Source organism: Erwinia sp. L03-1, from assembly GCF_058686115.1.
The window spans coordinates 4,421,545-4,536,887 of sequence record NZ_CM178762.1 but is presented as its reverse complement, the minus strand read 5'-3'; the positions used below and the strand labels follow the sequence as shown (position 1 = coordinate 4,536,887).

General features: G+C 50.6%; 106 protein-coding genes, 5 tRNA genes, 3 rRNA genes, 4 pseudogenes and 1 riboswitch (2 of these 119 only partly in view). Of the genes and pseudogenes, 62 read left to right on the top strand and 56 right to left on the bottom strand.

Annotated elements, in window-relative coordinates:
- The 18 genes from AC4PCC_RS20740 to AC4PCC_RS20655 all read right to left on the bottom strand — a co-directional run.
- On the bottom strand, nucleotides 1-2,285 hold the 5' portion of the coding sequence (locus tag AC4PCC_RS20740) for a TcfC E-set like domain-containing protein (RefSeq protein WP_492125795.1). The gene continues 280 nt to the left of window position 1, outside the view; only the first 2,285 of its 2,565 coding nucleotides appear in the window; its start codon is at nucleotides 2,283-2,285; its stop codon lies beyond the left edge, outside the window.
- Nucleotides 2,286-2,301: 16 nt separating this feature from the next.
- Nucleotides 2,302-2,814, bottom strand: coding sequence for a hypothetical protein (locus AC4PCC_RS20735; protein WP_492125794.1), 513 nt, complete (start codon nucleotides 2,812-2,814; stop codon nucleotides 2,302-2,304).
- 49 nt (nucleotides 2,815-2,863) lie between these two features.
- Entirely contained in the window at nucleotides 2,864-3,400 is a 537-nt protein-coding gene (locus tag AC4PCC_RS20730; RefSeq protein ID WP_492125793.1) for a hypothetical protein, read from the bottom strand.
- 257 nt (nucleotides 3,401-3,657) lie between these two features.
- Nucleotides 3,658-4,899: a TadE/TadG family type IV pilus assembly protein gene (locus AC4PCC_RS20725; protein WP_492125792.1), complete on the bottom strand. Its 1,242-nt coding sequence runs from the start codon at nucleotides 4,897-4,899 to the stop codon at nucleotides 3,658-3,660.
- Nucleotides 4,875-5,237, bottom strand: coding sequence for a hypothetical protein (locus AC4PCC_RS20720; protein ID WP_492125791.1), 363 nt, complete (start codon nucleotides 5,235-5,237; stop codon nucleotides 4,875-4,877). Before AC4PCC_RS20720 ends, AC4PCC_RS20725 begins: the two co-directional genes overlap by 25 nt.
- On the bottom strand, nucleotides 5,237-5,815 hold the full coding sequence (gene tadF, locus AC4PCC_RS20715) for a tight adherence pilus pseudopilin TadF (protein ID WP_492125790.1): 579 nt from the start codon (nucleotides 5,813-5,815) through the stop codon (nucleotides 5,237-5,239). Before tadF ends, AC4PCC_RS20720 begins: the two co-directional genes overlap by 1 nt.
- Complete coding sequence (locus AC4PCC_RS20710; RefSeq protein WP_492125789.1) at nucleotides 5,793-6,281, bottom strand: TadE/TadG family type IV pilus assembly protein; 489 nt, start codon at nucleotides 6,279-6,281, stop codon at nucleotides 5,793-5,795. The genes tadF and AC4PCC_RS20710 overlap by 23 nt, the downstream gene beginning before the upstream one ends.
- Entirely contained in the window at nucleotides 6,281-7,015 is a 735-nt protein-coding gene (locus tag AC4PCC_RS20705; RefSeq protein ID WP_492125788.1) for a tetratricopeptide repeat protein, read from the bottom strand. Before AC4PCC_RS20705 ends, AC4PCC_RS20710 begins: the two co-directional genes overlap by 1 nt.
- Nucleotides 7,002-7,844, bottom strand: coding sequence for a type II secretion system F family protein (locus AC4PCC_RS20700; protein ID WP_492125787.1), 843 nt, complete (start codon nucleotides 7,842-7,844; stop codon nucleotides 7,002-7,004). The genes AC4PCC_RS20705 and AC4PCC_RS20700 overlap by 14 nt, the downstream gene beginning before the upstream one ends.
- The gene (locus AC4PCC_RS20695) at nucleotides 7,841-8,713 is read right to left on the bottom strand and encodes a type II secretion system F family protein (RefSeq protein ID WP_492125786.1); all 873 of its coding nucleotides are present in this window, start codon (nucleotides 8,711-8,713) and stop codon (nucleotides 7,841-7,843) included. The genes AC4PCC_RS20700 and AC4PCC_RS20695 overlap by 4 nt, the downstream gene beginning before the upstream one ends.
- A 3-nt stretch (nucleotides 8,714-8,716) precedes the next feature.
- On the bottom strand, nucleotides 8,717-9,997 hold the full coding sequence (locus AC4PCC_RS20690; protein WP_492125785.1) for a TadA family conjugal transfer-associated ATPase: 1,281 nt from the start codon (nucleotides 9,995-9,997) through the stop codon (nucleotides 8,717-8,719).
- Nucleotides 9,994-10,950, bottom strand: coding sequence for a CpaE/TadZ family protein (locus AC4PCC_RS20685; protein WP_492127584.1), 957 nt, complete (start codon nucleotides 10,948-10,950; stop codon nucleotides 9,994-9,996). The genes AC4PCC_RS20690 and AC4PCC_RS20685 overlap by 4 nt, the downstream gene beginning before the upstream one ends.
- Before the next feature lie 156 nt (nucleotides 10,951-11,106).
- On the bottom strand, nucleotides 11,107-11,583 hold the full coding sequence (locus tag AC4PCC_RS20680; RefSeq protein ID WP_492125784.1) for a hypothetical protein: 477 nt from the start codon (nucleotides 11,581-11,583) through the stop codon (nucleotides 11,107-11,109).
- Entirely contained in the window at nucleotides 11,580-12,950 is a 1,371-nt protein-coding gene (locus AC4PCC_RS20675) for a type II and III secretion system protein family protein (protein WP_492125783.1), read from the bottom strand. The genes AC4PCC_RS20680 and AC4PCC_RS20675 overlap by 4 nt, the downstream gene beginning before the upstream one ends.
- A complete protein-coding gene (locus tag AC4PCC_RS20670; RefSeq protein ID WP_492125782.1) occupies nucleotides 12,947-13,804 on the bottom strand; it encodes a hypothetical protein in 858 nt (285 codons plus the stop codon). The genes AC4PCC_RS20675 and AC4PCC_RS20670 overlap by 4 nt, the downstream gene beginning before the upstream one ends.
- Nucleotides 13,805-13,828: 24 nt before the next feature.
- Nucleotides 13,829-14,266: an A24 family peptidase gene (locus AC4PCC_RS20665; RefSeq protein ID WP_492125781.1), complete on the bottom strand. Its 438-nt coding sequence runs from the start codon at nucleotides 14,264-14,266 to the stop codon at nucleotides 13,829-13,831.
- A gap of 83 nt (nucleotides 14,267-14,349) precedes the next feature.
- On the bottom strand, nucleotides 14,350-14,589 hold the full coding sequence (locus AC4PCC_RS20660) for a Flp family type IVb pilin (protein ID WP_492125780.1): 240 nt from the start codon (nucleotides 14,587-14,589) through the stop codon (nucleotides 14,350-14,352).
- Between the two features lie 142 nt (nucleotides 14,590-14,731).
- A complete protein-coding gene (locus tag AC4PCC_RS20655; protein WP_492125779.1) occupies nucleotides 14,732-15,274 on the bottom strand; it encodes a winged helix-turn-helix domain-containing protein in 543 nt (180 codons plus the stop codon).
- Between the two features lie 614 nt (nucleotides 15,275-15,888).
- On the opposite strand from AC4PCC_RS20655, the gene murB reads away from it, so the two are divergent.
- Together murB and birA are read left to right on the top strand one after the other, a co-directional pair.
- Nucleotides 15,889-16,917 carry a UDP-N-acetylmuramate dehydrogenase gene (gene murB / locus AC4PCC_RS20650; RefSeq protein ID WP_492127583.1) on the top strand — a complete coding sequence of 343 codons (1,029 nt, stop codon included), beginning with the start codon at nucleotides 15,889-15,891 and terminating at the stop codon, nucleotides 16,915-16,917.
- Nucleotides 16,914-17,876, top strand: coding sequence for a bifunctional biotin--[acetyl-CoA-carboxylase] ligase/biotin operon repressor BirA (gene birA, locus AC4PCC_RS20645; RefSeq protein ID WP_492125778.1), 963 nt, complete (start codon nucleotides 16,914-16,916; stop codon nucleotides 17,874-17,876). The genes murB and birA overlap by 4 nt, the downstream gene beginning before the upstream one ends.
- 26 nt (nucleotides 17,877-17,902) lie before the next feature.
- On the opposite strand, the gene coaA is transcribed toward birA, so the two are convergent.
- A complete protein-coding gene (gene coaA, locus AC4PCC_RS20640) occupies nucleotides 17,903-18,853 on the bottom strand; it encodes a type I pantothenate kinase (protein WP_345829853.1) in 951 nt (316 codons plus the stop codon).
- Nucleotides 18,854-19,170: 317 nt separating this feature from the next.
- On the opposite strand from coaA, the gene AC4PCC_RS20635 reads away from it, so the two are divergent.
- The 18 genes from AC4PCC_RS20635 (at nucleotide 19,171) to AC4PCC_RS20550 (ending at nucleotide 36,189) form a co-directional block, all read left to right on the top strand.
- Entirely contained in the window at nucleotides 19,171-19,437 is a 267-nt protein-coding gene (locus AC4PCC_RS20635; protein ID WP_492125777.1) for a hypothetical protein, read from the top strand.
- 151 nt (nucleotides 19,438-19,588) lie between these two features.
- Nucleotides 19,589-19,664: transfer RNA gene (locus tag AC4PCC_RS20630), tRNA-Thr, on the top strand.
- 12 nt (nucleotides 19,665-19,676) lie between these two features.
- Nucleotides 19,677-19,761, top strand: a tRNA-Tyr gene (locus tag AC4PCC_RS20625).
- 120 nt (nucleotides 19,762-19,881) lie between these two features.
- Nucleotides 19,882-19,956, top strand: a tRNA-Gly gene (locus tag AC4PCC_RS20620).
- Between the two features lie 6 nt (nucleotides 19,957-19,962).
- Nucleotides 19,963-20,038, top strand: a tRNA-Thr gene (locus AC4PCC_RS20615).
- 113 nt (nucleotides 20,039-20,151) lie between these two features.
- Nucleotides 20,152-21,336, top strand: a complete 1,185-nt coding sequence (gene tuf / locus AC4PCC_RS20610) for an elongation factor Tu (protein ID WP_345829854.1) — start codon at nucleotides 20,152-20,154, stop codon at nucleotides 21,334-21,336.
- Nucleotides 21,337-21,605: 269 nt separating this feature from the next.
- Nucleotides 21,606-21,989, top strand: a complete 384-nt coding sequence (gene secE / locus AC4PCC_RS20605; protein ID WP_067710300.1) for a preprotein translocase subunit SecE — start codon at nucleotides 21,606-21,608, stop codon at nucleotides 21,987-21,989.
- Nucleotide 21,990: 1 nt separating this feature from the next.
- A complete protein-coding gene (nusG, locus tag AC4PCC_RS20600; protein ID WP_067710302.1) occupies nucleotides 21,991-22,536 on the top strand; it encodes a transcription termination/antitermination protein NusG in 546 nt (181 codons plus the stop codon).
- A gap of 192 nt (nucleotides 22,537-22,728) precedes the next feature.
- On the top strand, nucleotides 22,729-23,157 hold the full coding sequence (rplK, locus tag AC4PCC_RS20595) for a 50S ribosomal protein L11 (protein WP_067710304.1): 429 nt from the start codon (nucleotides 22,729-22,731) through the stop codon (nucleotides 23,155-23,157).
- Between the two features lie 3 nt (nucleotides 23,158-23,160).
- Complete coding sequence (gene rplA / locus AC4PCC_RS20590) at nucleotides 23,161-23,865, top strand: 50S ribosomal protein L1 (protein WP_067710306.1); 705 nt, start codon at nucleotides 23,161-23,163, stop codon at nucleotides 23,863-23,865.
- A 375-nt stretch (nucleotides 23,866-24,240) separates the two neighbouring features.
- On the top strand, nucleotides 24,241-24,744 hold the full coding sequence (rplJ, locus tag AC4PCC_RS20585) for a 50S ribosomal protein L10 (RefSeq protein ID WP_067710307.1): 504 nt from the start codon (nucleotides 24,241-24,243) through the stop codon (nucleotides 24,742-24,744).
- 66 nt (nucleotides 24,745-24,810) lie between these two features.
- Nucleotides 24,811-25,176, top strand: a complete 366-nt coding sequence (gene rplL, locus AC4PCC_RS20580; RefSeq protein WP_067710309.1) for a 50S ribosomal protein L7/L12 — start codon at nucleotides 24,811-24,813, stop codon at nucleotides 25,174-25,176.
- 322 nt (nucleotides 25,177-25,498) lie between these two features.
- The gene (rpoB, locus tag AC4PCC_RS20575) at nucleotides 25,499-29,527 is read left to right on the top strand and encodes a DNA-directed RNA polymerase subunit beta (RefSeq protein WP_067710311.1); all 4,029 of its coding nucleotides are present in this window, start codon (nucleotides 25,499-25,501) and stop codon (nucleotides 29,525-29,527) included.
- 137 nt (nucleotides 29,528-29,664) lie between these two features.
- Nucleotides 29,665-33,885 carry a DNA-directed RNA polymerase subunit beta' gene (gene rpoC / locus AC4PCC_RS20570; protein WP_067710313.1) on the top strand — a complete coding sequence of 1,407 codons (4,221 nt, stop codon included), beginning with the start codon at nucleotides 29,665-29,667 and terminating at the stop codon, nucleotides 33,883-33,885.
- A gap of 158 nt (nucleotides 33,886-34,043) precedes the next feature.
- Nucleotides 34,044-34,466 carry a hydroxyisourate hydrolase gene (gene uraH / locus AC4PCC_RS20565; RefSeq protein ID WP_492125776.1) on the top strand — a complete coding sequence of 141 codons (423 nt, stop codon included), beginning with the start codon at nucleotides 34,044-34,046 and terminating at the stop codon, nucleotides 34,464-34,466.
- Nucleotides 34,467-34,815: 349 nt separating this feature from the next.
- Nucleotides 34,816-35,286 carry a type VI secretion system tube protein TssD gene (gene tssD, locus AC4PCC_RS20560; protein WP_492125775.1) on the top strand — a complete coding sequence of 157 codons (471 nt, stop codon included), beginning with the start codon at nucleotides 34,816-34,818 and terminating at the stop codon, nucleotides 35,284-35,286.
- Between the two features lie 37 nt (nucleotides 35,287-35,323).
- On the top strand, nucleotides 35,324-35,683 hold the full coding sequence (locus AC4PCC_RS20555) for a tlde1 domain-containing protein (protein WP_492125774.1): 360 nt from the start codon (nucleotides 35,324-35,326) through the stop codon (nucleotides 35,681-35,683).
- Nucleotides 35,684-35,736: 53 nt separating this feature from the next.
- The gene (locus AC4PCC_RS20550) at nucleotides 35,737-36,189 is read left to right on the top strand and encodes a hypothetical protein (RefSeq protein ID WP_492125773.1); all 453 of its coding nucleotides are present in this window, start codon (nucleotides 35,737-35,739) and stop codon (nucleotides 36,187-36,189) included.
- A 115-nt stretch (nucleotides 36,190-36,304) separates the two neighbouring features.
- On the opposite strand, the gene thiH is transcribed toward AC4PCC_RS20550, so the two are convergent.
- The 7 genes and pseudogenes from thiH to rsd all read right to left on the bottom strand — a co-directional run bounded on the left by thiH (nucleotide 36,305) and on the right by rsd (nucleotide 42,505).
- The gene (gene thiH, locus AC4PCC_RS20545) at nucleotides 36,305-37,432 is read right to left on the bottom strand and encodes a 2-iminoacetate synthase ThiH (protein WP_345829863.1); all 1,128 of its coding nucleotides are present in this window, start codon (nucleotides 37,430-37,432) and stop codon (nucleotides 36,305-36,307) included.
- Nucleotides 37,429-38,205 carry a thiazole synthase gene (locus AC4PCC_RS20540; protein WP_492125772.1) on the bottom strand — a complete coding sequence of 259 codons (777 nt, stop codon included), beginning with the start codon at nucleotides 38,203-38,205 and terminating at the stop codon, nucleotides 37,429-37,431. The genes thiH and AC4PCC_RS20540 overlap by 4 nt, the downstream gene beginning before the upstream one ends.
- A gap of 1 nt (nucleotide 38,206) precedes the next feature.
- Nucleotides 38,207-38,407, bottom strand: coding sequence for a sulfur carrier protein ThiS (gene thiS / locus AC4PCC_RS20535; protein WP_492125771.1), 201 nt, complete (start codon nucleotides 38,405-38,407; stop codon nucleotides 38,207-38,209).
- A complete protein-coding gene (locus tag AC4PCC_RS20530) occupies nucleotides 38,391-39,152 on the bottom strand; it encodes a HesA/MoeB/ThiF family protein (protein ID WP_492125770.1) in 762 nt (253 codons plus the stop codon). The genes thiS and AC4PCC_RS20530 overlap by 17 nt, the downstream gene beginning before the upstream one ends.
- A 59-nt stretch (nucleotides 39,153-39,211) precedes the next feature.
- On the bottom strand, nucleotides 39,212-39,856 hold the full coding sequence (thiE, locus tag AC4PCC_RS20525; protein ID WP_492125769.1) for a thiamine phosphate synthase: 645 nt from the start codon (nucleotides 39,854-39,856) through the stop codon (nucleotides 39,212-39,214).
- An 8-nt stretch (nucleotides 39,857-39,864) separates the two neighbouring features.
- Nucleotides 39,865-41,685: pseudogene (gene thiC, locus AC4PCC_RS20520) on the bottom strand (phosphomethylpyrimidine synthase ThiC); the annotation flags it as partial.
- An 89-nt stretch (nucleotides 41,686-41,774) separates the two neighbouring features.
- Nucleotides 41,775-41,875, bottom strand: a riboswitch (TPP riboswitch).
- 123 nt (nucleotides 41,876-41,998) lie between these two features.
- The gene (gene rsd / locus AC4PCC_RS20515) at nucleotides 41,999-42,505 is read right to left on the bottom strand and encodes a sigma D regulator (protein WP_345829866.1); all 507 of its coding nucleotides are present in this window, start codon (nucleotides 42,503-42,505) and stop codon (nucleotides 41,999-42,001) included.
- A gap of 83 nt (nucleotides 42,506-42,588) precedes the next feature.
- On the opposite strand from rsd, the gene nudC reads away from it, so the two are divergent.
- From nudC to AC4PCC_RS20485, 6 genes are all read left to right on the top strand, one after another.
- Nucleotides 42,589-43,362 carry an NAD(+) diphosphatase gene (gene nudC, locus AC4PCC_RS20510; protein WP_067710331.1) on the top strand — a complete coding sequence of 258 codons (774 nt, stop codon included), beginning with the start codon at nucleotides 42,589-42,591 and terminating at the stop codon, nucleotides 43,360-43,362.
- Between the two features lie 39 nt (nucleotides 43,363-43,401).
- Complete coding sequence (gene hemE / locus AC4PCC_RS20505) at nucleotides 43,402-44,469, top strand: uroporphyrinogen decarboxylase (RefSeq protein WP_492125768.1); 1,068 nt, start codon at nucleotides 43,402-43,404, stop codon at nucleotides 44,467-44,469.
- Between the two features lie 2 nt (nucleotides 44,470-44,471).
- On the top strand, nucleotides 44,472-45,140 hold the full coding sequence (gene nfi, locus AC4PCC_RS20500; RefSeq protein WP_492125767.1) for a deoxyribonuclease V: 669 nt from the start codon (nucleotides 44,472-44,474) through the stop codon (nucleotides 45,138-45,140).
- Nucleotides 45,141-45,205: 65 nt separating this feature from the next.
- Nucleotides 45,206-45,796 carry a YjaG family protein gene (locus AC4PCC_RS20495; protein WP_067710335.1) on the top strand — a complete coding sequence of 197 codons (591 nt, stop codon included), beginning with the start codon at nucleotides 45,206-45,208 and terminating at the stop codon, nucleotides 45,794-45,796.
- A gap of 188 nt (nucleotides 45,797-45,984) precedes the next feature.
- Nucleotides 45,985-46,257 carry a nucleoid-associated protein HU-alpha gene (gene hupA, locus AC4PCC_RS20490; RefSeq protein WP_017803060.1) on the top strand — a complete coding sequence of 91 codons (273 nt, stop codon included), beginning with the start codon at nucleotides 45,985-45,987 and terminating at the stop codon, nucleotides 46,255-46,257.
- A gap of 117 nt (nucleotides 46,258-46,374) precedes the next feature.
- Nucleotides 46,375-47,037 (top strand): DUF1481 domain-containing protein, encoded by a 663-nt coding sequence (locus AC4PCC_RS20485; RefSeq protein WP_492125766.1) that lies wholly within the window; start codon nucleotides 46,375-46,377, stop codon nucleotides 47,035-47,037.
- Between the two features lie 38 nt (nucleotides 47,038-47,075).
- Here AC4PCC_RS20485 and purD read toward each other — a convergent pair whose 3' ends face one another.
- A complete protein-coding gene (gene purD, locus AC4PCC_RS20480) occupies nucleotides 47,076-48,356 on the bottom strand; it encodes a phosphoribosylamine--glycine ligase (protein WP_492125765.1) in 1,281 nt (426 codons plus the stop codon).
- Nucleotides 48,357-48,371: 15 nt separating this feature from the next.
- Nucleotides 48,372-49,961: a bifunctional phosphoribosylaminoimidazolecarboxamide formyltransferase/IMP cyclohydrolase gene (gene purH, locus AC4PCC_RS20475; protein ID WP_492125764.1), complete on the bottom strand. Its 1,590-nt coding sequence runs from the start codon at nucleotides 49,959-49,961 to the stop codon at nucleotides 48,372-48,374.
- Between the two features lie 629 nt (nucleotides 49,962-50,590).
- Between purH and AC4PCC_RS20470 the strand changes: the two genes are divergently transcribed.
- The 4 genes from AC4PCC_RS20470 to rrf all read left to right on the top strand — a co-directional run bounded on the left by AC4PCC_RS20470 (nucleotide 50,591) and on the right by rrf (nucleotide 55,955).
- Nucleotides 50,591-52,132, top strand: a 16S ribosomal RNA gene (locus tag AC4PCC_RS20470).
- A gap of 69 nt (nucleotides 52,133-52,201) precedes the next feature.
- Nucleotides 52,202-52,277, top strand: a tRNA-Glu gene (locus AC4PCC_RS20465).
- A 358-nt stretch (nucleotides 52,278-52,635) separates the two neighbouring features.
- A 23S ribosomal RNA gene (locus tag AC4PCC_RS20460) occupies nucleotides 52,636-55,540 on the top strand.
- A 299-nt stretch (nucleotides 55,541-55,839) separates the two neighbouring features.
- Nucleotides 55,840-55,955 (top strand): 5S ribosomal RNA (rrf, locus tag AC4PCC_RS20455).
- The 16S, 23S and 5S rRNA genes sit together here with 1 tRNA gene alongside, the layout of an rRNA operon.
- A 46-nt stretch (nucleotides 55,956-56,001) precedes the next feature.
- Here rrf and AC4PCC_RS20450 read toward each other — a convergent pair.
- Genes AC4PCC_RS20450 through AC4PCC_RS20440 form a run of 3 tightly spaced genes read right to left on the bottom strand, consistent with a single transcriptional unit; the run spans nucleotide 56,002 to nucleotide 59,724 of the window.
- Nucleotides 56,002-57,729, bottom strand: a complete 1,728-nt coding sequence (locus tag AC4PCC_RS20450) for a M28 family peptidase (protein ID WP_492125763.1) — start codon at nucleotides 57,727-57,729, stop codon at nucleotides 56,002-56,004.
- Nucleotides 57,716-58,519 (bottom strand): transporter substrate-binding domain-containing protein, encoded by an 804-nt coding sequence (locus tag AC4PCC_RS20445; protein WP_492125762.1) that lies wholly within the window; start codon nucleotides 58,517-58,519, stop codon nucleotides 57,716-57,718. The genes AC4PCC_RS20450 and AC4PCC_RS20445 overlap by 14 nt, the downstream gene beginning before the upstream one ends.
- Entirely contained in the window at nucleotides 58,516-59,724 is a 1,209-nt protein-coding gene (locus tag AC4PCC_RS20440; RefSeq protein ID WP_492125761.1) for a M20 family metallopeptidase, read from the bottom strand. The genes AC4PCC_RS20445 and AC4PCC_RS20440 overlap by 4 nt, the downstream gene beginning before the upstream one ends.
- A 159-nt stretch (nucleotides 59,725-59,883) precedes the next feature.
- On the opposite strand from AC4PCC_RS20440, the gene AC4PCC_RS20435 reads away from it, so the two are divergent.
- The 3 genes from AC4PCC_RS20435 to asnB all read left to right on the top strand — a co-directional run bounded on the left by AC4PCC_RS20435 (nucleotide 59,884) and on the right by asnB (nucleotide 64,122).
- Nucleotides 59,884-60,726 carry a LysR family transcriptional regulator gene (locus tag AC4PCC_RS20435; RefSeq protein ID WP_492125760.1) on the top strand — a complete coding sequence of 281 codons (843 nt, stop codon included), beginning with the start codon at nucleotides 59,884-59,886 and terminating at the stop codon, nucleotides 60,724-60,726.
- 114 nt (nucleotides 60,727-60,840) lie between these two features.
- Entirely contained in the window at nucleotides 60,841-61,770 is a 930-nt protein-coding gene (gene metA / locus AC4PCC_RS20430) for a homoserine O-succinyltransferase MetA (RefSeq protein ID WP_492125759.1), read from the top strand.
- A gap of 726 nt (nucleotides 61,771-62,496) precedes the next feature.
- Nucleotides 62,497-64,122, top strand: coding sequence for an asparagine synthase (glutamine-hydrolyzing) (gene asnB, locus AC4PCC_RS20425; protein WP_492125758.1), 1,626 nt, complete (start codon nucleotides 62,497-62,499; stop codon nucleotides 64,120-64,122).
- Here asnB and AC4PCC_RS20420 read toward each other — a convergent pair.
- Both AC4PCC_RS20420 and AC4PCC_RS20415 read right to left on the bottom strand, forming a co-directional pair.
- A complete protein-coding gene (locus AC4PCC_RS20420) occupies nucleotides 64,073-64,342 on the bottom strand; it encodes a hypothetical protein (protein WP_492125757.1) in 270 nt (89 codons plus the stop codon). The genes asnB and AC4PCC_RS20420 overlap by 50 nt on opposite strands.
- Nucleotides 64,335-64,526 (bottom strand): hypothetical protein, encoded by a 192-nt coding sequence (locus AC4PCC_RS20415; RefSeq protein ID WP_067710142.1) that lies wholly within the window; start codon nucleotides 64,524-64,526, stop codon nucleotides 64,335-64,337. Before AC4PCC_RS20415 ends, AC4PCC_RS20420 begins: the two co-directional genes overlap by 8 nt.
- A gap of 243 nt (nucleotides 64,527-64,769) precedes the next feature.
- Here AC4PCC_RS20415 and AC4PCC_RS20410 point away from each other — a divergent pair.
- Nucleotides 64,770-65,055, top strand: a pseudogene (locus AC4PCC_RS20410) (recombinase family protein); the annotation flags it as partial.
- A 47-nt stretch (nucleotides 65,056-65,102) separates the two neighbouring features.
- Nucleotides 65,103-66,971, top strand: coding sequence for a DUF7380 domain-containing protein (locus tag AC4PCC_RS20405; RefSeq protein WP_492125756.1), 1,869 nt, complete (start codon nucleotides 65,103-65,105; stop codon nucleotides 66,969-66,971).
- Nucleotides 66,972-67,171: 200 nt separating this feature from the next.
- Here the strand turns inward: AC4PCC_RS20405 and AC4PCC_RS20400 are convergent, their stop codons facing one another.
- The 4 genes from AC4PCC_RS20400 to AC4PCC_RS20385 form a co-directional block, all read right to left on the bottom strand.
- A complete protein-coding gene (locus AC4PCC_RS20400) occupies nucleotides 67,172-68,212 on the bottom strand; it encodes an IS481 family transposase (RefSeq protein WP_492125755.1) in 1,041 nt (346 codons plus the stop codon).
- Nucleotides 68,213-68,354: 142 nt separating this feature from the next.
- Nucleotides 68,355-68,666, bottom strand: a complete 312-nt coding sequence (locus AC4PCC_RS20395; protein ID WP_492125754.1) for a hypothetical protein — start codon at nucleotides 68,664-68,666, stop codon at nucleotides 68,355-68,357.
- Nucleotides 68,663-69,058 carry an RES family NAD+ phosphorylase gene (locus AC4PCC_RS20390; RefSeq protein ID WP_492125753.1) on the bottom strand — a complete coding sequence of 132 codons (396 nt, stop codon included), beginning with the start codon at nucleotides 69,056-69,058 and terminating at the stop codon, nucleotides 68,663-68,665. The genes AC4PCC_RS20395 and AC4PCC_RS20390 overlap by 4 nt, the downstream gene beginning before the upstream one ends.
- Nucleotides 69,059-69,344: 286 nt before the next feature.
- Nucleotides 69,345-70,103, bottom strand: coding sequence for a tyrosine-type recombinase/integrase (locus AC4PCC_RS20385; protein ID WP_492125752.1), 759 nt, complete (start codon nucleotides 70,101-70,103; stop codon nucleotides 69,345-69,347).
- A gap of 465 nt (nucleotides 70,104-70,568) precedes the next feature.
- On the opposite strand from AC4PCC_RS20385, the gene AC4PCC_RS20380 reads away from it, so the two are divergent.
- A complete protein-coding gene (locus tag AC4PCC_RS20380) occupies nucleotides 70,569-72,758 on the top strand; it encodes an AAA family ATPase (RefSeq protein ID WP_492125751.1) in 2,190 nt (729 codons plus the stop codon).
- A gap of 440 nt (nucleotides 72,759-73,198) precedes the next feature.
- Here AC4PCC_RS20380 and AC4PCC_RS20375 read toward each other — a convergent pair whose 3' ends face one another.
- Nucleotides 73,199-77,017: a YobI family P-loop NTPase gene (locus AC4PCC_RS20375; protein ID WP_492125750.1), complete on the bottom strand. Its 3,819-nt coding sequence runs from the start codon at nucleotides 77,015-77,017 to the stop codon at nucleotides 73,199-73,201.
- 694 nt (nucleotides 77,018-77,711) lie between these two features.
- On the opposite strand from AC4PCC_RS20375, the gene AC4PCC_RS20370 reads away from it, so the two are divergent.
- On the top strand, nucleotides 77,712-77,876 hold the full coding sequence (locus tag AC4PCC_RS20370; protein ID WP_492125749.1) for a hypothetical protein: 165 nt from the start codon (nucleotides 77,712-77,714) through the stop codon (nucleotides 77,874-77,876).
- Nucleotides 77,877-77,900: 24 nt separating this feature from the next.
- Nucleotides 77,901-78,797: an Rpn family recombination-promoting nuclease/putative transposase gene (locus AC4PCC_RS20365; RefSeq protein WP_492125748.1), complete on the top strand. Its 897-nt coding sequence runs from the start codon at nucleotides 77,901-77,903 to the stop codon at nucleotides 78,795-78,797.
- Between the two features lie 768 nt (nucleotides 78,798-79,565).
- Here AC4PCC_RS20365 and AC4PCC_RS20360 read toward each other — a convergent pair.
- Both AC4PCC_RS20360 and AC4PCC_RS20355 read right to left on the bottom strand, forming a co-directional pair.
- The gene (locus AC4PCC_RS20360; protein ID WP_492125747.1) at nucleotides 79,566-79,835 is read right to left on the bottom strand and encodes a hypothetical protein; all 270 of its coding nucleotides are present in this window, start codon (nucleotides 79,833-79,835) and stop codon (nucleotides 79,566-79,568) included.
- A 107-nt stretch (nucleotides 79,836-79,942) separates the two neighbouring features.
- Nucleotides 79,943-80,539, bottom strand: a complete 597-nt coding sequence (locus tag AC4PCC_RS20355) for a DUF2913 family protein (protein ID WP_492125746.1) — start codon at nucleotides 80,537-80,539, stop codon at nucleotides 79,943-79,945.
- Nucleotides 80,540-80,765: 226 nt separating this feature from the next.
- Between AC4PCC_RS20355 and AC4PCC_RS20350 the strand changes: the two are divergent.
- Nucleotides 80,766-81,989, top strand: a pseudogene (locus AC4PCC_RS20350) (IS91 family transposase).
- Nucleotides 81,990-82,132: 143 nt separating this feature from the next.
- Here AC4PCC_RS20350 and AC4PCC_RS20345 read toward each other — a convergent pair.
- From AC4PCC_RS20345 to AC4PCC_RS20270, 16 genes and pseudogenes are all read right to left on the bottom strand, one after another.
- Nucleotides 82,133-82,285 (bottom strand): annotated as a pseudogene (locus tag AC4PCC_RS20345) (IS6 family transposase); the annotation flags it as partial.
- 218 nt (nucleotides 82,286-82,503) lie between these two features.
- Nucleotides 82,504-83,421 carry a hypothetical protein gene (locus tag AC4PCC_RS20340; protein ID WP_492125745.1) on the bottom strand — a complete coding sequence of 306 codons (918 nt, stop codon included), beginning with the start codon at nucleotides 83,419-83,421 and terminating at the stop codon, nucleotides 82,504-82,506.
- 146 nt (nucleotides 83,422-83,567) lie between these two features.
- Nucleotides 83,568-84,524, bottom strand: a complete 957-nt coding sequence (locus AC4PCC_RS20335) for an EamA family transporter (RefSeq protein ID WP_492125744.1) — start codon at nucleotides 84,522-84,524, stop codon at nucleotides 83,568-83,570.
- Between the two features lie 42 nt (nucleotides 84,525-84,566).
- Complete coding sequence (locus tag AC4PCC_RS20330; protein ID WP_492125743.1) at nucleotides 84,567-85,802, bottom strand: NAD(P)/FAD-dependent oxidoreductase; 1,236 nt, start codon at nucleotides 85,800-85,802, stop codon at nucleotides 84,567-84,569.
- Entirely contained in the window at nucleotides 85,799-87,130 is a 1,332-nt protein-coding gene (gene ectB / locus AC4PCC_RS20325; RefSeq protein ID WP_492125742.1) for a diaminobutyrate--2-oxoglutarate transaminase, read from the bottom strand. The genes AC4PCC_RS20330 and ectB overlap by 4 nt, the downstream gene beginning before the upstream one ends.
- Before the next feature lie 20 nt (nucleotides 87,131-87,150).
- Nucleotides 87,151-88,488 carry a SidA/IucD/PvdA family monooxygenase gene (locus tag AC4PCC_RS20320; protein ID WP_492125741.1) on the bottom strand — a complete coding sequence of 446 codons (1,338 nt, stop codon included), beginning with the start codon at nucleotides 88,486-88,488 and terminating at the stop codon, nucleotides 87,151-87,153.
- A gap of 11 nt (nucleotides 88,489-88,499) precedes the next feature.
- Complete coding sequence (locus AC4PCC_RS20315) at nucleotides 88,500-88,880, bottom strand: nuclear transport factor 2 family protein (RefSeq protein ID WP_492125740.1); 381 nt, start codon at nucleotides 88,878-88,880, stop codon at nucleotides 88,500-88,502.
- A gap of 96 nt (nucleotides 88,881-88,976) precedes the next feature.
- Nucleotides 88,977-89,375: a rhodanese-like domain-containing protein gene (locus AC4PCC_RS20310; RefSeq protein ID WP_492125739.1), complete on the bottom strand. Its 399-nt coding sequence runs from the start codon at nucleotides 89,373-89,375 to the stop codon at nucleotides 88,977-88,979.
- 7 nt (nucleotides 89,376-89,382) lie between these two features.
- Nucleotides 89,383-90,273, bottom strand: coding sequence for an alpha/beta hydrolase fold domain-containing protein (locus AC4PCC_RS20305; RefSeq protein WP_492125738.1), 891 nt, complete (start codon nucleotides 90,271-90,273; stop codon nucleotides 89,383-89,385).
- Nucleotides 90,270-91,169 (bottom strand): ABC transporter substrate-binding protein, encoded by a 900-nt coding sequence (locus tag AC4PCC_RS20300; RefSeq protein WP_492127582.1) that lies wholly within the window; start codon nucleotides 91,167-91,169, stop codon nucleotides 90,270-90,272. The genes AC4PCC_RS20305 and AC4PCC_RS20300 overlap by 4 nt, the downstream gene beginning before the upstream one ends.
- Before the next feature lie 23 nt (nucleotides 91,170-91,192).
- Complete coding sequence (locus tag AC4PCC_RS20295) at nucleotides 91,193-92,239, bottom strand: NAD(P)/FAD-dependent oxidoreductase (protein ID WP_492125737.1); 1,047 nt, start codon at nucleotides 92,237-92,239, stop codon at nucleotides 91,193-91,195.
- Nucleotides 92,239-92,895, bottom strand: a complete 657-nt coding sequence (locus AC4PCC_RS20290; RefSeq protein ID WP_492125736.1) for a cupin domain-containing protein — start codon at nucleotides 92,893-92,895, stop codon at nucleotides 92,239-92,241. The genes AC4PCC_RS20295 and AC4PCC_RS20290 overlap by 1 nt, the downstream gene beginning before the upstream one ends.
- The gene (locus AC4PCC_RS20285; RefSeq protein WP_492125735.1) at nucleotides 92,892-94,520 is read right to left on the bottom strand and encodes an amino acid adenylation domain-containing protein; all 1,629 of its coding nucleotides are present in this window, start codon (nucleotides 94,518-94,520) and stop codon (nucleotides 92,892-92,894) included. The genes AC4PCC_RS20290 and AC4PCC_RS20285 overlap by 4 nt, the downstream gene beginning before the upstream one ends.
- A gap of 52 nt (nucleotides 94,521-94,572) precedes the next feature.
- Nucleotides 94,573-95,037 (bottom strand): GNAT family N-acetyltransferase, encoded by a 465-nt coding sequence (locus tag AC4PCC_RS20280; protein ID WP_492125734.1) that lies wholly within the window; start codon nucleotides 95,035-95,037, stop codon nucleotides 94,573-94,575.
- Entirely contained in the window at nucleotides 95,028-95,492 is a 465-nt protein-coding gene (locus AC4PCC_RS20275) for a hypothetical protein (RefSeq protein ID WP_492125733.1), read from the bottom strand. Before AC4PCC_RS20275 ends, AC4PCC_RS20280 begins: the two co-directional genes overlap by 10 nt.
- A complete protein-coding gene (locus AC4PCC_RS20270; RefSeq protein ID WP_492125732.1) occupies nucleotides 95,479-96,939 on the bottom strand; it encodes a methionine--tRNA ligase in 1,461 nt (486 codons plus the stop codon). Before AC4PCC_RS20270 ends, AC4PCC_RS20275 begins: the two co-directional genes overlap by 14 nt.
- Nucleotides 96,940-97,233: 294 nt before the next feature.
- Between AC4PCC_RS20270 and AC4PCC_RS20265 the strand changes: the two genes are divergently transcribed.
- The 23 genes from AC4PCC_RS20265 to AC4PCC_RS20155 all read left to right on the top strand — a co-directional run.
- The gene (locus AC4PCC_RS20265; protein WP_492125731.1) at nucleotides 97,234-97,968 is read left to right on the top strand and encodes an IS30 family transposase; all 735 of its coding nucleotides are present in this window, start codon (nucleotides 97,234-97,236) and stop codon (nucleotides 97,966-97,968) included.
- 992 nt (nucleotides 97,969-98,960) lie between these two features.
- Nucleotides 98,961-99,098, top strand: a complete 138-nt coding sequence (locus AC4PCC_RS20260; protein ID WP_492125730.1) for a hypothetical protein — start codon at nucleotides 98,961-98,963, stop codon at nucleotides 99,096-99,098.
- The gene (trfA, locus tag AC4PCC_RS20255; protein ID WP_492125729.1) at nucleotides 99,095-100,030 is read left to right on the top strand and encodes a plasmid replication initiator TrfA; all 936 of its coding nucleotides are present in this window, start codon (nucleotides 99,095-99,097) and stop codon (nucleotides 100,028-100,030) included. The genes AC4PCC_RS20260 and trfA overlap by 4 nt, the downstream gene beginning before the upstream one ends.
- Nucleotides 100,031-100,108: 78 nt before the next feature.
- Nucleotides 100,109-100,795 (top strand): helix-turn-helix transcriptional regulator, encoded by a 687-nt coding sequence (locus AC4PCC_RS20250; protein ID WP_492125728.1) that lies wholly within the window; start codon nucleotides 100,109-100,111, stop codon nucleotides 100,793-100,795.
- A 300-nt stretch (nucleotides 100,796-101,095) separates the two neighbouring features.
- Nucleotides 101,096-101,314, top strand: a complete 219-nt coding sequence (locus AC4PCC_RS20245; protein ID WP_492125727.1) for a hypothetical protein — start codon at nucleotides 101,096-101,098, stop codon at nucleotides 101,312-101,314.
- A gap of 117 nt (nucleotides 101,315-101,431) precedes the next feature.
- Nucleotides 101,432-102,142 (top strand): lytic transglycosylase domain-containing protein, encoded by a 711-nt coding sequence (locus tag AC4PCC_RS20240; protein ID WP_492125726.1) that lies wholly within the window; start codon nucleotides 101,432-101,434, stop codon nucleotides 102,140-102,142.
- Nucleotides 102,139-102,444: a TrbC/VirB2 family protein gene (locus tag AC4PCC_RS20235; protein ID WP_492125725.1), complete on the top strand. Its 306-nt coding sequence runs from the start codon at nucleotides 102,139-102,141 to the stop codon at nucleotides 102,442-102,444. The genes AC4PCC_RS20240 and AC4PCC_RS20235 overlap by 4 nt, the downstream gene beginning before the upstream one ends.
- A gap of 12 nt (nucleotides 102,445-102,456) precedes the next feature.
- Nucleotides 102,457-105,195, top strand: coding sequence for a VirB4 family type IV secretion/conjugal transfer ATPase (locus tag AC4PCC_RS20230; RefSeq protein WP_492125724.1), 2,739 nt, complete (start codon nucleotides 102,457-102,459; stop codon nucleotides 105,193-105,195).
- 59 nt (nucleotides 105,196-105,254) lie between these two features.
- Nucleotides 105,255-105,944 (top strand): TrbJ/VirB5 family protein, encoded by a 690-nt coding sequence (locus AC4PCC_RS20225; protein WP_492127581.1) that lies wholly within the window; start codon nucleotides 105,255-105,257, stop codon nucleotides 105,942-105,944.
- A 9-nt stretch (nucleotides 105,945-105,953) separates the two neighbouring features.
- Nucleotides 105,954-106,196, top strand: coding sequence for an EexN family lipoprotein (locus AC4PCC_RS20220; RefSeq protein ID WP_492125723.1), 243 nt, complete (start codon nucleotides 105,954-105,956; stop codon nucleotides 106,194-106,196).
- A gap of 5 nt (nucleotides 106,197-106,201) precedes the next feature.
- Entirely contained in the window at nucleotides 106,202-107,278 is a 1,077-nt protein-coding gene (locus AC4PCC_RS20215; protein WP_492125722.1) for a TrbL/VirB6 family protein, read from the top strand.
- A 132-nt stretch (nucleotides 107,279-107,410) separates the two neighbouring features.
- Nucleotides 107,411-107,548, top strand: a complete 138-nt coding sequence (locus tag AC4PCC_RS20210) for a hypothetical protein (RefSeq protein WP_010617325.1) — start codon at nucleotides 107,411-107,413, stop codon at nucleotides 107,546-107,548.
- On the top strand, nucleotides 107,541-108,230 hold the full coding sequence (locus AC4PCC_RS20205; protein WP_492125721.1) for a VirB8 family type IV secretion system protein: 690 nt from the start codon (nucleotides 107,541-107,543) through the stop codon (nucleotides 108,228-108,230). Before AC4PCC_RS20210 ends, AC4PCC_RS20205 begins: the two co-directional genes overlap by 8 nt.
- Nucleotides 108,227-109,117 carry a P-type conjugative transfer protein VirB9 gene (virB9, locus tag AC4PCC_RS20200; RefSeq protein ID WP_492125720.1) on the top strand — a complete coding sequence of 297 codons (891 nt, stop codon included), beginning with the start codon at nucleotides 108,227-108,229 and terminating at the stop codon, nucleotides 109,115-109,117. The genes AC4PCC_RS20205 and virB9 overlap by 4 nt, the downstream gene beginning before the upstream one ends.
- A 59-nt stretch (nucleotides 109,118-109,176) precedes the next feature.
- A complete protein-coding gene (gene virB10 / locus AC4PCC_RS20195; RefSeq protein WP_492125719.1) occupies nucleotides 109,177-110,448 on the top strand; it encodes a VirB10/TraB/TrbI family type IV secretion system protein in 1,272 nt (423 codons plus the stop codon).
- Nucleotides 110,445-110,636, top strand: a complete 192-nt coding sequence (locus tag AC4PCC_RS20190) for a hypothetical protein (RefSeq protein WP_492125718.1) — start codon at nucleotides 110,445-110,447, stop codon at nucleotides 110,634-110,636. The genes virB10 and AC4PCC_RS20190 overlap by 4 nt, the downstream gene beginning before the upstream one ends.
- A complete protein-coding gene (virB11, locus tag AC4PCC_RS20185; protein WP_492125717.1) occupies nucleotides 110,626-111,648 on the top strand; it encodes a P-type DNA transfer ATPase VirB11 in 1,023 nt (340 codons plus the stop codon). The genes AC4PCC_RS20190 and virB11 overlap by 11 nt, the downstream gene beginning before the upstream one ends.
- Entirely contained in the window at nucleotides 111,645-112,046 is a 402-nt protein-coding gene (locus AC4PCC_RS20180) for a cag pathogenicity island Cag12 family protein (protein WP_492125716.1), read from the top strand. The genes virB11 and AC4PCC_RS20180 overlap by 4 nt, the downstream gene beginning before the upstream one ends.
- 9 nt (nucleotides 112,047-112,055) lie before the next feature.
- Nucleotides 112,056-112,412 (top strand): hypothetical protein, encoded by a 357-nt coding sequence (locus tag AC4PCC_RS20175; protein ID WP_492125715.1) that lies wholly within the window; start codon nucleotides 112,056-112,058, stop codon nucleotides 112,410-112,412.
- Nucleotides 112,413-112,445: 33 nt separating this feature from the next.
- Nucleotides 112,446-112,751 carry a conjugal transfer protein gene (locus tag AC4PCC_RS20170; protein ID WP_492125714.1) on the top strand — a complete coding sequence of 102 codons (306 nt, stop codon included), beginning with the start codon at nucleotides 112,446-112,448 and terminating at the stop codon, nucleotides 112,749-112,751.
- A gap of 180 nt (nucleotides 112,752-112,931) precedes the next feature.
- Nucleotides 112,932-113,489 carry a hypothetical protein gene (locus AC4PCC_RS20165; protein WP_492125713.1) on the top strand — a complete coding sequence of 186 codons (558 nt, stop codon included), beginning with the start codon at nucleotides 112,932-112,934 and terminating at the stop codon, nucleotides 113,487-113,489.
- A gap of 2 nt (nucleotides 113,490-113,491) precedes the next feature.
- Complete coding sequence (locus tag AC4PCC_RS20160) at nucleotides 113,492-113,794, top strand: dpoa decarboxylase (protein ID WP_492125712.1); 303 nt, start codon at nucleotides 113,492-113,494, stop codon at nucleotides 113,792-113,794.
- Nucleotides 113,795-114,564: 770 nt separating this feature from the next.
- Nucleotides 114,565-115,343, top strand: partial view of a type IV secretory system conjugative DNA transfer family protein gene (locus AC4PCC_RS20155; RefSeq protein WP_492125711.1) — the 5' end (the start) only. It continues 967 nt past the right edge of the window; 779 of the gene's 1,746 nt are visible here — the first part of the coding sequence; its start codon is at nucleotides 114,565-114,567; its stop codon lies off the right edge, out of view.

The following is a 115,343-nucleotide window of genomic DNA, read 5'->3' as shown; positions in this document are numbered from 1 at the left end:
ACCTGGCCCGGCATGGCCCAGGTTGATGTGCTTTTAGTAGTGAGCTCGTAAAAAGCATTATTTTCTGAGGTAAACAACTGCTCGGCTTTCGGCGCGATCTTCTTATATGGCATAATACTCAGCGTAGTTTTCTCACCGCCCTTAACGACGACAGGCTCATTATTGTTGTTTCGGACTTCAAAAAATTGGTCTTCTGCCAGATCCGTCGCATCAATAATAAGCGCTGAATTGCTCTCAACTTTCCCCCAGGCAATTTCACTGTTACCGATTGCGAAACCACTACGCTGAGAGAGATATTGCTGATGATAGGTTGATTCACTGATTGACTGTGAAGCGCCAAAAGAGGTAAATCCAAAGCGATTATTTACTACTGTACCAACGCTGGCATTTGTACTCCCCCGCGGGCCATGATCCAGGCTGGCATTAAGGCTATAATTACTTCCGCGATTAAATTCAGGATTATCAATATTCAGTGCATAGCTTGCGCTGTAAGTGTTGTCATCACTCTCCTCTGTGAGTCTTGTTCGCAGATTAAGAGATTGATAGTGATTATAGCTGCGCTCACGCATGCTCAACGAAAATTGGGTATAGAAGCGATCTTCAATTACGCTGTGGTAAGAATAGCGGCTGGTGAATTCATTAGCACCGTGGTGATAGCCAAGATCTACCCGCAGACTGAGCCGGTCTGCCAGAGGAAAATCACGATTCAGGTTAATATCCCAGTTCTTAAAGGTCGTCTTACTCAGTTGACCATACTCTTGTTTCAGCGTGTTCAGACCATAGCTGATGCTCAGCCCCAGGCTCCCGGGAAGAAAAGTATTAGCGCCAAACTGCATAGAAGTGAAGTCGTAAGCAGGAACAATTGCAAAGCGGCGAAAATCTTCCTTATCGCCATTAAACATGAACTTTCGGTAGCTAAAATTCATACCCATTAGATTAAGATTCTTCATCCATCCAAACTGATAGCCCTGGCTGCCGTCGTCGCCATAGAGACCATCGAAGTAGATGCGTTCCGCCAGCCAATTGTTCACCGGGACATCCAGGCTGACATTACCGTATAAACGGGCATCGTCGACAAGAATCCCCGCGCCGGCTGATAATGCAGAAAGGGTGGTATAAGCCAGTGAGAAATTGGCGAAGTAATGACTATTTAAGGGTAGAGGAGCGTTTTGAAGGCTACAGTTTTTACACTGGTGAGAGAGGCTTGAAGAGATTTCGCTTTTATAGGGGTCATAGCGGCCAAACTCAACAATAAACTCTGTTTCACCCGAGTGGAAAGGACCATTACGTTTGTAAAAAGGCTGCGTTTTTTCTTCATATACTCCATTCATCATCTTAGAGACCAACCGCACCTCGTAGCCTCCGCTCGGCCAGCTACGCGTGTCCAGATGTTGCAGGCCTTCGGGAAACTGTTGTAAATCGATGAGTCTTCCCTGACGATAAACTTCAACGGTTCCGGCCTGCTGTAGGTAGACCGTTACGGGTGAGGCGGCACCGTATCCCGGATTGATGTAATTATCACCTATGCGACCCAGAGCAATGCCGTCAAAGCTAACTGGGTTAAAGAAGCTGTAGGTCATCGAAGGCGTACTGCTGAGCAGGTTGTCGCTAAGTCGCTGACGACCTGACTTAAAGCGTATATTTTCGTGCTCCAGATAAAGTGCAAGCTCTTCTACATTGAAATTGATTTGGCTGGCGTAGCTCCAGGCACCCTTAACATAGCTGTTTCCTGTCAGGTTCAGCACTTCGCTGCTGCTCAGACTGACATTGTCCCCATAAGAGTCAGCAAGATAATTCAAGTTATGGGCATGAACAAAACCGGCGTTGCTTGTATGAGGGATATACCCCTGCTTTAGGATTGGTGAGACTGCGCTAAAAAGATTGCCTGGAAAGATGAGTCGAAGTGAGGAATCTGATTCATTTAGGAGGACGCCAGGCTTGTCGTGAGCAACTTTACCAGGCCCTAATCTCTCCAGCGGCACTGAAAGCAAAGTCAGCAGTGCATCATATGAAATTTTCATGGGCGCATTATCTGGAGCCATAATCTGATCCACCAGTACGCGAGGTGACATAAGCAAAGCCTGTTGAAGATCGTACTCAACGCTGATGGTACCGAGTGAGATATCGCCATAATGGATGTCAAAGATGCCCGTCTGTCTGGCATTGAAAATATCCTCAAATCCCTTCGGTACTGCGGCCGTGGGCGAGGCATTGGCGGCAGTAAAAGGAGATAAAGGTGTCATTGCGTACAATATAATCAGGCAAAGGTGATATTTATTACTCATTATTCCCTGTCCCGAATTAACTTACTGGTGTTATCAGCAAAGTAAATGTGTTTGCGTAGCGTCCTTGGGAGTATTTTTCGGCCAGGAGTTGTGAAGAGAAATTAATCCTGAATCCATTTGCTGATGTAGCCCGACTGATTTGCTCTAATACAGGAATTCGAAGTTTCTGCGTCACGCTATAGGGTTTTTTATCGAAAATGAAATTCCCTGTAAGGTTAATTACACCGCCTCCATCGTCTGTTTTGTTAAGAATAAAATCGCGCTCAGCGAAAATGATCTCGGCTTGTTCAATATTACCGACAAGGTGAAAGAGGTCTGACGTTTTTTCAAACTTCCCCGTAGAGGCGTTAATGGGCAGAGAGAAATCAAACTCGTTACCCTTGAGCGGGGTGTTCTGATAATAAAGGGCGATTTTGGCCAGGGATTCAGCGGAGATATCCATCGAAACCTGCGAACCAGGCAGGCTTAGGGTGGACTGGGACCAAAACACTATTGCCATTGTGAACAGAGCAGCAGGCTTATTTTTCATGGTATTCAGGCAGAGTCAGCCTGAGCCGACCCTGTTCCTCTAAGGAAAATTAAGGTTTAGCGACGACGTTCGCGTATACGGTGCCCTTATACATTCCCTGACCAAGCTGGTCATAGTCCTTATCCGAGACCAGGCGGAAAGTAATGGGCAGCTCGCCATGAGTGTTGTTTGCAACAAGACTATAATCTTTAGTGGTACCAGAGGTCGCAAACACCTGGTTGCCAGCAGAGGTGAGGGTGACGATTTTATACGTCATGCTGGTTAGCGCCTCGCCCTGAGAGCTGAAAAGAGTAAAGGCATCACCGTTGGCAGAATTGCCATCATCCAGGGTAAGTCCTACTTCCAGCTTTTTGACGTCATTATTCCAGAGTTTTAAGGGAGGCGTCTCCACCTCCATTTTACCGGAAGCCGCTGGCTTCATGACGACATCCATATCGGTTATTGGACGCCCACTGGGGTCGGTAATATTAGCGCTGTCGGGGACATTCGCGCTTATATTGAATTTCGTATCATACTTTTCCGGCGTTGCAGCAAATACCGATGTGGAAAATACCAGTGTAGCTAATACATATACTGTTTTTTTCATTAAACTATCCCTTTTAGATAACGACTGTTCCATCATTAATGCAGTGTAATAATGAACATGTAGAAGATTTTAGTGCTGATTAAAAGGTCAAATCCTGTATGGAAGGAAGTATGGAAACTTTCTCTGTATAAGGATTTATTAAGTATGCACCACGTATTCTTATAATTCTTTAGTATTTTTCTCTATTTTTCTTAAATATCATCAGGCATTGGGTTATTTTCTATCTTCAGCAGATTATTTCAGTCCTGTATTAAGTGCTAGTTTTTAATCGTGTTGTGACCCACCTCCTCGAATATCGCACGCCGCAGGCTATCCTCCAGTTGTTCTACGGAATAAGAGTGATAAAAATTCTTGTCTCCCACGCAGCTTTTCCAGTCCACGGTCGGATTATAGCCAATACCCACAAAGGCAATTTTCCCCACTGACTCTTCAGTTGTCAGCGCCTGACGAATACGTTCGCACATTCCGGCAGACATCAACTTTTGCGTTATCTTTATTTGGCCAGGATGGTCATTACCATCGGAGATGATGATGAGTAGTTTGCGCTTACCCGTCCCGGCAGCCAGGGCAGTGGTTCCCAGAAGTACCCCACTACTGATCAGGGTATTACCCGTTGCCGTCATTTCCCGGATCCTCCTGATTTGAGCTATGTCAGACGTCAACGGCACTCTCCAGCTATGGCTTTTAAAAAGGCAAACGTCCGAAGCAACATGACTTAGCGGTATCCGGATATAATTAACGGGATGAGGAATTGCGGCAACGGTCGCAGAATAGTTAATAGCATATTCAAGTTCTTGCGTGGCACCTCGATAAAGTAACCATGGCGATAAAGGATAGTAGGTTACGAAGGGCAAGTCGCATCGGTTACCTACTCGTGAGCCCCAGTCAAAGGGCAGGAAGCCCGCTTTATTCCCCACGTCATAACTATAAAGTTCTGTCACCAGCTTGATTACAATACGCTTTAGTTCGGTTAGTTTACTATTGCCATAGGTGAAGGGGGCATTCATTGAGTTAGAGAAATCCGTAACGAACATCACATCTACACTGGAGAAGAATTTTCTTGCTGCACCGTTATCCCCAATGACCACTTCTTTATCAAAGCTGGGGAAAAGCGATGAGTATAGCCACGAGTTTTGCAAGGTTTTAGCGCTGACGCGATACTCAACGTAGGAAAGGCCATTACTTTTTCCTGATGAAATCTGTATTTCAGGTCGAAATACCGCTTTATCATGGCGCATATAAGCCCGTAGATAATCGCTGGTAAGCGTATAATTTCGTTCCGCTCCCTTACCATTATTTTCAGCTGTCAGCGCGAGTGCGGCCTGCTCCATCGCATCAGAAAGTCGGGCGCGCTCTGTTATATAGCGTGAACCCTCAAGGCCAAATGCTGCCAGGCTAAACAAAAAGCCACCAAGCAGGACAAAGCTAATGGCAAAAGCTCCTTCGCGTTCCTGGCAGAGTCTTCTGACAGGTTTCAGCAGCTTTTCAGACACAGGCATAGTTGTTCCTTATTGATTAAAGGGAGGCGCAGGCTTTCTACTTCACCCTTAAAGCAAATTAAATAGGGTAATTGTGTTGGCCTGAAATGGGAGAGCATCTGACCATCAACATCGTGATGATAATGAACGCCCCCGCGAAAGGCTGGCGCTCGTGGGTTAATATCGTAGATATCCACCTGCAGTTGACTCTGTAAGGTTGGGCTGTAAAACAGCATATGATTGAGGTTTTCAATTAACAGGGAATGGTCCTCCATTGCCGTATCAACAAAAATAACCGCATGCGGTTGTGCGAAAACGAGTGTTGGGAACATCAGCAACAGCCATATTCGTTTTTTCACTATCGCAGCATCACAATGGCAAAAGACGATAATAAAGGCTTCTCTTCGCTGGAGGTCAGACGCGTATACCAACTGGCGGCAGGCAGACAAACGGTGACCTGATAAAGCGGCACCCAGCGACCATAGCTTCCGCGCGGTGCCAGCTGTAACTGCTTATCAAGTCTTTCGGCCGGGTGACACTGCCCGCGACCGGAACCTGCACTCCAACTGTTATAAAGTTTGACCTGCTTACGCGTATCATTAAGTCCGATAGGGTCCACAAAATGGACTTCTTCTACCCTTAGCTGAAGCTCTCTTAAGTCAGCACCGCTATGCATATCACTTAACATACGGCCAGCCAGCTTCGCCGCCGCATTAACGTCCTGTTGCTGAAGTTTTTCACGCCCATCGAATAACTGGATGCGTTCGCGCAGTACGCCTGCTACGGAGTAGGACGTGCGATCAAGCTTGCCGATGGTCGCCTGGCGGATCACCAGATCGGTCAGAAACATCAGAAAGATGAGGAGCACCATTGAGATCAGTACGAATTCGACAGCGACAGATCCACGATGGTCATTACGTAAATTCAGAGCGTTCATATTCCTGAACAAAGATCACCTCCCGATTTAATACATGACTTACCCAATAGCTGGGAAAAGGAAAAAACATTGGTTTATAGCGATATTTGAGCTGATAACGCGCAATGGGGCGTTTTTGATAACTGTCACCGCCGCCGGTATTGACCATATCGGTAATGCTGGCTGCATAACCTATGCTGATTTCAACGGCATTTTCACGCGTCAGAAATCCCCACAGCACGCCCCCCTGTGTCAGAAGGCGTTTTTCAAAGCGAGAGCGGTAGTTCCCCACCAGCTTATTAACAGGGGCGTTTTTGGCCTCTTTAGCCGCTTCAGACACGGCCAAATCAAGTACTGATGAGATATAAGAAAGTCGTGCAGTTTCAGCAATAAAGAACACCAGGAAAAAAAAGGCGCACACGGTCAGCGCGAATTCGATGGTTGCAGAGCCTGACCGGTTGTTTAACAGGCTTAAAAATTTGCGCATTACCCCATACTCCGACCGGTAGTGGTAATCTGCTTCAGAGCCGAAATTAGTTCATCGGGGTGTTGTGACAGATTCTCATTGCGGATAACATCGCGCGCGTAGCGGAAGTCACCCACTTTCACTAGTGACAGCACCAGATTACGCAGGATTCGTTCGTCCTTACGACCCCGCAGATATTGCGGCAGGAGCAGACCGACAGCATCCTGATAGCGGCGGTCCAGAATTGCCACCATCGCCAGATTGTTTAATGCTACGTCATCAGCAATAAAGAGCGCACGTGCCTGCTCGACTGCCTGTTTACCTTCGCTAAGTTTCCCACTTAGCGCCTGCGCCACGCCACGCAAATTCCACGCTTCGGCGTTGTTCTTGTCACGCAGTATCATCTTGTCGGTAACGCGGATAGCCTGAGCGAAATCCCCCAGGGCAATCATGTTCTGAGCCTGCAACTGATACAGGGGCTGACTGGGCTTATTGATCAGCGGTTGTAGGGTATAGAGCGAGGTCTTATAGTCACCGGCTAGATAGTAGTAGCGAGCCAGTTTAATACGTGTTTCAGGATCGTCCTTTTTCTTCAGCCAGCTCCGGTAAAGGTTAATTAACCCACTATAATTTTTTACCCGCAACAAAATATCTTCCTGATAGTTCGCTTCGGTTGTACTGACAGGTTTAGGAGATACACAGCCAATAAGCAGGGTGACAGAGATGAATAATGTAATTTTCTTAAAAAACAGCATCTTTGAAAATCCTTAAAATACCCGGAGCGGCAATTAGAACAATGATTGGGAACATGATGAACAATATGAGGGGAACACTCATGCGTGCGGAGAGTTTGCCGATCTGCTCTTCAGATCTGAGTAGCTGCATCTCACGCATATCGCGAGAAAGCTCAATCAGGTTGTCGTAAAGTGAAGTTCCGTAATGTACGCTCTGCTGTAAGGAGGAACAGAACATCCGCATTTCGGTGAGATCCACCGAACGGTAAAGATCCATCAGCGCTTCCTCCAGTCCACTGACCTCCGCATGTTTGGTGAGCTGCTCCATCAGGCTGGTAAGATTGGGGTCAATATTGTCACTGTGACGGGCAATAAATTTAATGGCGTGCTCTACCGTCATTCCGGCCTGGACGCAAACTGCCAGCAGATCGATTAAATAGGGCAGGGCATCGGTCATTAATTTTCGGCGTGTTGAAAGAGCTGGCTTTTGCAGCAGCGCAGGCGTAACGATAATCACAACCAGTAAGAGCACCATCTGCATTGCGATATCTTTCATTGTAAAGCTGGTGATCCCCAGCATATTTATCAGCAAAACTACTGCGCCAATGCTCGCCAGGATCTTTAGCTTACTGGCCGGGCTTTTATCCAGCCTTTGTAGCATGCTGAGCCAGGGGCTGTTCGCGATAAGAATGCTTTGCAGGTCAAGGGACCCGCTATGAGACTTTTTTATAACAAGGGGTTTATTATCAATCGCCCGTGTGGTTTTTTTTAGCCGGGCTATTCGTCGGCTCGATATCACCAGGGTGGTCATACCCAGTATCAATATCAGCAGATAAACAGGGGTGTTCACAATGCTTTCCTTAGCAATAGCCAGATAATCGTCATGCCGATGGCTTCGCTGGCAAGTACGTAATAGAGGATGATTCGGCCAGTCGGATCGTTAATGATAAAGTCGAAGTTTTCTGGGCTGAAATACTTCATGCCACAGAAGAAAAGTATAGGTATGGCGGCAACAATTTTGGCAGAGGCACGGGCTTCTGACGTCATTGCCATTTTACGTCGTGACATGGTTCTGCTGCTGGTGACGATTCGGTTCAGCCGGCCGATCAACATGCGTAACTGTGCGCCGTGCTGCATGCTAATAATGATGACGGCGGCAAAAAAGTAGAATTCGCGATAGTGGTACTCCCGGCAGGCATCGGCCAGCACTCTTTCGGGCTCTTCGCCCAGATTAAGGCGTCGATCGATGTGCTGAAAGGTTTTACCCAGTGGGCCTCCGATACTGCTTCCACAGCGATGCAGCGCCTGGTGAATACTGTTCCCGGCGGAGACAGAGGCATTAATCGCCGACAGGACTTCTGGGAAGTTAGTCTCAAAGTAGCGTCGCTGTAATGTCCTGCCAATGCTAATTTGTGCAATAACCATTACGGGCAGGCTCACTATCAGTAACCCGGGCAGGCTAAATCCAAACCAGTTACCATTAACGACAATTAACCCCGCAAGCAGACCGAGAGCGACCAGTAAGCCCTTTGCCCCTTTCAGGGTGCGATCTCCCAGGGCAAAATGCTGCCACTCCCCCCAACGCGCCAGCAGATAATGCAGCAACGGCAAATGGATAGCGGCCTGGCGTTTTTTTAGCGCGGTATTACGCAACCTGTTCCAGTTGAGGTGGTTTATAAACAGAATTGCGATACCGATAATGATAATCAGATAAGCCATCACTTATTCCAGCCCGAAAATCTGTTTAAGTTCGGCGCTGAGATCAAACATCGTCGCGTTGCGCATCACCGCCGATCGCATCAACAGGCCATGATTGACAAACTCGCCGCTGATTTTGCCATCTGCTCGCCGCTCGTGATGGGGCTTATAGCTGAAGATGTCCTGTAAAATCACGCGGTCGCCTTCAATACCCATCACTTCACTGATGTTCATGATTTTTCGTGAGCCGTCGTTAAGGCGCGAAACCTGTATCACCAGGTTAATGGCTGACACAATATTGCGTCGGATCGACTCCATAGGAATGTTCATGCCTGCCATCATTACCATGTTTTCAAGACGCGAAATTGCGTCTCGTGGGGTGTTGGCGTGCAGCGTAGACATCGAACCATCGTGACCTGTGTTCATCGCCTGCAACATTTCAAACGTTTCCTCACCGCGACACTCACCCACGATGATGCGATCGGGACGCATCCTTAATGAGTTCACCAGTAAGGCACGCATATTGACCTGCCCGGTATTTTCCAGACCCGCAAGGCGCGTCTCCATACGCAGGACGTGTGGCTGCATTAACCTCAATTCAGCGGCATCTTCCATAGTAATAATGCGTTCGCTGGGATCGATATACTTTGATAATGCATTCAGTAGCGTGGTCTTTCCTGAACCTGTCCCCCCGGAGATAATGATATTTGCCCGACACCGGGTGGCAATAATCATAAAATTAGCCATCTGGCTGCTCATTGCATCAAAGCGAATCAAATCCGCCAGTTCAATATTGCCCTTGCTAAATTTACGAATTGAGATAGAAGTCCCGTCCAGAGCAATAGGTTGAATGGCGACATTAAGACGGCTTCCATCCATCAGTCTTGCATCCACTAAAGGCCGCCCCTCGTCAAGCCGCCTTCCCACTTTCTGTACCAGTCGTTTGGCGATATCAGTTAACTGCTGATTATTGATAAAGCGAGTCGGAGCCAGCTCAAGTTTGCCTTTACGTTCGATGTAGATCTGATTTGGGCCGTTGACTAAAATATCGCTGATATCGTCATCTTCTAAAAGCGCCCGCAGAGGACCCAAGCCCACGATCTCATCTGCCATCAGTTCTGCCATATACAGCTGAGCCTGATGGTCGAGATAGATATTCTTACTGCTAATGACCAGCTCCAGGATGCGGTTCATTTCACCGAGTAGCAACGTGCGGTCCTGCACCAGACTCTCAACCTTATTAACATCAATATTCTCCAGCACCCCCTCCCGGAGGGTTTCCTGTAGTTCCTGGCTGATATTCATTTACCGTATTGTCCTTTCTGATGTAGGCGACTGAAAAATGAACGCCCCTTTTGCGGTTCTTCTCCCAGAATCTTTAGTGCGAGGCGGTCGACCGGCTGAGAATGACGCCCGGAGAATAGGGAAAAAAGCTGTTTTTTGTAGGGGATAACGATGTCGATACTTCTGCCCAGCAGTGACGCAATATCTTCCTTATTGAGCATGTCTTCCGTCACGGGGCGGCTGTCGTTAAGGCACAGAATAAGTCGGCGTGAAAGCTTCCTTGCACGGTTCATCGCCTCAATAATTTCAGTTAGCTGATTAACAACGCGAATTGAGATCATAGATCGATCGAGAATCAACACTATGCAGGCGGACTGTTCAATAATCTGACGCAGCGTCTCTTTACTCGCCGTGTTGATAGCCTGCTCAAAGAGTACGAAGTTATATTTGCGGAAGATTTCCTGAGTCAGGTCGGGCATGGCCGATTCTGCAGCGGCCATGATGTCGAGATTCCTGCTGTGCGTGACCACGTCCTTTAACAGCTTTTTATCCGCGATTAAATCCAGATCCTGAGATGCAGCAGTACCCTGAATCAGCAGTGTGGGCATCTGGCGAAATTGAACCACGCGGTTGGCCAGCTGCCATGCCAGGGTCGTATTACCAACCCCCCCTTTGCAGCCCAGGATACTTATAGTGCTGGCGTTGCGAACAATATGGGGTGTTGACTTACTTATGATCGCCTGAGTCAGCGCTTCACGTTGTAAAGTGAAGTGAAAATAGTGAATGCCCTGGTCAGCAAAGGACTGCGCCAGCGAAATCGAGTCACTATCGCCCACGACACAGCACCATACACTACGAGGGATAATGGCCAGAAGTAAGCGGATCAGCCTCTCATAATCGCTTTCGGCAGCAATATCAACGATTACGCCACAGGCATTTTCTGGTATCGAGACATGGCGAATATCACCGAGCATCTTGTCCACACTTTCTACCTGCTGAAAGCCCGTCAGGCGTAGCAGCTGGGCCAGCTGAGTACTCCTTTCAGACTGAGGGGACAGGACATAAAAAGGTTTTTCCTCGCCCGCGGACTTACCTTCCTTTTGCGGAAATAGCAGCATATGTCGTGCTCCTCAGAAGAAGTACTTTTCAGGATTAATCAGCGATGAGCTGAGGGTATTATTCAGGGCGCAGCCGGCGTCTATAGCTGAGGAGAAATGCCAGTCCTGGCTGGCATAATTGCATTCCGGCAAACGCAGACGAATGCTCTCTATCTGAATTTCAATACCCTTGGCGGTTCGTGGGCGAAAACCGCCACGGTCCATCTTCAGTACGACCCTTTCCAGAGGGATCCCTTTGGACATGAGCAGGTTACGTAATATTTGTGCCGTTGGCGTAAAGGCGGCATCTGACCAGGTCAATCTAATAAGGCCATTAAAGTCAGTGCCGACGAAATCCATCACCTGACCGACAGCTATTTCACTGGCTATCTGGCTGTGACTGCTCAGGCTGAGATAGTGTTCAGTTATTTGCGGCAAGTTATTGCCCGCAGCCATGGACGAAGCCGTTAATCCGAATTGCAGCAATAGCAGCAGGTAAACGCGTTTCATTTAATAAACCCTCCCTTTTCTAAAAATTCCTCAGCCATTTTTCGATTGCGGTGATCCTGGATGCCATCAAAATTAAGAAAGCGAGACAGTGTTGAAGTGCGCTGGAAGTCGGGTAAGGTGACCTCACGGGTGGTGACGGGTTTCACCAGATTTACCGTAGCAACCACTACCAATTCGCCCTGTGTGCGCTCTGTTTTGGCATTGCGAAAAAGTGCGCCCAAAAGTGGGACATCACCGATAAACGGCAGGCGGGCAAGTTCTTCTCGTTCGTTACTGCTGATTAGCCCGCCCAGAAGGAAGCTTTCACCATCGGCAAGTTCAACGGTGGTTCTGGCCCGACGGGTCTGGAAAGTAGGAAAAGACATACCCGCACTGGAGGTGTAGGTGGAATCCACGCTGCTCACTTCCTCACCCAGGGTGATGCGTATACGTTTGCTACTGCTAACCCTGGCACCCACGTTCAGTTTTATACCGAACTCTTTATAGCTTACGGAGGTACCGTTGCTGGAACTGGTCACAATGGGGACTTCGCCGCCGACCAGGAAATCCGCCGTTTCGCCGGACATGACAGAAAGGTTGGGCTCTGCCAGAATTCGGGCAACGGAGTCATTACGGATAGCATGGACCAGGCTGCTGAGCGTATCGGCACTGAACTTTATAAATCGAAAGGTGCCTGGCGTGATATCAGGGTTGCTCACGCTGATGCTGCCCCAATCTATACCTACGTTATCAGTAAAGGTCTTGGTGACCTCCACAACCGACAATTTAACGTTGACCTGATTTGTCACAGGTAAACGCAGATTATTGATAATAGTTGGGTAGACCACTTCTTTGAGCCAGTCAGGAGGCTCGTTACCACCGTCAGACTGCTTTTTATTAACTTCACGCTCAGCACTTAAGCCTTCACCAACAATTTGGTAAACCCGGTCTTTATCTTCTTCTGTGGTTACCGTGCCGCTAAGCACATAAATTTGCCCTAACTTTTGCAGAGTGACCCTGCTGTCCGGGAAGACGTCGAGAATACGTTTTTGTACCGCCCCCAACATGGGATCGACGATAAGCGTGATCTTAAGTAAGGGATCACCTGACTTACCCAGCACATTCAGATCGGACCGCCCATTTTCCTTTGCATAGACGATCAGGCTGGTGTCGCTAACGATTTCATAATCAGCGACTTTCGGGGAAGACAAAAAAAGGGTGCCTATGCTTTCACCGACACTGACTAGTTGAGAATCACCCGGCTCCATGTAGATTTCACCCGCATTAACGCTATGTGAGATAATGACAGCGGTTGCGAACGCGAGTATCTTAAAAAGAGCACGCGAGAAAAATTGGGCTACCGGAAAGAGAATATGATGAAATCTCAATTTTTCCCCCTTAGTTCCCGCACGGTTCTAAAACTTGGCAGTATGTCGGATAATTGTGTCCTTTTATCGGACATGTGTGCTGAACCTTTGGTTAGAGAAATTAAGATCTCCCCAGATTTCTCTACGGTTCTGAGCGTTGCCATTTGTTCAGCATCGACGCGAACGATGACTTCGCCAGCAATATCACTGTTGCGAAAGTTTTCATCAGAAGAATTATCATATTTTTTTATATCAATGACGTCGATAGAGGACATTAACGGCTGGGTGAAATATTTCGGTACATCAGAACTTATTGCCGTGCTCATCCCATCAGCAGCAGCAGCCTGGCTTGCTACTGCTCTGCTATTATTACTATCTTTAGCACGGAGAATAAGGGTGATTTTTTGCCCCACTTTTAATGTCGCCAGTATAAATCCATCATCAACATTGACCTTGATCGCATACGGCGTTTCGTCATCCCTTAGACTTCGTTGAATGAACTCAGGGCTGCGGGGAGATATTGCCATTTCAGGTGAGATAATGCTTCCTTCGGCAATGTTTTCCTGGATGAGATACCCACTGAGATTGGCTATAACTTCTGAAGGAAATCCGCGATCATTTTTCGCATCTTCATGAACCTCAATTTCTTTTATTTTGTAATCTGAAAGTGACAATAAGTCATGAGGTTTAAGATCTCGTGTTGCCTGAGCGAGAAACGTTATCCTTTTTTCAGGTGCGGGCACAGGTGCGGGCACAGGTACGGGCACAGGTACGGATACAGAATTTTCCATGGCTGGCTTTGCAGGGGGTTTATATTGAAGAAGTATACCTGCCACCCCAACGATGATAACAATTAAGGAAATAAAAAAAAGCATTCTATGGTTCATTGATAAGCTCTTTTAATAAATGGCGTGCGTAGTCGGGTAAATGAGAGCAAATGCCAGTGAAATGGCGACTGCATAAGGAACACCATTGCTGATAACATTTTTACGGAACCCTATCAGGCCAGTTATTGCTACCAGCCCCCCCAAAAAGAGGGTGGTGAGTATAAATGTTACTACGGTAGCATTGGAAAAGGATAAAGAAAGCACGGTTAACAGCTTCACATCTCCTCCACCTATAACGTTAGAAATAAAGAGGATAAACAAAATGATAAAGACGCTAAATGCAGCGAAAATATTGGGTATTTCCCCCTGCATAAGCGTCATAAAAACAATCAAAAAAACCAAAAAAATAAGACTGGTATGGCTGATGATACGAGTTGTGATATCCTTCAAGGAGATATAAAGCAAAAGCAATGCGACCAAAATGTAAATTACTTTAATCAAATATTCCACGAAGGTGCTCTTATTAATGTTGTTTTTAATACTGCTGCAGAACTCTGTTCCGCAGCAGTTGAATAAGATCCGTCCCGCGTAGATTAACCGCCGGATGGTTTGGTGACAGTAACGCTATTAATAGCATCAGCGATCTTAGCGAAGGTATTTTTCAGGGCGCCAAGGAACCCTGAGTCTTGATTACCGAGAACGAGGGCCAGAAGTGTCGCCATGGCCACCCCAATAAGTGCGTATTCAATTGCGGTAACGCCACGTTTATCTTTTGCCAGCTGCTCTAAGCGCAGGGAAGAAAAAACGTAGGCCTGGATAAAAAAATTTTTCATGAAACTTTCCTTAATTAAATGCCTAACCCTGGCAACAGGGTGTAATGTGTATTATCCGAAACTCACTCGTTGAGAGCCGATGCATTACACAAGAGTTAGTTAATCGTGTCCTTATCGAAATCATATTTAAATTCATTTTGATTCAATTTCCCTTAGTAATAAGATATCGAAAGACAACGACGGTTAACGTTGCCAGCCAGCACACTGCGATCACCGCTAAGGCAGAGAAAAGTCTGTCAAGATTTCTACGGGACTGAATGCCTTTTTTATCTTTGTCTACAAAAGATAAAGCTTGAGATGATGAGGTTAAGAACTTCGCAGTGTGAACTTCAGTATCATTCATATTTATTACGTTATCTTCTGCATCGCAATTTGAAGTGCTTACTTTCCCAATGTATTTTACGCCTCTGCGCGGGATGGTTTTAATCAGAGAGCCAGGCAGTCCGACGAGCTCAAAAGATTTTCTAAGTGAGTGGATTTGCCCATAATAACTGCTATCACTCACCACGCCTCGCTGTTCATGCCAGATCTGGTTAATGATTGTCTGCTTATTACTCTCACCCTCAAGCAAAAGTTTTAAGAAACGATAGCTATTTTCAGACAAATTGACGGTTTTTCCACTATCGCTGACCAAAAGCCCCTTCTCTGGGATAAACTGAATATTTTCATCCAACAGATAAATCATATCCTTTCCCTGGTTAAGATTTTTTATTTCTCTTACACACTCACTGTGTGGAGATGTAACGCTGATGAAATCATGTCACACTAAAGGTGACTATTATATAGTGCAGGGTAAATAGACGCATCTTATTAATGCTTGAAAAGCATTAATGGGCTTAACGCTTTGTTCAGTAAGCAGTAACAGCCTGCCTTAAAAGGACTACTAAGATATTGCAAGGATTTCTTAAGTGCTTTAATTTATGGGGTGTTATATAAGGCATTTTCTTATTGGTTTAAAAGATAAGTAATCATTTCTATGCTGGTGGTGATTAACGAAAGATAGATTACGTCCTTTCTATGGGTTGGGGTCTGCTGGAGTTCTGGGGGGTATTTTTATTCCCGTCTTATCAGACCGAGTAACCTAAAGTAATTTATATAAACATATTTACATACATCTTTATTTTTGGCATTCGTTAGCAAACTTGCACAAGATAGCATGTGGCTAATGACAGAGGGGATAACGAGGTTTGTGTTGCACTCTCGTCTGTATTAACCTGGACAACGGAAATTCCTGCCAGACTTGACAGGAATCGGTTACACTCCTGGCAGATAAATACCTGGGAAAGCAGAATGTCAACGCTGGATAGCACCTTAAAACCCTGGAACACATTTCAACTTGAAGCGCGGGCCGCTGAGGTTAATGTGATAAGCAGTCCGCATGAGTTGCTGCATTACTGGCAAGAAAGCAGGCGTCTGAATCAACCTCTGCTCCTGCTTGGAGAAGGCAGTAATGTACTTTTCCTTGAAGATTTTGCTGGTAGGGTGCTCATTAATCGTATCAAAGGTATCCATATTGCTGAGGATGCGCTGGCCTGGCATCTGCATATTGGTGCAGGTGAAAACTGGCATCAGCTCGTCGTACACCTGCTGAGTTCAGGCATTCCCGGCCTGGAAAATTTGGCAATGATCCCTGGGTGTGTCGGCTCGTCCCCGATTCAAAATATCGGTGCTTACGGCGTCGAGCTGAGCCAGGTTTGTGAATACGTGGATGTACTGAATTTTTCATCCGGTAAAACTGAGCGTATTTCCGCAGCAGACTGCCTGTTTGGCTATCGGGACAGCATCTTTAAGCATCATTACCAGACGGGTTACGCGATAGTTGCCGTTGGTCTGCTGTTACCTAAAAACTGGGTTCCCGTGCTGAGCTATGGCGATCTTGCTAACCTGGAGAGTACAACGGTCCAGCCCCAGCAGATTTTTGACGGGGTATGCAGAATGCGCAGCAGTAAACTGCCAGACCCTAAAAAAACCGGGAATGCTGGAAGCTTCTTTAAGAATCCAGTCGTCACGGCTGAGATTGCCCTGGCGATTAAAAGCCACTATCCCCAGGCCCCGGCTTATTCCCTGGAAGACGGTAATTTTAAACTGGCCGCAGGCTGGCTGATTGATCGTTGTGATCTTAAAGGATATCGGGTCGGTGGCGCTGCTGTGCACAGTCAGCAGGCTTTGGTATTAATTAATGAGAATAATGCCTCAGCGAATGACGTTGTCGCGTTAGCGCGCGAGGTTCGTCAGCGCGTGGGTCAGAAATTTAATGTATGGCTTGAGCCAGAGGTCCGCTTTATCGCTGCTGACGGTGAAAAAGATGCTATCGGAGTGATTTCATGAAGGATAATACCGTACCCCTCACACTGGTAAGCATCCTGGCCGACGGAGAATTCCACTCAGGCGAGCAACTCGGTGAGCGCCTTGGGATGAGCCGTGCAGCTATCAATAAGCATATACAGACGCTGAGAGACTGGGGGATAGACGTTTTTACCGTCACCGGTAAAGGCTATAGCCTGGCGGCTCCTGTTCAGCTTCTGGATGAAAAGGTCATCATGTCTCAGCTCGATCAGGGCAGGCTGGCCGTTATCCCCGTTATTGATTCCACCAACCAGTATCTACTGGACAGGATGCCCACTCTGCAACCGGGAGATGCCTGCGTTGCCGAATATCAGCAGGCCGGAAGAGGGCGCCGTGGAAGGCAGTGGTTTTCTCCCTTCGGGTCTAACCTCTATCTCTCTATGTACTGGTGTCTGGAGCAGGGGCCCGTAGCGGCAATGGGCCTGAGCCTGGTCATCGGCATTGTCACCGCCGAAGTCTTACGCGCGCTGGGTGCAAGTGACGTAAGGGTGAAGTGGCCGAATGACCTCTACCTTAACGATCGTAAACTTGCGGGTATTCTGGTCGAACTGACAGGTAAAACCGGAGATTCCGCCCATATCGTGATAGGTACCGGCATCAATCTTGCCATGCGAATGCCCGATACTGACGTTGTGAATCAGGGCTGGATTAACCTGGAAGAAGCTGGCGTCGCCATCGATCGGAATAAACTGGCAGCCACCCTGGTCAATAAAACCAGAGAGTCACTTCAGCTCTTTGAACGAGAGGGACTGGCACCTTTTATCGATCGCTGGAGTACGCTGGATAACTTTATCGATCGGCCGATTAAATTATTGATTGGCGATCGGGAAATTCTGGGTATCGCCCGTGGCATTGATCAGCAGGGCGGACTGATTCTCGAGCAGGATGGCGTCAGAAAATCCTGGGTAGGCGGGGAGATCTCCTTACGGCCACAGAATTAGTAAGGTGTGGGGCGTCGCCCCACTCTTCATTTCCTTAAACTGACCAGATCGACCGCATGATTCATGCTTTTGGTCATAATCAGGCTGGCCCGCTCACGGGTAGGCAGGATATTTTCCTTGAGATTCATCAGGTTGATCTCCTCCCACAGCTGAGTGGCGATGCCCACGGCTTCTTCTTCTGAAAGTTTGGCATAGTTATGGAAATAGGAGTCGGGATCGGTAAAAGCGCCCTGACGAAACTTAAGGAAACGGTTGATATACCAGTTTCGTAGCAGATCTTCCGGTGCATCGACATAAATGGAAAAATCCACAAAGTCCGAAACAAAGACGTGATGGGGATCGTGCGGATAATCCATCCCGCTTTGTAGTACATTCAGACCTTCGAGAATAAGAATATCCGGCTGCTGTACAACTTTATCCCCTTCCGGGATCACGTCATAAATCAAATGGGAATAAACAGGTGCAGTCACCTGAAAGGCGCCTGACTTCAAATCAGAAACAAAATTAACCAGCCGATGCATATCGTAAGACTGCGGAAACCCCTTTTTCTTCATCAGTCCCCGTTCTTTCAACACCTCATTAGGATGTAAAAAGCCATCGGTGGTGATCAGCTCAACGCGTCGGTGTTCAGGCCAGCGGCTCAGCAGGGCCTGTAGCACGCGAGCGGTGGTGCTTTTACCCACGGCAACGCTGCCGGCAATACTGATTATGTAAGGGATCTTCTGTCCGTTTGTCCCTAAAAACTGCTCAAGAACGGCCTGGCGACGCAGGTTAGAGCTGATATAGAAATTCAGAAGGCGGGAAAGGGGAAGATAGATTTCCGCTACTTCCTCAAGAGACAGGTCTTCGTTTATCCCTTTTAGCCGGGCAATCTCCGCTTCGCTCAGGGTCATCGGCACTGAATCACGCAGTGCCGCCCACTGGGCGCGGTTAAATTGCAGGTAAGGTGTGGTTAGCAACGATTCTTTTTTACTCATATGCATGCTTCTGCCAGCAAGAATTTACCTGTCGTGACGATAAAATACCCGATGAATTACGCTTGCCGCGTCTTCATGCTCACAAACCAGGGAAAATTTCAGAAAACAATGGGCAGGAGGTTAACACCCCAGGGGCACTAACCAGAAGGTAAAAATAAGCCCGCCCGCCGCAAACGTAACGGCACCCGCAATTTTCAAAGAAACCGCTGGCGTTTGGTGAGCGAACCTGACTTACCGTAGAGCATACATAGAGAGAGACGGTAAGCGATAGCCTGCTGACTACCTATGCTCATCCACGCGCTGACAGGCCGCACACTTTGTTTTCCTCCTACCTCTACTGTTCTCCGCTGACAGGCGTCTCCTTTATCTGTTCACTACATCTGTTCACCACCATGTTCATTCACGACCGCCGTATGACGATAAACCGCATCATTAGCCTCGCCAGCCTCGCCAGCCTCGCCAGCCTCGCCTGTGACGTGACCAGTCCCATTCACCTCTTCTCAAGCGAAAAGAACGAAAGTTTTCTGTCCGCAGCGAAAGAACTTACCCTGCGACAGGATAAGGGGTGTAATCCCGGCGCCTAAAAAAACAGCCTGGCGGTGATTCTTTGCACGAAAAACTCTGCCACGGCACCTGATTTGCGAAGAATTGCACAAATAACAGGCATTAGAACAAATATCGCAATTTTTTTGTTGCATAGATCGGCCGGTCTTCCTAGAATGCGCGTCACTTGATGCCGGCTTAGCTCAGTTGGTAGAGCAACTGACTTGTAATCAGTAGGTCACCAGTTCGATTCCGGTAGCCGGCACCATCAAGTACCCCAGGTGGGATTCCCGAGCGGCCAAAGGGAGCAGACTGTAAATCTGCCGTCATCGACTTCGAAGGTTCGAATCCTTCTCCCACCACCATTTCAGACTGAGCACAAGCACAGTCGGAGTCATCAAGCGTAAGCGGGTTGACTAGGGTAATAAGAAGCTTTTCTTATTATTCACAAGCTACAGACAGAACAGGTAGCCGAGTTCCAGGATGCGGGCATCGTATAATGGCTATTACCTCAGCCTTCCAAGCTGATGATGCGGGTTCGATTCCCGCTGCCCGCTCCAAGCCGTGCTGATATGGCTCAGTTGGTAGAGCGCACCCTTGGTAAGGGTGAGGTCCCCAGTTCGACTCTGGGTATCAGCACCACTTCTACATCTCCCTCCCTGATTCTTCTCTGTGCGTTAAAATTCAACAGTTCAGGCAATGCCTGGTTGATGTGGTGATATCACCGATTTATCCGTGTCTTAGAGGGACAAGCGATGTCTAAAGAAAAATTTGAACGTTCCAAACCGCACGTCAACGTTGGTACTATCGGCCACGTTGACCACGGTAAAACTACCCTGACTGCAGCTATCACTACCGTTCTGGCTAAAACCTACGGCGGTTCTGCACGCGCGTTCGATCAGATCGATAACGCGCCAGAAGAAAAAGCACGTGGTATCACCATCAACACCTCTCACGTTGAATATGACACCCCGACTCGCCACTACGCGCACGTTGACTGCCCGGGCCACGCCGACTATGTGAAAAACATGATCACCGGTGCTGCCCAGATGGACGGCGCGATTCTGGTTGTTGCTGCGACTGACGGCCCAATGCCTCAGACCCGTGAGCACATCCTGCTGGGTCGTCAGGTTGGCGTTCCTTTCATCATCGTGTTCATGAACAAGTGTGACATGGTTGATGACGAAGAGCTGCTGGAACTGGTTGAAATGGAAGTTCGTGAACTTCTGTCTGCCTACGACTTCCCTGGTGATGACCTGCCAATCGTTCGCGGTTCTGCACTGAAAGCACTGCAGGGCGAAGCTGAGTGGGAAGCTAAGATCATTGAGCTGGCTGAGCATCTGGATAACTACATCCCAGAGCCAGAGCGCGCAATTGACAAGCCGTTCCTGCTGCCAATCGAAGACGTATTCTCCATCTCCGGCCGTGGTACCGTTGTTACCGGTCGTGTAGAGCGCGGTATCGTTAAAGTCGGTGAAGAAGTTGAAATCGTAGGTATCAAAGATACCGTGAAATCAACCTGTACCGGCGTTGAAATGTTCCGTAAGCTGCTTGACGAAGGTCGTGCGGGCGAGAACTGTGGTATCCTGCTGCGCGGTATCAAGCGCGAAGATATCCAGCGTGGTCAGGTTCTGGCTAAGCCAGGCTCAATCAAGCCACACACCAAATTTGAGTCAGAAGTTTATATTCTGTCCAAAGATGAAGGCGGCCGTCATACTCCGTTCTTCAAAGGCTACCGTCCACAGTTCTACTTCCGTACAACTGACGTGACCGGTACCATTGAACTGCCAGAAGGCGTTGAGATGGTTATGCCTGGTGACAACATTCAGATGATTGTTACCCTGATCCACCCAATCGCAATGGATGACGGCCTGCGTTTCGCCATCCGTGAAGGTGGTCGTACCGTTGGTGCGGGTGTTGTTGCTAAAGTTATTGCCTAATCGCTGATAATATTTGACGCAACACACATGAAAAGGGCATCATTTGATGCCCTTTTTGTACGCTGTAACATAGAACCTGACTCATCAGTGATTTTCAGCCATAATCATTGCTGAGACAGGCTCTGTAGCACGGCGTTAAACCCATCAGTTTCACGTCGCGGCTTGAAAAATGAAGGGATATGCCGGGTTTCGCCTAACAGCATCATTCGGTTCGGTTGCCTCGTTTTACGGGGCAAAATAGTTTCTGATATATTGTGGCAGGTTGGTTTATGAGTGCTAATACCGAAGCTCAAGGGAGCGGACGCGGCCTGGAAGCGGTAAAATGGTTAGTGGTGGCGCTACTGCTTATCGTGGCTATCGTCGGCAACTACTATTATCGTGAGGTCATGCTGCCGCTGCGAGCGCTGGCCGTTGTTGTATTGATTGCTGTTGCTGGCGGCATCGCTTTGCTAACGGCGAAAGGCAAGTCTACGCTGGCATTTGCCCGTGAAGCGCGCACCGAAGTTCGCAAGGTCATTTGGCCGACTCGCCAGGAAACGTTGCACACCACGTTAATCGTTGCCGCGGTTACCGCCGTGATGTCACTGATTTTGTGGGGACTGGATGGTATTCTGGTCCGTCTGGTATCGTTTATCACTGGCCTGAGGTTCTGAGATGTCTGAAGCTCCAAAAAAGCGCTGGTACGTCGTTCAGGCGTTTTCCGGTTTTGAAGGCCGCGTAGCTCAATCGCTGCGCGAGCATATCAAGTTGCATAACATGGAAGAACTGTTTGGCGACGTCATGGTTCCAACCGAAGAAGTGGTTGAGATCCGCGGCGGCCAGCGTCGTAAGAGCGAACGCAAGTTCTTTCCAGGCTATGTTCTGGTACAAATGGTCATGAATGATGCAAGCTGGCACCTGGTGCGCAGCGTGCCCCGCGTGATGGGATTCATTGGTGGTACTTCCGATCGCCCGGCACCTATCAGCGATAAAGAAGTTGATGCAATCATGAACCGCCTGCAGCAGGCTGGTGATAAACCACGTCCGAAAACGCTGTTTGAGCCAGGTGAAATGGTTCGCGTCAGCGATGGTCCGTTTGCTGACTTCAACGGTGTTGTTGAAGAAGTGGATTATGAGAAAAGCCGCCTGAAAGTTTCTGTATCCATCTTTGGCCGCGCAACGCCGGTTGAGCTGGACTTTGGGCAGGTCGAAAAAGGCTGATATTCATTGTGAACACCGCTTAAACGCAGGCTCAGGCCTGAAAATTAAGTGCGTGACCAGAATATGAGTTGCGAGAGGCGCGAAATTGCCATACAATTTCGCGCCTTTTGTTTTTATGCGCTGCTTAAGCGCGTGAAATATTAATCACGGGGAGCTCCATCTGGAGCGCTTGAACCCAATAGAGGAAATATCATGGCTAAGAAAGTACAAGCCTACGTCAAGCTGCAGGTTTCAGCCGGTATGGCAAACCCAAGTCCACCGGTTGGTCCAGCACTGGGTCAGCAGGGTGTTAACATCATGGAATTCTGTAAAGCGTTTAACGCCAAAACAGATTCCCTGGAAAAGGGTCTGCCAATTCCGGTAGTTATTACCGTTTATTCTGACCGCTCTTTCACCTTCGTTACCAAAACGCCTCCAGCAGCAGTTCTGCTGAAGAAAGCGGCAGGTATTAAGTCTGGTTCCGGCAAGCCGAACAAAGACAAAGTAGGTAAAGTATCGCGTGCTCAGGTACGTGAAATCGCAGAAACCAAAGCTGCGGACATGACTGGTGCTGACCTGGAAGCGATGACTCGCTCCATCGAAGGTACTGCTCGTTCCATGGGCCTGGTAGTAGAGGATTAAGAAATGGCTAAGCTGACCAAGCGCATGCGCGTGATCCGTGACAAAGTTGATTCAACTAAACAGTATGACATCAACGAAGCTGTTGCTCTGCTGAAGGAACTGGCGACGGCTAAGTTCGTAGAAAGCGTTGACGTAGCGGTAAACTTAGGGATTGATGCCCGTAAATCCGATCAGAACGTTCGCGGTGCAACTGTACTGCCACACGGTACTGGCCGTTCCGTTCGCGTTGCCGTATTTGCTCAGGGTGCTAACGCTGAAGCTGCTAAAGCTGCGGGCGCTGAACTGGTAGGTATGGAAGATCTGGCAGACCAGATCAAAAAAGGCGAAATGAACTTTGACGTTGTTATCGCATCTCCAGATGCAATGCGCGTTGTTGGCCAGCTGGGCCAGGTTCTGGGCCCACGCGGTCTGATGCCTAACCCGAAAGTGGGTACCGTAACGCCAAACGTTGCTGAAGCTGTGAAAAACGCTAAAGCCGGTCAGGTTCGTTACCGCAACGACAAAAACGGCATCATCCATACCACCATCGGTAAGGTTGATTTCGATACTGACAAACTGAGAGAAAACCTGGAATCCCTGCTGGTTGCGCTGAAAAAAGCGAAACCTTCACAGGCGAAAGGCGTTTTCATCAAGAAGGTTAGCCTGTCCACCACTATGGGCGCAGGCGTTGCAGTTGATCAGGCTGGCCTGAACGCTGTAGCGAACTAATCTGCTTTACGTGGGCGAAAATTTCGACTAGAATCTTTCGCCCATTGTTCTGTTAATATACAGGACCTCTAATCGAGTCATTCAGGTTGCAGCAGCCAACGCAGCAGCGGCTTGAAGAACGAAGTATTAGAAAGAATTTTCGGTTGGAGCCTGGCCTTATCCAGGCCTCCGTCCAAGACCGCAGGTGTTTTAACCTCGTTTAGAGGCATAAAACTTAATTTCCTGCGTAGACGGTGACAGAACCTGAAGAATATATTTATAGTCTTTGCTGGATTCTGCTCACCGTGTTTCAGCGTCTGTCTGTGGTAACACAGTTCAGGCGAAGTGAGTTCCGGGGAAATCCATCCCCGGCCAAAAATCCAGGAGCACAAGCTAATGGCCTTAAATCTTCAAGACAAACAAGCGATTGTTGCTGAAGTCAGCGAAGTAGCCAAAGGCGCGCTGTCTGCGGTAGTTGCGGATTCTCGTGGCGTTACCGTAGATAAAATGACCGAACTGCGTAAAGCAAGTCGTGAAGCTGGCGTATACATGCGTGTTGTTCGTAACACCCTGCTGCGCCGCGTCGTTGAAGGTACTCAGTTTGAGTGCCTGAAAGACACGTTAACCGGTCCAACCTTGATTGCATACTCTATGGAACATCCGGGCGCTGCTGCTCGTCTGTTCAAAGAGTTCGCGAAAGCGAATGCAAAATTCGAGGTTAAAGCTGCCGCCTTTGAAGGCGAGTTAATCAGTGCGGATCAGATCGACCGCCTGGCAACTCTGCCTACTTACGATGAAGCAATCGCACGCCTGATGGCAACCATGAAAGAAGCCGCTGCCGGCAAACTGGTTCGCACTCTGGCTGCTGTACGCGATCAGAAAGAAGAAGCTGCTGCTTAATCGCCAGCCTTTCTTTTCCGTTCATTTGCTAACGTATAAATTACTTTCTGAATTTAGGAACACGAAATGTCAATCACTAAAGACCAAATCATTGAAGGCGTTGCCGCTCTGTCTGTAATGGAAATCGTTGAACTGATCTCCGCTATGGAAGAGAAATTCGGCGTTTCAGCTGCTGCTGCTGTTGCAGGTCCTGCTGCTGCTGCTGAAGCTGTTGAAGAAAAAACCGAATTTGACGTTGTACTGAAAGCTATCGGCGCAAACAAAGTTGCCGTGATCAAAGCAGTACGTGGCGCAACCGGTCTGGGCCTGAAAGAAGCTAAAGATCTGGTTGAGTCTGCACCTGCTGCCCTGAAAGAAGGCATCAGCAAAGACGACGCAGAAGCACTGAAGAAAACTCTGGAAGAAGCTGGCGCAGAAGTTGAAGTTAAATAAGCCTGCTCTACAGACTGCAGCCTGATTTTCCGGGCTGATGGCTGGTGACTTTTTGGTCACCAGCCTTTTTGCGCTTTACAGCGTCAATGGTGTTTCACACTGTTTAACCATTGATTTGCTTAATATCTTTTTCTATCGACGCCTTAATATACTGCTTTCCCGCACGGCGCTCTGCCGGGCAATGGCAGCGAAATGATTTAAGAGTGATAGAAAGATGTATTACGGAAGGCGTCTGCCTTTCCGGCCAACAAAATAGTGTCGCATGAACTGTCCCCCCCGGACGGACAGAGAGGTTCTACTTTTCAGCGAGCTGAGGAACCCTATGGTTTACTCCTATACCGAGAAAAAACGCATTCGTAAGGATTTTGGAAAACGTCCACAAGTTCTGGACATTCCTTATCTCCTTTCCATCCAGCTTGACTCGTTCCAGAAGTTCATCGAGCAAGATCCGGAAGGTCAATATGGTCTGGAAGCCGCATTCCGTTCCGTATTCCCTATCCAAAGCTATAGCGGTAACTCTGAGCTGCAGTACGTCAGCTACCGTTTAGGCGAACCTGTATTTGATGTGAAAGAGTGTCAGATTCGTGGCGTCACGTATTCTGCACCCCTGCGCGTAAAACTGCGCCTGGTGATCTACGAGCGCGAAGCGCCGGAAGGCACCGTTAAGGACATCAAAGAACAAGAAGTTTACATGGGCGAAATTCCGCTCATGACCGATAACGGTACCTTTGTGATCAACGGTACGGAAAGGGTTATCGTTTCTCAGCTGCATCGTAGTCCTGGCGTCTTCTTTGACAGCGATAAGGGTAAAACCCACTCATCGGGTAAAGTGCTGTATAACGCACGTATCATCCCTTACCGCGGCTCATGGCTGGATTTTGAATTCGATCCAAAAGACAACCTGTTCGTCCGTATTGACCGTCGTCGTAAGCTGCCCGCAACCATCATTCTGCGCGCGCTGAACTACACAACGGAACAGATCCTCGACCTGTTCTTTGACAAAGTTGTGTTTGATATTCGCGACAACAAGCTGCAGATGGAGCTGGTTCCTGAGCGTCTGCGCGGTGAAACCGCTTCCTTCGATATCGAAGCTAACGGCACCGTGTACGTTGAGAAAGCCCGCCGCATTACTGCACGTCATATTCGTCAGCTGGAAAAAGATGGCGTTGAGCACATCGAAGTGCCGGTTGAATATATCGCGGGCAAAGTTGTTGCCAGGGATTATATCGACGAAAGCACCGGCGAACTGATCGTCGCGGCGAACATGGAGCTGTCGCTGGACCTGCTGGCCAAGCTGAGCCAGGCCGGTCACAAGCGTATTGAAACGCTGTTCACCAACGATCTGGATCACGGCGCTTACATGTCCGAAACCGTACGCGTCGACCCAACCAGCGATCGCCTGAGCGCGCTGGTTGAGATCTACCGTATGATGCGTCCTGGTGAGCCACCAACGCGTGAAGCGGCTGAAAATCTGTTCGAGAACCTGTTCTTCTCCGAAGACCGCTACGATCTGTCCGCGGTGGGTCGTATGAAGTTCAACCGTTCTCTGCTGCGCGACGAGATCGAAGGTTCCGGTATCCTGAGCAAAGACGACATCATTGAAGTGATGAAGAAGCTCATCGGTATCCGTAACGGTATTGGCGAAGTGGATGATATTGACCACCTCGGCAACCGTCGTATCCGTTCCGTTGGTGAAATGGCTGAAAACCAGTTCCGTGTTGGCCTGGTGCGCGTAGAGCGCGCGGTGAAAGAGCGTCTGTCTCTGGGCGACCTCGACACCCTGATGCCACAGGATATGATCAACGCCAAGCCGATTTCGGCTGCCGTTAAAGAGTTCTTCGGCTCCAGCCAGCTGTCACAGTTTATGGACCAGAACAACCCGCTGTCGGAGATTACGCACAAACGTCGTATCTCTGCACTGGGTCCAGGCGGTCTGACGCGTGAGCGTGCAGGCTTTGAAGTTCGAGACGTTCACCCGACTCACTACGGTCGCGTGTGCCCAATCGAAACGCCTGAAGGTCCAAACATCGGTCTGATCAACTCCCTGTCTGTTTATGCACAGACTAACGAGTACGGTTTCCTGGAAACCCCATACCGTCGCGTTATCGACGGCGTGGTGACCGACGAAATTCATTACCTCTCCGCTATTGAAGAGGGTAACTACGTTATCGCTCAGGCGAACACCAACCTCGACGACGAAGGTCACTTCGTAGACGACCTGGTGACCTGCCGTAGTAAAGGCGAATCGAGCCTGTTCAGCCGCGATCAGGTTGACTACATGGACGTTTCCACCCAGCAGGTGGTTTCCGTCGGTGCGTCACTGATCCCGTTCCTGGAGCACGATGACGCCAACCGCGCATTGATGGGTGCAAACATGCAACGTCAGGCGGTTCCTACTCTGCGTGCTGATAAGCCGCTGGTTGGTACCGGTATGGAACGCGCGGTAGCGGTAGACTCCGGTGTAACAGCCGTAGCGAAACGTGGTGGTACCGTTCAGTACGTGGATGCGTCTCGTATCGTTATCAAAGTTAACGAAGATGAAATGTACCCGGGCGAAGCGGGCATTGATATCTATAACCTGACCAAGTACACCCGTTCTAACCAGAACACCTGTATCAACCAGATGCCGTGTGTCAACCTGGGTGAACCGATTGAACGTGGTGACGTGCTGGCCGACGGTCCTTCAACGGATCTGGGTGAACTGGCACTGGGTCAGAACATGCGCGTCGCGTTCATGCCGTGGAACGGCTACAACTTCGAAGACTCCATCTTAGTCTCCGAGCGCGTGGTACAGGAAGATCGCTTCACCACCATCCACATTCAGGAACTGGCGTGTGTGTCTCGCGACACCAAGCTGGGGCCAGAAGAGATCACCGCTGATATCCCTAACGTGGGTGAAGCTGCGCTCTCCAAGCTGGATGAGTCCGGTATCGTTTATATCGGTGCTGAAGTGACCGGTGGCGACATTCTGGTTGGTAAGGTCACGCCAAAAGGTGAAACCCAGCTGACGCCAGAAGAGAAGCTGCTGCGTGCTATCTTCGGTGAGAAGGCATCTGACGTTAAAGATTCTTCTCTGCGTGTACCGAACGGCGTATCCGGCACCATTATCGACGTGCAGGTCTTTACCCGCGATGGCGTGGAAAAAGACAAGCGCGCGCTGGAAATCGAAGAGATGCAGCTGAAGCAGGCCAAAAAAGACCTGTCTGAAGAACTGCAGATCCTTGAAGCCGGCCTGTTTAGTCGTATCAACTACCTGCTGGTTTCCGGCGGTGTAGAGGCCGAGAAGCTGGAAAAACTGCCGCGCGAGCGCTGGTTAGAGCTTGGCCTGACCGACGAAGACAAGCAAAACCAGCTGGAGCAGCTGGCAGAGCAGTACGACGAACTGAAGCGCGAGTTTGAGAAAAAACTCGACGCGAAGCGCCGCAAAATCACTCAGGGCGATGACCTGGCACCTGGTGTGCTGAAAATCGTGAAAGTGTATCTGGCTGTTAAACGTCAGATCCAGCCTGGTGACAAAATGGCAGGTCGTCACGGGAACAAAGGTGTTATCTCCAAGATCAACCCGATCGAAGATATGCCATACGATGAGAACGGTACGCCGGTCGATATCGTACTGAACCCGCTGGGCGTACCATCACGTATGAACATTGGACAGATTCTTGAAACCCATCTGGGTATGGCTGCTAAAGGTATCGGCGAGAAAATCAACGCCATGCTTAAGAAGCAGGAAGAAGTGTCTAAGCTGCGTGAATTTATTCAGCGCGCGTACGATCTGGGCACCGATGTGCGTCAGAAAGTCGATCTGAACACCTTTACCGACGACGAAGTGTTGCGCCTGGCTGAAAACCTGAAGAAGGGTATGCCAATCGCAACGCCGGTGTTTGACGGTGCGAAAGAGAGCGAGATCAAAGAGCTGCTTCAGCTCGGCGGCCTGCCTTCTTCCGGTCAGATTACCCTGTTCGATGGCCGTACCGGCGAACAGTTCGAGCGTCAGGTTACCGTTGGCTATATGTACATGCTCAAACTCAACCACTTAGTGGATGACAAAATGCATGCACGTTCTACCGGATCCTATAGCCTCGTGACTCAGCAGCCGCTGGGTGGTAAGGCGCAGTTTGGTGGACAGCGCTTCGGTGAGATGGAAGTGTGGGCACTGGAAGCATACGGTGCCGCTTATACCCTGCAGGAAATGCTGACCGTGAAGTCTGATGACGTTAATGGCCGTACCAAGATGTATAAAAACATCGTGGACGGTAACCATCAGATGGAACCGGGCATGCCGGAATCCTTCAACGTACTGTTGAAAGAGATCCGCTCGCTGGGTATTAACATCGAGCTGGAAGACGAGTAACCCCTGTCGATGGCAGGCTGTGGCCCTTGCCGCAGCCTGCAGGAAAACGGGTAAAGCACTCGAATATGTACTGGTTACAGGACGCCCGGGTCACTCCGGGCATTCCTGAGAAGTCTCACTCCGACGGGAGCTAATCCGTGAAAGACTTACTTAAGTTTCTGAAAGCGCAAACTAAGACCGAAGAGTTTGATGCGATCAAAATTGCTCTGGCCTCGCCAGACATGATCCGTTCCTGGTCTTTTGGTGAAGTTAAAAAGCCGGAAACCATAAATTACCGTACGTTCAAACCAGAACGTGACGGGCTTTTCTGTGCGCGTATTTTCGGGCCGGTAAAAGACTACGAGTGCCTGTGCGGTAAGTACAAGCGCCTGAAGCATCGCGGTGTGATCTGTGAGAAGTGTGGCGTTGAAGTTACACAGACCAAGGTACGTCGTGAGCGTATGGGTCACATTGAGCTGGCCTCGCCGACTGCGCACATCTGGTTCCTGAAATCGCTGCCTTCGCGCATCGGTTTGCTGCTGGATATGCCACTGCGTGACATCGAACGCGTGCTGTACTTCGAATCCTATGTGGTTGTCGAAGGCGGCATGACCAACCTTGAGCGTCGTCAGATCCTGACTGAAGAGCAGTATCTGGACGCGCTGGAAGAGTTCGGTGATGAATTCGACGCAAAAATGGGTGCGGAAGCGATCCAGGCCCTGTTGAAAAACATGGATCTGGAGCAGGAATGCGAACAGCTGCGTGAAGAGCTGAACGAAACCAACTCCGAAACCAAGCGTAAAAAACTGACCAAGCGCATCAAGCTGCTGGAAGCGTTCGTCCAGTCTGGCAACAAGCCAGAGTGGATGATCCTGACCGTGCTGCCTGTGCTGCCGCCGGACCTGCGTCCGCTGGTACCGCTGGACGGTGGCCGTTTCGCAACCAGCGATCTGAACGATCTCTATCGTCGCGTGATCAACCGTAACAACCGTCTGAAGCGCCTGCTGGACCTGGCTGCACCTGATATCATCGTACGTAACGAAAAACGTATGCTGCAGGAAGCGGTCGATGCCCTGCTGGATAACGGCCGTCGCGGTCGTGCCATCACCGGTTCGAACAAGCGTCCGCTGAAATCACTGGCCGACATGATCAAAGGTAAGCAGGGTCGTTTCCGTCAGAACCTGCTGGGTAAACGCGTAGACTACTCCGGACGTTCGGTTATCACCGTTGGTCCATACCTGCGCCTGCACCAGTGTGGTCTGCCGAAGAAAATGGCACTGGAGCTGTTCAAACCCTTTATCTACGGCAAGCTGGAACTGCGTGGTCTTGCTACCACCATTAAAGCCGCCAAGAAAATGGTCGAGCGCGAAGAATCCGTCGTCTGGGATATCCTGGATGAAGTGATTCGCGAACACCCGGTCCTGCTGAACCGTGCACCAACCCTGCACCGTCTGGGCATCCAGGCGTTTGAGCCGGTACTGATCGAAGGTAAAGCTATCCAGCTGCACCCGCTGGTTTGTGCGGCCTATAACGCCGACTTCGATGGTGACCAGATGGCTGTTCACGTACCGCTGACGCTGGAAGCCCAGCTGGAAGCGCGTGCGCTGATGATGTCTACCAACAACATCCTGTCGCCAGCGAACGGTGAGCCAATCATCGTTCCTTCACAGGACGTTGTACTGGGTCTGTACTACATGACCCGCGACTGTGTTAACGCCAAAGGCGAAGGCATGGTGCTGACTGGCCCGAAAGAAGCGGAGCGTATTTACCGCGCCGGTCTGGCCTCTCTGCACGCTCGCGTTAAGGTGCGTATCACCGAGCACGAGAAAAACGAGCGGGATGAGTGGGTTGCTAAAACCAGCATCATCGATACCACCGTTGGTCGCGCCATCCTGTGGATGATCGTGCCTAAAGGTCTGCCTTTCTCCATCGTCAACCAGGCGCTGGGCAAGAAAGCTATCTCTAAGATGCTGAACACCTGTTACCGCATCCTGGGCCTGAAGCCGACCGTTATCTTTGCTGACCAGACCATGTACACCGGTTTTGCCTATGCAGCCCGCTCCGGCGCGTCTGTTGGCATCGACGACATGGTTATCCCAGAGAAGAAAGCGGAGATCATCACCGAAGCGGAAGCGGAAGTGGCTGAGATCCAGGAACAGTTCCAGTCTGGTCTGGTAACGGCGGGCGAGCGCTATAACAAAGTGATCGATATCTGGGCTGCGGCCAACGAACGCGTTGCTAAAGCGATGATGGAAAACCTCTCTACCGAGCTGGTCATTAACCGTGACGGTGAAGAAGAGCGTCAGGTTTCCTTCAACAGCATCTTTATGATGGCTGACTCCGGTGCGCGTGGTTCTGCTGCTCAGATTCGTCAGCTGGCGGGTATGCGTGGTCTGATGGCGAAGCCAGATGGCTCTATCATCGAGACGCCAATTACTGCGAACTTCCGTGAAGGTCTGAACGTACTCCAGTACTTCATCTCCACGCACGGTGCGCGTAAAGGTCTTGCGGATACCGCACTGAAAACCGCGAACTCCGGTTACCTGACCCGTCGTCTGGTTGACGTGGCGCAGGATCTGGTGGTAACCGAAGATGACTGTGGTACCCATGAAGGTATCATGATGACTCCGGTTATCGAGGGTGGTGATGTTAAAGAACCTCTGCGCGAGCGCGTACTGGGCCGTGTAACGGCTGAAGACGTCATCAAGCCGGGCACCGCCGACATTCTGCTGCCACGCAACACCCTGCTGCACGAACAGCAGTGTGACTTGTTGGAAGAGCACAGTGTCGACAGCCTGAAAGTTCGCTCCGTTGTAAGTTGTGAAACTGACTTCGGCGTGTGCGCCCACTGTTATGGACGCGATCTGGCGCGTGGTCACATCATCAACAAAGGTGAGGCCATCGGCGTTATCGCAGCACAGTCCATCGGTGAGCCGGGTACTCAGCTGACCATGCGTACGTTCCACATCGGTGGTGCGGCATCGCGTGCGGCAGCCGAATCCAGCATTCAGGTGAAGAACAAGGGTACGCTGAAGCTGATCAACGCTAAGTCGGTTACCAACTCAGCCGGCAAGCTGGTCGTTACCTCGCGTAACACCGAGCTGAAGATGATCGACGAATTTGGTCGTACCAAAGAGAGCTATAAAGTTCCTTACGGTTCAACCATGGCGAAAGGTGACGGCGAGCAGGTTGCAGCGGGCGAGACCGTAGCAAACTGGGATCCGCACACCATGCCAGTTATCACCGAAGTGAGCGGTTTCATTCGCTTCACCGATATGATCGACGGCCAGACCATTACCCGCCAGACTGATGACCTGACCGGTCTGTCATCTCTGGTAATCCTCGACAGTGCTGAACGTACTGCGGGTGGTAAAGATCTGCGTCCTGCGCTGAAGATCGTTGATGGTAACGGCAACGATGTGATGATCCCAGGTAGCGACATGCCTGCTCAGTACTTCCTGCCGGGCAAAGCGATTGTTCAGCTGGAAGATGGCATCAAAATCAGCTCGGGTGATACCCTGGCCCGTGTTCCACAGGAATCCGGCGGTACCAAGGATATTACCGGTGGTCTGCCGCGCGTTGCGGATCTGTTCGAAGCCCGCCGTCCGAAAGAGCCGGCTATCCTGGCTGAGATCAGCGGTATCATCTCCTTCGGTAAAGAGACCAAAGGCAAGCGTCGTCTGGTGATCACACCAATTGATGGCAGCGAGCACTACGAAGAGATGATTCCGAAATGGCGTCAGCTGAACGTGTTCGAAGGTGAGCGCGTTGAACGTGGTGATGTGGTTTCCGATGGTCCAGAGTCTCCACATGACATTCTGCGTCTGCGTGGCGTGCATGCGGTGACCCGTTATATCACTAACGAAGTGCAGGAAGTTTACCGCCTGCAGGGCGTTAAGATTAACGATAAGCACATCGAAGTCATCGTGCGTCAGATGCTGCGTAAAGCAACGATTGCCAGCGCGGGCGGTACTGACTTCCTCGACGGCGAGCAGGTTGAATTCTCACGCGTTAAAATTTCTAACCGTGAGCTGGAAGCCAACGGCAAAATCGCAGCAACCTTTGCGCGCGATCTGCTGGGTATCACCAAAGCGTCCCTGGCGACAGAGTCCTTTATCTCTGCTGCCTCGTTCCAGGAAACGACGCGCGTACTGACCGAAGCAGCCGTAGCGGGTAAACGCGACGAACTGCGCGGCCTGAAAGAGAACGTAATCGTGGGTCGTCTGATCCCAGCCGGTACCGGTTACGCTTATCATCAGGATCGTATGCGCCGTAAAGCAGCGGGCGAAACGCCTGTTGTTCCTCAGGTGACCGCAGATGAAGCGTCTGCCAGCCTGGCAGAACTGCTGAACGCAGGCCTTGGCGGTAAAAACGACTAATCGTTTCTATCGTTGATGAATAAAAACCGCTCTTCGGAGCGGTTTTTTTATGCCTGCGATTCAGGTCGTGCGGAGTGGTTTACAAATTGTGCGTCGCGGCATGTGATAGCTAGCGTTGTTGCTATATTTAGCTGGCAATCATTTAATGGAGATAAACGATGAATTTTACCCGTCACGCACTGCTGCCCGCTCTGATCCTTACCTCACTCTCCGCAGGCGCAGCCGATCCCACGACGACACCCAACCCTCTCAGCGTGCATGTGCTGAACCTGCAAACCGGTGTGCCAACGGCGGGCGTCAAGGTTGAGCTTGAGCAGCAGCAAAAGACAGGCTGGGTAAAGCTCGCTTCGGGGACCACGGACAGTCATGGTCGCATTGCCGCGCTCTATCCGGCAGGGGAAGCAATGCCAGCCGGAGATTACAAAGTGGTGTTCAAAACTGGGGAATATTATAAAGGCATCGGGCAACCGACTTTTTTCCCGGAGATACCGGTGGTGTTTCACGCAGAGAAAAGCGGTGACCACTACCATATTCCGCTCCTGCTCAGCCAGTATGGTTATTCCACCTACCGGGGTAACTAAGCCGCTGCGTATTATATCGCTGTGAAGTCGCCAGCTGATGGCATATGACTGGCGTCGTACGATGAGGGCAGGGCCAGCGAGGGGAAAACGAACTGGCCCTGGTCAGCATTATCGCCAACCCGGACAGTTTAGCGTCGCCACCGGCTATGACCAGCGGTAATGCGGCTGCTTGCGAAGCCGCTCCAGAACGTATTTACGGCGTTGCGTGCGGCCTCGATGGTTAGGAGATTGGATCGTTTCTTTCAGGCGAACATGACCATGGAGGGTGGCACGCTCCTTGATATTTCTTTACTAACGTTACAGTACCCATATAATAACTAATGGAATTTAACTTAAAAGGATTTTTTATATGGCTATACCCGTTTATCTCTGGCTCTATGATGATGCCGGAAACTTGATCAAAGGTTCTGTTGATGTTTCTGGTCGTGAGCATAGCATTGAAACCGTTGCTTTGCGTCATATGGTAGAACTACCTACGGATAACAACACAGGGGAAATTACTGGAACGAGAGTTCACGAGCCAATTAGTTTTGATAAAGAAATAGATTCTTCTTCTACCTATTTATATAAAGCATTAATCACGAGTAGAAATCTAAAATCAGCAGAGTTTAAATATTACCGCATTAATTATTCTGGAAAAGAAGAACACTATTTCTCGATTATTCTTGAAAAGGTTAAAGTCGAATCTATTACCTCTCTAATGTATGATATTAGAGATGATTACGGTGGAAATAAAAATCATCTTGAATGCATTGATTTAGGTTATGAAAAAATAACATGGCATTTTATAGATGGTAATATCATTCATTCTGATAGTTAGGGAGAATGAGCTGCTTGATTAATTAAAAGAGTGGGTTATGACATGGATTTATAAACAAAGCACTGGTGAGATTTTTCACAATGGCACTTTTATTGAAAAAGGTTATGCAGGGCGAATGACTAATAAAAATAATCCAGATCGTCAACAGGTGAAAGGATTAGGCCCATTACCTCAAGGAACCTATCGCATATCAGGACAATCAAGATCTAAAGGCCCAATGACCATTATACTTGTTCAAACATCAGGTAATACTTTTGGTAGAAGCGCTTTCCGTATTCACGGTGAAAGAGTTTATGGTGTTCCGGGATGGGCATCTGAAGGTTGTATCATTATGGGGCCGGGAACACGCAGACGTATACTTGACTCAAATGACACTCGTCTGGAAGTTGTAAGATGAGGTGCTTTCATACTGCTACTGTAACATTGGTATTTTCATGCGCCTGTAATGCTATGGCTACTAATTATTTAAATGTAGATAGTATTATTAATAGTGTTGATAAAGGTGATCATAATGCATTAAATGATGTTCCATTACTAACGAGAAATATAAGCACAGAAAAAAGCAATGCGTTAAGAAATGCACTTACTCATTCACTTATTATATCGACACCTGAAACACTTGATGCTTTAAATTCTGTGGATAAATTAATAGTTCTAAATGGTCATTCTCCTGTAAGAGATAAGTTTGGAACAGACTCTGTTTGCTCTTATGTCATCGATAGCAATAAGTATGATAAAGAGTCTTTTATGACCTATTATTCAATTGCCAGGCTACATCTTGAAAAAACGGGTGATAAAGGAAAATCCTGTCTTGATTTAATGAGTTCTTCAATAGAAGAAACAATCTATCAAGATAAACAGGGTAAAATGAAATGGGGCGTTGAGAAATACGGTTTTGATTGAATACAGCCCCGCAAGGGGCTATTTAACCTGATCAAGCTGTTCTAAGCCACGCTGTAGAACCGTTAAGTAAGCGACTGGCAGACCCTATAAATAATTAGGTGCGCCAGGTTTCATGTTATTGCGAAACACGCCCTAAATAACTATCCCAGTCCTTCCACACCGGTTGTAATCCGGCCTTCATCAGCGCATTCGCAACCTCTTGCGGATGGCGGTTATCGTGCGGAGAAAATTGCTCCAGTTCGGTTTGCTGTTCAGCGTAGCCCCCGGGCTGGGTTTTTGAAAAGGCGCTGATCGTATTGATCGCCAGCGGCACCACCCGATCGCGGAACTGGGGCGATTCGCGTGTGGAAAGTGACTGTTCCACTTCGGGCGCGAACAGGCGAAAAGCGCAAATTGCCTGCACCAGCTGCGCTTCGTTCATCAGTGAGGCTGGCTGAATGCCGCCCGCGCAGGGACGCAGGCGGGGAAACGCCACCGAATAGCGGCTCTGCCAGTAGTTTTTTTGCAGCCACAGCAGATGTTCTCCCATCATAAAACAGTCAGTGCGCCAGCTGTCTGACAGGCCAATCAGCGCACCCAGGCCAATCTTATCAATACCGGCGCGTCCCAGACGATCGGGCGTTTCCAGTCGGAAGAAAAAGTCCTGTTTATTGCCCTTCAGGTGGTGCTGGCTATAGACCGCTGAGTGATAGGTCTCCTGATACACCAGCACCCCATCCAGCCCCAGCGTTTTTAACTCGGCGTACTCCTCTTCTGCAAGGGGCTGCACCTCCATCATCAGTGAACTGAAGCACGCGCGGATGGCGGGAAGATGCTGACGAAAATAGTCCATCCCGACCTTTGTCTGATGCTCGCCGGTGACCAGCAGCAGCTGATCGAAGCCCATTGCGCGGATGGCCGCGCACTCCCGCTTAATCTCCTCTGCATTCAGCGTTTTACGCCTGATGCGATTACTCATGGAGAAGCCGCAATAGGTGCAGTCATTGGCGCACAGGTTGGACAGGTATAGCGGCACGAACAGATTGACGGCGTGACCGAAGCGCTGCCGGGTTAGCTGCCGGGCCTTCTGCGCCATGGGTTCCAGCCAGGCTTCCGCCGCGGGGGAGAGCAGCGCCATCAGATCCTCAGGGCCTGGTCTCGATGCGTTCAGCGCCCGCTCCACGTCGGCGGCCGTTTTGCTGTGGATCCGCAGGCTTATATCATCCCACTCCAGCGTTTCCCATCGGGAGATAAAGCTTTTCACTGGGCTTCTCCTTTTGTCAGAAAGGCCGTTAACGGGCTGGTGGGCTGCGCCTGCTGATGTCGGCTACCCAATCCGCTCCGCCGCGCCAGCGCGCCTGCTTCTACGGCCAGCCTGAATGCGCGCGCCATCTGTATCGGATCCTGAGCCGACGCCATCGCCGTATTCACTAACACCGCATCTGCGCCCATCTCCAGCGCCTCGCTGGCGTGGCTGGGTGCGCCGATACCGGCATCCACGATCACCGGCACGCTTGCCTGTTCGATAATCAGCGTCAGGAAATCGCGTGTCTTAAGCCCCTGATTGCTACCAATTGGCGCACCGAGCGGCATGACTGCCGCGCATCCCACCTCTTCCAGCCGCCGGCACAGGACCGGATCGGCATGGCAGTAGGGCAGAACGGTAAACCCCTCTTTCACCAGCGCTTCGGCGGCCTTAAGCGTTTCAATGGGATCTGGCAGCAGATAGCGCACGTCGGGATGGATCTCCAGCTTGAGCCAGTGGGTTCCCAGCGCTTCGCGTGCGAGCCGGGCGGCAAAAATAGCCTCTTCTGCGGTTTTAGCACCGGACGTGTTTGGCAGCAGCTGGACGCCGAGCGCCTGCAGGGGCTTAAGTATGCCGTCATCCCCGCCGCGCAAATCCACGCGCTTCATCGCCAGGGTAACCAGCTCCGCACCGGATTCACGCAGTGAATTTAGCATTACCGTCGGGCTGGAAAATTTACCCGTTCCGGCCAGCAGGCGTGACGTAAACGTTTTATCCGCAATAGTAAACATATCAACCTCCGGCAATGGCCTGGAAAATCACCAGCTCATCGCCCTCCTGCAAATGAAAAGATGCCCAGCGGTCGCGAGGGATAATCTGCTGATTAACCGCCAGCGCCGTACCCGGCTGATGGCGGGAAAGCTGTTCGAGCAGTTCAACCAGCGTGGGAGAACCGTTCAGGGCCATGCCGCTGTCATTAATGGTGATGTTCATCGCGGCCTCCACATACCGGGCACGCAGCGCTACGTTCGAGAGTCAGCGTGCGCCAGGTCTGCTGTCGGCCATCGAAAAGCCGCAGCTTCCCTGCCAGCGAGGAACCCTGACCGGCGAGCATCTTTAGGGCTTCCAGCGCCTGAAGCGTACCCATCACGCCGACCACCGGGCCCAGCACGCCTGACGTACGGCAGTTGCGCGGGGGCTCGGTCTCATCGGGCCACAGGCAGCGATAGCAGCCGTGACTGAAGGGCGGGGTTAACACCAGCAGCTGACCGCCGAATCCCACGGCGCTGGCGCTGATCAGCGGTTTGCTGCGCTGTATGCAGGCGGTGTTAATCGCCTGGCGGGTCTGCATATTGTCGCTGCAATCCAGCACCAGATCGGCCATCGCTACCGCCTCCTGCAGGTTACTGTCATCCATACGCTTCTCCAGCACGATAAATTCCACCTGAGGGTTCAGTGCCTGGAGCTGCGCTTTCGCGACCTGCGCTTTTGACAGGCCCGTCTCGCGGCTGCGAAACAGGATCTGGCGCTGCAAATTGCTGATATGTATCTTGTCGTCATCGGCCAGCAGCAGTGTGCCAACCCCGGCAGCAGCAAGATAGAGCGCCGCAGGCGATCCCAGGCCGCCCAGGCCGATAATCAGGACGCTGGCGGCCTGAAGTTTGCGCTGCCCTTCAGGACCGAACTCCTCCAGCAGCAGCTGGCGGCTGTAACGCATAAAGTCACCGTCACTGAACATGCTGTGCGCCTCCCGACCCGACCAGGCGCTGATGGCTGACAGGTACTAAACGCGGGTTGCTATACATGCTCTGCGCCCCCCGGTCCCGCCAGCTGCAATAGCTGCGCGGTGGCTTCCTGCCAGCTGTCGGCCTGCGTAATGGCGCTGACTACGGCGATACTCCCCACGCCGGTTGCCAGCACGGCAGGCGCGCGGCTGAGGCTGATACCGCCAATGGCCACCGTTGATACGCCCTGCAGGCGCGAAAGATGACGCTTAAGCTCTTCTATGCCCTGCGGGGAGGAGGGCATCTGTTTAGTGAGGGTCGGAAAAACATGGCCGAGGGCGATATAAGACGGCTGCTCCTTCAGGGCACGATCCAGTTCGGCGTCATCGTGCGTCGAAAGCCCCAGGCGTAGTCCGGCACGATGAATGGCATCCAGGTCGGCGACGTCCAGATCTTCCTGCCCCAGATGTACGCCATAGGCCTGATACCTGATCGCCGTCTGCCAGTAATCGTTGATAAACAGACGCGCCCGGTAACGCCTGCCCAGGGCGATGGCAGCGGCAATCTCATCTTCCACCGCCGCTTCCGGCCGATCTTTAATCCGCAGCTGGATGGTGCGTACGCCCGCATCCAGCAGTCGCTCAATCCAGGCGACCGTTTCAACGACAGGGTAGAGACCCAGCCGGGCTTCGGTTAAGGGAAATGGACCACGGCTCATACTTTGTCCTCCTGTTTCGCCGCGTAATCACGCACTTCCTGGGAAATTTTCATGGAGCAGAATTTAGGTCCGCACATCGAACAGAAATGGGCAACCTTGCCGGACTCCTGTGGCAGCGTCTCGTCGTGATAGCTGCGGGCGGTATGGGGATCGAGCGCGAGATTGAACTGATCTTCCCAGCGGAATTCGAAGCGCGCTTTCGACATGGCGTTATCGCGGATCTGCGCGCCGGGATGTCCTTTAGCCAGATCGGCGGCGTGGGCCGCTATTTTGTAGGTAATCAGCCCCTGCTTCACATCTTTTTTATTCGGCAGGCCAAGGTGCTCTTTGGGCGTGACGTAGCACAGCATCGCGCAGCCGAACCAGCCAATCATGGCCGCGCCAATACCCGAGGTAATGTGATCGTAGCCCGGCGCGATATCCGTGGTCAGAGGGCCAAGGGTATAAAACGGCGCCTCGTGGCAGTGTTCCAGCTGCTCGGTCATATTGTGACGGATCATCTGCATCGGCACATGTCCCGGGCCTTCGATCATCACCTGCACGTCGTACTCCCAGGCAATCTTCGTCAGCTCGCCCAGCGTACGCAGCTCGGCAAACTGCGCCTCGTCATTGGCATCCTGAATTGAGCCAGGACGCAGCCCATCGCCCAGCGAGAGGGACACGTCGTAGGCCGCGCAGAGTTCACAAATCTCGCGGAAGTGCTGATAAAGAAAGCTCTCCTTATGATGCGACAGACACCATTTCGCCATAATCGAACCGCCGCGCGACACGATGCCCGTCAGGCGTTTCGCCGTCATGGGGACATAGCGCAGCAGGACGCCTGCGTGGATCGTGAAGTAGTCCACGCCCTGTTCCGCCTGTTCCAGCAGGGTGTCGCGGAAAATCTCCCAGTTCAACGCTTCCGCCACGCCGTTGACCTTCTCCAGCGCCTGATAGATGGGCACGGTGCCGATGGGTACCGGGCTGTTACGCAGGATCCACTCGCGCGTTTCGTGAATATTACGACCGGTGGAGAGATCCATGACCGTGTCGGCTCCCCAGCGCGCTGACCAGACCAGCTTCTCGACCTCTTCCTCAATGGAGGAGCTGACCGCAGAGTTGCCGATATTGGCGTTAATTTTCACCAGGAAATTGCGGCCGATAATCATTGGCTCGGATTCAGGATGATTGACGTTGGCAGGAATGATGGCGCGCCCGGCGGCGACCTCCTGCCGCACAAATTCCGGCGTGATGTCCAGCGGCAGATGCGCACCGAAGCTGTTGCCCGGATGCTGCTGGCGCAGCACCTCACCGCGAATGCGCTCGCGACCCATATTCTCTCGCAGCGCAATAAACTCCATCTCCGGCGTGATCCTGCCCTGTCGGGCATAGTGCAGCTGGGTGACGCAGTGGCCGGGCATCGCCCGTCGGGGAAGGGGAAGGTGTTCGAAGCGCAGGTGATCCAGCCCTTCATCGGCGAGACGCTGCTGCGTGTAGGCTGAGCTGAGCGTCTCAATCGTTTGCGTGTCGCCGCGTTCACCAATCCAGCCCTCGCGTAACCGGGGCAGGCCCGCATGAACATCAATGCTGGCCTCTGGATCGCCATAGGGGCCGGCAGTGTCATAAACCGGCACGGGCTCATTATCTTCATATCGGGGGGCGTCTTTGCTGCCGCCGACTCGGGTTGGACTGAGTTGGATTTCACGCAGGGGAACGCGAATATCGGGACGTGATCCCTCAAGCCAGATGCGCGTTGAGTGAGGAAAGGCGGTGCCCTGGAGGGAGTCGATAAACTGTTGAGCCTGCGCGCGCTGTTCGCGGCGGGTGGTTTTCTTTTCAAGGTCAGACATAGCATGTTCCTGATAAATCGGGAAAAGATGCTTGTCCGGAGTTCGGAGGAGTAAGCGCAAAGTGTGGGTAAACAGCAGCACACCCTGACTGAAAAGTTACTCTTGTTCCCTACGCAGGTATTAACCTGGTCAGGTTCCGCGGATCCCGAATTAACGGTCTCAGCCCCTAAGGGCACTCCGACAAGAAGAATTCTGGTCTCCCGGAGGGAGAACCAGAACGGCGGTAACGGCGGCGGCCGCGCGTTACGCCATTGCCCCCTCAGCATAGGGGGCCTCTTTTGAAACTACAAGGATTTTACAAACGGATAACGTTTCAGGCGGGACGGGCCAGGGCAGAATCGTTAGCGGCCGGTGGGGTATCCGCCTGCTTGTCCAGCGCCAGCTGTATAAATTTATCTTCCAGCGTGAAGCGGGCTTCCAGCGCTTCGCCCACTTCAGAGAGCGCGTTCTGGAACTCAAGATAGTTATCGTGATCGATAGCCGTTTCCAGATGAGTATCATAAACCTGCATAATCTCAGCCGTGTTCGCCTGAAGCGCCGGATAGATCAGCGCGGCCTTAGCCAGCTGCTCGCTGCCTTTCATCTCTTCGATAAAGCGCTCGTACACCGTAAAGTGACCAGTGGAGAGATAATCGACCAGACGCTGACAAAAGGTATCCAGTGCGTTTTCATCGAGCGGAGTATGGGATTCCTTGTTAGGCTTAATGCCAACCATTTGATAATAGGCAACCAGTAACTGCTTGCGGGATTGCAGACAAAAGTCCACCAGGCCACTACACCCGGCAACGCGCGCGGTCAGGACTTCTAGTTGGTTGAGCATGTGTGACTCCGAAAGTGATATTTTAAGTGCCCGATCCCAATCCCGTTACGCAGCAAGCCGATTTAGCTGAGGATATGCAATTTATGGAAGTTGAGATTTCTAGCGTAGACGCTGGCTGGTGGGTTGTCAGTCACGAACATAAACTATGGCTGCCGAAAGGTCAATTGCCGCAGGGAAGTGCGCAGGAATTAGGCCTGGTTGGGTCAAAAGCTATGCGGATCGGTGAATGGCAGGGCGAGCCGGTGTGGCTGATACGCGATAGCCGTCCGAATGAGATGGGCACTCTGCGACAGATCCTCGACGGCGATGTCGGCCTGTTCCAGCTGGCGGGGCGCGGGATCCAGCTGGCTGAGTTCTACCGCTCTCATAAGTGGTGCGGCTACTGCGGGCATGAAATGCACTCAAGCAAAACCGAGTGGGCCAGCCTGTGCGGTCACTGCCGGCAGCGATACTATCCGCAGATTGCCCCCTGCATCATTGTCGCCATTCGTCGCGGCAAGGAGATCCTGCTGGCGCAGCATACTAAGCACCGCAACGGCATCTACACCGTGCTGGCCGGGTTTGTCGAAGTGGGTGAAACGCTGGAGCAAACCGTCGCGCGTGAAGTCATGGAGGAGAGCGGGTTAAAAGTGAAAAATCTGCGCTATGTCTCCTCTCAGCCATGGCCGTTTCCCCAGTCGCTGATGATGGCATTTATGGCCGACTATGAAAGCGGTGACATACACATTGATCCCAAAGAGCTGCTGGATGCGGCTTGGTATCACCATGAGGCGCTGCCCCAGCTTCCACCGCCCGGTACCGTGGCGCGGCGGCTGATCGAGGATACCGTGGCGCTTTGCCGCGCTGAAGCGGAATGAATGTTATACTGTGCGCCTGATTTTGAGAGAGCGTTTAAGATGAGTGAACTGAAGAACGACCGTTATCTGCGCGCCCTGCTGCGCCAGCCTGTGGATGTGACCCCGGTATGGATGATGCGCCAGGCCGGACGCTACCTGCCAGAATATAAGGCGACCCGTGCCATCGCCGGTGATTTTATGTCGCTGTGCAAAAATGCCGAGCTGGCCTGCGAAGTCACGCTACAACCGCTGCGTCGCTATCCGCTGGATGCGGCGATCCTGTTCTCCGATATTCTTACCATCCCCGACGCCATGGGGCTGGGCCTGTGGTTTGAGGCGGGAGAAGGCCCCCGTTTTTCCTCACCGATCACCTGCCGCGCTGATGTTGAGAAGCTGCCGGTGCCCGACCCGGAGCAGGATCTGGGCTATGTGATGAATGCGGTGCGCACTATCCGTAAAAACCTGAAGGGTGAAATACCGCTGATAGGTTTCTCCGGCAGCCCCTGGACGCTGGCCACCTACATGGTTGAAGGGGGCAGCAGCAAAGCCTTCACCAAACTGAAAAAAATGATGTATGCCGAGCCTGAAACCCTGCATCTGATGCTGGATAAGGTGGCCGACAGCGTCACGCTCTACCTGAACGCCCAAATACGTGCCGGTGCGCAGTCGGTGATGATATTCGACACCTGGGGCGGGGTACTGACGGGACGGGACTATCTTGAATTCTCCCTGCACTATATGCACAAAATCGTGGACAGCCTGATCCGTGAGAATGACGGACGCCGCGTGCCGGTCACCCTGTTTACCAAAGGCGGCGGCCAGTGGCTGGAAGCGATGGCAGCTACCGGCTGCGACGCGCTGGGGCTGGACTGGACCACCGATATCGGCGACGCCCGCCGCCGCGTGGGTGATAAAGTTGCCCTACAGGGGAATATGGATCCGTCTATGCTTTACGCGTCCCCTGCGCGTATCGGGCAGGAGGTCGCGGGCATCCTGGAAGGGTTTGGCCACGGCAATGGACACGTATTCAACCTGGGTCACGGGATCCATCAGGATGTTCCACCCGAGCATGCTGGCGCTTTCATTGACTCAGTACATCGACTTTCACGGCCATATCACCAGGACTAACCATGGACATTGCAGCATTACGTCAGGAGCAACTTGAACGCGCGGCAGAAGTGCGGCAGGAAGATGACTTTGAAGTAATGCCGCCGCGCTATATAGGCGGTGCCGATGTCGGTTTTGAACAGGGGGGCGAGGTTACGCGCGCTGCCCTGGTTATTCTGGAATATCCGTCGCTCAGGCTGGTGGAGCATCGCGTTGCCCGTATCGCGACGACGATGCCCTATATTCCGGGGTTCCTTTCATTCCGTGAATATCCTGCGCTGCTCGCGGCGTGGCAGCAGCTTGAGCTAAAGCCAGACCTGCTGTTCGTTGATGGGCAGGGCATTGCGCACCCGCGCCGCCTTGGCGTCGCCAGCCATTTCGGCCTGCTGGTGGATGTCCCAACCATTGGCGTGGCAAAAAGCCGCCTGTGTGGCAAGTTTGAGCCGCTGGATGACGAGCCGGGGACAACACAGCCGCTGATCGACAAAGGCGAGCAAATTGGCTGGGTATTGCGCAGCAAGCGCCGGTGTAACCCCCTCTTTATCTCGCCGGGGCATCGCGTTAGCCAGACGACGGCGCTCAGCTGGGTGGAAACCTGTCTGAACGGCTACCGGCTGCCCGAACCGACGCGCTGGGCTGATGCCGTGGCCTCACGGCGACCTGCTTTTATGCGCCTTCAGGAGCAGGGTTAACGGTGTGACGCGCGGTCTTTTCGGTTACACTGCTGGCCGCGCACTTCTGTTTAAGAGATCTCAACATGTTACGTAATCCGATTCACCTGCGTCTGGAAAAGCTGGAAAGCTGGCAGCACGTTACTTTTATGGCCTGTCTGTGCGAACGTATGGCCCCCAACTATCGGGCGTTTTGCGATCGTACAGGATTCGGTGAAGGGCAGCTGTATCGCCGCATCCTCGATCTGGTCTGGGAAACGCTGCTGGTAAAAGATGCTAAGGTGAATTTTGACTCACAGCTCGAGAAGCTGGAGGAAGCGATACCCAACGCTGAAGATTACGATCTCTACGGCGTGTATCCGGCCATTGATGCCTGCGTCGCATTAAGTGAACTGCTGCATTCTCGTCTGAGTGGTGAAACGCTGGAGCATGCGATCGCCGTAAGCGATGCCTCCGTGACGACCGTTGCGATGCTGGAAATGACCCAGGCTGAACGGGAAATGACCGACGAAGAGCTTAAAGAGAACCCCGCAGTTGAAGAAGAATGGGACATCCAGTGGGAGATTTTCCGCCTGCTCAGTGCCTGCGAAGAGAGGGACCCCGAACTGATAAAAGGACTGCGAGCTGACCTGCGTGAATCAGGGATCAGTAATATCGGTATAAATTTTCAGCAGTAAGGCGATAAAACGTGACTTCAGGCCTGAATTGTAGCGCCAGGAGGCTTCACATTCGCCCCCAGTCTGGTCTACATTTGGGGGGCTGAAAAAAGTGGCTATCGGTGCGTGTATGCAGGAGAGTGCCAGAAACTGGTTTTTCCCTCGCACTCGATGCTTAGCAAGCGATAAATACACTGTAAGGATAACTTATGAACAAGACTCAACTGATTGATGTAATTGCTGACAAAGCGGACCTGTCTAAGACCCAGGCTAAAGCTGCACTGGAATCCACCCTGGCTGCGATTACTGAGTCTCTGAAAGAGGGTGATGCTGTACAACTGGTTGGTTTTGGTACTTTTAAAGTTAACCACCGTGCTGAGCGTACTGGCCGCAACCCGCAGACTGGCAATGAAATCAAAATTGCTGCTGCTAACGTACCGGCATTTGTTTCAGGTAAAGCACTGAAAGACGCTGTTAAGTAATTGTCTGACGGTAAAAAGTTTTAAACAGGGGGGCGTTATGCCCCTTTTGTTATAGATACATCCGGGCAAACCGCTTTACCACCGGGCATTTCACCCACACTGTGTGATAATCGCGCCATGACTCGTTCTCCTCTTATTCCGCTCTCCCTGCTGACGCTGCTGTTACTGGCAGGTTGCAGCTCACAGCCAGCACTGCCTGACTTTACCGCCAGTGGTTATCTGGCCGATCGCGGCGCCGTTCGTATCTGGCGCAAAAACGAGGGCAATGAGAGCAGCCATCTGCTGACGATTTACACGCCCTTTTCGGGTGGCGCGACGGAGACGACCGACTATATGTGGCAGTCGGACAAGCTTATCTCCATAGAACGTCATCGGCTGGGCGACAGTCCCGAAAACGTGACGCTGCGCTTCGACCAGGACGGCAGCCTGAGTTTTATGCAGCGTCAGTTCGCTGGTCGCCGTGAAGCACTCTCCGCAGACGCGGTGGCGTTATATCAGTTTGATGGCGGGCGTATGCTGAAAATCAGCGATGACCTGCTGAAAGGGCGGGTACTGCTCAGGCAAGGGCGCTGGTCGGCCTCCGGCGTCGTCACGACGTGCAAGGGGCAGAAAGAGCGGCCCGGCTTCGACCACTATTCCGTTAACTATATTACCCAGCATCAGCGCAGCCCGGACAAGCCGGTCAGCATCGCCTGGCTGGAAGCGCCTAAAGGCGTTCAGCTGCTGATTGTCACGCCCGACGATCTCTGCGCGAACGAGCCTGACGAAGCCAGCTTCTGAATGCCACCCGGGCCGGATCGCTCCGGCCCGGTTAAGGGCTATTTGCGGCCTATCGCGCGATAGCCGATATCATGGCGGCAGAAGCTGCCCCGCCATGAAACGGGCTTAGCCAGTTCGTAGGCGCGCTTCTGCGCAGCGGCCACGTCATCTCCCAGTGCGGTCACGCACAATACCCGTCCGCCCTGGGTTACCACCAGATCGTCCTGCATACGCGTACCGGCATGGAAGATTTTGCCGTCTGGCGTTTCTTCCAGCGGCAGACCGTGGATTTGGTCACCGATCGCGTAGTCACCCGGGTAACCCCCGGCAGCCAGCACCACGCCCAGTGAAGGGCGAGGATCCCACTCTGAGTCTTTGGTATTCAGCTTGCCCTCTGCGCCTGCCAGACAGAGATCGACCAGATCCGACAGCATACGCAGCATGATTGGCTGCGTCTCGGGATCGCCGAAGCGGCAGTTAAACTCGATAACCTTCGGCTGACCCTGTTTATCAATCATCAGACCCGCGTACAGAAAGCCGGTATAGGTGTTCCCTTCCGCTGCCATACCCCGAACCGTCGGCCAGATAACGTCATCCATCACCCGCTGGTGGACAGCATCGGTCACTACCGGCGCGGGAGAGTAGGCGCCCATCCCGCCGGTATTGGGGCCGGTATCTCCATCACCTACGCGTTTATGATCCTGGCTGGTCGCCATCGGTAACACATTCTCGCCATCAACCATTACGATAAAGCTGGCTTCTTCCCCGTCCAGAAACTCTTCCACCACGATGCGGTGGCCAGCATCGCCAAAGGCATTGCCGGCCAGCATGTCCTGAATGGCTTCTTCGGCCTCGGCCAGGGTCATCGCTACAATCACACCTTTACCTGCGGCCAGACCATCGGCTTTAATCACGATGGGCGCACCCTTGCTGCGCGTATAGGCCAGGGCGGGCCCGACCTCGGTAAAGTTTTGATATTCAGCGGTCGGAATACGGTGACGCGCCAGGAAATCTTTCGTGAAGGCTTTAGACCCTTCCAGCTGAGCAGCGGCCTGCGTCGGACCAAAAATCTTCAGCCCGGCAGCGCGGAAGGCATCCACCACGCCCAGCACCAGCGGTGCTTCCGGGCCGACGATGGTCAGATCAATCTTCTCCTCACTCGCGAAGCGCAGCAGTGCCGGAATATCGGTGGCGCTGATATCAACGTTCTGCAAAGCAGGCTCCAGGGCAGTACCTGCGTTACCCGGTGCAACAAAAACGGTTTCCGCCAGCGGTGAGAGTGATGCCTTCCATGCGAGGGCGTGTTCACGCCCGCCGTTACCAATAACGAGAATTTTCATTTTTCTGCTCCGTAATTAATGGCGGAAATGACGCATCGCGGTGAAGATCATGGCAATGCCGTGCTCGTCGGCGGCGGCAATAACTTCTTCATCACGAATAGAGCCGCCTGGCTGGATAACACAGCTGACGCCAACGGCGGCGGCGGCATCAATGCCGTCGCGGAAGGGGAAGAACGCATCGGACGCCATAGCCGAGCCTTTCACTTCCAGCCCCTCGTCTGCCGCCTTGATACCGGCAATCTTCGCGGAATAGACGCGGCTCATCTGCCCCGCGCCAATACCGATGGTCATATTCTCCCGCGCGTAAACGATGGCGTTGGACTTCACGAATTTAGCGACCTTCCAGCAGAACAGCGCATCACGCAATTCCTGTTCGGTCGGCTGGCGCTGGGTCACCACCTTAAGCTGGTGGCTCTCCACCATACCCAAATCGCGATCCTGCACCAGCAGCCCACCGTTGACGCGCTTGAAATCCAGACCGGCCTGACGCTGCTGCCACTCTCCACAGGTGAGTACGCGTACGTTCTGCTTACTCGCGGTTATCTTAAGCGCGGCCTCGCTTGCGGAGGGGGCAATAATCACCTCAACAAACTGACGGCTGACAATGGCCTGCGCCGTCTCTTCATCCAGCTCGCGGTTAAAGGCGATAATGCCGCCAAAGGCGGATGTTGGGTCGGTTTTATACGCCCGCTCATAGGCGTCCAGAATCGAATCGCTAATGGCAACGCCACAGGGATTGGCGTGTTTGACGATCACACAGGCTGGCTGGTCGAATTCCTTGACGCACTCCAGTGCGGCGTCGGTATCGGCGATGTTGTTATAGGAGAGCGCTTTGCCCTGAACCTGCTGAGCAGTGGCGACCGAGGCTTCGGTAATCCTGTCTTCTATATAGAAGGCGGCGTCCTGATGGCTGTTCTCACCGTAGCGCATATCCTGCTTTTTAATGAAGCTCAGATTCAGCGTCCGCGGGAAGCGGCCAGAAGGTGCAATGGTATCGCCATGATAAGCGGGGACCAGGCTGCCAAAGTAGTTGGCAATCATCCCGTCATAGGCAGCGGTATGCTCAAAGGCCTTGATGGCCAGGTTGAAGCGCGTGGCCTGCGTCAGGCTGTTCTCGTTCTGATCCAGCTCGGCAACAATGGCCTGGTAATCGCTGCTGTTGACCACGATAGCCACGTCTTTGTGATTTTTGGCGGCGGAGCGCACCATCGTTGGACCGCCGATATCAATATTCTCGACGGCATCTTCCAGCGAGCAGCCTTCACGCGCGACGGTTTGGGCAAAGGGATAAAGGTTAACGACCACCATGTCGATAGGAGCAATGCTGTGTTCCGCCATAATGGCATCATCCTGGCCACGACGGCCTAAAATGCCGCCGTGCACTTTCGGGTGCAGCGTTTTAACGCGTCCATCCATCATTTCGGGGAAGCCGGTGTAGTCAGACACTTCGGTGACGGAGAGGCCCGCGTCTGCCAGCAGGCGGGCGGTGCCTCCGGTGGAGAGGAGTTCGATACCGCGCTGGGTCAGCGCCTGAGCAAATTCGATGATACCGGCTTTATCAGACACGCTGAGCAGAGCGCGGCGTACAGGACGACGTTGTTGCATGGTGATGATCCCTTGGCTTTGATTCGCAGAGAGTAAGAGCGTTACATCAAGCTTAGCCATTTTCACCTCTATATAGAGAAGAGTGAGAATAAGCTTCAGGTAACCCCCCAAAACTGGGGCCAGGATTTTGCCCGGCATTGTAGCGAAAACGTTTGCGTGATGCTCGTGTAAATTCGCGGTGCGGCAGCGATGTGGATAAATCGGTGGATAAGTGCGTATAACCCGGGGTTTTGCTGTGGAATGCAGCGAACGCGCTATTTTTATCAAATTAGGGGTTGTCAGCCGTCAGGAACTCCCTATAATGCGCCTCCATCGACACGGAACAACGGCTTACAGGCCGCCGGGTTGAGAGGTTCAGGAAGCTGAACCGCCGGAGAAAAACTTCCTAAAAAGAAGTTGACTCTGAAGGAGGAAAGCGTAATATACGCCACCTCGCAGCAGGCCGCCAAGGCGCCAGCCGCACCGCTCTTTAACAATTTATCAGACAATCTGTGTGGGCACTCGCAGGATTGATATCAGCGCCGCAAGGCGCAAAAAATATCAAGTCTTAAGAGTGAACACATAATGAAATTCATTATGACGTTTTACACTTGAGCATCGCTTCACTTGTTGAAGCAAATCGAACTTTTAAATTGAAGAGTTTGATCATGGCTCAGATTGAACGCTGGCGGCAGGCCTAACACATGCAAGTCGAACGGTAGCACAGGAGAGCTTGCTCTTTGGGTGACGAGTGGCGGACGGGTGAGTAATGTCTGGGAAACTGCCCGATGGAGGGGGATAACTACTGGAAACGGTAGCTAATACCGCATAACGTCTACGGACCAAAGTGGGGGACCTTCGGGCCTCACACCATCGGATGTGCCCAGATGGGATTAGCTTGTTGGTGAGGTAATGGCTCACCAAGGCGACGATCCCTAGCTGGTCTGAGAGGATGACCAGCCACACTGGAACTGAGACACGGTCCAGACTCCTACGGGAGGCAGCAGTGGGGAATATTGCACAATGGGCGCAAGCCTGATGCAGCCATGCCGCGTGTATGAAGAAGGCCTTCGGGTTGTAAAGTACTTTCAGCGGGGAGGAAGGGAGAGAGGTTAATAACCTCGCTCATTGACGTTACCCGCAGAAGAAGCACCGGCTAACTCCGTGCCAGCAGCCGCGGTAATACGGAGGGTGCAAGCGTTAATCGGAATTACTGGGCGTAAAGCGCACGCAGGCGGTCTGTCAAGTCGGATGTGAAATCCCCGGGCTCAACCCGGGAACTGCATTCGAAACTGGCAGGCTAGAGTCTTGTAGAGGGGGGTAGAATTCCAGGTGTAGCGGTGAAATGCGTAGAGATCTGGAGGAATACCGGTGGCGAAGGCGGCCCCCTGGACAAAGACTGACGCTCAGGTGCGAAAGCGTGGGGAGCAAACAGGATTAGATACCCTGGTAGTCCACGCCGTAAACGATGTCGACTTGGAGGTTGTTCCCTTGAGGAGTGGCTTCCGGAGCTAACGCGTTAAGTCGACCGCCTGGGGAGTACGGCCGCAAGGTTAAAACTCAAATGAATTGACGGGGGCCCGCACAAGCGGTGGAGCATGTGGTTTAATTCGATGCAACGCGAAGAACCTTACCTGCTCTTGACATCCACGGAATTTGGCAGAGATGCCTTAGTGCCTTCGGGAACCGTGAGACAGGTGCTGCATGGCTGTCGTCAGCTCGTGTTGTGAAATGTTGGGTTAAGTCCCGCAACGAGCGCAACCCTTATCCTTTGTTGCCAGCGATTCGGTCGGGAACTCAAAGGAGACTGCCGGTGATAAACCGGAGGAAGGTGGGGATGACGTCAAGTCATCATGGCCCTTACGAGCAGGGCTACACACGTGCTACAATGGCGCATACAAAGAGAAGCGACCTCGCGAGAGCAAGCGGACCTCACAAAGTGCGTCGTAGTCCGGATCGGAGTCTGCAACTCGACTCCGTGAAGTCGGAATCGCTAGTAATCGTGGATCAGAATGCCACGGTGAATACGTTCCCGGGCCTTGTACACACCGCCCGTCACACCATGGGAGTGGGTTGCAAAAGAAGTAGGTAGCTTAACCTTCGGGAGGGCGCTTACCACTTTGTGATTCATGACTGGGGTGAAGTCGTAACAAGGTAACCGTAGGGGAACCTGCGGTTGGATCACCTCCTTACCTGAAGATACCTTCCCGCGTAGTGTCCACAACAGATTGTCTGATAGAAGTAATGAGCAACAGTACAGAGTCCCCATCGTCTAGAGGCCCAGGACACTGCCCTTTCACGGCTGTAACAGGGGTTCGAATCCCCTTGGGGACGCCATCTCCTGATAATGAGTGAAAGACATTATCAACCGTATCTCAAAGCTGATTCTGCCTGAAGGCGAGTCATGTTTGAGATAACTGCTCTTTAATAATCCGGAACAAGCTGAAAATTGAAACGACGTATCGTTTTCATTCTCCGTAATAAGAATGAAATAACACGATACAGTCGAGTCTCTCAAATGCTTACAACTCAGCAGTCTTTACTGACATCAGTAATGAGCGAGCTAAGTGAAGGTAAGGCGTCAGCGCGCAGCAGGCGGAGTGGACTTAATGTCCATGAGCACTGTGAGCACTGCACAACGCCGCCATCACGACGCGCAGCCATTACGGACAGAAAGGACGCTTGTGGGTTGTGAGGTTAAGTGACTAAGCGTACACGGTGGATGCCCTGGCAGTCAGAGGCGATGAAGGGCGTGCTAATCTGCGATAAGCGCCGGTAAGGTGATATGAACCGCAACAACCGGCGATACCCGAATGGGGAAACCCAGTGTGTTTCGACACACTATCGCAACATGAATACATAGTGTTGCGAGGCGAACCGGGGGAACTGAAACATCTAAGTACCCCGAGGAAAAGAAATCAACCGAGATTCCCCCAGTAGCGGCGAGCGAACGGGGAGGAGCCCAGAACCTGAATCAGTTTGTGCATCAGTGGAAGCGTCTGGAAAGTCGCAGGGTACAGGGTGACACTCCCGTACACAAAGATGCACTTGCTGTGAGTTCGAAGAGTAGGGCGGGACACGTGATATCCTGTCTGAATATGGGGGGACCATCCTCCAAGGCTAAATACTCCTGACTGACCGATAGTGAACCAGTACCGTGAGGGAAAGGCGAAAAGAACCCCGGCGAGGGGAGTGAAACAGAACCTGAAACCGTGTACGTACAAGCAGTGGGAGCACCTTCGTGGTGTGACTGCGTACCTTTTGTATAATGGGTCAGCGACTTATATTCTGTAGCAAGGTTAACCGTATAGGGGAGCCGCAGGGAAACCGAGTCTTAACTGGGCGTTAAGTTGCAGGGTATAGACCCGAAACCCGGTGATCTAGCCATGGGCAGGTTGAAGGTTGGGTAACACTAACTGGAGGACCGAACCGACTAATGTTGAAAAATTAGCGGATGACCTGTGGCTGGGGGTGAAAGGCCAATCAAACCGGGAGATAGCTGGTTCTCCCCGAAAGCTATTTAGGTAGCGCCTCGTGAACTCATCTCCGGGGGTAGAGCACTGTTTCGGCTAGGGGGCCATCCCGGCTTACCAACCCGATGCAAACTGCGAATACCGGAGAATGTTATCACGGGAGACACACGGCGGGTGCTAACGTCCGTCGTGAAGAGGGAAACAACCCAGACCGCCAGCTAAGGTCCCAAAGTCATGGTTAAGTGGGAAACGATGTGGGAAGGCACAGACAGCCAGGATGTTGGCTTAGAAGCAGCCATCATTTAAAGAAAGCGTAATAGCTCACTGGTCGAGTCGGCCTGCGCGGAAGATGTAACGGGGCTAAACCATGCACCGAAGCTGCGGCAGCGACACTTACGTGTTGTTGGGTAGGGGAGCGTTCTGTAAGCCGTTGAAGGTGGACTGTGAGGTCTGCTGGAGGTATCAGAAGTGCGAATGCTGACATGAGTAACGATAAAGCGGGTGAAAAGCCCGCTCGCCGGAAGACCAAGGGTTCCTGTCCAACGTTAATCGGGGCAGGGTGAGTCGACCCCTAAGGCGAGGCCGAAAGGCGTAGTCGATGGGAAACAGGTTAATATTCCTGTACTCGGTGTTACTGCGAAGGGGGGACGGAGAAGGCTATGTTAGCCGGGCGACGGTTGTCCCGGTTTAAGCGTGTAGGCTGGTGTTCCAGGTAAATCCGGAATGCCTTAAGGCTGAGGCGTGATGACGAGGCACTACGGTGCTGAAGTAACAAATGCCCTGCTTCCAGGAAAAGCCTCTAAGCATCAGGTAACAACGAATCGTACCCCAAACCGACACAGGTGGTCAGGTAGAGAATACCAAGGCGCTTGAGAGAACTCGGGTGAAGGAACTAGGCAAAATGGTGCCGTAACTTCGGGAGAAGGCACGCTGGTGCGTAGGTGAAGCGACTTGCTCGCGGAGCTGAAGCCAGTCGAAGATACCAGCTGGCTGCAACTGTTTATTAAAAACACAGCACTGTGCAAACACGAAAGTGGACGTATACGGTGTGACGCCTGCCCGGTGCCGGAAGGTTAATTGATGGGGTTATCGCAAGAGAAGCTCCTGATCGAAGCCCCGGTAAACGGCGGCCGTAACTATAACGGTCCTAAGGTAGCGAAATTCCTTGTCGGGTAAGTTCCGACCTGCACGAATGGCGTAATGATGGCCAGGCTGTCTCCACCCGAGACTCAGTGAAATTGAACTCGCTGTGAAGATGCAGTGTACCCGCGGCAAGACGGAAAGACCCCGTGAACCTTTACTACAGCTTGACACTGAACATTGAGCCTTGATGTGTAGGATAGGTGGGAGGCTTTGAAGCGTGGACGCCAGTCTGCGTGGAGCCAACCTTGAAATACCACCCTTTAACGTTTGATGTTCTAACCTGGCGCCATAATCTGGCGTGGGGACAGTGTCTGGTGGGTAGTTTGACTGGGGCGGTCTCCTCCTAAAGAGTAACGGAGGAGCACGAAGGTCAGCTAATCACGGTCGGACATCGTGAGGTTAGTGCAATGGCATAAGCTGGCTTGACTGCGAGAGTGACGGCTCGGGCAGGTGCGAAAGCAGGTCATAGTGATCCGGTGGTTCTGAATGGAAGGGCCATCGCTCAACGGATAAAAGGTACTCCGGGGATAACAGGCTGATACCGCCCAAGAGTTCATATCGACGGCGGTGTTTGGCACCTCGATGTCGGCTCATCACATCCTGGGGCTGAAGTAGGTCCCAAGGGTACGGCTGTTCGCCGTTTAAAGTGGTACGCGAGCTGGGTTTAGAACGTCGTGAGACAGTTCGGTCCCTATCTGCCGTGGGCGCTGGAAGATTGAGAGGGGTTGCTCCTAGTACGAGAGGACCGGAGTGAACGCACCACTGGTGTTCGGGTTGTCATGCCAATGGCATTGCCCGGTAGCTAAGTGCGGAAAAGATAAGCGCTGAAAGCATCTAAGCGCGAAACTTGCCTCGAGATGAATCTTCCCTGACCCTTTAAGGGTCCTGAAGGGACGTTGAAGACTACGACGTTGATAGGCCGGGTGTGTAAGCGCAGCGATGCGTTGAGCTAACCGGTACTAATGACCCGTGAGGCTTAACCTTACAACACCAGAAGCGTTCTGGTGAGCGTTGAGAGACAGAAAGACAATTTTCAGCTTATCCGGAAAGAATTAAGCTGTTCTGCATATTACGCATGCGGGACAGAGCAGGAGATTTTATCTGCCCTGCGGACCTTATTCCGCGGAGTGTGATTTAAAAGATTAGCGGGAACGAAAAAGTTTGTGCTGAAGCAGGGCGGCAAACGCAGCGAAGGAAGGAGCATACTGAAGTATGTGACTGAGTTTGCAGGTGCGGCCAGTGCAGCAGCAGCGCAAAATATTCGTTCCGTGCACCAAGATTTGCCTGGCGGCTGTAGCGCGGTGGTCCCACCTGACCCCATGCCGAACTCAGAAGTGAAACGCCGTAGCGCCGATGGTAGTGTGGGGTCTCCCCATGCGAGAGTAGGGAACTGCCAGGCATCAAATAAAGCGATAACCCTGACCTCACGGTCAGGGTTTTTTGCGTTATGGGGGCGGGAAACTACGCAGTACCTCGCCACTCTTCACTAGCAGGCTCAGAGCCCTGCTGCGCTGTCGGGTAAACTGGGTGGCCAGCATCAAAAACATGACGGCTGAGGTAGTGTGCTGAAACCGATCGCGAAGCAGTTGTAGGCCGGGAAAGGCACCACCGTGGTAGCTATAATCATAATGAAAGTCATCGGTTGAGCTATAGCGGACGCGATGCCACAGCGCAATCGCCTGCTTTATGTCCTCTCGCCGTGCCCCGCTAGCCTGCCACCGGCCCAAATCCTGTACCTGCTGCTGCAAAGCCAGCAATCCGTCTCTCACCGGTGAAAGATCAAACTGCGGATCCAAAGCAGACTGAAGCCGATCCAGTTCCTCTGTAAGCCACGCCAGATAGCCACCGGGATCCAGCGGCAGGCACTCTTTATATAGCAGCTGTGCAAGCCACCGCGTATGGATCCGACAGTCCCGCAACAGCAGGTGGCTGTCCACTTTATCTCGCGTATCGGCTTCGGTATGCCACCACCATCCTCCACCGCTTCCCGGAGAGTGGCTGGTACGAATGCCCGGCTCCACGCGAAAGGCGAAATGCAAAGGAATACCACATCCCCAAAACGACTGATCGCCTCCTTTACCCAATGGAGTGATACGCCGCGCCGCTGTGCCGGTTTCGTGGATAATCGCCTGGTTGAGAAAGTCGAATGATTCAGCCCCGCTGGCATTCACCACCACCTCCGTCGCATCTTTACAGCCGGGAGAGTCGACATTGATATGTGCAATGCACTTCTGCTCTAACTCCTCGCGATAGCGATCGGCATACCAGGTCGATCCGCCATAGCGGGCATTAGAATGGCCCGGCCACCAGGCGATACGCAGGCCTCTTTTCGGCCGGAGTGAACGATGAAACCAGGCAGCCATTGCCAGGCAGAGTGCGTTACCCGTCGCATTATCCGTCAGACCCTGATGCCATGAGTCATAGTGAGAGGAAAGCAGCACAAATTCGTCGATCTCACCGGGTATGTCGACAACAGGCAGGCTACAGTCGGCAACATGTACATTAAGCCGGGTCACTAACCGTGCGGTAACAGGGTGGGCCTGCCAATCAAGTATTTCCAGTAACGATCGGCCCTGTCTTTGATTGATACAGACTACCGGCAGGGAAGGGTAGCGTATGCCATCGTCGGGGACAGGTGTTCCCCGGATGGGGCCTACGGTCTCTTCATGCAGTGCTTCTTCTGCCGAGCCCCAGATATGCACCAGCCCAAGCGCCCCGGCGCGACATAGCTGTTGCACATAGTCCTCCAGGCCGCGATCGGCGACGACGATCCTGCCCCGAACGGTATTCTGCCAGGCAGCAAGCTCGCTGTCGGGAAGGGTCTCCTGCGATCGGCTGTCATAATAAAGAGGGCCAGCGATCCCTTCAGGGCAATGAGCAGAAAAGGAGCGCGTTTTCGCGCTCGCCTGCCAGTGAGGAAAGTCGGGCAGTTCCAGCGTGCCCAGAACGGGATCGCTCAGCAATAACGGACAGATTTCACGGCGGGGCGAAAGACCGAGTGCGGAAAGCTGTTCTATAAGACTATCCGCTGCACGCTCTGCATCAATGCTGCCGGACAGCCGATGCAGAGGCTCAAAAACATCCAGCAACCTCTCCATCAACGGTAGCAGTTCGTCCATATCGGCATCAGAATGGAGAGGAAATGCGGCGTTCTCCGACTTATTGAGCGGCATCGGATGCCTTAACTGGCGTTACCTTCATCTCGATATCGCCAAAATAGTGCTGCTTGATCTTTTCCCACGTTCCATCAGCCACAATCTTCTCCAGCCCCTGATTGAGCAGGGTCAGGGTTTTCTCATCCCCCTTGCGAACGCCGTAAGCGGAACCTCTGCTAAAGAGCACGTCATCACGCACTTCCGGCCCGGTCAGGGTAAAATCCTTCCCTTCAGGCTTTTGCAGAAATCCAAAGGTCACCGCTACGGCTGGCGCAAGCGACCCGTCGAGCCTGCCCGCCGCTAAATCCTGATAAATCACATCCTGGTCAGGATAGGTCTTGACCACGACACCGGCTGGCGCCCAGTATTTATTCGCATACATCTCCTGAATCGAACCCTGCTGTACGGCAATGTTTTTGCCTTTAAGCGACTCTGGGGCAGGCAGCAGATTCACCCCTTTACGGGCAACCAGCTGAGAGGGGATGTGGAAGATGAAATCACTGAAGTCGATCGATTTTTTCCTCTTCAGGGTAGCACCCAGCGGTGAGATAAAATCAACCTTCTTCGCCAGCAGCGAGGGGATCTCAGCATCAAAGCTGCTAACCACGTATTCGCACTTCACCTCTACGGCTTTGCATACGGCATTGGTAATATCGATTTCAAAGCCGGTTGGCTTGCCGTTGACATCGCGGAACTGAAAAGGCGGGTAGGTGAGATCGGCGCCGACGCGAAGCGTTTCACCTGCTGCCATCGCGGACGAACAACTCAGGGCCAGTGCGGCCAGCATGACTATTCGGGATGTGATCATGACTTTTCTCCTGCCGCATTCGTTTGTGACTGCCATTGCGTAAATTCATCTCTTACCGCTCGTAGCGTATCTGCATCATGACAAAGATCGAATGTCGTCATGGCCAGCGCTTTGGCTGCGGTCATCATGGTCGCCAGGCCTGCCGGGGATCCCGCAGCGACGGCAAATTCCGGCGTATGCGGCGTAACATCGCCGATGCGCAAATAGGGGTGGATTGCCGCAGTGACCTGACTCACGTTGCCAATATCCGACGAGCCCACGCCGCCGCCCGCGGGCGGATCGTTACTCTCTACGCCCAGCAGCGCAAGATTACGGGTGAAGCTGGCTGCCAGCGCCAGATTATTATTGCGCTCGGCATAAACCAGCCCTTCCTCAATTTCTACCCGCGCACCGGTCATTTCAGCGGCGCCGGTCACCGCGGCATAGACTTTACGACGCACCTCTGTCAGCCCGCCGACCGTTGCGGCGCGCAGGATAAATTTTGCTTCAGCATAGGCGGGAACAATATTTGCTGCGCTGCCGCCGTGGGTGATAACACCGTGCACGCGAACATCATCGGTAAAGAACTGACGCAGTGCGTTAATACCGTTAAAGCTGTGGATCACCGCATCCAGCGCGCTAACGCCCAGCTGCGGTGCCGAGGCAGCATGAGCCGCCTTACCAAAGAACTTAAAGGTCGCGTCGTAACAGGCCAGCGCACCGCGCACCACCATGTTTTTTTCACGCGGGTGAAACATCATCACCGCATCAATATCTTCAAAAACGCCTTTCTCAACCATGATAATTTTGCCGCCCCCGTCTTCCTCCGCAGGCGTGCCAATTACCTCAATGCGGCCCGTAAAGTCGACGTCAGCAGCTTTGAGCGCCAGCGCGGCCGCTACCGAGGCGGTACCGATCAGGTTATGACCACAGGCATGGCCCAGCTCCGGCAGCGCATCATATTCGGCGAGTAAAGCGATAGAAGGGCCGCCAACACCCTTTTGCCAGCGGGCCCGAAAGGCCGTTTCCAGCCCGGCCGTTCCGGTTTCAATGGTGAATCCCGCTTCACGCAGGGGAGCGATAAGTTCGCCAGCAGAACGGTGCTCCTGAAAGCTCAGTTCCGGGTTCTTATGCAGGCTCAGGGCCAGGCTGTGCAGCCTATCGCCAGCCGCGTCGACGGCACTAATAATTTTATCCTTCTGCGCGCTAATGGTGCGTTCAGGCATGTTTCTTCCCCAATGCGGTGCGTGTAAATTCTGTAAAACCAGTCAGTTATACAGATATAGGCTTTTTTACAGTCAATTCCCAATTGAGCTTTTTTATCACTTGCGTCTCCAGGCTAAAAATTATTTTATGGAGGTCAGAAGTCAGCGGGGGGAAGCATCATGAATGAGAAAGACTGGTTAATTATTCGTACCGTCTGGCAGTATAAAAATATCACCCGGGCAGCCGGGGAGCTTTTTACCTCGCAGCCCGCTCTGAGCTATCGTCTCAGACAGATCGAGCGAAAACTCAATATCCGACTTTTTGAAGAGAGCGGGCGGGGTTTGCCCTTTACGGCTCAGGGGCGCTATCTGGCCCAACATGCCGAAACCGTTATCAGTCAGTTTCAGCAGCTCAGGAACACGCTGCAAAGGCTGGACGGCCCTCAACAGGGAGAGCTGCGTATTGGCGCATCGAGTAATTTTGCCGCCTGGCGCCTGCCGGCGTTGCTATCCATGTTTAGCGAACGTCACCCCGATATCAGCGTCAGGCTGGAGAGCGGCCTGAGTGAAGAGATCTTCCTGAAGCTCCAGCGTGGAGAGATCCATCTGGCGCTGGTAAAAGATGACTACGGCTGGAAAGAGGGCAGGCGGCTGGTCGATGAAGATGATTTCTATCTGATTAGTCGGGGGCCGGTCGATCTCACGCAGCTTCCGCGGCTGCCGCAAATAAAAATTAACCATGGCGGGCATACCACCGGACTGATAGAGCGATGGTGGAATGCGAGCTATTCGCAGGCACCCTACGTAACTATGCGGGTGGATAAGCTGGAGGTCTGCCTGGCGATGGTGGAAGAGGGGCTGGGCTATGCGATTATTTCCAGCTACCGTCCGCTGCCCGATACCCTGTGCAGGATGCCGATTGTGGTCGCGGGGGAACCCGTTAAGAGCCGGACCTGGCTACTTTACCGTCATGCCAGCACGGAGGCTCCGGTGATACTGCCCTTTGTGGAGCTTTTTAACTGAGGGAGATGAAAGATTCTCAACTTCCGGATGAGCACTCGACTTTCTCTGGCCGCCACGTTATCTTTGGCTGTCTGGATGTCTAAACGTATAAATGGTGAGTTGAGGAAGTAGGTTATGCCAATCAGGGTACCCGATGAATTACCAGCGGTGAATTTTCTGCGTAATGAGAATGTTTTTGTCATGACCTCATCGCGTGCCAGTATTCAGGAAATCCGTCCGCTGAAGGTACTGGTGCTGAACCTGATGCCGAAAAAGATTGAGACGGAAAATCAATTTTTGCGTCTGCTTTCCAATTCTCCTTTGCAGATCGATATTCAACTGTTGCGCATCGACAGCCGCGAGTCGCGCAATACGCCGATGGAGCATCTGAATAACTTCTACTGTAATTTTGAAGATATACAGCACGATAACTATGATGGTTTGATCGTGACGGGCGCTCCGCTGGGGCTGGTCGATTTTAACGATGTGGCGTACTGGCCGCAGATCCAGCGGGTGCTACACTGGGCGAAAGAGCACGTGACCTCAACGCTATTTGTCTGCTGGGCGGTTCAGGCGGCGCTGAATATTCTGTATGGCATTCCTAAGCAAACGCGGGAAACCAAGCTGTCAGGCGTTTACGAGCACCAAATTTTGCACCCGCACGCGCTGCTGACGCGGGGGTTTGATGATACTTTTCTGGCCCCGCATTCGCGCTATGCAGATTTCCCCACTCAGCTGCTGCGTGATTACACCGATCTGGATATTTTTGCCGAGTCTGAGCAGACCGGGGCCTATCTGTTTGCCAGTAAGGATAAGCGTCTGGCTTTTGTCACCGGTCACCCCGAATACGATGCGCTGACGCTGGCAGGTGAGTTTCACCGCGATTATGAGGCGGGCCTGAACCCGGAAGTCCCTTATAATTATTTCCCGCAGGATGATCCGACGCTGCCACCGCGGTTCAGCTGGCGCAGCCATGGGAATCTGTTGTTTTTGAACTGGCTGAATTATTACGTTTACCAGATAACCCCGTACGATTTACGTCATATGAATCCAACGCTTGAGTAATGCGCTGTAGGGGCTGCGATATCTGCTGTGCCGGTAGATAATCCCTGCGCTCGTTGGTGAGTTGTGCAGGCGGTAATATCTGCTGTGCCGGTAGATAATCCCTGCCCGCCGCTCCCTGAGAGCAGCATCCCTGCTGCCCTCGCCCGGCCCTCCGTCTCCGCCGCAGCGCTGCGGAATGCCCGTCAACCGCAGGGATTATCCACCTCTCAGGCTCCTGTAGTGCTGTGAGTAAAACCCTACAACAGTGCTTTGAGCAAAACCCGACAATTTTCCGCAGGCTTCTGCGTCACTTTCAATAAAACCTACAGTCTTCTGGCGGGCACTCCAGTTTCGTCCCAATTTTGTATGGAATGGTCTCAAATACGCTATTTGCACTCCGCACCCGGCACAAAGCACACAGGCCCTGTAAGAGCAGATTATGGCTGAACATTAGCATCCTCCATTGCCACTTTAATCCTGAGTATCGCCTGGCGGGTGGTGTTGAATTCAGCGTGCCACTACAATGACACTATTTCCTCCGTGAGGCCGCACCGCTTTCTGAGGCTGGGCAGTTATCTTACCCACCCGTTCCTCGCCAGCCTTTCAGGTACTTAGAATGACCATCAATATTACTGATGGAACGGAATTACCCCCTATTTCACTCAGTTTAAGGAGCGGCTCCGTCGTCCCACGACGGGATGCGTCGCCGCCTGGATAGGCTGAAATCATTACCATCAGGAGCATGACATGTGTGGAATTGCAGCACTGTACGGAACCAGTGACGCGGGCCAGGTTGAACTTATGTTAAGTAAAATCCAGCACAGGGGGCCGGATGAAACACATGCAACGGTGACTGAACGCTGCGCTTTTGGCATAAATCGCTTGAGCATCATGGATATAGAAGGGGGTTCACAGCCATTCCACATTGCAAACGGCACGGTGCACCTGGTGTGTAACGGCCAGATATATAATCATGCCGCGTTACGCGCAGACCTGGAAAATGACGTCATTTTCAGTTCAGGGTCTGATGTAGAAGTCATTGCTCATCTTTATCATCAGTATGGTGCTGAGCTACTTCCCCGGCTGGATGGCATGTTCGCTTTTTTTATTTATGACCAGCACAGACAGGACTTTCTTGCCGCCAGGGACAGATTTGGCATAAAACCGCTTTACTATCTTCAACGGGATGGGGCCTGGTTCTTTGCTTCTGAAATTAAGGCACTGCAGGCGCTCAGCGAAGATGCTGCACTGATTAAAGAACTCCCGCCGGGCTGGATGGCAACGTCTGAGGGGATTCGTCCCTGGTTTGATATTAACATGAGCCAGCGTCGCTCTGTGCCCGATACACGCCTCGTGCGCGCGCTGCTCGAAGCGTCGGTGGAAAAACACATGCAGGCCGATCCCCAGGTGAAATTCGGCGTATTTCTGTCCGGCGGACTGGATTCAAGTATTATTGCTGCCCTGGCGGCACGTCACCGGCAGGATCTGGTGGCCTTTACCATTGGTATGCCGGGTTCACCGGACACCATCGCCGCGCGTCAGGTCGCCAGTCATCTCGGTATAAGGCTTGTCGAGTGTAGTTTTACCGTGACGCAGGCTTTGGCGCAGCTCCGGCGTGCGGTTCAGGTCACTGAGTCATACAATTCGGTGATGGTGCTGGAGGGGCTGATGACAATGCAACTGGCCCAGGCTGCGGCAGAGGAGGGGATAAAGGTCATATTATCGGGCGAAGGCGCAGACGAGATATTTGCTGGCTACGGGCTGCTGCGTCGCGTTCCACCCGCCCGCCTTTCCGGCCAGCTCAAACAATTGCTGGGTCATCTCCACAAGACAGAATGCCGACGTTTGGATCGCGCAACTATGGCCTGCAGTGTCGAAGCCCGTGTGCCTTTTCTGGATCCGCTGCTGGTGGAATATGCTGTTAACCTCCCCGCGTCAGGTCTGATTCAGAAAAGCAGCCAGCGACCGACCGAAAAATGGTTACTGCGCGAAGCCTGCCGGGATTTACTGCCCGAAAACATTCTGCAGCGGGTAAAACTGGCCTTCGATCACGGCAGCGGCATCCTGGCGCTGCTTGATACCCTGGCAGACAGGGTCACTGACGCCGCATTTGAAGAAACGCGCTATCGCTATCCGGCTGCACGTATTGCCAATAAGCCGACGCTGGTCTTTTACTTTATCTGGCGCGATATCTTTGGCGAAACGGGTGGTGCGGGGTCATTTGAACTTTGCGGTCACTATCCGGTGATGCAGGAAATGATAGATAAACGGACCTCTGAAACAGGTGGAACCGGCGAGTGTGAAGAAGACATCACCCCGCTCCTTACTGAATGGACTCATCATGCGGCACCGCTGCACAAATCCCGTCCCTGATCATTCGCAGGGGGACAGGAATATCCGGCTGACAAAGGACATCTGCTTCTGCGTTCCCGGCCTCGCATAGGGGGCCGTAAGGGTTCTGCGGATTGACCAGCCTGAGCGTGTACGCATTGACCTTTGTCGAGACCGTATCAACGTCGAGATGAAACTGATTATATAACGCCAGGATATCCAGATCACCGTGGTGTATGTCTCTGGCCTGATAGTCATCCATCGGGTTCTTCGTCGGGTACATCACTCAGCTTGTCAGCGTGTCCGTCAAGCGCGCGCTCAATGTCGCAGGTAACGTGCTGTTTCTCTGCGCGCAGGTCAGTACTGACGACCCAGCGCTTTATCTGCTTGAGGCGGTTCTTCAGAGAGTGGTGGCTGTCGATATTGGGGCTGTTTGCCGGAACCACCGAAATTTCCGTGAAGCATAATTTTGGCGTTCGGCATCCTGTACGTAAGACCGTCGTTAACCGGACAGCAGATAAACCGGCATTCAGTACGAAAAATAACTGATTGCAACGTCTCATATAGCTGGTACGAAGAAATTCTCATTAATGGCACCATAATCGTATACGTCAGCACAAGGAAATATTCTCAAAAAGCCGTCTGATTCCTGATGCCGGAAATTTCGGCGGTTCAGGCATAGAACCCCATTGATGGTATGGAAGCTCGACCGTCTCGGTCGAAGCCTGCGTCATCTCATCAACACCGTGCATGACCTGACTCTGCCCGTGCCCGTGCGCGAGGGCGTAGCGGCGGTCGACCATTCAAGATGACAGCGGCCAAGTTGCGTCTGCTATGGCGGCCATGGGGCAGTCGGAAACCAAGGTCGGTGACCTCTGTCAGGAACTTGGCATTACCAGGCAGACGTTATACCGGCATGTGTCACCGAGATGTGAGCTACGCCCTGATGGTGTGAAGTTGCTCAATCGTAATTGAGCTATCGCCACAAAAAATCTGTCTAAAAAAAATTAGAGAAAATAAACATGCAACGTTACCCGTCTGACCTGGAAGTAACAGCGCAGGATTTTGCTGATTGCGGCTGGCAAAGCATTCTTGCTGACACTGCCGAGGCTGGCTACGAGCCACTATGGCGCGCCTTTTCCAGGGCCGCTGAACTTGCCGTGGAAGCGAAAATGAACGGGCCTGGCAAGGCGCTTTGGCTTTTGGCTGATGCGTGTGCCATGCGTCTGCTGTCCAGCCCTGACAATCGGCAGCAACCATTTGCATCTACCATCACCCATCTTGGCTGGCGAACGGCCGGGCCGGATGATTTTATAGAAGCGGACCTTGATTTTTTTGCTCAGGTAGTTAGGTCCACAGACAATTCGTGGCTCAAGGCTCGCTTGGCGGACCTGCTATGGGTACGGAAGTATAAATCGAATGATACAAAAGCCGTTTGCATGGCACTGGACGCGATTGATAACTATCAGCGGATTCCAATAAATACGGAAATTTTGCAGAATGACTGGCAAGCATGTTGGGAGCGGGCAATCACCTTGGTTAAGATGCTTGGTAAAGGGGCAGCCGATAAGCTAGATGATACCAGGCAGCCGCTCCTACATGCCTTGCATACCTTGACAAAGTCGGAAGGTTGGTTGGCATGGAAAGTGTCGGATCTGTTGCAGTGGGTTGGACTGGAAATGGAACAGTCCGCAGAAGTTGCAAACAAACTGGCGACTTTGGCACGCGACTACGATACCGATACCGAGCAAGTGCAAATCATGACCGCAGGGCGGCTGTTCAGGCACGCGGCGATCTGGTTTGGTATCGCCGACGATAAAGCAGAGGCTGCAGCCATGACGGTGCAGGTCGCGGAATGCTACGTTCGGGAAGGGAGGTCACGTATCCAAACACCTCATCCCAGCTATGGTGCTGCGGCCAGCTTCTACGAACAAGCCATTCAGACGTATCGCACCATTTCACGGCAACAACGCCAGGCACTTTGCATTGAGGTGCGGATCACCGCACTTCGGAAGCAGATGGATGAGGCTGGCGAAAAATCGTTGGGAGACCTGGGGGAAATTCCCTTTCCCGAGGTGGATTTTCGCGAACAGATGGTGTGGGCTAGTCAGGCCGTACAGAACAAAACACTTACCGAGGCGCTACAAGCTTTCTCTCGTATCGTCCTTACGCCGTTCAAGTATCAGGATTTGTGGCAGCAGATTGTGGCGCAACTCAAACAGCCATCTCTTATGCATATTTTCCCGGTGACCGTGCTAGCCGAAAATGGACGGGTCATTGCCCGAATCCCCTGCCTGGACACCAATGCCGACCTTGTAGACGAGGCAAACAGAGCACGTGTTTTCTGGGAAATGACGAGGATGTACCGTGCGTGGTTAAACTTCTACGTCAATGCATTTATCTGGCCAGCGTTGGGTTCGCTTCTACTGGAACACCGCTTGCGAGAAGCCGACCTGATCGAGCTTGCCAGTCGATCCCCAATTGTCCCAATTGGTAGGGAGCGTTTGTTCGGCAAAGCGCTGTTTGCAGGCTTTAACCATGACTTTGTCACCGCGTTGCACCTGCTGGTGCCGCAAGTCGAGAATATGGTGCGCTATCACCTCAAACATGCGGGCGCGCGCACTACTCATCTCGACGAGCATGGAGTTCAGACTGAAAACGGAATCAGTACGCTCATTGATCAGCCAGAGGCAGAAAAGGTCTTTGGAAAAGATCTGGTATTCGAAATCAAAGCGTTGTATTGCACGGCCATGGGCCCGAATCTGCGCAACAAGCTGGCTCATGGTCTGCTGAATGATACTGATTGCCAGTCAATTGAGGCTATCTATGCTTGGTGGCTAGGATTGCGGTTGGTTTGCCATGCCTTCTGGAATGCGGCAAGAACACGATGACGCTCTGTTATCCGTAGTGTTATTGACTGCTGACATTCCGTGCAGTCATTTTCTGAAAATGACACGCATTTAGGTTATCCGATTGCACAAAATGCACGCCAAACGCTTTTAGCGCGGGAGTACACCCTATCGTACAATAATTTGTATTAGCTCAGACCTGATCTGACAATTATCGGTTATTTATACAGGTGTCCGTCAGATTACATCTGGTTTAAATTTTTCTCAGCCCAGATGTGTTTTCCATCAAGTAACGTTTCCATTGGCGTCCGGCCACAGCACATTTTCCCCTGATGGGTTCGCTCATTATTATAGTGAACCAGCCATTCATCAAGATCTGACTGTAATGTATCAAGTTCGCCATACAGTTTTTTGCGGAATGCTACTTGATAAAACTCCTGCAATATCGTCCTGTGGAACCGTTCGCAGATGCCGTTCGTCTGCGGCGACATCGCTTTGGTCTTTGTGTGGTCGATATCATTTATTGCCAGATAAAGCTGGTAATCATGCTGCTCTACTTTGCCACAGTACTCTGTGCTTCTGTCGGTCAATATTCTCAGCATAGGTAGTCCCTGAGACGCGTAGAACGGCAGCACACGGTCATTCAGCAGATCTGCTGCTGTAATCGGCGTTTTGGTGACATACAGCTTGCAGTGAGCGACCTTCGAGTAGGTATCCACGAACGTCTGCTGATAAATACGTCCAACACCTTTCAGGTTTCCCACGTAGAACGTGTCCTGAGACCCCAGATAACCCGGATGAGCGGTTTCAATTTCGCCACAGGCCTCGTCATCACTGGCTTTACGTTCCAGTGCGGCAATCTGGCTGTCAGTCAGTTCGATACCCTCACGAGCCACTTTTTCTTCCAGTGCTTTAAGGCGCTTTTTGAAATTCTCAAGATTGTGGCGCAGCCAGACAGAACGGACGCCACTTCCTGAGATAAAAACGCCCTGTTTACGCAGCTCATTGCTGGTCCGGTGTTGGCCATGAGCAGGGAACGCAACAGCATAATCAGTAACGGCCTGCTCAGTTGCATCGTCAGTACGATTTTTGAGATTGGGAGCGCGCCGGCTGCGGTTAATCAGCGCATCCACACCGCCTTCATCAGCCAGTTCACGATAACGGTAAAATGTATCACGGGAGACGCCCATGATTTTACAGGCTTTAGATACGTTGCTGAGTTCTTCAGCCAGATTAAGCAAACCAGTTTTGTGTTTGATGACGGGATTGGTAGTATGAAGCATGAGAGTTACCTCGTGTTTTGTATAAGGATTCGACACCCATATCAAAACCGGTAACTCTCAACCTTTCAAGGCCATATGTCAGATCAAGTCGCGACTAATACAAATAATTCTCTATATCCAAACTGCCCCCTTATGACCGGTATCAGTTTTTTGAATCGATGGGATGGCCAAGTTTGACCGGATACTCATTTTTTTGGAACATTACGCCTTTGATTCTGTAAAAAATAAGCTCACCGGCATCCAGTTGAAGTGCACATTCATTTAGTTGTTTTTCGCTTTTCCTTTTTACAGATAACTCTTTGGAAATATGTTGTATTTTGTTAATTACGGGTTCAGGCCATGAGTGCGATCCGTTTTTGTCATAGTCGTACTCAAAGAGTTTTACTGCATATCGGTTCCCGTTAAGATCTGCATCCTGAACGGATGATGATTTACTGAATACAACAATATTCAAAGAACTCGATTTTTCATTTTTTCAGCAGCTTGCTGTGTTGACTTAAAACTAAGTCCGTCGAGTTCACAGGCCACAGCAACAGAAAGATACTCTGCCGCCGCCTGAGTGATCAGATACTCATTATCTGCGTTTCCTGCCACAGGCAATGTCAGCTTGCGGGACAGCTTTCTCAGAAATGATGCAGTACTAAGTTTTTCTTCCATTGCAGAATCGAACAGGCTTCCGCTGACCTGACCGAGCGTGTCTAGCGCAGACATTTCGAGGATGCGCAGCGGTTTCAGAGAAATAAACTTCGCCACAACTACGTAAGTGCCTACTGCGGGCCTGATCTCTGCGATCGTAATATCCGGGGTTGTGGCTCCGTAAAAAACAGGGATCCCCCGCGCGTTCATGCGCCCGGATGTTGCCAGAGAATGAGGTGGTGGGCCGAAGTGCCTCTTCAACTATCGTGTTTTGGTCGGTTTGAGGCTAGATGGGGTTCTGCGACGGAAACCTGGATTTTTCTGCACCCAGTAACTGCGGGGTTGTTACAAAACGACCAGTTGCGTGACAATGTTCAAAACACTCATTCTGATGCTGAAATCGGTCATATAACCTGTAATTTATTTAACATCATGCAAAACATGTGAGTCTTTAGCTTGGTGACGGAATTTTCTGAGGTTCCGGCATAGAACCCCTTTATAAAGGCTGCGAGAGTCCGCGCAGCAGCTGCAGGGACGTTTCGGTATCCTGGCTGAACCGCACCTGGTGGCTGGCGGCCACGTCCAGGGCGAAAACCTTCGTGTAGACCTCCGTTGACTCAAACTTTTCGTGACCGAGCAAGGACTGCACCACCTTCGGATGAACGTGGTTGTAGAGCATGTGCATGGCAAAGCTGTGGCGGAAGGTGTGCGGCGACACGTCGATGCTGAGGCGGATGCCGGCACGTGCGGCGTCATCCACGGCACGGCTGATCCAGTTGCGTACCGTGCGGTCGGATACGGTCCAGACGGGCTGGGCGCGGCGTTCGCCGTCGGGCCCGGTTTCAAACTCTTCCCTGACGCTAGCAAACAGCCTTCTCAGCTCATCGACGCAGGCCGGATCGGAGAGCGGTACCACGCGGTTCGGGCTTTTTCCTTTCTTCGGGCGCCCGCTGCCGGCGCGCCGCTGCTTGGCGGTGCGGATAACCACGTGCGGGATCGCATCGTTGAGGTGAAAGTCCCGCCGCCGCAGCGCGAGCACTTCGTTAAGGCGTCCGCCGGTGTTCCAGAGCGTGTTGATGAGGGCGTGCTGGCTCCAGTCGGTCACGTAGTGCAGCAGGGCGCTGACTTCCGGCGCAAGCAGATAGCGGGGAAGCTCCGTGTAGGCAGTGGCCATAGCACGCAGCGACAGCGCCCGCCCGAAGTCGGGCTGGGCCGGCAGCGGGGCGGTGTAACCGTTAATGGTCGGAAGCGACATAACACCTCTTTTATTATTAACAGTGCTGCGTGAATTCTGGCGGGATTTACCCCTGCATCTTTCCCAGAATTCACGCAGCGACGCCTGTGGCAGTCTGCGCCTATTTTCGCCCGGATCGGGGGCTTCGGGCCACCACAATAATCCGCGGAGCGGCAGGGCGTCATTTACCGCTTTATGGATATGTACCATAAAGCGGAAGCAGAAAGCAGGCGGGGCCTCACGGTTCAGGATCCGCACGGGATCCTGAATGCCTGGATAGTGCGGTACGGAAGGCGACCGAGCACCATATCATGGGGTGCGGGCGGGAAACCCGCCTCCTGACGCCATCTTTCCGGGTATAACGGAAAACGGAAAGCCATCTGAGATGCTCCAAATAAAATGTCAGGATGATTCATGGACACCATGCGCACCGGATGAAAATTGCGCTAGGATAGGGCTACGGCTTTCTGGAATAAAGGAAAAAGAATGGCAGTGCTTACCATCAGGGGTGTCAGAAGTTACGGTGCCGACAAAGATGTACGTATCGATCTCAGCAGCAAAGTCACGTTGATATATGGACAAAATGGATCGGGAAAGTCGACGATCTCGAATTACTTTGCCGGATACTATCCGGATAAATACAGCCAGTGTCGCTTTGAAAGCCAGGAAGATTTATTTCCATTGGTATTTAACCAAGACTATGTAGAAAGGAAATTCAGTCTTGATAACGTTCAGCCGGGTATTTTCACTCTCAGCGATCATAACAAAGGTATCCAGGATAAAATTGAGGAGAATAACATTGCCATCAGGAAGAAAGACTCTCAGGTCGAACGCCTTAAATTGGAGATCGCCGAACGTGATGAAATGGAGATGAGTTTAATAAGTGGCTGTGCAGCGAGAATGTATAATAGGACATCTGCAGACAGAACTAAATTTTCATCCTTTCTTGCTGGGGCGAAACAGCAAAAAAACTTTTACGATCGTATGAAAGAAACTTCTCCTTCAGAAGACACATTTGATTCAGAAGAGCTTTCAATTCGTCTCGAAAAACTTGAAAAAAGCAAAGGAACAAGCTTACCTCATATTAGCTTTTCTTCGCCCCCTCCACTGAGCGAAGATATTATCCGGCTTGTTCAGTCACCGCTGCAGCCTTCATCAGGAACGCAGTTTTCAGACTTTATTGCAAAAATGGGAAATGCAGACTGGGTCAGGGAGGGGGCGCAATTTATTCAGGATGACGTATGCCCTTTCTGTCAGAACACATTTGATGCGGTCCATTTCGCCGAAGAAATGGAAAAAATGTATGACGAAACCTATAAAAATTCTATTGATATTATAAGAGCAGCTGGTTCAGATTTAGCGGAAAATATCGACTATCTGAAAGAACTATCTGACAGAATCTTCAGGCACCCTGAAGTAAGAGAGGGCGCAGACGTTTTTATTACGCTTAAATTACTTATAAACATATGCCAGTCAAACCTGGAGAAAATCGTCAACAAGCTCGACCGACCCTCTGAAATATTTACTGTCGAGGAGACTAAAGAGGCGTGCGACCAGCTGATCCACGACATTGCAAAGATAAATCACACCGTTTCTGATAACAACCGGCTGGCCGAAAACTATGCCACAGAAATGACGGCGCTTAAGGCAGATGTCCATACGTATCTACGCCAGGTTTGTGATGAGTATCTTGTAGCGCTGGAGGGAAATCTTCAGGAAGTCAGGAGCCAGAAAGAGAAGGCCGAACAGAAGTCCTCCACGCTTTCGACTGAGCGCAGGCATCTCGCAGAAGAGACGTCTCGACTAAACGGGCGGCTATCGGTAATACAGCCCACTATAGATTCCATCAATAATAACCTGAAAGCTCTTGGCATAACTGACTTTCACATCTGCTGCCATGATGAGGAGTTGAAACTTTACCGGCTGAGCCGGGAAAGCGAACCTCAGGAACAGAATGTATTCAAGACGTTGAGTGAAGGTGAAAAGACGATTATTTCACTACTCTATTTTATCGAATCCTGTACCGGTAGCGTCACGCCCGAGGCCGTTCACGACGGACGAAAGCTTATTATTATTGATGATCCAATATCCAGTCTCTCACATAACTATATTTATGAGGTCGCTTCACTGATTAAGAGAAAGATTATTAATCCTGAGACAGCCCGCCATCTGGTTATTCTTACGCATAACTTATTTTTCTTCCAGGAAATAATGCTGACGGCTGTGAGAAGGCTGGAAAGCAAGCTTGATGCCCCCAAAGGCTGGTCACTACTGCGTATAGTCAAGAATAAGCACAGCGACTGTATCCCTTTATCCATGCATGAAATGCTTAATGAATATCAGGCCCTATGGCAGACTCTAAAAGATGTGAGGGACAATAAAAGTCAGTCTATCGTTCTTCCTAATACGATGCGAAATATTCTGGAGTATTATTTCAGCTTCGCCTGCAAGGAAGAGAGACTGGAAAAAACCCTTGCGGAGCTGGCCATGAAACACGCCGAAGGGCGTTATGATTCGTTTTATCGGGCAATAAACCGGCATTCACATTCTGATGGAAGAAATATATTGTCCACGGGAATTATGGATAAGGACGAGTACTTCAGGCTTTTCAAAAAGATATTTGAGGAAATGGAAGAAACGGATCATTACAGCTCAATGATGGATGAAAAAAAGTAGGGGCAGATTATTCTGCGTTTCAGCAGAAGCATCATCACCTGCGGGCACCATTCACTTAACGATTCGGGAGCGAGCGCATGTGCTTACGCACATGTTCTACGCGACCGAAACGAAAACGTGTATACCGGATAACCGGAACAATTTTCGGTTTCATGTGGCTTTCCTTTTACAAACCGGCTACTGCCGGAAGTCCCTGTACCCATTACAGGCTGGTAATGATCCAGAGGAGAACGCCCGAGGTGACGATGTGGCTATCATACAAAAAATAACACCATGTGTCATAGTCTTCATGCATTTTTTACACCAAAAATCATGCAGCAGTCCGGTTAGTGCTGTTTGCAAGTTCCGACTTTGACGCAATGCGGAAAGGACCTGAAAGCCGGAGAGGAGAACAGGCGTTGAGAAGGCACGGGGCAGGCCCGTACCCGGCAAGTTATCGGTTAAGACTCGTATTTAGCTGAGCCCCCCAAGATTATTAATACTTTATTTTCTTCCGGTAACTCATATTCTTTTATTATTCCGGTCTGACGTAAATCCTCGAGCAGTGGGATACAGCTCTCCCGGTTACTAAGGGTTAGCGTCGCCCTGGTTTTAGCATTAAATATTTTCTTCAGTTCGCTCTCCTGCATTTTCTCAGCCATCTGTGCCAGTACCGCTCTGCTACGGTATCCGGATAATATGAGCGAACGCATGATTTTCATTTTGAATCTCTCATCCTCAGAAAGGTGAAATACGCCAAGTTTCTGCTCTTCAGAAAGTGGCATCTCATCATCTGGAAGAGACAGGTAATATTCCGTTTGCTGAATAATTAGTGCCTTTTTAAGCGAGTCCGGGAAGGAGACGCTACCTGTCACCTTTTTCAGCAACTGTTCAAAAACATTATTATCCTCAATGGCCTGAAGATAGACTTCGCTGTCGGCCATGAACTCTTCCTGATAACAACTGAACCAGAAGGTTATCGCCTCAAGCATGTCATCACCGTTTCCTGTCCGGCTGATAATGATGTTGTAGTTATTTTTATTCAGTTCTACTTTACTGTTTTTCAGAAGCCGGATGATGACAGCCTCTGTTATTTTATCGTCAAACATTTCGGTTCTGACTTCAGTATTTCTGAGTATTTTTTTATAGCTGTTCTCAGCTAATCCATAATTGCAGATAACATATTGATAGGCATTAACGTACGTTTTTTCATCATAATCCTCCAGGCGGTCCTCACCCAGTATGTCGGCATGGCGGGCCATAAAGCCCGTAATCACCTTCAGGTCGCCGCCGTTTTCAAGGTCTTCCAGCAGCTCAGCCCAGCGGGCATAAACGCGGTCATAGCGGTAAAACAGGTCACGGAATGAAAGCGTTACGCCGTCTTCTTCAGCGCCGGGCTCACGGGGTATATCCGCCAGCGAATCCAGGCAGAAGCTCATTTCCCTGACGATCCTTAACTTCAGGTCATCGCTGAGGGGTGTGACGAGAAGTACGGCATTAGCGGCCGCGGCATCTTCCTGAGAGGTCAGAAACACCTCTCTGACAAACGTCTCCGGATCCTGCAGGAAGTACTGAAGCGTCGCCTCATCGTGCGAGGATGCCAGTGACCAGGGGAGCTCTCGGCATTCACTGACGGTGTATCCGTGCGAGCTCAGGCGCGCCGACAGAACGTGCCCGACATTTTCACTGGTAAGCAGGTATAAATGGTGTTCCCCTGCAAAGCAGTGGAGCTCCCGCTCCCCGTCGCTGGCGGCGGGTGTAAACGTTTCATAGCGCACTCCCAGGCTGCGGATGAGGGTCAGGAATGCCTGCATGCGCGGCTTCTCTACATGGTGCACGATGCCGGGACCCAGCGCCTCAACGTAATCCCGGAACGCGTCGCGATTATCCGCCCAGTCTGCCTTGCCATATGAGACCACCGCCGCCGCAAGCCGGGTATTTTCATCGCTTTTATCCGCGGCCTGAAGGTGGGTAATCAAATCATTCAGGTAACGGTTTTTGTCGAGAATACGAAGAAGAAGCAGGACGTAGCTGTCTGGTTCCCTGAAGTGGTCTTCCAGCGCGTTCAGCACTTCAAGAATCCTGTCACCTGCTTTACCAAACAGCGCGGCAATCATGTCATCAAGACTGCTGACGTCTTTTTGGAGCAGGTAAGTGAGGATCTGATGATGCAGTACCGCATCAAAATGCAGGAAATGCTGTATGCGGATTTCGTCAATAACCCCCCTGACGTCATCTATGACGTGGCTCTCGTTCGATTGTTCGAACGAGAGGCCGAGAGGAATTTGCTTAATGAATTCGTTATCATTAACAGACAGGCCGCCCTCATGGAAAACGGAGCGGGAACGCATGAAATCCTGGTCAAGGAACCCCCGGGACAGCAACAGATACAGCGCTTTAGTCCCGCCGTAGCGCATTTCGTCACGAATAAGTTTCCTTTTCTCTTCGGACAGAAATGTGTGCGTGTCCAGATCTTCAAGATAGCCCTCTGCTCTGGCGGAGAACTGTTTAAAAGTCATCAGCGAGACCAGTCCGGACAGCGATATCGCTTTTTTCCGACGCTGTTTTTCCTTTGTTTCGGCCAGGTCCGATTTTGCCTTTTCAAGGGCTTGACTTCTGTCATCCCCGATCAGGATTTTCCGTCTTTCATAATCACTAAGCAGAGTGGTCCTTTCAGATTCGGATAATATAAATGAAGCTCGTGAATTACTGTTATTAGCAACACTGCTAACCCTTATCTTTTTTTTACTTTCCAGAAATCCAATAAACTCACTCTCATTACTTACGAGTGCGTTCGTATCGTAGGAGTAAAAGTTATAATCATCATTAGAATGCTGTAGTTGAACAATAACTCTCAACCTTTCTGGAATAAGTGAGGCAATAATACTTTCCCTGACATCCAGGGATGTACTGGCGTGCTCTTCGATGGTGGCGTTTAACTTAGAGGAAAGAAGCGACACTCTTTCTTCTAAGTTTGAAAAGTGTTCATCATGCAACCTGAGGTGACGGTAATCATCTACAAACCGGTAAAGCACACTTATTTTTCTGTCAATTAACCCGTAATCATGGGAGAACGTGTTTTTGTAAAAAACAAGGCTGTAAAGGTTCACTTTTCGCTTGGTGTTATCAACCACGCTTTCGAATATGAGGTATTCGTTGACGATATTCTGGAGACAGCGCATATCGTTTATATACATTGCCGTTCCTCGCAGGCACTCCTGAATACCTGCAACGCTTCCTCCCAGCTTGTCATTTAACAGGGAATAAGCATTTCTCACATCCATAACAGGAACGACAGGGATGATAAAGTCAAAAAACTTCGTGCGTGATTCAGCACCGGGAAAAACATCGTCCCTGACGGCGTAAATAAAACGCAGCGGGTTATCTTCAGAAAGATTGTTGTTTATTATCGTGTTTATTTCTCTTAATTTTACAAAAATATCATGATCTTTCAGGCGATCGAGGTCTTCGAACACCACGATGCGGTAGTCCTGAATCTTTGAAAAAAAATATACCATCTCATCGAGGCAGTTATTCAGAAGAGAGCTTGATTCACCGCTTCCAGTCTCGACCTCTCCGCTCAGAAGCGAAATTTTGTTGAGCTTTATTTTCTTGTCAAATATTCCTATCCGAGAGGTGAATGCGGAAATAGAGTAAAGTGAAAAACCGAATGATAATAGCAGAAACAATGGCTTAAGCGGAACTGCCCAGTCAAGCCAGCTGACAATGCTGGCGGGTACTCCAGCAATACTGAGGGCCTTATCCGGGAAAATGAGCGCCAGCAGGAGCCCCAGCGGAATCGCAAGCTTCAAGGCCGATGAGAAGACGCGCCAGATGTGCGCCCTGTTTCTGTTAAGAATGCGGTCAATCCTGGAGTCAGGGAGCGCGTCCCTGTTTTTCTTATAGAGGATCTGCTGAAGAATGCTTAATTCCACCTCCTGTGGTTTGGGAGGAGCATCCATTTTTTCCATGTCGAAACCGGCAAGAGAGACGCTGATGTGCCGGTCTTTCCTGAACGTATCCATGTAGGAGCTGATGATGGTGCTTTTGCCGGCACCGTAAGCCCCCGTCACCGCAATGTTCCTGACGTCTTTTTGTAACAGCGCAAAGTCCATGGCGGCGAAGTATTCATTCGGACCTTCGATTTTAGATGGCGTCAGCGCGGTGTATTTAGATGCAGAGGATACGTCATCCTGTTTCAGGTATTCATCAATTCTTGACGCCAACTTCTTCAGTCTGGCTGCTGCATAATTCAAAAACTTCCTATTACGTTCTTTCATCATCATTCCTTCAATTGTTCCCTGCTTTGAACATTTGCAACAGAAAAAACTCAATGTCGTCACTGGGTGGACGCGCGGGGAGGTAAGCAGTTAACAGAAAAATTAAACCTGACACGCAATGGCAGGTTAAGCGGATGTGGGCTGCATCTGGCATCGCACAACGGTGCGCTGAATTCTGTCGTACGGGAATATACCATATAGTTCAGCAAACAGCAGAAGCTGCACCATGCCCACGGGCCTAACATGAACGGTAATGCAGGGAGCGTGGGAATTCACATAAGATACTGACTCTATGGCTTGAGGGTTAACCACATGAACACGCACGGTAAAAGTATAAATGAGCGTACAATCGATCGTTCAGTTGACAGTAGTGTCCGTGAAACCCCACTTTTAGATTGAAAACGCCATTTCCAAATTGCGGCCATTTTCATTATATTTATATGTATATTAGTCAGTTACTTAATAATAGTATGTTCTGGTTTCATCGTACTTCGGACAGGATAAGATACTTATATCTTGACTCGAGTTAAAGGGAAAAGGTTTTGAATGACACGCATCATAAAGATGGTAATATTATCCCAACTTTGTAAAAAAACCGCTATAGGTAACATGCTAAATCTTATGGTTGAGCGTTTTCTATGGCTGGTAGCTTTATATTTATCCTCCGTTCTTAATTCTAAAAGAAGAGTTCCACATGAATATTCCCCGTATTTTTCTCATATCGATTTATTCAGTTCTCTTTGCATGCGTGCTGCCATCCTTGAGCATTGGCGGTGGCTTATGGATCGGGTTTCTGATGTTCCTGCCATGGAAAGTAACTTCGGTTAAAAAAGTGCCTGAAACTGCAACGGCTGCTTAACGGTTAAAGCTCTAAAGACAAACTATGAAACTTACATCCGCTCCACATGATGCTGCCTTCAAAGCCTTCCTGACGCATCCTGCTACTGCCCGTGACTTTATTGAGCTACACCTGTCGGCTGAGCTTCGCGCAGTCTGCGATCTCAGCACCCTGAAGCTGGAGTCCGGTAGCTTCGTGGAGGAAAGCCTGCGCGCCTACTACAGCGACGTGCTCTACAGCCTGAAGACCGCCGCCGGCGACGGCTACATTCACGTGCTCATCGAACACCAGTCAACGCCCGACCGGCACATGGCGTTCCGCCTGATGCGCTACGCCGTGGCCGCCATGCAGCGCCATCTGGATGCCGGGCATAAAAAGCTGCCTTTGGTAATCCCGGTGCTGTTCTACACCGGGAAGCGCAGCCCGTACCCGTTTTCCACCGACTGGCTGCAGGAGTTTGACGATCCGACGCTGGCGGCCCGTCTTTACGCCGGCCCCTTCCCGCTTGTCGACGTCACGGTGATCCCGGACGAGGAGATCATGCACCACCGCAGCATGGCTGCGCTGACTCTTCTGCAGAAGCACATACACCGGCGAGACCTTGCCGACCTGCTGGACCGGCTGGCCACCACCCTGATGGCCGGTCACCTGACGGGACAGCAGCTGATTTCGCTGATAAACTATCTCGTACAGGCGGGCGAAACCGACGACGCCGAAGCCTTCGTACGCAACCTGGCGCAAAGAGTGCCGCAGCATGAGGACGAACTGATGACGATTGCACAGCAGCTGGAGCAGAAGGGACTGGACAAAGGGCGTCAGGAAGGGCGTCAGGAAGGCAAAATGGAGGTCGCACGCAACCTCCTGGCCAAAGGTATCCCGCTGCAATCGGTAAGAGAGCTGACGGGGCTGTCGGACGACGACCTCGCAAAAATTCGCCATTGACTGAAAACAGGATAATGAAACCCATGCCCAGTGAGCTGAAGTTATTACTGGGGTCAGTTTGGATATAGAGAATTAGTGTACGGTAAGCCTGTTTTTCGAACAGGCTTACCTATTGAAATGGAGTGTAACCCATGCGGGATACGGCGTTTTCAGGCGGTTTGCCCTTCATCGGATAACCTAAATGCGATACCGAAAAGGCTACAACTTAAAAGCGATAAACTCTGACGCACAATTAATCTATTACGCCTCGCTATTGGTTTAATAATGCGCTTAACGTACAAAAATTTCCGTTTTCCAAACCGACCCCATGTACCGCCACTTATAGCAACAATTTTGCAGATGCCAGCATCACACCTGCCGGGTACTTTCTCCCGTCAGACTTTACTGCAGAGGGGTAGACGACCGTGACCGGTCGTGGCGTAACGACAGGGCTTCTGTCGCGAGTACGGCCATCTGCGGAGGTCCGTCTTTTTCATAATTTTTATACGTTCTCAGGCAAATGCCCAGCTCCTCGGCAGCACGCTCCTGCGTCCAGTTCAGTCCGCGTCTCCACAAACGAAATTCAAATCCGGTCATATGCAGCCTCAGCTCACTGTCATGTGCTGATTTTACATTTAAAGTGCATATTCTGCACTTTAAAGCCATTTATTTGGGATTGCGCTTTTCCTGACGCCGCTTCTCAGCAACCTGGCCCGAGCGGAACTACCACAGCCATTGTCTCTAACGGCAGCGGTGGCCTTAACGGTAAGGTGCCGCTGATTTTCCGGCTCAGTCCTCTTTGTTAAACCCCGGCTCTTTCAGCAACTCACTGATTTCGTCAAGCAGCTGGCGAAGGGCGGCCTTGCCTTTGGCCCTGCCCGCCATGTTTACGTCAGATGACACCTGAGCCACCCTGCCGGCGATGGCGAATACGCGCCGGTCCTGCCAGGCATTGCCTATCATTATCAGGTTCAGGGTTATCTGAAGACCGGCCATCGGGTCATAGCCGTCGCCTTCTGTGAACAGGCTTTCCAGCTCGGCACGGGAACCCTCGTTCATGGCGCTAAAATCCTGATCGCGGTCTGCCTTGTGACATCAGTCATAATCCGGTCAAATTCTGCGTTATCGCTGGCGCTCATACGTCCTCACTACTGTGGTTAAAAAGTTCAGAGTTCTGACAGGGCCAGCAGATTGTGGAGCATCGGGTCATCTTCGTTCACCGGCTCACGGCACCAGCCCGATCGCTTCAGCAGCACGTCCAGCCCGGCGAGGTTCCCGCTGATGCGCGCGGGAAGCGGGTAACGCTGCTTTCCCTCATCATCAAAGCCGTTTTCCAGGGCAGCCCGGTTAATGTAGATTCCCGACACGGCGGGATTCAGGCGTATCCTGTTGCGCCCGCTCCACTCCTTCTCCGACAGGACCATGTACACCCAGCCCGTCATCTTCACCGCGTTCAGGGCATGCTGCAGGCGGTAAAGGTCGTTCTGCGCCTTCAGGCTGCCGCTCCCGGCGCGCCAGAGGTAGTTCAGCTTGCCGGGCAGGTCGGCGTGCACTCCCCTGGCCCTTCCCTCCTTCAGCAGCCAGCTGATGTCGCTGGCCAGCTCCCTGCTGAACCTGCGCTGTTTTTCCGCCAGCGCCAGCCACCTGACCAGAAACAGGTTTTCCTGCGCCGGCGAGCTGACATCTCCGTCATCACGCGCGTTCTGCAGGGCCAGCAGTCCACACCAGGCGAGGTGGCTGGCGCTGAGGTTTCCGTTATCCATCTGTTTGTCCTTTGGGTTAACCGGCGTGTATTCAGGTAAGTGTAAACGTGAACCGGGAACCTGAAAACCCGACTGTCCGGAGAGGGGCGAGCAGTGCGCAGCCCCTCACTGAATGCCGCGTCAGCGGCATGGAGGCGCCAGAACGTAGCACGCCTGCGGCGTGAGCGGCGCTGCTGTGCAGCTTCGGGAGTTTTCATGACCGGCGCTCCAATTTATACTCGGTCTCATGTATATACCCCGCCCCGCCAAACTCCTCTTCACCGTCGATGACGGCTGGAACCGCTACCTCGAAAAACACGGCGACAGCATCAGCCAGTGGACCCGCCTCTGCGTTGAGCGCATGCTCGCCTGCGGGACCTGCGCCATGGGCGTACGCCGCTACTGCTGCGCATCGCCGGACTGCACACACTCCCGCTTCTTCTGCCAGAGCTGCAAGTCAAAGGCCTGAAGTGCCTGCGGCATGAAGTCCACCGAACAGTGGATCGCTGAGCAACAGCACGTCCTGCCCGACTGCGAATGGCAGCACATCACCTTTACCATGCCACACCTGCTGTGGCCCTTTTTCAGCAATAACTAGCCCCTGCTCAACAAGCTGTTCCGCTGTGCCACCCGGGCCATGCTTGAGTGGGCGCGCCGGCAGGGCATCGAAGTGGGTATCTTCTGCGCCCTTCACACCTATGGTCGGCAGCTGCATCAGCACCCACATATCCACGTTTCCGTCACTCGCGGTGGACTTGACGTTAAGCACGGCGTATGGCGCAGCCTTTTCTTCAGAAAGAAGGCCGTTGAGGAAATCTGGCGGGGTGCCGTTATCCGCCTGCTGCGCCGCAGCTATGAGCGGGCCAGTCCCGGCACCCTGCCGGGACTGGGCCACATCCGCGATGAGCTCCAGTGGCGGCGTTACCTGAAGGCACAGTATGGCCGGCACTGGAAGGTACACTTCGCGAAGAAGACCCGGGGAGCCTGGCACAGCGTTAGATACCTCGGACGCTACCTGAAACGACCGCCGGTGTCGGCTTCACGGCTGCGACACTACGCCGGCGGCGCGGTGGTCCACCACTACCTCGATCACCGCACGGGAAAGCATAAGCGCCAGACGCTGAGCCAGGAAGAGATGATCGGGCGCTATATCAGCCACGTTCCGGCGCGGCATTTTAAGATGGTGCGCTACTCCGGCTTTCTGGCCAACCGCAAGCGGGGCTCGCTGCTGCCGAAGGTTTACAAAGCGCTGGAAATGACGGTACGGGAGAAACCTAAACGCCCCGGGTTCGCGGTGCTGATGAAAGGCTTTCTAGGCACGGATCCGTACCAGTGCATCCTCTGCAAAGGTCGACTGCGTTTTGCCGGCGCCATGGCGGGGGAGCACTCCACAAAAATGCTCTCTGACAGGCTGCATCAGATGGCGAAAAAACGATGGTTGCGGATGTCTGAGCGGGATCGGTACGCCTGAAAAATGGGTTTCAGGTTAGAAATACGGCGAAGATGGCATTTTTATCACAAAACTAATGTTGATCCGCGCCGTAACAGTTATGGGTCGTGTCGCCTTCCATGGTCAGGTGATCCGAAAAGAAGCGATTCAGATTCCTAACCATGAACCCAGCGATAAATCGTGGTGTGATCGACATTAACCCCTCGCTCAGCCAGCATCTCCTGCAGCTCACGATAACTGATGCCATATTTGCAGTACCAGCGGACGGCCCACAGGATAATATGACGCTCAAAATGCCGACCTTTGAATGGGTTCATGTGCTGCTCCTTCAACTAAACAGTAGCATCAGTCTACCATCACCAGATCTTTGCAACAGTGCCTTGGTAAGGCTTAGTCACGATGAAAAGCAGGGTATATCAGCATCGCTTTCGCAAGCACTGCCGTTTATCCTCGCACATGCGGCCTGTTCCATGTCTATGCAAACTTGAATGCAGGGCAGCCACTGCCTACCCTGCACTCATAACAGCGAAGTAATTTAATCTTTAAGCAGCGCAGAAAGCGATTTTTCCATTCGGGCAATATTCTCTGCTTTTGACATAATGCCCTCGCGCTTAAAACCACCAGTAGCAGCATAAATGTTTAGTAGATTACGTACCGCTTTGGCTTCTGTTGCAATACATTCACTAAGCGTTTTAGCTTCAGAAAAAGCTGGGGCTTGCTGCAAAAATTTGGCAAAACATATTCTTGAACCCATAATCACGGCAAATACATTCGCCATGTTTTCCATGTTGGCTTTTTCATTTTTCATTGTGGCAATATCTTTAAGAAAAGTGAAGTTATCATTGTGATTAATGCGGCTATTGGCGAAAAGTATATCGACAACTGATGCATGGGCTTCTTCATTTTCTAATGGCATCTTTTCAAAGACACGAAAAACTTTTTCTTTTGAAGCGTTGCAGATTTCAGAAAGATATCCACTAGTAAAAGTGAATTTAGCTAAATCACCAGAGGATACATCGTCAATCGCCTGCCATTCATTGTTTTTTTCATCGTATGAAAGAAGAGTAACAAAATGGTTTATATGTTTTTTATAATAAAATTCCGGACGATGCGGAACCAAAAAAACATCACACGAGATAAGAACGAAACAATCCCTTTGAATTATTTTAATTAATTCAGGAATAATTTCCTCAAAAGAACTATATTTAACTTCATAGTATTTAACTCCAATTGTAGCATAATCCCTACTCACTAATCCGTCATACACAAAATCGTAACGTGGCGTTTGCTTTAAAAATAACTGTTCTCTGATGAGATCCGTACTGATTTGGGCGTTATAAAATAAGTTCGCTGTATTAAACCCGAAAGATTCTAAGGCAACAATACCTTGGCGCTGAGAGCAATTTAGAAAGTTCCTATTATAAACTTCGCATTCATATTCAAATTTTATCATTTCGCCTCCCGAAATTATTAATTCCTTAACAAATAGTAACATGCCTTATCATTATTTAAAAGGGACATCCTTATCATGATGAGGACGGTATCGTGCTTGAAGTAACCGCCCACTCACCAGTGATAAGGGGCGGGGATTGTTACCATTTATTTTTTAACAGCAGAATATTCATTACATACGGATGATATAGGATCCGGCTTCTTTTTTCTCATCCAGAAGTTAGCTAGTAAAATAGATAAACAAGTGGTGACGATAAAAAGAGGTACCCACAAGGAAGGCCAACCTTTAGTGAACATTTCAATGGTTAATGCTATGGCCGGAATGAAAGGAGTAATGATGGAAACTCTTGAGGCTCCCAATTTTTGTACTGAGTATTGTAAAGCAAAAACAGGAATAACCACTGATATAAGCGCCAACATCAGCAATTTAACCAACATAAATGAATCCACCGCGGTAATATCAACCAAGTCTTTTGCACTAATAACAGCCGTAACGACCAATAATAAGAAAAAACGATTACACAGAATTTCCAATGTGCTAGCGCCATAGTTATATAGTTTTGCAGAGCGAAAAACATAGATGCCGGCTGACAGCCCACCCGTAACAGCCAAGAATACGCCAAGCCTCAACTCATCAGCAGTAAAATCAAATACACCAACTGCATAATTTAACCGGAAAATAACTAGCGCAGATAAGCTGGCACCTATTAAAAAAACACCCAACGCGCGCTTGCTAAATAGTTTAGCTTTACCTGAGGCTAGTTCACATAGAAGTACTCCGATTGGCAGCGAACCCTGAAATACCGCACATTCGATTGAAGGCTCAATTTTGTACAATGAAAGAAAGGCAAACAACCAGCTAGTGAGCGTCAATACATTTAAAATCAGCATCTCACCAAAAAAAACACGGGACAATTTAAATAAAGGACCGCCAGATCTTTTCTGAAGAAAAACGAATACACAAAAGGCCACGAATAATGAAAAAAATGTAACAACAAACCCACTAACATTAGCAAATGAAAAAGAAATCCATACAGCAGATAGTGCGGTACAGATGCAGTACATAAAAATAGAAACAGGCGCAAAGATATTTATTTTATTCATCTCAAGCTCTCATCAATGATATTAAAAATGCGGATGCTGTAATTATGCTTCCAACGTCTTACGCTTAGACGCATTCTGCCGAATTTTGCTGATCAAATATTTATTTTGAAAGGCTGCAGGTAGTATTAATCTCCCCGTCAAATCACGATACTGACGTTGCAGTTCAGGATCATTAAGGATGGTCAGGAAGGTCGATTTTTGTGCCTGTTCGTCTTTCGCAATCAGCGCATCAGCAATAATACCGCGTGCGTGGAAAGTGAAGTACTCATTAAATTGAAGCTTATAGGTCTGCAAAGCCATCTTAGTATTAATAACGCCTTGCTGTGATGTTGCTTCTATTGCCTGAGCCAGCATCGCAGCGGTTTGCAGGGCGAAACTGCATCCAACCCCACTCATAGGATCGAGTGACAGGGTCGCATCGCCAATAAAAGCAACATCCTGACAAACTGGTTGGCGCATCAGATTGGGGTAATCCTGATACCCCATCACCGGAGTTTCAAAAATAACATTATTCATGGTTGGCATTGCGGAAACACCGGCGAAGAACGCGACCAAGCTAGCTTCTACATCCTGCTGCTGCCACTGCTGTGCAGTTATTTTGCTAACGTAGGCTGACAGCAGCGTGCGCCCATTAACTAACGGATAGAGAAAAGCCATACCATTTTGATTATGTGCAAACAGCGAACGGTTGTCCGCAGGTACTTCAATGCCACTGCAGTAAGCAAAAAAGGTGGCCCGCTGGTTTTCATAGCTCTGCAGTGGATTATCAAGTAAGCGAGCCAGTAATGACGTTCTGCCATCTGCCGCGATCAAGAAGCGTCCTTCAACGCAATACGTTTCTTCTTTTTTTCTTTCAACTGTTAACTGCCATCCCTGTGGCGATCGTTGAACGTTGGTGACACGTTCTGCATAGCCGATTTCAGCACCACATTCTTGCGCCTGCTGACGCAATGCTGGATCTAGTACTGACCGCTCCAGATTAAGCGCACACTGCTTATTGTCAGCACCATAAAATCCTTCAGGATCGATAATACCAGCTGGGGTGATAAAGGTTGCCCGGGTACGCACGCTATAGTCACGTTCTGCCAGATGCGCCATACCCAGCTGGCTTAACACCGGCACGGCAGATGGCTGGATAAAATGAGTACAAAGTTTTTTATAGGATGAAGCTGAAGGAAGCTTTTCAATCACCCTGACGCTCAATCCCTGTTTACGTAACAGGATGCTACAAGCAGCGCCGCTGGCGCTACCTCCGACAATAACAACATCATATATCATTGTGTAACTCCTACACGAAGCAGGGCGTCTTCACGCACGTCTAAAGGTGTAGCTTCAGCACCCATTAAGCACGCTTCTATCGCCTGTTCCAGAATTGCTAGTCCTGTCAGTAGCGTTTCCTCAGGAATAGTCAGGGCTGGCATAATTTTAATCACCTGATCGCGATTGCCGGAACGTTCGACAATCAATTTATGTCCGAAGCAATGCTGAGTAATTTTCTTCGCCAGTTCAGGAGAATAGAGTTCAATACCATAAAATAAGCCGCGGCCACGGGTCTGTTTGATAAAGCGGGAAAAGCGCGTGGTTATCCCCGCCAGCCAATGCTGAACCACTTTTTCCTGGCGGAAAATATGCTGACTTAGTCGAGCATCATGCCAGTAATTTTCCAATGCGGCTTTAGCCGTGACAAACGCTGAGGTATTACCACGGAAGGTGCCATTATCTTCACCAGGTTTCCACTGGTCCCACTGCGGCTTATACAGCAGCAGTGAGAAAGGCAGCCCGTAGCCGCTAAGGGATTTAGACAGGCACACCATATCAGGCTCAATACCAGCAAACTCAAAACTAAAGAAGTGGCCGGTACGCCCACATCCGGCCTGGATATCATCAACAATCAGCAAGATATCGTGGCGCTGTAGTAGCGCATATAAACGTTGGAGCCAGCTTTTTGAAGCCACATTAATGCCGCCTTCACCCTGTACAGTTTCCAGAATCACCGCAGCAGGAATATCCATTCCCGAGCTGTTATCCGTTAACAGTTTTTCGAAATAGGCAATCGTGTCCAATTCGTCAAGGTAGCCATCATACGGCAGTCTGAATACATGCGAATCAATAGCATTCTGTCGGTTATCACGATTACCCGTCAGCCCCAGGGCGGTGGTAGACATACCATGGAAACCATTGGTAAATGCTACTACATTAGTGCGGTTTTTAACTTTACGTGCAAGCTTGATTGCTGATTCCACCACGCTTGTGCCGGTCGGTGAAGTAAACTGCATTTTGTAATCGAGACCACGCGGTTGCAGAATAATAGCGTTAAATGCCGTAATAAATTCTGCTTTGGCAACTGAATGCATATCCAGTGCTGCCTGAATGCCATCAGCCATCAGGTAAGCAATCAACTCCTTTTTAAGCGCAGCCGGATTATGCCCGTAATTTACCGATCCCGCACAGCTGAGGAAATCCAGCCAAGCGTTATCATGCTGATCGTAGAGATAGCATCCTGAAGCCCGCTTAAAGATCGCCGGGAAATTGCGGCAATAGCTTCTGGCTGAAGACTCATTTTCGGAGAAGACGTTTAGAGCATTGTTATTTTCATATGTAGTCATAGCTGTTTCTCTGTAAATGTTCAGGCCAAAGTCGCTTTTTTGGTTAATTGCCGCTCAAGTGATTGTAAGATTTCCTGTGAACGCAGCGACAGCAAGCTGAAAGAGCCAGCATCGCCATAGCCATGTGATGATTCACACAGCCCGTTCAAAAATAACGGAGGTAGATCTTCCTCGGTATTGGCAGACTTAAGACTGTAATCACGCTCTAATTTGAGGAATCCACCGTTGCTATTTTTCGCCAACAAAGGATAAAGGTCAGTCATTAATGGTGGGCAAAGTTCGTCATTTTCTCCGGCACCGAAATTACGGAATCCTGTTGCCAGCACTATACCATCAATATTATCTAAGGTAAGTTTTTCACCTGTATGGCATTCCTGAATCTGCAGCTGGCAGTAATTATCATCTTCACTGTAATTCAGAATTTCCTGACAAGACCAGATTTTCACCGGAATTTTACCCTGCAATTTATCCTCATACATGCTCACATAAAGCTGATGAATAACATCTTTATCTGCAGCGGAGTAGTTAGTGAAGTGTAAATGTTGGTTAAGACGTTTCTTGCTTTCTTCAGAAGCATTAAAATAGTAGTCTACAAACTCAGGGAAATAGACATGATCGCTGAAAGGACTGGTGTCTTTAAGACGAAAGCCATAACCACGCTGAATATTAATAACCTCCGCATTCGGATAATTTTGGCGTAAATGCAGAATTATCTCTACTGCGCTCTGACTTCCTCCAACCACAGCAATGCGTTGCAGAGGTTTTTTCTCATTTAACTGATGAAGGGTTTTTAAATAACGGGTCAAATGGAAAACACGATGCGGATGCGCTTTTTCAAAAATTGTTGGGATCATAGGCGTTCTTCCCGGCGCTACTACGACTGAACGGGAGAAATACACTTCACTTTTGTCGGTTTCAATCCGATAGTAATTCTCATTGTGATGCTTAATCAGCGTCAGATTTTTGACACTACGCCCATAGGCGATCTGATGAGAGAAGAAGCTCGCAACCCATTGAACATACTCGCCAAATTCTCGACGCAAGGGGAATTCCAGACCTAAATTAAGATGCTCGAAAAGTCGCTTATGTTCAAATAAAAAATTGGTAAATGTATAGCGACTGCGAGGGTTACGCGGCGTCACTAAATCTCGGCAAGGGTTATTCTGAATATCGCTCCCTGACAGTAGCATTTGTGGCTGCCATTCGGTTTTTGTGTTTCGTTCAAGAAACAGACAGCGACCGCTGAATTGTCCTTCTTCCATCGCAATGGCCAGCGCAATATTGGCAGGACCAAAGCCTATGCCAATCACATCATACAGGTTCTCGTTAAACTCTTCACTTTTAATGGATACAGACATTTCCCTTCCCCTTAATTAAAGAAGCATTTTGCTATTTCTTCGGTATTGCCGACATAATCCCAGCGCGATATCAGGTCGCCGTTAAACGTTAATATTTCAAAGATCTTACTTCTATATGCCTTGCTATTTACACGGTTGATATAGCTAGCAATAACTTCAAGGCATACAGTATCCCCCTGCCAAAGGAGAATTTTTTTATCCAACTGATAATCAGATAAAACTTGGTAACGTGGCGAAAGGAAAGATAATAAATCCTCTTTCCCGTAAATAACGTCCAGCTGATTATATTTTACTATCACGTCATCGGTAAAGCAGGATGCAATTAAATCCATGTCAAGTGTGCGAAACTTATCGCGCACCATGGAGACGCGTTCTGAATATTCTGAATGCATGGTTTTTATCTGAGATTATCATTAAATGATTAAAGATTAATACAAAACCGCACTATTACATAAACAGTACGGATTTTGATTTTTTTATCGAGTTCCTTAGCAGCCGCAGGAAACAGGAGTTCCCTCTCTTCCTTCAACTCCTTCAGTGGAATAGCCATCGCGTTTCCACCAGTCCAAACCTCCCAACAACTCTTTTACCTGAAAACCCAGCGTCAACAGTTTCACTGCAGTTTTAGTCGAAGCATTGCAACCAATACCGTCACAATAACAAACATAGATTTTTGTTTTATCCAAACTCTCAGTGTTGTTAAAACAGATTTCTTTATGAGGCTGGTTGATTGCTCCAGGAATATGCTCTCTCAGATACGCATCTTTACTGCGGCCATCGACCACAACCACATTTGCATTATCCCTTAACGCCAGATACAGATCCCATGAATCTGTTTCGTAGGACAATTTTTTTTGATAATAAGATAACTGTTCAATCGCTGACATAATATCCTCATTCTCTAAAGGTAAGTTTGTGCTCAACATCCATAGCCGCAGCAATTTGTTCGACAGCTAGGCGGGAACTAGCAATTTTTCCAGCGTACAGGCAAAAATCATGGGGCAAAGCCGGATGGTGATAATGTTGCAATGATGCGCCTGCCTTGCTTGCTTGCGCGGCGAAAGCTAGACCCTCATCTGACAGTACATCATATCCGGCGGTGTGAAGCACAACAGGTGGCAAGCTACTAAAATCATAATTCGACGCCAGAGGGTCAAACTGTTGCTGACGGCACCAGGGAAGCCAGTGTCCGGCAAACCATCGCAGTGTAGCTGAATCTAAAAGATAGCCTTCACCATAGTTTTGAAAAGAATCGAAATTATGATGATTTGCCAATACAGGATACAACAAATGAATACGAGAAAAAGCTTGATTGAAGGCTGAACCTGCAAACCAGAGCGTTAACAGGCCGCCTACGCTGTCTCCCATCAGACAGGGAGCAACATCAACCCGGTTAAGTTCAGAAGAGAGTTGCCGTTCCAAGTGATCAACGATCTCAGCCATCGCTGTTTCCGGCGCTTTGGGATAATCAAATGCGCGAATTTCTCTGCCGCTTATGCGCGCAAGCGTGCTTAGAAAGGAACTGAATACCTCTGTGGAGTAATAAACCAGTCCGCCGCCATGCAGATAAAAAATTGGCTCAGCAGAACGCAGTTTCTCGGGAATAAAACGGCGAACATGGGCATTCGTCTCCATTTTCCCGCTCAGTGGTGCCGACACGTTTGCTATCCAGCGCGCAACATGTAGACGTCCATAGTCAGATTCATGTTGTGCACCCTTGCCGACAAACAGTCGCCGGGCAGCCAGCAGATTGGCGAAATCCGTTGCCAGCGGTACCGTATTCATAAGCTCACCTCTGGGATCAGGACACTTTGTAGTCCACGCGGTGTAGCCTGCCAGAGTGAGAAACTGGCAGGATGGCTCTCACGCTGTGCATCAAAACTCAGTGGGCCTAACAGAGTTTGTGCAGGAATATAAGGATACTGGCAGGCAACTTGCAAGGCAGCCAAGGTTTCCCAAAAATAGCATCCAGGCATTCCTCCCCACCGCTGTTGCCACGCAGCAATCAGTTTGGAAGCCTCTTCTCCAATGGGTTGCGGGGCGATTGCCGCCACAAAAATCTGTCGTGAATCTAAGTCGATATTACTGGCCAACAGCGAGGGTACAAGTTCTGTAGAAAAGGCATCATCCGCCAGGATCAGACGAGTATCAGCTGCAGAACTATGTGCCCAGCTGACAGCTCGATCCAATGCAGACCGAAAATTTCCGGCAAAAAATGTGCTCGCTGCTTGCTGAGAATGTTCTGCAAGTTTTATTCGAGTATTTAACTGGTAAGCCACGCTTTTACCGTGTACCGACCCGTCGTGCTCAATAGCTACAATATCCTCACCCTGAGACGTTAGCAGTGGTAATAACCAGCTGACATAGTCGTCGTCGTTATCGCATAAACGCCAAGTTGTAGCGCAGGTGGTGAGATGTTTGGCCGTCGCCGCTGGTAAAAACAGGGGCAAATTATGCTGAGCATATAGCGGAGCGGCCACTTCTGCGGCAGCCGAAGCAAAATGGCCGACAATGGCATCGGGTATCCAGTCCACTATCTGTCGGGCAGCTTCAGCGGCGTTTTGGGCATCAGCATTATCATCAAACAGTTTCAGCGTGACCTGTGGAGGCAGCAGAAATTCCCGGGCAAGCTCAATGGCACGCAGCCACGTTATAGTGTGAACGGATTTGTTTTCGTCCATACAGGCAACGCAGGCAAGTTTCATCATTGCAGATACTCGCGAATCTGCTGGCTGAACTGACGCGCTGCATCAGGAATATATTTTGCCCCGCGTCCTGAAAAACCACAGAAAAGTGCCAGATGGCGTTCAGCTATGAGCTCGATCTGCGGCAGGAAATCAGTGGTATACCCATCATAGCCATCCCAACCATGACTGAGTTGTAACGGAATGTCTGAAAGTAACTGCTGCGCTAATTGCAGGTTAGCTGGATGCAGGCCATCAGTCTGTGGCAATGCAGTTGGAGCTGGCGCATCATGCTGTGGCGCGCCGCCAGCAAAAACAAACGAGGCAGATCCCGGTCGCAAATAACTACCGCTGTATTCGTCGATCAGGCAGACTTGCGGCGCCTGAGCATGCATGCTGTAGAGAGTACTAAGTGGAATTGAGCGGCTGAACAACGGGATTTCAGGGATTAATGCGCGACTGTGGGCTCCTGCTGCTACCACTGCCAGTCGGGCAGAGAATACCTGATGCTCAGTATGCACACTGACTCCGCTGTTTTGCGATTCAATGTGCTTCACCTGCACACCTTCCAGCAGCTCTGCTCCCTGCTCCCGCGCCAGTTGTGTCAATAACTGGCAGGCCAGCCGGGGACTAACATATCCTCCCTGCGGTTCATAAAGAATGCCCGCTTGTGACGGAATATTCAGTCTTGGCATCAGCTTTTGTGCCTGCTGACGGGAAATTAACTCAATGGGATAGTCAGGCGAAGAAAACTTCCTCAGTAGCAGCTGCGCATCCTGAATATGTTCTTCTTTAAGCAGGTAGACGATCCCGCATTGCCGGAAGATCCCCGGCCAGCGTTGATTCAGGCGTCGCCATTCACGCACGCCACCCACGTTATACTGCATCAACTTAGGATTAGGGTCGTACACACGTACGATGCCGCGTGAGCGTGCGCTGGCACCACCACTACCCGGTTCTGCTGACTCCAGCAGTAGGACACGCAGAGCCGACTGACTGATATTTTCAGCCAGTGCGCTGCCAGCAAGCCCAGCTCCGATGATGATGATATCCCACTGATTTGCCATTATTGCTCAGCCTTCTCTTCCTGCATCAGATAAGCACGAGCGCCCGCCTGATTCCACCAGATGGTAAAGAAGTGGAAAGACTGATCGCTATTGTTACGCACGTAGTGATGGCTGCCGCGCGGGATAAAAACCTGATCGCCTTGGGTAAACGGATACTCTTTGCCGCCAATCACCACCAGAGCTTCGCCCTGGATACCGACAAAGAGCTCATCCTCATCATCTGGCTGATTAATATGGGGTAAGGTTTCGGTGAACGGACGTACGATGCAGTAACCGGAGCCAATTGGCGTATTCACATTTCCCCAAGGGAAAGTGCGAAGACCGTCCAGACCATATTCATAGTGCAGCGCCTGCTGAGAGAAAAATTTGATATTAGCCGGTGCAGTAGTAGCACTCTGATTGTCGGCGGTAGCATTAAATTTTGCTGCCAGGCCACAAAGATCGCCGACCGTTTTCAAATCTTCGATTTCACTGATGAAATTTTCCAGTTCAACTTGGTAATCTGTCGCCAGAGCCAGCAACAAATTAATGGTGGTGAGGGAATCAATTCCTAACGTATTCAGCTCAGTCTCTACCTGTAGCTGCACTTCCTGCGGAAATGTTATCGTTGCACGGATAACTTTTTCTACACGCGTTAAATAAGCCTGATGACTCACTTATTACCTCGATTCATTGGAGTAAAGCTGCCGCCCTGACGGCGGATGAAATAACGTGACTGCTGCTGGCTGGCAGCAGCTACAAGCTGATCCAGCAGTATCTTTTCGTCAGTTTTGCCATTGGCGCTTAAGTTAACTTCTTCTGCCCAGCCCCATAATGTTGGCAACATATAGCGCGGCAGCTCCGCCGCCAGCGAGGCCTCGATATTTGCTAATTCGCTGCTCTCTTCGCCGGTAATGACCATGGCGATATGATCTTTGCCGTCAAGTTGCACCTTCCGGATTGCCACACGTTGCGCACCGCTGGTAGCCAGGCATTTCTGGCGAATTTCGCCGAGATGAATACGCCGACCAGCAATTTTTACTTCATCATCACGGCGACCGACGTATAAAATATTGCCATCCGCTTGGCGCAGACAGATATCGCCGGTGCGGTAATAACGCATGCCTTTATGTTCGAAAATAACTTTTTCTGTTTCCTGAGGCTGCTTCAGATACCCCTTCATTACTAAATCGCCACCGATACAGAGCTCGCCGGTAATCTCTATACCTTGCTGAATTTGGTGATTTTCGTCGAGGATCAGGCAGGCAACGTCCTGCAAAGGAACACCAATCGGCCAGCTTATCGTACGCTGCTCATCCGGTTGTTCTATTTCATAACAGCAGCAGACAATGGTAGTTTCTGTTGGGCCATAGGCATTAATAACTCGAACGGCTGGCAAATTCTGCTTCCATAAATTAATAATTTTAGGATCGCAAACTTCCGCTCCGGTCATTACCATTTCCAGAGCCGGGAAATTTTCTGCCAAGATTTGTTTGCCATTTTCGGTAATCAGGGAAAGAAGAGTTGAAACTGCAATCAGATGGGTGATCTTTTCCCGAATGATGATACTGCGCATGATGACACCCGCATGGACGCTAGCAAATTGCCAGACAAACGCCCCCAGTGACAACGGCAGTAATGTGTCTTCAATGGAAACATCAAAATGAAACGGTGACAGGCTAAATACGCGTGAATCAGGCGTGAATCTCAGCCATTGATTATGCGCGCGAAAATAGGTTTTCAGACTGTTGGCGCTGATTTCAACCCCTTTGGGTTCACCCGTTGAGCCTGAGGTGAAAATAATGTACGCCGTATCATCAGGCGCATGTTGCCAGACTGATAATGTTTCTTCAGCTGACGCAGGCTGCTTGCATACTGAAAGTAATGCATCGCCACTTAACCAGATACCCGTCTCATCCAGCGGAGAATGAGAAATTGCCAGCACAACTGGTGCATCCAGCCGAGCAAGCAGTTTGCGAACACGCACTTCCGGCAACTGTCCATCCAAAGGAACATAAACCGCTCCTAGCTTCCAACAAGCTGCTGCGATCACCGGCAAAATGGCGCATTTTTCCGCCAGGACAGGAACACAGGTTGCCGCTTTAATTCCATTTTGAGACAACCATAGCGCCAGATTGGTCGCCATATCATCCAGTTGTGCAAAAGTATAACTTTGTTTACCGTCGCTGATAGCGAGCTTTTGCGGGTTATCCGCCTTGCCGAACGCAAACAACTCGCCTAGTTGGTAATCTCTGGTTTGCCCGACATCGGATTGACAGGCCCAGCGAGGTAATAATGTCATCGTAATATCCTTTTTTTATTTCCAGCAAAAATCCATCAACGCGTTACGCCTACTACAGGTGATTCCCCTGACGCAGCGTAAAGCGGATCTTGGTGAGGCTTTCCGCACCGATATGCTGATAAAATCCGATGCCAAGTTGGTTATCCGGTGGTGTCTGCCACTGAATTTCAGCGCACTGCTGCTGTTTAGCAAAATCAATTAAGGTGCTCATTAATTGTCGACCAATACCCTGTCCGCGTAAATCTTCTGTTAAATATAGGCAATCCATATATACAAAAGGTGCCGCTGACCATGTTGAGTAATCGACGGTCGCTGATAAATAACCGTGTAGAGAGTCATTATCATTAGCCACTACCCACATAAATAAGCGAGCTGGCAAACTAAACAGCGCTGTTTGCAAACGCTGCTGCTGCCCATTATTGCTGTAGCTCAATTGCTCGTATTCTGCATGCTCAGCACATAAAGCAACCAATCTGGCAAGATCGTCAGGTCTGACTGGTCGAATGTTTAAACCCACCCGCTGTACCCCTTTTGCAAATAACGGAGGATATTTGCGTCCTCAAGTTTTTCTGTGGTCATCACCAGTTCTATCCAGAAATTACGCTCATAGAACATCACGGCCAATTCCCAAACGCAGGCGATGATTTTTGTGCTATCCAGTGGCTGTAAACGATTCTCACTATCGACGATAAATACCCGGTGACGCAGCATATTGGCATCACACCATGTGCTGACCAGCAAGTAATAACCGTCATCAGCGGCATGAATGATGGCAAAGCCGATATGATGTTCACCGGGACAATGGGTTTCATCCAGGCTCTGTGCCAGCAATTGGCGCTGAATTTCAGCGTCAGGAACCGGTGAACTCGCCTGCTTTTCACTGGTGAGGTAATACATTTTCAGCTGCGCCAGCCCGATAGTTTGTGTGCCTAGAAAACTCACCGAGCGTTTCTGATAATTAAGCGAGTTCATGGATTACCTTCGCAGGCTGTAGGCGAGTGACCGATACAGAAAAAATCGCGGCGGCTAAATCAGGGCATAAAGGCTGCACCAGTTCGGCCAGAATCTGCCAAGCTTCGGGCGCAATGGATAGTTCATCATCCGACAGAATAAACTCAGAAAATTCCATTGCAGCTTGCGCCATACCAGCAATTGAAAATGCTTCAAGAGAAGCGGCCTGCTGCCAGTTCCGCCAAGCTGAATGGCTGCGTAAATGCTGTATCTGCTCGCTCGTGAGGGTTAAAGCAGGATCCGTAGCCTGTTCAGCCTGTCTAACCAGCGGTAGGAAGAGTTGCTGATACCATTGCTGAAACTGTTCACGGCTAAAGTTACTGACCGCGGTTTCTGGTGCTGTTAAGGCACAAAACAGGCGGATGGCGTCAGAGGGATATTGACCGGTCAGATCTTTGATCCAGACAGCATGCCCGCGGCTGGTAGAAAAATCTTCACCATCCAATTTAAGAAAGCGGTTGGTGATAAAGGTACCAGGACGAGGTCCGGTTTGATCGGCTAGCAATAGGCTGCTGTAACCAACCGCATGACTGTAAGAACAATCGAAACCCAGCAGATGAACCAATTCTGTCTCTGGCGCCCACCACTCTGCAAACTCGCCACGTTCAGGGTTCGCCGCCAGATAGCTCTCAACGCAGCTTCTGTAACCAGACAGCCCCAGGAACCATGTATGCAGAGGATAATTATCCAGTGCAGCAACTGACACACCGGCATCCCCAGGACGAGTCAACGGCCACTGTTCATGCTCGTTGCTTAGCACTTCGTCGAGATAATTTGTCAAACAAATGCGCGTGGGACGCTGCTGTAAGGCAGCTTTCACTGCTGGATAATTTTGCCCAACTTTCCAGATATGTTGTTTTACCTGCACCGGTTGCATTGCGTTTTGACAAGACATGCAGGTCATCGTAGTGATTTTTTCAATGTCGGGCATGCGGGCACAGTGTTCACACTGGCTGGTATCCGATGAGGTTCCACACCAGTTACACTTGGTTCTGCCAAAACCCTCGTAGCCGTACAAATTGCAAGCGGAACAGTAAAAAGTTTTCTGTTCTTTGAGTTCTATCTGTCCGGCGACAAGTTGAGCATAGTGCTCACCTGACCGCTGATAAGCTGGCGTGTCAGCAGCCTGCATAAATGTGTCGAAACGGATATCTACAAGTTCCAGCGACAGCTGCATTGCCTGGCGCATCAGGCGCGCATAAGCAAAAGGCTTTCTGCGCAACGCATGGGTTTTTCGAGGTAAATAACTTTGATAATCATCGCTGTAAGTCACAAACAGCACATCATGTCCCAGCTGTTTGAGCCGCCGCTGCATGACGTCAGCAGCTAAAAAAGGTCCAGAAAGGTGTCCTAGATGGAGATCGCCATTTGGTGTCGGAGGGGTTGCCGTAACGATAAACTTTGCCATACTTCTGACGTCTCTTGGAAAACATCAGCAAAATTAATCATATAAACCACTCTATTTCAAACAACAATTTTACATATAACAAACACAAATTATAATGCGTTGATTTTAATAGAATTTCCCTGATTTAAAAAATGCTTTTTTATGCTTCTCACTTTAGAATAAAAAGTTTAATAAACTTTATATTTATTTTTTTTGTATATTTATCTCTTTTATCTGTAAGTTTCTTGCAATAAAAAATTTTTTGAAGTTAATTAGTTGAATCGCTCGCCCCATTCCCAGTCGAAACGCAACAAAGTGACCCACTGGCCAGACCCGGATAAAATCACCGTTCTGGCCCTACTGGAGATCTCGTTGCATGCTGGGAAAACATCTGACTCAGAAAGAGCGGTTCTACATCAAAAAAAACGGCGGGGTGATGGTGTTAACCAGGCCACCATCGCCCGGGAACTGGAGCTTTCTCCTTCTACCATCAGCCGGGAGCTCAGACGCAATACTGACTCTGCTTTCAACGGCGTTTATTCCTGCAGAAGAGCCGAAACGCTGGCCAGAGTGCGGCGTCAGAAAGCACGACCGGATAACGTGTTTAACCAGCTTGAACCGCACATTCAGGACTTTATCAGGCAAGCGCTGTCTACCCACACCTCACCAGAGGTCATCAGTGGCCGCCTGCTCCTGGAATTTGGCCTGTCGGTCAGCAAGAACTCGCTCTATCGCTATATCCAGCAGGAGCGCAAGGCCGGCGGTGAGCTGTATCAGCAACTGCCGCATCGGGGGAAACGCTATAACTATCAGACCGATGAGAACAAACGCGGTCCTATTCCCAACCGTGTTGGCATTGAGCACCGGCCGGCCGGTGCTGACCTGAAACAGGAACCCGGACACTTTGAAATTGACACCATTTTTGGCAAAGACCAGAAGTCATTCCTGCTGACGGCGGTCGATAAAGCCGTCAGGCTGGTGATTATCCGCAAACTGCCCAACAAGCGTGCAGAGACCGTGGTGGCGGCCTTCATTCGTCCTTTCGGTTAATCAGAGTGCGTTGCAGTGATTGTAGACAGTAAGCGTGAACCTGAAAACCCGACTGCCTGAAGAGGGGCGAGCAGCGCGCAGCCCCTCACCGTATGCCGCGTCAGCGGCATGGAGGCGCCATAAGCGGTTAAGGACGGTGCGGATGCCACCGGGCGCCGTCAGCCCGGCGAAGCCGGTTACGGGCCTTACGGTGCCACAAACCCAACCCTTCCCTGCCAGACGCCTTTAAGCAGCGGCCTGACAGCGACGAAGAAGCCCGCCGGTCGGAGACAAAAGACAGCTTCAGCAACACCTCCCAGAGCGATAATAATGTAGTTACAACACCCGATATCAAAGCCACTCTGTTCCGGGCCTTTGGCCCGGGGCGGGGCGGCTTTTCAGTGGGGCTGAGTGTTATCTGAAGCTGCATCCGGCTTTTGCTTTGCGTCTTTGAGACGTGTTTGTCGGGTACGTGAGGTGAGTTCTGCCACGGCTTGTCCGTGGTGCTACTTCTTCTTTTTACGGCGTATGGTTCTGTTGCTGAAGAAGCTGCAGGAGTTGCCCTGAGCAAAGCGAAGGGAGCTATCCAGATGCCCTGCGTAGCGGGCTCCGGATACTCTTTGGGATTTGAGGGCCAGCCGTACGAAAACGTACGGTAAGCGAAAAATGAACGTCTGAAAAATCGATTAGTAGACAATACTGTCCGTTAAATGCCATATTTCGATCAAAAAGACACCATTTTGAGGGCATTTTCATAAGTCCATTATGTTCGATATATCAGACATTTACTTCACTAACGTACGTTTTCGTTCCATTGGCCTTCAAACCCCTATAGAAAGGAAATGGAAGAAATGCGTGCCAAAGGATTTTCTTACCAGCAGATAGCTGACTGGTTGCTTACGAAGGAGCTTGTCGTTTCAAAAGGGACTGTAAGAAATATTCTTAAATAAAATCAGCCCCTACCCGACTAAGACCAGGGGCTGATTGCCAACACCATTAAAGGAGCATCAGATATGTCAGCATTGACCATGATAGTGATTTGCGAGCGTCTTCGCAAAGGATTGCCGGTTCGTCTGCCTGCTATGCAAGCTAATGAACTTGCTGAATTGCTTAACGTGCTTGCATTTTTACGGGCGGAGAGAACGCTATGAAGAAGATAAACGATAGCATCAGGCATATAAGCGACATGATTAAAGATAAAAATCAGCAAATACCTGATCGACTTGCAGAACAAATGGCAGCTATCAGAAGTGGGGTAGAGCTGCCGCATAATGTTAATCATCAGACTGCAACATTCACGGTGGATTCAGAGACTTCCATAGATACTGAATCAGAAGAAAAGTACCTCCCAGCCAGTAAGAACAACCACGCACCTCTCCCTAACGCTGTGTTACGTAGCGCCCTCTTTAGTGTTGTAGGGAAAGGTAATCGTAAATTTGAAAAGAAAGTACAGAAAGCATCATTCAATGGGTACACGGTCAAATATACAGGAGAACAGCTTGATCAAGCTGATTTAGATGTTTGGTTAGAATGCCTGAGCCGTTGCCAAGAGACAGCACTCGGTTATACGGTTCGATTTTCATCTTATGAGTTTTTAAAATCTATCGGGCGAGATACAGGCAAATCACAGTATAACTGGCTTAATGATAGTCTCAGCAGGATGCAGGTTAGCGGCGTTGAATTATCAGACGGTAAATTTAGTTATATGGGGAGTTTAATTAATGATATTTACCGTGAAGAAGAAACAGGCGAGAACTGCCTTGTTCTTAATCCTAAAATAGCCGTTTGTTTTGGTGATTCAGGTTGGACGGGTATAAATAGACTAATTCGCATGCAACTTAAAGGTAAGCCACTTACGCAATGGTTACACGGTTTCTATAGTAGTCATACAAATCCATTACCAATCAAAGTCGCCACATTGAAAATGCTTTGTGGTAGCGAAGTAAGTGAATTATATAAGTTTAGGCAAATGTTGAAAAAGTCGTTATTGGAACTAGCCACAGCAACGGATTGGACATGTGAAATTGATAACACGGATAAAGTAATAATTGTTAAGACAAAAGGTAAAAAAACAGACATGTAACTTTTGTTTTAGGTGTCACCGAGGAGGCTGGTACCCACCTCGGTGACTGATCACATAAGTCCCTAGGAGGATCTTTCTATGACCATGAAAGAGGGTAAGCCGTCTTTGCTTAATGCACAAGAGTCAGCGCCAACGATTGAGTACTATATCGACAATCCTGTCATCCCAGTGTGTGCCGGGATCGCGCTAGTCAAAGATCTGGAGCATCGTTTTGTCGCTTCAAACTGCGTGTTCAGCCAGTTTTCCGGCATCTGCCCTAAAAAATTACAGGGGCTGTGTGACTACGATATGCCCTGGGCTGAACAAAGCGATATATATATTTCTCATGAGAAAGCCATTTTAGCCGGGGAAACATATAAAGTAATAGAACCTTTAATAGGTTGTTCAAAATCACTTATTCATACATCTAAAGAAATTATTTATGATTTAAATGGCCGTCCTGCTGGCACTTTTGCTATGGCCTTAATTTTAGATGGTATAGTTGAGTTTAATAATCTGGTGTCAACTTCCAGCATTCAAAAGGTATCTACTTACGGTGAATTTAAATTATCACCGATGGAGGCAAAGGTTCTCTATCATTTTTTGCATGGACTGAAGAGATCAACTATTTCAACCATGCTTAATATCAGCATTCCAACAGTGGACACGTATTTTAGGCGTATAAGAGTCAAACTCAATGTTTCATCAAATGTAGAGCTTGTCGAACTGTGCATAAAATATGGTTATCACGAAGTCTTTCCTTTTCAGATGGTTATGGATTTATGATTAAGTTGGTGTCATGGGAAACCATGACACTTTTAATTTTGGTCTTTGACTCCCTCGCCTGTTAACTCTACCTTCGGTATGTAACACAAATTAAAGCTAATTAACTAAAAAAGGACGTGTATTCGTCCGGGCTTCTTATTGCCTAAATTTGCTCTTTAACAAATTGGTACGGGCTGTCACACAACCACAATTCAGGGTGCCGCTGAATGTTCTCGCTAACCCGTTTAAATCGGAATGCAGAATTGGGATGTGATGGAGTTAATTAGTTTGTTTGTTTGTTCATCTAAATAGGATAAATATATGCGTAAACCAACTTATAACGTGTATGTCACTCAGGAGTCCCAGCCCGACGAGCACGGCGAAAAAAATACCTACTGGACGAAAGTCGGCGTGGCCTTTGCGCACAATGGCAAGCCGGGGATGAACATCATGATCACGCCCGGTATTTCCGTTTCCGGCAAGCTGGTACTGCTCGAACCGAAAGACGACGCGCCACCTCCGGCGGCACCTGTCGGCTAATGCCTGGAGGCTGACCCATGCGCCGACAAACCCGGTTTGCCTGGCTTGAGTTAGCGGGCTGGATGCTGGTTTTATTTATCATCTGGCTGATCGCCATTCTTCTGTTCTGAGGTTGCCATGCTTTCCACCACGGCTTTTCTGGCGGTGGCCATGCAGTGCGCCGCCACCGTTCACCCGTCCACATCGCTTGATGTGGCAAGGGTGGAATCCGGTTTTAACCCCTACGCCATCGCCGAGATTGTGCCAAAGAAAGAGAGGGCACCCAGCGATAAAAGCTTCATTACCCATATGCCCAAAACCAGAGAGGAGGCTATACGCATCGCCAGCCAGATAGAGGCCAAAGGTCGCCGCTATTCTGCCGGGCTGATGCAAATCACCAGTACCAATTTTCGTCGTTACGGCGTCACCGCCAGCGATATGTTCAATCCCTGCATCAACCTTTCCGTCTTCGAAAAAATCATCACCGACTGCTACCAGCGTGGCGGCACCCTGAAAAGGGCGCTCAGTTGCTACTACTCCGGCAATTTTGACACGGGGCAGAAAAAGGAGGCCGAGCTTTCACAAACGAGCTACGTGCAGCGCATCGGCTACACCCCCACGGCCACACGCTATGCCGTTCCCGGAACCCGTGAAGACAAAGCGTCTTCGATGGCAACCGTAGAGGCAATACCTGTGGCTTCACCGTCACGTCCGCGTGTGGTGTGGCCGGGTTCTGTTGTGCGCGGCGTTCCGTCAGGGCTACGCCAGAAACAGGCTACCGCCGTTTATTACCCCGCGCAGGTTGTGCGCGGAAATCATGACGTATCAAAAAATGAGGATGAAAAATGAATTTTTTCAGCAAAATAAAAGGAACTGTCAGCCATTTTGTTGCCTTTGTATCAGCGTTATTCATGACGGCGTTGACGGCAAGCCCGGCGTTTGCCGACGGCTTTTCACGCGCGAATACCGTCATGCAGAAAGTATCAACCGGGCTTCATGGTCTGGCCGCCATCACGATCACCGTGGCGGTGATCTGGATTGGTTACAAGACGCTGTGGAAAGGTGAAAGCCTGGGGCAGTGCGGCTACATCATCATTGGCGGCATTCTGATTGGCGGGGGCAGTGAAATCGGTGCCCTGTTAATGAGCTAAGAGGCTGACAATATGGCAAAGCTGCTCAAGGCAATGAAACGCCCGGCGGCGCTGTGGGGGGTGCCGATGGTGCCCCTGCTGGGTGTCACGGGCGTCACCATTATTGCCGCTATCTGGACTTCTGTTGCATTTATGCTGCTGCTCCCGGTGGAATTTCTGGTTATGAAATCCCTGACCAGAAAGGAACCGATGCGATTTAACCTGATCGCCGTGTGGCTGAGAGCGAAGGGGAAGCCGATAGCGAATCGTCTGTTTGGCGCAACGACATTCATGCCTGTTGAACATGAAAACGTTGATATCAAGGAGTTTCTCGACGCAATGAAACTTAACCAGTGTGCCACCGTTAAGAAATACATACCGTATTCCTCGCACATTCATGAACACGTTGTTCGCTCGCCTAAAAGTGACCTGTACTGCACCTGGGAGCTGTTGGGAACGCCGTTCGACTGTGAATCAGAGGAAACCCTGGAAATCGGGACAAATCAGCTTCACGGGCTGTTCCGCTCGTTTGAAGGAATGCCGGTTACGTTTTATATCCACAATGACCGTAACCAGTTCGCCGACTCGCTGCACAAGGTGTCCGGTAACTCTTACGCCGATGAAGTCAGCGGGCTTTACTATTCCTCCCTGGGCAAATTCCGCCGCAACCGTTTGTTCCTGACAGTCTGCTATATGCCCTTTGCCGGGCTTGAAAAAGCAGAGCGCAAGCGGATGAAAGACGGGCAGAAACTGCGCGAGCTGGACGCCGCCCTGCGGGAAATGCTGGAAATCAAAGGCTCTCTCGACAGTGCGCTATCACGCTACGGTGCCCGTTCTCTGGGGACGTTTACCGAAGGGGAGGCGGTGTATTCGTCGCAGTTGGCCTTTTATGAATACCTGTTAACGCATGAGTGGCGCAGGGTGCGCGTTACCCGGACGCCGGCTTATGACGTGATGGGATCGGCCGCGTTGTTTTTCGCCGCTGACTCCGGGCAGATTAACCATGCGAACGGAACGCATTATTTCAGGGGACTGGAGGTGAAAGAGTTCTCGGAAGAAACCTCAACCGGGATGATGGATTCGTTGCTCTATGCGCCCTGTGATTACGTGATCACGCAGACGTACACCTGCATGTCCCGTATTGAAGCGCAAAAAGCGATTAAGCGCACAAGACGGCTGCTCATGAGTGCCGATGATGATGCCGTATCCCAGCGTCTGGATCTGGACGTGGCGCTTGACCTGCTGATGTCAGGAAAAATCGCTTACGGGCGGCATCATTTCTCGCTGATGGTGTTCTCCCGAACGCTGGACGGGCTGGTAGTCGATACCAATGAGATCAGTAACGCCCTGAACAACATCGGCATCACCCCAGTTCCTGCGGAACTATCGCTATCGGCGGCATACATGGCGCAGCTTCCGGGCAACTACAACCTGCGGCCACGCAAGGGGGAGTTGAGCAGCCAAAACTTTGTGGAGCTGGCCGCGCTGCACAACTTCTACCCCGGTAAGCGTGACAAAGCCCCCTGGGGGGAGGCGATGGCGTTAATGCCCACCCCGTCGGGGGATGGTTACTATCTGAATCTGCATAACACGCTTGCAGAAAAAGACGACTTTAACGAGAAGCACCCGGCCAGTACCTGCATTCTCGGTACGAACGGCTCCGGTAAAACCATGCTCATGACTTACCTCCAGATCATGCAGCAGAAATATGGCCGTGCTGACAGCTTCTCCCCGGAGGCGAAAACCAAGCGGCTGACGACCGTTTACCTGGACAAAGACCGGGGCGCGGAAATCAATATCCGGGCACTGGGGGGACGCTATTACCGTGTCGCTGGCGGTGAGCCTACCGGCTGGAATCCGTTCTCTCTGCCACCAACGCGGCACAATCTCAACTTCATCAAGCAACTGATGAAAATATTGTGTACCCGTAACGGCTCAATTATCTCTGAGCGTCAGGAAAAGCGTCTGAGCCACGCGGTTGATGCCGTGATGAAAGATTCGGTGGAGTACCGTTGCTTTGGTATTACCCGCCTGAGGGAACAACTGGCAGAGCCAGCGACGAAAGAAGATCAGGAGAACGGTCTGGATATCAGACTATCCAAATGGGCTGAGGGCGGTGATTTCGGTTGGGTATTCGATAACGAGTATGACACCTTCGATATCAGCAACTGCGGTAACTTTGGCATTGACGGTACGGAGTTCCTGGACAATGCCGATGTTCGCGCCCCCATCACGTTTTACCTGCTGTACCGCATCACCAGTTTGCTGGACGGTCGCCGTCTGGTGATTTTCATGGATGAGTTCTGGAAATGGCTGCGTGATCCGGTGTTCAAAGACTTTGCCTATAACAAGCTAAAAACCATTCGTAAGCTGAACGGGATGCTGGTAGTCGGCACCCAGTCGCCTGATGAAATTATCAAGGATGAAATTGCGCCCGCGGTTGTTGAGCAGTGTGGGACGCAAATACTGGCGGCCAACCCGAACGGCGACCGTGGTCACTATGTGGACGGCATGAAATTCGAGCCGGAAGTGTTTGAGACCATGAAAAATCTCGACGCGATGGCGCACCAGTATGTGGTCGTGAAAAACCAGTTCAGACGGGGGGATACAAAACGCTTCGCCGCCCGCGTCACGCTGGACCTTTCTGGTGTAGGCAAATACACCAAAGTCATGAGCGGCAGCGCTGACAACCTCGAAATCTTCGATTCGCTTTACCGGGAAGGGATGCAGCCGCATGACTGGCTGGATAGCTACCTGGCGCAAGCACTCTGATAACAGGAATCAACCAGATGAACATTAAAAACATGCGTTGTAAGACGCTGGCCGTGGTGATGATGGCGGCTTGTATGCTTCCCGTTTCCCTCCCGTCCTGGGCGGGTATCCCGGTCGCTGTGGATGCTGACCCCATGCGTGATGTGCAGTGGGCGCAGGATTTGAAGCACTGGATGGAAACGGCCAAACATTATCAGTCACAAATCCAGGCATACAAAGACCAGCTCGCGGCATCAACCGGGTTGCGTGATATTGGTGATTTTGTTAACCAGGCCAAAGGGCTGAAATCCGACCTTGAGAAGCTCCGCAAACCCGGCCAGGCATTGAATGACTTGCTGCGTTCCGGCGGTTCCTCCGGGCAGTTTGATGCGCTGTATGAAAAATATAAGATTTTCGACACCTGTAATGCCGAACAGTCCACTTCGTATGCGGACGTTTGCAAGCAGCAGGTGATTAATAAAGCGATCCAGCTCGAACAGACGGACGATGTGCAAAATCAGGTCAGCACGGCGCTGGGTGAGATTGGCGACCTGTCACGTCGAGCTGAATCTTCAAAAGATGTGAAAGAATCACAAGACCTTGCGAACAGTATCCAGTTAAAGTCTGTGATGCTGAACACGCTCACCACCCAATGGGAAATGAACGTCAAAGCGGCAGAAAAGCGCGAACAAGTGCTTGAGGCGGAGCGGGTTAAACGCTGGAACCAGCAGCAGTTAAACGCGCCAACAGCAGACCTAAATAATTTATGAGGTTTTTAAATGGGTGCCAAAAATATCATTTTACTCTGTGTCTTCATTTCAAGTGCAGTTCTTGTTGGATGTAAGGAAGAAGCCAAAACAACAAAGTGGTATCGGGATAATCCTGATGAGTTAAAGGTGGTGTATGAAAAATGCCAGAAATCGGGTAGCGCCTCCGAAAATTGTAAAAATGCAAATGAAGCCCACTACCAGATCCAGCAACTTAATGCCCCAACTCCAGACCTAAACAATTTAGAGGAGTAATATTTATGAGCGGAGGTACTTTCGGAGGTGTTGAAAAATACCTAATTGGAGGTGTAACTGACGCTACTAAAGGACTGATGATGAATTACTCACACATGATTATGGGGCTGGCTGCAACGTCAGTCACCCTGTATATCATGTGGCGTGGATACCAGACGTTGGCTGGGAAGCTGAATACGCCCATGGAAGATACTATGTGGGATATTATGCGGATGGCTATCATCTTATCTTTTGTAGCAAATGTTAGTGGATACCTTGATGGGGTCATTGATGCCATCAAGGGTTTAAAGGAGGGTTTTTCAGGCAGTGAAAACATATGGGCGTTATTGGATACTTTATGGAATAAGGCAAAGGTATTAGGCAAAACATTGCACGATCTCGACGGCTCTCAGTATGTTAAAGATGAAGGTTGGGCAGCTCAGTTTTATGTATGGCTCGGAGTATTTGTATTGATGATAGTAACTGCATTTGTTTCAATGGTTGCCGAAATCATGATTTTATTATTGAGCATAACAGCCCCGATATTTATTTTTTGCCTGATGTATGGTTTTCTCCGCCCGATGTTCAATAACTGGCTACAAAATATTTTTGCGGCCATATTAACTATATTGTTCTCGGCTCTTTCTTTAAGAATAGTAATTAATTATTTAACGTTAGTCATGAATAAAGCAACTATGCTTGCAAATAAATCAACTATCGTTGAGTTAGGCGCGCAGGTCTGCCTTGCAGGTATTTGTGCCGGTGTACTTATCTACTTCTCTGCAAAACTGGCGGGCGCTCTGGCAGGTGCCAGCGCAACGGCATCCATGCAGGGACTGGCGGCGGTGGGAATTGGCGCCGGGGCTTTTACTGCTGCCAGAATGCTTCTCCCGAAAGGGCAGCGTCAGGTTGGTGGCAAAGATACCCCAACACCGGGAGGCGGTAGAACACCACCGCCTAACTTACGCCCTGGTGAGCAACAGCCCTATAGCGCACGGGAGGCGCGTAAAAATTCCATCCGGCAAATGGAACAGCGCAATGCCATGCGAAAAAGTACACCGCCGATTGTTGTTAACCCGCGCGACAAACCACCTAAACCTTGATCACCATATGTCTCACATCACATTTTTCTGTGACATATGGTTGCGCGGGATTTTTCAAACTCAATCCAGCACCTCATTAAGCCATCGAGTTAAACCTCGTTAACTCTTAACTTCATTTAAGGAAAAACTCATATGAAACGCTTGATTGCGTTGGCTTTGCTGTGCGCGCTTTCCGGCTGCGCACAGCCTCACTTTCCGCCGGAAGTCGGCGGCAAAGCGAAACCAGTCAACACCCCTCAAATTATGGCGGAGCTGAACAGTCATGAATGAAAAGGAAAAGAAACTAATCGCAGAGTCAAAAAACTTTGAGCAACGTATGATCGACCGCGATAAAAACGCCACGCGAGCGGGGTTTGCGGTCGGCGGTGTTGGTCTGCTGATTGCGGTACTGGCGATAGTCGCCGTGGTCGTGATGTTGCCGCTCAAACAGACGGACGTTGAGCTGTATACCGTGGATAACCACACCGGACGGGTAGAGCACGTTACCCGTGTATCCAAGACCAGCCTGACCGCAAATGAAGCGTATCAAAAGGCGATGACTGCCAACTACGTGAATCTGCGCGAGCGCTACGTTTATCCCGCTTTGCAGGATGATTATCAGACGGTGCAACGCTACAACGCCCCCCAGGTCAACGACGATTACCTGGCGTTGTACGCCGGGAAAAATGCCCCTGACAAGGTGTACAACAACGGTGCAAACACGGTGAAAATTGACGTGATTTCCAACGTGATCACCGACGGCACCGACCCGGATAAAGTCGCTACCGTCCGCTATAAAAAAATCATCCGCCGCCTCGCGGATAACAGTATTCGCACCGAATACTGGGACGCGCATTTTACGTTTAATTCTGACCCGTCCAGGGAAATGAGCGACGAAGAACGCGAATCCAATCCCTTTGGCTTTACCGTCACGAGCTGGCAGGCAGACCGTGAAATCCGGGGAGGCGAATGATGAAAAAAATCACGCTAACCGCGCTGGCACTGATGATGTGCGGCGCGGCATGGGGAGCCGCAAACCCGCAAGCCAGCCGCTATGACAGCCGGGTGCAGCAGGTTATTTACAACCCGCAGAATGTGACGGTGGTCAACACCAAGGCCGGGTTCATGACGACGCTGGTTTTTGATGATAACGAGGCCGTTATCAGCGCAAAACCGGGCTTCGAAGAAGCCTGGGAAGCCAGGCCGGACGCGAATCGGGTTTACATCCGTCCGGTGGCACTGACGCAGGGCGCCCCCGGTGAGGACGGCAACACCGCGCAGGTGGTCATTCCCCCCAACGGGCGGGATTGGCATACCAACCTGTTTGTCGTCACCAGTAAGCGCGTCTACAACGTGGAGCTGAACGTTATCGACGATAAATCCGCGCAGCAACCGGCTTTCCAGGTGTCTTACCGCTATCCGGGCGAAGCGCGGGACAAGGCGAGCCGTGAATCGGCTGCACGTCAGCGGGAATGGACGCAGAAGCAGGAACAGACCAGGGTACAAAAAAGCCTGGTCGCGGCGCAGGTGCCGCGTAACTGGGACTACTGGATGCGGGGGAATGCCAACAGTATTGCCCCGGATTTTGCCTATGACGATGGTCGCTTTACGTTCCTGGGCTTTTCGCCGCAAAAAGACATTCCTTCCGTGTTCCGCTACCTCGACGGCAAAGAGCAGGTGGTTAACAGCAGCGTCCAGAAGAAAGGCAACTTTACCGTGCTGGTCATTCAGGAAACAGCTACCCATCTTGTTCTGCGTTCAGGAAATGCGGTGATCGGGCTGGAAAATCGCGGGTTTGGCAAAGTCCAGGCTGCCGATGGTTCCACCGTTTCCCCGCAGGTCGAGAGAGTCGAAAAGTAACGGCTTATCATTCTATAAAGATATAAAACTATCTTTATATCTAATCGGGAGTCCCACTCATGAGTGAAGAAAACAAACAGCCTCTACCGGAGGACGTACCCCAGACGCAGCCCGCTTCCCCGGCGCAGCCGGAGGAAAGCATTGCCGCCCTGGAACGTGAAGCCCGCGCAAAACGCGAGGCCGAGTTGAACGAACAGCAGGAAGACAAAGAGGCAAACCCCGTACAACCCGCCGTCAACAAGCTGAAGAAGCGCAAACGCGGCAAAGCCACGGCGTTTTTGGCGATACTGGCCGTGGTGCTGATTTTTGGGGCGTGGGGCGGTAACTGGGTGTATCGCAATCTGATCTGGCAGCCAAAGGAGGAGAAAAAAGCGGCGGACAGCGGGCAAACCAATAAAACCGATTACCGCCAGCGCACAAATATGGGGCAGGACAATGACACCGGAGAAGAGCCGCCGCAGACGGGAAGCAACCCGGCCAGCGGCGCGACAGGCGGGCAGGTCGCCCCGCCAGTGCCAACCGTACTCAACAAAGCCCAGTTTTTAGTCCGGCCGGAGAGTTCGGGTTCAGCACAGGGTACGGTGAAAACACGGCGGGAAGAAATGACGATGAAAGCGTCACAAACCGCCGCGCAAACGGACGACAGCAGTCCGTCAGCAGCGCCTGATAAGGCGGGTGCCCCGGCACTGAAACAGGCCGAACCCGCCAGACGTATCCCGTATAACCCAGATTTGTACGTCCCGGAAAACACGGCGATCCCCTGTTCGCTGGATTACCGATTTGTCTCTGACCGGGCAGGTAAAATCCGCTGCACCATCACCAAAGATATCTGGAGTGCCAGCGGCAACACCAGGCTCATTGAAAAGGGCACGGGAGCCACTGGTTTGTATGCGACAGGTGCGGAAGACGGCATGAAACACGGGCAGGGACGCGCTTTTATCATCATCACGAAACTGCGTACCCGCCAGGCACCTTTCCTCGATATTCCGCTGATTGATACCAACGCTGCCGGGGAACTGGGCGAGGCGGGCGTAGACGGCTGGATTGATACCCACTTTATGGAGCGGTTCGGTGGGGCGTTAATGGTTGGCATGATCCCCGATATTGGTGCCTGGGCATCCAACAGTGCCGGGAAGAAAGACCGCAACACCGATTACACCGAGAACAGCCGCCAGGCGATGGCGGAAATGGCAAAAACCACGCTGGAAAACAGCATCAACATCCCGCCAACGCTCTACAAAAACCAGGGCGAAATCATCAACCTGATCACCGGGCAGGATATTGATTTTTCCAACATATACACGCTGAAAATGAAAGGGAATCAACAATGACCAGAGAAGAACAGGCTGATTATTTACAAATAATCCAGACTGGCCATAAGGGAGCCATCGCCGGGAACCCGAAGGACGCCGCTGCACTGGATGCTTACAAGCGACTGATTAAAAGGAAAACCGCATTGGCCGTTTTGTCGCAATGCACCACTAAAATCACGCTGAAAGGAGCGACAAATGGCCGCTAAAAATATTTCGCTCGACCGCTACAAACAACGCTTCTTTGGCGACTTTCTGGAATTGCCCGGCCTGACGGAAATCGCCGTCAACCGTCCAGGGGAGCTATGGACGAAGATTAACGGCGTCTGGGAACAGCACGCCGTGCCGTTGACCTATGAAGACTGTTACGACTTCGCCCGCTGCCTGGCAAAGCACCAGGGCGACAACGTGGAAGACATTAAGCCGGGGCTGTCGGCTACGCTGGAATCCGGCGAACGTTGCCAGGTGGTTGTTCCCCCGGCTTGTGAACGCAATACGGTATCAATCACCATCCGTAAGCCCTCAACGGTACAAATCCCGCATCAGGCGTATATCGACGCGGGTTTCTATAACCGCGTGACGGGAGCGGAGAAGGTCTGGACGCACGATGATGAATTAATTGAGTTGTACAATACAAAAAATATACCGCGCTTCATGGAAAAGTGCGTCGAGTACGGCAAGACGATTGCCGTTGCCGGCGAAACAAGTACCGGGAAAACCACCTATATGAAGACGTTGATAGGCTACATTCCCGCCCATCTACGCATCGTCACCATCGAGGACAACCCGGAGATCACCTTCTTCATCCACAAAAACTACGTGCACCTGTTCTACCCGTCTGAATCTGCCGATGAAAAAGGGGCTATCGTCACCCCGGCCAGTCTGTTGCGCTGGAATTACCGCATGAACCCTGACCGTATCCTGCTGACGGAAGTCCGGGGCGGAGAAGCCTGGGACTTCATCAAAATCACGGGTTCTGGCCATGAAGGGAGCATGACCTCCATTCATGCCGGATCAGCAAGGGAAGCGGTGGACGGTTTTATCACGCGCTGCAAAGAAAATCCGCAGTGTACCGGGCTGCCATACAGCTTTTTGCTACGCAAAATTCTGGACAGCCTGGACGTGATTGTGAGTATTGACCTTGACGGCAACGTGCGCCGGATGAACGACATTTACTTCCGCCCGCTGCACCGCAACCAGTATTTTGAGGAGATGAAATGAAAATCGTGTCCGCTATTGCGCCTGTGCTTGTACTCCTGTTGGCCGGGTGTTCATCACCGCCCCCGCCAACCCCTGTCGAATGGGATAAACCCGCCGCCCCGATGAACGGAACGTTGCCGCAGTGGAGCGATAATAACGTCACTGTCACCGCCCCGGTGGTAACAGGACGATGGTCAACAGTAATTTATGCTTTCAATGACAATGAAACGGTATACACCCCGGAGGTGTATTACGCCGTCGCACACTCACCGCGCATTGTGGTAGCAACACCAGGCGGCGCTTCATTCTTCACGGCGAAAAACTGGCTGCGAAAACACGGCGCGAAAGGGGTCATTCAGTACCAGGCAAAAATCCGCTGCATGGCCTGTTATGAAACAGACGTGTATTTAGCGCGGTAAGGAGAGTCAGTGTTACCACAACTACAACATCCTGGATTCAGACAAATGCTGGCTTACCCGTGCAGGAAAAACATCGCCACGGATGAAACTGACGCCCTAAAAATCACCATGACGCATGAAAAGATGGTTGAAATTAACCAGCTTATTACCGAGAACGGAAAGGCCAGAAAGCCCAAATTCATACTACCGGGCGAAAATGTCATGCTGGTTGTTCTGGATGCAGAGAAATTCCGGACTATCGCGGCGCGTCTGGTATTAACGTTGGACGATGATTTATTAACAAGCTGGTTTGACGAGTTGCAGGAGAAAGGCATCAAAAAGGTGATTATCAGAACAGCGGATACCCGAAAAACAAAGCCAGAGTAATAACCCTACCCCAGTTAAAAAAAGGAATAAGCCATGAAAAGAAACGCAATCGCGGCGGGCATCGTCTGCCTGGCTACTGGATTTACCACGCCGGTATTTGCGGCTGACCCGTGCGAAGTCGTTTTATGTATGTACGGTAAAGTCACGGGTAACAGCGGCGGCAGTGAATGCCGGAGCGCAGAGAAGGCTTTTTTTAGTATTAATTCATTCAAAAAACATCATCGGTTTAATCCGAGTAAAACAGCCGATATGCGCAAAGACTTTTTAGGGGAATGCAAAGCGGCAGACCCGGAAGTCATCAGCAAAATAGTGTCTAAATTCGGACGCGTAAGAGGATAATATCATGAATTGTCTCGGATGCGCTGGTACTCCTGATAGTTGGGTAAACAAAATAGACGACCTGCTTTCACTTAGTGGGACAACTGTTTTTATGATACTGGTTGTTATAGTTCCTTTGGGTATTAGCTTGCTAATACATCTTTATGCCAATAGAAAAAACGTTAATGAAGGAGAATAGTTATGTTAATTATCATTCTGGCTCCCATCATCGCGTGGGCAGTTATCGTTATTATTCTGCGCAATGATAAAAGTAGCACCATTATCCCCGTCAGGGTAGAACGAGGGAATAGCATCACGCAAACCTCGATAACCCATAAAGAGCTGTCACATATTCATTACCGCGCCCTGACGTCCACACCCTTTTACAGGTTTGTCGCCACTCTGATTTATCAATGGGTGCGCAGCCTGGTAAACGTCATTTATCTGTTGCCACGCGCAATTGTGTATATAGCTTTTATCTACTGTATCTATGATCCTTCTATTATCACCAGTATTAATCTGGCCACCGTGCAAGTTGTATTTGAAACGTTATCAAAGAATATAGAGTCAGTTATAAGCCTGATTATGGCTATCTCGGTACTCGAACTATTTTATCGTGAAGGATTTTATTCTCTTTCTTCCAGTTCAATAAATGAAATTGGCGATTACAAAACCAAGCTAATCCGACAGCATTTGAATTTCCCGGAAGATGCAAAAATCGTCATTCAACGCAGTAAAAGGAAAAAAGCGGAGGGGTAATCATGGTAGATAATATTTTTATCCAGAATATTAAATCGAAAAATAAAGACAGGATATCGGCAGCAGTCGTATACGATTTAATAGAAAAAGAAGCACATCGCGGTTGCGGACTTCATTATGAAATCTATGAAAGTAGATTGATTGGCGGTTTGCTTGAGCACATCGCTTATCTGAATGAAAAAGACGCCACCACATTAAGGGAATATGCAGAAGGAAAGGGAACCAGAATTGATGATGATGCCTATCGTGACGCACTGGAAGCTGAAAGGCAGTGCTGGGAAGAAATACACCGCGATCAGATGTAAATCTCACAGAAAGATTTTGTATTGTACAATACACCAAAACTTACAGGCGATGGGCTTTTGAGGCTTATTAATTTTTGGCTTCAATTTCGGAGAAATTGTTAAGACGAAAAATTAATAAGTGAGTCGCGGCCGGAAGATTCAATTTCGAAGAAATTGTTAAGCTTCCGTATCCCGCGCCTCACTGCAAACATTTTCCCAGGGGGAAAATTGCAGCAGCCGGGGGGAGCCGGAGTGATTTTTCACGGCCTAGTGAAAAATTGCTCTGGGGGGCTTGCCCCGCCACACCGTCGGGACTAAGTCGGCTTTATCGACGTGGCGCGACCACCCTCCTTGACTGAGTTTTCCTATTATTTCGTGGCGAGGAACGAGACAAAGAAAGAATAGGGTAAAAACGAAGGTCTCAAGGGGGGTGGTCGCGCGTAGCGCGCGACGGTGTGGCCGTAGTTGACCTTGGGGACTTTGACGGAGCGTCCAGCGCAGTCATTGTCCCCATACGTTCGGAGTAAGGGCGTTCAAGCCCGCACGAAGAATGTACTCTTTTTGTAGTGAAATCAGGTGATTAATTATCACCGGGTTTCACTATGCCGTTGACGTTGACCAGGCTGTTGCCGGGTAAAAGAAGGGGATTAATTATCCCCGCTTTTATGCCCTTTTTCCTATTTATGGAAGCCACTCATGGAAGTCGCCCATAGAAGAGGGGTTCGACTTCTATCTGCGACTTCCATAAGACACTTCCAATCCACCAAATTTAATACAGGAGTAAATAACCTATGAGTCCTCACCTCATGCAAAGGTTGAATGGTTTTGCTGATGCCTTTGCTGTATTTCTGTTATGGCTGCAAAATAGCCCAGTGATATTGTCTGTACTTGCCGGACTCACGTTACCTTTTATCTTATCATTACCAAAAGAAGAAAGAGTCAACGCGCCGTTCTGGTTAAAGTTTGTCGCCACCCTGTCTATTTTATTTTTTATATTCGGGACGCTATCGCCGCTCACCATTCAGGGATTAAGTTATTTCTTTCGAGTGCTGAGCAATAACACGCTGACAAATACTCCGTTGTGGATATTAACGCTGTCATTCACATCTGCCGGATTGATATTCCATTTAATAGCGCGGCGTCTGCTAGCCGGAGAAATTGACAGCATCAAACACCGCATGATTAAAAAAACCAAAATGGAAAGAAACACCCGCACCGATGTAAGGGACGTAAAGGAAATGCTGCCGGACAGTATTTCATATAATCCACTTGAATACATCGACCTGAAAAAAGGAATTTTTATCGGACTCGATAAAGATGATCAGCCGCAATACATCACCATAAAAGAATTCCAGTCACAACATGCGGCCATCATCGGAACCACAGGTTCGGGTAAAGGGGTGAGCGCGACCGTTTTACTGTATCAGGCTATCATGCTGGACGAAGCTGTTTTTGTCCAAGACCCCAAAAATGACGAATGGGCACCGCATGTATTAAGAGAAGCTTGCCGGATGGCAGGGAAGAAATTTTTTCTTATTGATCTGAATAATCTTAATTTTCAGATGGATTT

Coding starts and splice junctions, on each gene's coding strand:
- AC4PCC_RS20450 (WP_492125763.1), bottom strand. CDS start 57,729: ATGCCGCTCAATAAGTCGGAGAACGCCGCATTTCCTCTCCATTCTGAT.
- AC4PCC_RS20380 (WP_492125751.1), top strand. CDS start 70,569: ATGGCAGTGCTTACCATCAGGGGTGTCAGAAGTTACGGTGCCGACAAA.
- AC4PCC_RS20305 (WP_492125738.1), bottom strand. CDS start 90,273: ATGAATACGGTACCGCTGGCAACGGATTTCGCCAATCTGCTGGCTGCC.
- rpoB (WP_067710311.1), top strand. CDS start 25,499: ATGGTTTACTCCTATACCGAGAAAAAACGCATTCGTAAGGATTTTGGA.
- tadF (WP_492125790.1), bottom strand. CDS start 5,815: ATGAACGCTCTGAATTTACGTAATGACCATCGTGGATCTGTCGCTGTC.
- AC4PCC_RS20270 (WP_492125732.1), bottom strand. CDS start 96,939: ATGGCAAAGTTTATCGTTACGGCAACCCCTCCGACACCAAATGGCGAT.
- secE (WP_067710300.1), top strand. CDS start 21,606: ATGAGTGCTAATACCGAAGCTCAAGGGAGCGGACGCGGCCTGGAAGCG.
- AC4PCC_RS20330 (WP_492125743.1), bottom strand. CDS start 85,802: ATGATATATGATGTTGTTATTGTCGGAGGTAGCGCCAGCGGCGCTGCT.
- AC4PCC_RS20250 (WP_492125728.1), top strand. CDS start 100,109: ATGACCATGAAAGAGGGTAAGCCGTCTTTGCTTAATGCACAAGAGTCA.
- virB9 (WP_492125720.1), top strand. CDS start 108,227: ATGATGAAAAAAATCACGCTAACCGCGCTGGCACTGATGATGTGCGGC.
- tuf (WP_345829854.1), top strand. CDS start 20,152: ATGTCTAAAGAAAAATTTGAACGTTCCAAACCGCACGTCAACGTTGGT.
- AC4PCC_RS20240 (WP_492125726.1), top strand. CDS start 101,432: ATGCTTTCCACCACGGCTTTTCTGGCGGTGGCCATGCAGTGCGCCGCC.
- virB11 (WP_492125717.1), top strand. CDS start 110,626: ATGGCCGCTAAAAATATTTCGCTCGACCGCTACAAACAACGCTTCTTT.
- metA (WP_492125759.1), top strand. CDS start 60,841: ATGCCAATCAGGGTACCCGATGAATTACCAGCGGTGAATTTTCTGCGT.
- AC4PCC_RS20245 (WP_492125727.1), top strand. CDS start 101,096: ATGCGTAAACCAACTTATAACGTGTATGTCACTCAGGAGTCCCAGCCC.
- AC4PCC_RS20355 (WP_492125746.1), bottom strand. CDS start 80,539: ATGGATAACGGAAACCTCAGCGCCAGCCACCTCGCCTGGTGTGGACTG.
- birA (WP_492125778.1), top strand. CDS start 16,914: ATGAAGGATAATACCGTACCCCTCACACTGGTAAGCATCCTGGCCGAC.
- hemE (WP_492125768.1), top strand. CDS start 43,402: ATGAGTGAACTGAAGAACGACCGTTATCTGCGCGCCCTGCTGCGCCAG.
- AC4PCC_RS20300 (WP_492127582.1), bottom strand. CDS start 91,169: ATGGACGAAAACAAATCCGTTCACACTATAACGTGGCTGCGTGCCATT.
- purH (WP_492125764.1), bottom strand. CDS start 49,961: ATGCAACAACGTCGTCCTGTACGCCGCGCTCTGCTCAGCGTGTCTGAT.
- AC4PCC_RS20660 (WP_492125780.1), bottom strand. CDS start 14,589: ATGAAAAATTTTTTTATCCAGGCCTACGTTTTTTCTTCCCTGCGCTTA.
- AC4PCC_RS20295 (WP_492125737.1), bottom strand. CDS start 92,239: ATGGCAAATCAGTGGGATATCATCATCATCGGAGCTGGGCTTGCTGGC.
- AC4PCC_RS20440 (WP_492125761.1), bottom strand. CDS start 59,724: ATGCCTGAACGCACCATTAGCGCGCAGAAGGATAAAATTATTAGTGCC.
- AC4PCC_RS20365 (WP_492125748.1), top strand. CDS start 77,901: ATGAAACTTACATCCGCTCCACATGATGCTGCCTTCAAAGCCTTCCTG.
- AC4PCC_RS20370 (WP_492125749.1), top strand. CDS start 77,712: ATGAATATTCCCCGTATTTTTCTCATATCGATTTATTCAGTTCTCTTT.
- uraH (WP_492125776.1), top strand. CDS start 34,044: ATGAATTTTACCCGTCACGCACTGCTGCCCGCTCTGATCCTTACCTCA.
- rplL (WP_067710309.1), top strand. CDS start 24,811: ATGTCAATCACTAAAGACCAAATCATTGAAGGCGTTGCCGCTCTGTCT.
- AC4PCC_RS20360 (WP_492125747.1), bottom strand. CDS start 79,835: ATGAACGAGGGTTCCCGTGCCGAGCTGGAAAGCCTGTTCACAGAAGGC.
- AC4PCC_RS20340 (WP_492125745.1), bottom strand. CDS start 83,421: ATGATAAAATTTGAATATGAATGCGAAGTTTATAATAGGAACTTTCTA.
- ectB (WP_492125742.1), bottom strand. CDS start 87,130: ATGACTACATATGAAAATAACAATGCTCTAAACGTCTTCTCCGAAAAT.
- rsd (WP_345829866.1), bottom strand. CDS start 42,505: ATGCTCAACCAACTAGAAGTCCTGACCGCGCGCGTTGCCGGGTGTAGT.
- AC4PCC_RS20215 (WP_492125722.1), top strand. CDS start 106,202: ATGAGCGGAGGTACTTTCGGAGGTGTTGAAAAATACCTAATTGGAGGT.
- AC4PCC_RS20315 (WP_492125740.1), bottom strand. CDS start 88,880: ATGCATTCAGAATATTCAGAACGCGTCTCCATGGTGCGCGATAAGTTT.
- AC4PCC_RS20375 (WP_492125750.1), bottom strand. CDS start 77,017: ATGAAAGAACGTAATAGGAAGTTTTTGAATTATGCAGCAGCCAGACTG.
- thiE (WP_492125769.1), bottom strand. CDS start 39,856: ATGAGCCGTGGTCCATTTCCCTTAACCGAAGCCCGGCTGGGTCTCTAC.
- AC4PCC_RS20210 (WP_010617325.1), top strand. CDS start 107,411: ATGAAACGCTTGATTGCGTTGGCTTTGCTGTGCGCGCTTTCCGGCTGC.
- AC4PCC_RS20435 (WP_492125760.1), top strand. CDS start 59,884: ATGAATGAGAAAGACTGGTTAATTATTCGTACCGTCTGGCAGTATAAA.
- AC4PCC_RS20485 (WP_492125766.1), top strand. CDS start 46,375: ATGACTCGTTCTCCTCTTATTCCGCTCTCCCTGCTGACGCTGCTGTTA.
- nfi (WP_492125767.1), top strand. CDS start 44,472: ATGGACATTGCAGCATTACGTCAGGAGCAACTTGAACGCGCGGCAGAA.
- AC4PCC_RS20230 (WP_492125724.1), top strand. CDS start 102,457: ATGGCAAAGCTGCTCAAGGCAATGAAACGCCCGGCGGCGCTGTGGGGG.
- AC4PCC_RS20685 (WP_492127584.1), bottom strand. CDS start 10,950: ATGCTCGGTGATATTCGCCATGTCTCGATACCAGAAAATGCCTGTGGC.
- purD (WP_492125765.1), bottom strand. CDS start 48,356: ATGAAAATTCTCGTTATTGGTAACGGCGGGCGTGAACACGCCCTCGCA.
- AC4PCC_RS20285 (WP_492125735.1), bottom strand. CDS start 94,520: ATGACATTATTACCTCGCTGGGCCTGTCAATCCGATGTCGGGCAAACC.
- virB10 (WP_492125719.1), top strand. CDS start 109,177: ATGAGTGAAGAAAACAAACAGCCTCTACCGGAGGACGTACCCCAGACG.
- asnB (WP_492125758.1), top strand. CDS start 62,497: ATGTGTGGAATTGCAGCACTGTACGGAACCAGTGACGCGGGCCAGGTT.
- AC4PCC_RS20260 (WP_492125730.1), top strand. CDS start 98,961: ATGTCAGCATTGACCATGATAGTGATTTGCGAGCGTCTTCGCAAAGGA.
- AC4PCC_RS20705 (WP_492125788.1), bottom strand. CDS start 7,015: ATGCTGTTTTTTAAGAAAATTACATTATTCATCTCTGTCACCCTGCTT.
- AC4PCC_RS20225 (WP_492127581.1), top strand. CDS start 105,255: ATGATGGCGGCTTGTATGCTTCCCGTTTCCCTCCCGTCCTGGGCGGGT.
- AC4PCC_RS20655 (WP_492125779.1), bottom strand. CDS start 15,274: ATGATTTATCTGTTGGATGAAAATATTCAGTTTATCCCAGAGAAGGGG.
- AC4PCC_RS20385 (WP_492125752.1), bottom strand. CDS start 70,103: ATGTCGCTTCCGACCATTAACGGTTACACCGCCCCGCTGCCGGCCCAG.
- AC4PCC_RS20335 (WP_492125744.1), bottom strand. CDS start 84,524: ATGAATAAAATAAATATCTTTGCGCCTGTTTCTATTTTTATGTACTGC.
- AC4PCC_RS20690 (WP_492125785.1), bottom strand. CDS start 9,997: ATGAATATCAGCCAGGAACTACAGGAAACCCTCCGGGAGGGGGTGCTG.
- AC4PCC_RS20695 (WP_492125786.1), bottom strand. CDS start 8,713: ATGGCTTATCTGATTATCATTATCGGTATCGCAATTCTGTTTATAAAC.
- AC4PCC_RS20735 (WP_492125794.1), bottom strand. CDS start 2,814: ATGAAAAATAAGCCTGCTGCTCTGTTCACAATGGCAATAGTGTTTTGG.
- AC4PCC_RS20730 (WP_492125793.1), bottom strand. CDS start 3,400: ATGAAAAAAACAGTATATGTATTAGCTACACTGGTATTTTCCACATCG.
- AC4PCC_RS20670 (WP_492125782.1), bottom strand. CDS start 13,804: ATGCTTTTTTTTATTTCCTTAATTGTTATCATCGTTGGGGTGGCAGGT.
- AC4PCC_RS20320 (WP_492125741.1), bottom strand. CDS start 88,488: ATGTCTGTATCCATTAAAAGTGAAGAGTTTAACGAGAACCTGTATGAT.
- nudC (WP_067710331.1), top strand. CDS start 42,589: ATGGAAGTTGAGATTTCTAGCGTAGACGCTGGCTGGTGGGTTGTCAGT.
- AC4PCC_RS20160 (WP_492125712.1), top strand. CDS start 113,492: ATGGTAGATAATATTTTTATCCAGAATATTAAATCGAAAAATAAAGAC.
- AC4PCC_RS20420 (WP_492125757.1), bottom strand. CDS start 64,342: ATGGATGACTATCAGGCCAGAGACATACACCACGGTGATCTGGATATC.
- AC4PCC_RS20310 (WP_492125739.1), bottom strand. CDS start 89,375: ATGTCAGCGATTGAACAGTTATCTTATTATCAAAAAAAATTGTCCTAC.
- rplA (WP_067710306.1), top strand. CDS start 23,161: ATGGCTAAGCTGACCAAGCGCATGCGCGTGATCCGTGACAAAGTTGAT.
- nusG (WP_067710302.1), top strand. CDS start 21,991: ATGTCTGAAGCTCCAAAAAAGCGCTGGTACGTCGTTCAGGCGTTTTCC.
- AC4PCC_RS20235 (WP_492125725.1), top strand. CDS start 102,139: ATGAATTTTTTCAGCAAAATAAAAGGAACTGTCAGCCATTTTGTTGCC.
- AC4PCC_RS20530 (WP_492125770.1), bottom strand. CDS start 39,152: ATGTTCAGTGACGGTGACTTTATGCGTTACAGCCGCCAGCTGCTGCTG.
- AC4PCC_RS20220 (WP_492125723.1), top strand. CDS start 105,954: ATGGGTGCCAAAAATATCATTTTACTCTGTGTCTTCATTTCAAGTGCA.
- AC4PCC_RS20170 (WP_492125714.1), top strand. CDS start 112,446: ATGAAAAGAAACGCAATCGCGGCGGGCATCGTCTGCCTGGCTACTGGA.
- hupA (WP_017803060.1), top strand. CDS start 45,985: ATGAACAAGACTCAACTGATTGATGTAATTGCTGACAAAGCGGACCTG.
- AC4PCC_RS20710 (WP_492125789.1), bottom strand. CDS start 6,281: ATGCGCAAATTTTTAAGCCTGTTAAACAACCGGTCAGGCTCTGCAACC.
- rplK (WP_067710304.1), top strand. CDS start 22,729: ATGGCTAAGAAAGTACAAGCCTACGTCAAGCTGCAGGTTTCAGCCGGT.
- AC4PCC_RS20405 (WP_492125756.1), top strand. CDS start 65,103: ATGCAACGTTACCCGTCTGACCTGGAAGTAACAGCGCAGGATTTTGCT.
- tssD (WP_492125775.1), top strand. CDS start 34,816: ATGGCTATACCCGTTTATCTCTGGCTCTATGATGATGCCGGAAACTTG.
- trfA (WP_492125729.1), top strand. CDS start 99,095: ATGAAGAAGATAAACGATAGCATCAGGCATATAAGCGACATGATTAAA.
- rplJ (WP_067710307.1), top strand. CDS start 24,241: ATGGCCTTAAATCTTCAAGACAAACAAGCGATTGTTGCTGAAGTCAGC.
- AC4PCC_RS20445 (WP_492125762.1), bottom strand. CDS start 58,519: ATGATCACATCCCGAATAGTCATGCTGGCCGCACTGGCCCTGAGTTGT.
- AC4PCC_RS20165 (WP_492125713.1), top strand. CDS start 112,932: ATGTTAATTATCATTCTGGCTCCCATCATCGCGTGGGCAGTTATCGTT.
- thiS (WP_492125771.1), bottom strand. CDS start 38,407: ATGAACATCACCATTAATGACAGCGGCATGGCCCTGAACGGTTCTCCC.
- AC4PCC_RS20540 (WP_492125772.1), bottom strand. CDS start 38,205: ATGTTTACTATTGCGGATAAAACGTTTACGTCACGCCTGCTGGCCGGA.
- AC4PCC_RS20190 (WP_492125718.1), top strand. CDS start 110,445: ATGACCAGAGAAGAACAGGCTGATTATTTACAAATAATCCAGACTGGC.
- AC4PCC_RS20275 (WP_492125733.1), bottom strand. CDS start 95,492: ATGAACTCGCTTAATTATCAGAAACGCTCGGTGAGTTTTCTAGGCACA.
- AC4PCC_RS20680 (WP_492125784.1), bottom strand. CDS start 11,583: ATGAAACGCGTTTACCTGCTGCTATTGCTGCAATTCGGATTAACGGCT.
- AC4PCC_RS20205 (WP_492125721.1), top strand. CDS start 107,541: ATGAATGAAAAGGAAAAGAAACTAATCGCAGAGTCAAAAAACTTTGAG.
- coaA (WP_345829853.1), bottom strand. CDS start 18,853: ATGAGTAAAAAAGAATCGTTGCTAACCACACCTTACCTGCAATTTAAC.
- AC4PCC_RS20555 (WP_492125774.1), top strand. CDS start 35,324: ATGACATGGATTTATAAACAAAGCACTGGTGAGATTTTTCACAATGGC.
- AC4PCC_RS20550 (WP_492125773.1), top strand. CDS start 35,737: ATGGCTACTAATTATTTAAATGTAGATAGTATTATTAATAGTGTTGAT.
- AC4PCC_RS20725 (WP_492125792.1), bottom strand. CDS start 4,899: ATGCCTGTGTCTGAAAAGCTGCTGAAACCTGTCAGAAGACTCTGCCAG.
- AC4PCC_RS20180 (WP_492125716.1), top strand. CDS start 111,645: ATGAAAATCGTGTCCGCTATTGCGCCTGTGCTTGTACTCCTGTTGGCC.
- AC4PCC_RS20495 (WP_067710335.1), top strand. CDS start 45,206: ATGTTACGTAATCCGATTCACCTGCGTCTGGAAAAGCTGGAAAGCTGG.
- AC4PCC_RS20400 (WP_492125755.1), bottom strand. CDS start 68,212: ATGCTTCATACTACCAATCCCGTCATCAAACACAAAACTGGTTTGCTT.
- AC4PCC_RS20390 (WP_492125753.1), bottom strand. CDS start 69,058: ATGAACGCGCGGGGGATCCCTGTTTTTTACGGAGCCACAACCCCGGAT.